Annotated in this window: 103 protein-coding genes and 4 pseudogenes (2 of these 107 running past the window's edge); 42 read left to right on the top strand and 65 right to left on the bottom strand. The window is 72.2% G+C overall.

Annotated elements, in window-relative coordinates:
• Both ACH4TL_RS08420 and ACH4TL_RS08415 read right to left on the bottom strand, forming a co-directional pair.
• Positions 1-1,061, bottom strand: partial view of a methionine ABC transporter ATP-binding protein gene (locus ACH4TL_RS08420; protein WP_398309987.1) — the 5' portion only. 22 nt of this gene lie to the left of the window's left edge; the window shows 1,061 of its 1,083 coding nt (coding positions 1-1,061); it begins with the start codon at positions 1,059-1,061; its stop codon lies off the left edge, out of view.
• 407 nt (positions 1,062-1,468) lie between these two features.
• Positions 1,469-2,113: an HAD-IA family hydrolase gene (locus tag ACH4TL_RS08415; protein WP_398309990.1), complete on the bottom strand. Its 645-nt coding sequence runs from the start codon at positions 2,111-2,113 to the stop codon at positions 1,469-1,471.
• 128 nt (positions 2,114-2,241) lie between these two features.
• Between ACH4TL_RS08415 and ACH4TL_RS08410 the strand changes: the two genes are divergently transcribed.
• Entirely contained in the window at positions 2,242-2,610 is a 369-nt protein-coding gene (locus ACH4TL_RS08410) for a hypothetical protein (protein ID WP_398309993.1), read from the top strand.
• Positions 2,603-3,001 (top strand): hypothetical protein, encoded by a 399-nt coding sequence (locus tag ACH4TL_RS08405; RefSeq protein WP_398309996.1) that lies wholly within the window; start codon positions 2,603-2,605, stop codon positions 2,999-3,001. Before ACH4TL_RS08410 ends, ACH4TL_RS08405 begins: the two co-directional genes overlap by 8 nt.
• Before the next feature lie 305 nt (positions 3,002-3,306).
• On the opposite strand, the gene ACH4TL_RS08400 is transcribed toward ACH4TL_RS08405, so the two are convergent.
• From ACH4TL_RS08400 to ACH4TL_RS08390, 3 genes are all read right to left on the bottom strand, one after another.
• Entirely contained in the window at positions 3,307-3,810 is a 504-nt protein-coding gene (locus tag ACH4TL_RS08400; protein ID WP_398309999.1) for a GNAT family N-acetyltransferase, read from the bottom strand.
• Positions 3,811-3,926: 116 nt separating this feature from the next.
• Positions 3,927-4,448, bottom strand: a complete 522-nt coding sequence (locus ACH4TL_RS08395) for an RNA polymerase sigma factor (RefSeq protein WP_398310002.1) — start codon at positions 4,446-4,448, stop codon at positions 3,927-3,929.
• A 109-nt stretch (positions 4,449-4,557) separates the two neighbouring features.
• The gene (locus ACH4TL_RS08390; protein WP_398310005.1) at positions 4,558-5,715 is read right to left on the bottom strand and encodes a glycerophosphodiester phosphodiesterase; all 1,158 of its coding nucleotides are present in this window, start codon (positions 5,713-5,715) and stop codon (positions 4,558-4,560) included.
• Between the two features lie 324 nt (positions 5,716-6,039).
• On the opposite strand from ACH4TL_RS08390, the gene ACH4TL_RS08385 reads away from it, so the two are divergent.
• Together ACH4TL_RS08385 and ACH4TL_RS08380 are read left to right on the top strand one after the other, a co-directional pair.
• Positions 6,040-6,672, top strand: coding sequence for a lysophospholipid acyltransferase family protein (locus ACH4TL_RS08385; protein ID WP_398311536.1), 633 nt, complete (start codon positions 6,040-6,042; stop codon positions 6,670-6,672).
• Between the two features lie 142 nt (positions 6,673-6,814).
• On the top strand, positions 6,815-7,639 hold the full coding sequence (locus ACH4TL_RS08380) for an alpha/beta fold hydrolase (RefSeq protein WP_398311539.1): 825 nt from the start codon (positions 6,815-6,817) through the stop codon (positions 7,637-7,639).
• 403 nt (positions 7,640-8,042) lie between these two features.
• Here the strand turns inward: ACH4TL_RS08380 and ACH4TL_RS08375 are convergent, their stop codons facing one another.
• The 3 genes from ACH4TL_RS08375 to ACH4TL_RS08365 all read right to left on the bottom strand — a co-directional run bounded on the left by ACH4TL_RS08375 (position 8,043) and on the right by ACH4TL_RS08365 (position 11,767).
• Positions 8,043-9,017, bottom strand: coding sequence for an aldo/keto reductase (locus tag ACH4TL_RS08375; protein ID WP_398311542.1), 975 nt, complete (start codon positions 9,015-9,017; stop codon positions 8,043-8,045).
• A gap of 5 nt (positions 9,018-9,022) precedes the next feature.
• Complete coding sequence (argH, locus tag ACH4TL_RS08370; RefSeq protein WP_398310008.1) at positions 9,023-10,453, bottom strand: argininosuccinate lyase; 1,431 nt, start codon at positions 10,451-10,453, stop codon at positions 9,023-9,025.
• A 117-nt stretch (positions 10,454-10,570) separates the two neighbouring features.
• A complete protein-coding gene (locus tag ACH4TL_RS08365; protein ID WP_398310011.1) occupies positions 10,571-11,767 on the bottom strand; it encodes an argininosuccinate synthase in 1,197 nt (398 codons plus the stop codon).
• Between the two features lie 141 nt (positions 11,768-11,908).
• Here ACH4TL_RS08365 and ACH4TL_RS08360 point away from each other — a divergent pair, with 141 nt between their 5' ends.
• Positions 11,909-12,451, top strand: a complete 543-nt coding sequence (locus ACH4TL_RS08360; protein WP_398310014.1) for a Uma2 family endonuclease — start codon at positions 11,909-11,911, stop codon at positions 12,449-12,451.
• Positions 12,452-12,664: 213 nt separating this feature from the next.
• On the opposite strand, the gene ACH4TL_RS08355 is transcribed toward ACH4TL_RS08360, so the two are convergent.
• Entirely contained in the window at positions 12,665-13,924 is a 1,260-nt protein-coding gene (locus tag ACH4TL_RS08355; protein WP_398425190.1) for a glycoside hydrolase family 30 beta sandwich domain-containing protein, read from the bottom strand.
• A 205-nt stretch (positions 13,925-14,129) separates the two neighbouring features.
• On the opposite strand from ACH4TL_RS08355, the gene ACH4TL_RS08350 reads away from it, so the two are divergent.
• From ACH4TL_RS08350 to ACH4TL_RS08340, 3 genes and pseudogenes are all read left to right on the top strand, one after another.
• Positions 14,130-15,749 carry a glycoside hydrolase 43 family protein gene (locus tag ACH4TL_RS08350; protein ID WP_398310020.1) on the top strand — a complete coding sequence of 540 codons (1,620 nt, stop codon included), beginning with the start codon at positions 14,130-14,132 and terminating at the stop codon, positions 15,747-15,749.
• Positions 15,750-15,825: 76 nt separating this feature from the next.
• Positions 15,826-16,866: pseudogene (locus ACH4TL_RS08345) on the top strand (arabinofuranosidase catalytic domain-containing protein); the annotation flags it as partial.
• A gap of 15 nt (positions 16,867-16,881) precedes the next feature.
• Positions 16,882-17,121, top strand: a complete 240-nt coding sequence (locus tag ACH4TL_RS08340) for a hypothetical protein (protein ID WP_398310023.1) — start codon at positions 16,882-16,884, stop codon at positions 17,119-17,121.
• On the opposite strand, the gene ACH4TL_RS08335 is transcribed toward ACH4TL_RS08340, so the two are convergent.
• Positions 17,099-17,551, bottom strand: a complete 453-nt coding sequence (locus ACH4TL_RS08335) for an ATP-binding protein (protein ID WP_398310026.1) — start codon at positions 17,549-17,551, stop codon at positions 17,099-17,101. The two genes, ACH4TL_RS08340 and ACH4TL_RS08335, sit on opposite strands and share 23 nt — an antisense overlap.
• A 279-nt stretch (positions 17,552-17,830) precedes the next feature.
• Between ACH4TL_RS08335 and ACH4TL_RS08330 the strand changes: the two are divergent.
• The 3 genes and pseudogenes from ACH4TL_RS08330 (at position 17,831) to ACH4TL_RS08320 (ending at position 19,984) form a co-directional block, all read left to right on the top strand.
• A pseudogene (locus ACH4TL_RS08330) lies at positions 17,831-18,579 on the top strand (DUF5753 domain-containing protein).
• A pseudogene (locus ACH4TL_RS08325) lies at positions 18,519-18,698 on the top strand (DUF397 domain-containing protein); the annotation flags it as partial. The pseudogenes ACH4TL_RS08330 and ACH4TL_RS08325, both read left to right, overlap by 61 nt.
• A gap of 122 nt (positions 18,699-18,820) precedes the next feature.
• Complete coding sequence (locus ACH4TL_RS08320) at positions 18,821-19,984, top strand: Cmx/CmrA family chloramphenicol efflux MFS transporter (RefSeq protein WP_398310029.1); 1,164 nt, start codon at positions 18,821-18,823, stop codon at positions 19,982-19,984.
• Here the strand turns inward: ACH4TL_RS08320 and ACH4TL_RS08315 are convergent.
• Entirely contained in the window at positions 19,965-20,516 is a 552-nt protein-coding gene (locus ACH4TL_RS08315; protein ID WP_398310032.1) for a hypothetical protein, read from the bottom strand. The genes ACH4TL_RS08320 and ACH4TL_RS08315 overlap by 20 nt on opposite strands.
• Before the next feature lie 123 nt (positions 20,517-20,639).
• Between ACH4TL_RS08315 and ACH4TL_RS08310 the strand changes: the two genes are divergently transcribed.
• A complete protein-coding gene (locus tag ACH4TL_RS08310; protein WP_398310034.1) occupies positions 20,640-21,683 on the top strand; it encodes a hypothetical protein in 1,044 nt (347 codons plus the stop codon).
• 56 nt (positions 21,684-21,739) lie between these two features.
• Here the strand turns inward: ACH4TL_RS08310 and ACH4TL_RS08305 are convergent, their stop codons facing one another.
• The gene (locus ACH4TL_RS08305; protein ID WP_398310037.1) at positions 21,740-22,111 is read right to left on the bottom strand and encodes a peptidase inhibitor family I36 protein; all 372 of its coding nucleotides are present in this window, start codon (positions 22,109-22,111) and stop codon (positions 21,740-21,742) included.
• 145 nt (positions 22,112-22,256) lie between these two features.
• Here ACH4TL_RS08305 and ACH4TL_RS08300 point away from each other — a divergent pair, with 145 nt between their 5' ends.
• From ACH4TL_RS08300 to ACH4TL_RS08285, 4 genes are all read left to right on the top strand, one after another.
• Complete coding sequence (locus ACH4TL_RS08300) at positions 22,257-23,258, top strand: ArsR/SmtB family transcription factor (RefSeq protein WP_398310040.1); 1,002 nt, start codon at positions 22,257-22,259, stop codon at positions 23,256-23,258.
• A 114-nt stretch (positions 23,259-23,372) separates the two neighbouring features.
• The gene (locus ACH4TL_RS08295) at positions 23,373-24,743 is read left to right on the top strand and encodes a ferric reductase-like transmembrane domain-containing protein (protein WP_398310043.1); all 1,371 of its coding nucleotides are present in this window, start codon (positions 23,373-23,375) and stop codon (positions 24,741-24,743) included.
• 14 nt (positions 24,744-24,757) lie between these two features.
• Positions 24,758-25,210, top strand: a complete 453-nt coding sequence (locus tag ACH4TL_RS08290; RefSeq protein ID WP_398310046.1) for an FMN-binding protein — start codon at positions 24,758-24,760, stop codon at positions 25,208-25,210.
• Positions 25,207-25,995 (top strand): FAD:protein FMN transferase, encoded by a 789-nt coding sequence (locus ACH4TL_RS08285; protein WP_398310049.1) that lies wholly within the window; start codon positions 25,207-25,209, stop codon positions 25,993-25,995. The genes ACH4TL_RS08290 and ACH4TL_RS08285 overlap by 4 nt, the downstream gene beginning before the upstream one ends.
• 15 nt (positions 25,996-26,010) lie before the next feature.
• Here the strand turns inward: ACH4TL_RS08285 and ACH4TL_RS08280 are convergent, their stop codons facing one another.
• Positions 26,011-26,397 (bottom strand): DUF488 domain-containing protein, encoded by a 387-nt coding sequence (locus ACH4TL_RS08280; protein ID WP_398310052.1) that lies wholly within the window; start codon positions 26,395-26,397, stop codon positions 26,011-26,013.
• 51 nt (positions 26,398-26,448) lie between these two features.
• On the opposite strand from ACH4TL_RS08280, the gene ACH4TL_RS08275 reads away from it, so the two are divergent.
• Complete coding sequence (locus ACH4TL_RS08275; protein WP_398310055.1) at positions 26,449-27,039, top strand: pyridoxamine 5'-phosphate oxidase family protein; 591 nt, start codon at positions 26,449-26,451, stop codon at positions 27,037-27,039.
• A gap of 57 nt (positions 27,040-27,096) precedes the next feature.
• On the top strand, positions 27,097-28,086 hold the full coding sequence (locus ACH4TL_RS08270) for a bile acid:sodium symporter family protein (RefSeq protein WP_398310058.1): 990 nt from the start codon (positions 27,097-27,099) through the stop codon (positions 28,084-28,086).
• 308 nt (positions 28,087-28,394) lie between these two features.
• Here ACH4TL_RS08270 and ACH4TL_RS08265 read toward each other — a convergent pair whose 3' ends face one another.
• From ACH4TL_RS08265 to ACH4TL_RS08235, 7 genes and pseudogenes are all read right to left on the bottom strand, one after another.
• The gene (locus ACH4TL_RS08265) at positions 28,395-28,955 is read right to left on the bottom strand and encodes an arginine repressor (RefSeq protein ID WP_398310061.1); all 561 of its coding nucleotides are present in this window, start codon (positions 28,953-28,955) and stop codon (positions 28,395-28,397) included.
• Positions 28,956-28,977: 22 nt separating this feature from the next.
• Positions 28,978-30,165, bottom strand: coding sequence for an acetylornithine transaminase (locus ACH4TL_RS08260; RefSeq protein WP_398310064.1), 1,188 nt, complete (start codon positions 30,163-30,165; stop codon positions 28,978-28,980).
• Positions 30,162-31,112 carry an acetylglutamate kinase gene (argB, locus tag ACH4TL_RS08255; RefSeq protein ID WP_398310067.1) on the bottom strand — a complete coding sequence of 317 codons (951 nt, stop codon included), beginning with the start codon at positions 31,110-31,112 and terminating at the stop codon, positions 30,162-30,164. The genes ACH4TL_RS08260 and argB overlap by 4 nt, the downstream gene beginning before the upstream one ends.
• Positions 31,113-31,274: 162 nt before the next feature.
• The gene (gene argJ, locus ACH4TL_RS08250; RefSeq protein ID WP_398310071.1) at positions 31,275-32,432 is read right to left on the bottom strand and encodes a bifunctional glutamate N-acetyltransferase/amino-acid acetyltransferase ArgJ; all 1,158 of its coding nucleotides are present in this window, start codon (positions 32,430-32,432) and stop codon (positions 31,275-31,277) included.
• The gene (argC, locus tag ACH4TL_RS08245; protein WP_398310074.1) at positions 32,429-33,457 is read right to left on the bottom strand and encodes an N-acetyl-gamma-glutamyl-phosphate reductase; all 1,029 of its coding nucleotides are present in this window, start codon (positions 33,455-33,457) and stop codon (positions 32,429-32,431) included. Before argC ends, argJ begins: the two co-directional genes overlap by 4 nt.
• A 257-nt stretch (positions 33,458-33,714) precedes the next feature.
• The gene (locus tag ACH4TL_RS08240) at positions 33,715-35,622 is read right to left on the bottom strand and encodes a helix-turn-helix domain-containing protein (RefSeq protein ID WP_398310077.1); all 1,908 of its coding nucleotides are present in this window, start codon (positions 35,620-35,622) and stop codon (positions 33,715-33,717) included.
• A gap of 51 nt (positions 35,623-35,673) precedes the next feature.
• Positions 35,674-36,680: pseudogene (locus ACH4TL_RS08235) on the bottom strand (helix-turn-helix transcriptional regulator).
• A gap of 108 nt (positions 36,681-36,788) precedes the next feature.
• Between ACH4TL_RS08235 and ACH4TL_RS08230 the strand changes: the two are divergent.
• The 5 genes from ACH4TL_RS08230 to ACH4TL_RS08210 all read left to right on the top strand — a co-directional run bounded on the left by ACH4TL_RS08230 (position 36,789) and on the right by ACH4TL_RS08210 (position 41,222).
• Positions 36,789-38,336 (top strand): MFS transporter, encoded by a 1,548-nt coding sequence (locus ACH4TL_RS08230; RefSeq protein WP_398310080.1) that lies wholly within the window; start codon positions 36,789-36,791, stop codon positions 38,334-38,336.
• 124 nt (positions 38,337-38,460) lie between these two features.
• Positions 38,461-38,817 carry a YciI family protein gene (locus tag ACH4TL_RS08225; protein WP_398310083.1) on the top strand — a complete coding sequence of 119 codons (357 nt, stop codon included), beginning with the start codon at positions 38,461-38,463 and terminating at the stop codon, positions 38,815-38,817.
• A gap of 77 nt (positions 38,818-38,894) precedes the next feature.
• Positions 38,895-40,130, top strand: a complete 1,236-nt coding sequence (locus ACH4TL_RS08220; protein WP_398310086.1) for an RNA polymerase sigma factor — start codon at positions 38,895-38,897, stop codon at positions 40,128-40,130.
• Between the two features lie 49 nt (positions 40,131-40,179).
• On the top strand, positions 40,180-40,695 hold the full coding sequence (locus ACH4TL_RS08215; RefSeq protein ID WP_398310089.1) for a GNAT family N-acetyltransferase: 516 nt from the start codon (positions 40,180-40,182) through the stop codon (positions 40,693-40,695).
• A gap of 35 nt (positions 40,696-40,730) precedes the next feature.
• Positions 40,731-41,222, top strand: coding sequence for a nucleoside deaminase (locus ACH4TL_RS08210; protein WP_398310092.1), 492 nt, complete (start codon positions 40,731-40,733; stop codon positions 41,220-41,222).
• Here the strand turns inward: ACH4TL_RS08210 and ACH4TL_RS08205 are convergent.
• From ACH4TL_RS08205 to ACH4TL_RS08195, 3 genes are all read right to left on the bottom strand, one after another.
• Positions 41,212-41,733 (bottom strand): hypothetical protein, encoded by a 522-nt coding sequence (locus tag ACH4TL_RS08205; RefSeq protein ID WP_398310095.1) that lies wholly within the window; start codon positions 41,731-41,733, stop codon positions 41,212-41,214. The two genes, ACH4TL_RS08210 and ACH4TL_RS08205, sit on opposite strands and share 11 nt — an antisense overlap.
• Before the next feature lie 100 nt (positions 41,734-41,833).
• Positions 41,834-42,415: a histidine phosphatase family protein gene (locus ACH4TL_RS08200; protein ID WP_398310098.1), complete on the bottom strand. Its 582-nt coding sequence runs from the start codon at positions 42,413-42,415 to the stop codon at positions 41,834-41,836.
• The gene (locus tag ACH4TL_RS08195; RefSeq protein WP_398310101.1) at positions 42,412-43,935 is read right to left on the bottom strand and encodes a PLP-dependent aminotransferase family protein; all 1,524 of its coding nucleotides are present in this window, start codon (positions 43,933-43,935) and stop codon (positions 42,412-42,414) included. The genes ACH4TL_RS08200 and ACH4TL_RS08195 overlap by 4 nt, the downstream gene beginning before the upstream one ends.
• Here ACH4TL_RS08195 and ACH4TL_RS08190 point away from each other — a divergent pair.
• Complete coding sequence (locus ACH4TL_RS08190; protein WP_398310105.1) at positions 43,934-44,896, top strand: DMT family transporter; 963 nt, start codon at positions 43,934-43,936, stop codon at positions 44,894-44,896. The genes ACH4TL_RS08195 and ACH4TL_RS08190 overlap by 2 nt on opposite strands.
• 90 nt (positions 44,897-44,986) lie before the next feature.
• Positions 44,987-45,193, top strand: a complete 207-nt coding sequence (locus tag ACH4TL_RS08185) for a DUF1918 domain-containing protein (RefSeq protein WP_398310108.1) — start codon at positions 44,987-44,989, stop codon at positions 45,191-45,193.
• A gap of 27 nt (positions 45,194-45,220) precedes the next feature.
• On the opposite strand, the gene ACH4TL_RS08180 is transcribed toward ACH4TL_RS08185, so the two are convergent.
• On the bottom strand, positions 45,221-46,465 hold the full coding sequence (locus tag ACH4TL_RS08180) for a glycoside hydrolase family 10 protein (RefSeq protein WP_398310111.1): 1,245 nt from the start codon (positions 46,463-46,465) through the stop codon (positions 45,221-45,223).
• 229 nt (positions 46,466-46,694) lie between these two features.
• Between ACH4TL_RS08180 and ACH4TL_RS08175 the strand changes: the two genes are divergently transcribed.
• The gene (locus tag ACH4TL_RS08175) at positions 46,695-48,971 is read left to right on the top strand and encodes a xyloglucanase (RefSeq protein ID WP_398311545.1); all 2,277 of its coding nucleotides are present in this window, start codon (positions 46,695-46,697) and stop codon (positions 48,969-48,971) included.
• A gap of 158 nt (positions 48,972-49,129) precedes the next feature.
• Entirely contained in the window at positions 49,130-49,987 is an 858-nt protein-coding gene (locus tag ACH4TL_RS08170; RefSeq protein ID WP_398310114.1) for a 3-hydroxybutyryl-CoA dehydrogenase, read from the top strand.
• A 9-nt stretch (positions 49,988-49,996) separates the two neighbouring features.
• Here the strand turns inward: ACH4TL_RS08170 and ACH4TL_RS08165 are convergent, their stop codons facing one another.
• Positions 49,997-50,785 carry an MgtC/SapB family protein gene (locus tag ACH4TL_RS08165; protein ID WP_398310117.1) on the bottom strand — a complete coding sequence of 263 codons (789 nt, stop codon included), beginning with the start codon at positions 50,783-50,785 and terminating at the stop codon, positions 49,997-49,999.
• A gap of 279 nt (positions 50,786-51,064) precedes the next feature.
• Here ACH4TL_RS08165 and ACH4TL_RS08160 point away from each other — a divergent pair, with 279 nt between their 5' ends.
• On the top strand, positions 51,065-51,322 hold the full coding sequence (locus ACH4TL_RS08160) for a hypothetical protein (RefSeq protein ID WP_398310120.1): 258 nt from the start codon (positions 51,065-51,067) through the stop codon (positions 51,320-51,322).
• Positions 51,323-51,371: 49 nt separating this feature from the next.
• On the opposite strand, the gene ACH4TL_RS08155 is transcribed toward ACH4TL_RS08160, so the two are convergent.
• The 10 genes from ACH4TL_RS08155 to infC form a co-directional block, all read right to left on the bottom strand.
• A complete protein-coding gene (locus tag ACH4TL_RS08155; protein ID WP_398310123.1) occupies positions 51,372-51,902 on the bottom strand; it encodes an NUDIX hydrolase in 531 nt (176 codons plus the stop codon).
• A gap of 95 nt (positions 51,903-51,997) precedes the next feature.
• On the bottom strand, positions 51,998-53,335 hold the full coding sequence (locus ACH4TL_RS08150) for a transcriptional regulator (RefSeq protein WP_398310126.1): 1,338 nt from the start codon (positions 53,333-53,335) through the stop codon (positions 51,998-52,000).
• Between the two features lie 28 nt (positions 53,336-53,363).
• Positions 53,364-54,335, bottom strand: coding sequence for a PP2C family protein-serine/threonine phosphatase (locus ACH4TL_RS08145; RefSeq protein WP_398310129.1), 972 nt, complete (start codon positions 54,333-54,335; stop codon positions 53,364-53,366).
• Positions 54,336-54,617: 282 nt separating this feature from the next.
• The gene (gene pheT, locus ACH4TL_RS08140) at positions 54,618-57,128 is read right to left on the bottom strand and encodes a phenylalanine--tRNA ligase subunit beta (protein WP_398310132.1); all 2,511 of its coding nucleotides are present in this window, start codon (positions 57,126-57,128) and stop codon (positions 54,618-54,620) included.
• Positions 57,128-58,249, bottom strand: coding sequence for a phenylalanine--tRNA ligase subunit alpha (pheS, locus tag ACH4TL_RS08135; protein ID WP_398310135.1), 1,122 nt, complete (start codon positions 58,247-58,249; stop codon positions 57,128-57,130). Before pheS ends, pheT begins: the two co-directional genes overlap by 1 nt.
• Positions 58,250-58,407: 158 nt before the next feature.
• On the bottom strand, positions 58,408-59,601 hold the full coding sequence (locus ACH4TL_RS08130; protein ID WP_398310138.1) for a sensor histidine kinase: 1,194 nt from the start codon (positions 59,599-59,601) through the stop codon (positions 58,408-58,410).
• Between the two features lie 41 nt (positions 59,602-59,642).
• Positions 59,643-60,476 carry a TrmH family RNA methyltransferase gene (locus ACH4TL_RS08125; protein WP_398310141.1) on the bottom strand — a complete coding sequence of 278 codons (834 nt, stop codon included), beginning with the start codon at positions 60,474-60,476 and terminating at the stop codon, positions 59,643-59,645.
• A gap of 497 nt (positions 60,477-60,973) precedes the next feature.
• The gene (rplT, locus tag ACH4TL_RS08120) at positions 60,974-61,357 is read right to left on the bottom strand and encodes a 50S ribosomal protein L20 (protein ID WP_009713826.1); all 384 of its coding nucleotides are present in this window, start codon (positions 61,355-61,357) and stop codon (positions 60,974-60,976) included.
• A gap of 105 nt (positions 61,358-61,462) precedes the next feature.
• The gene (gene rpmI / locus ACH4TL_RS08115) at positions 61,463-61,657 is read right to left on the bottom strand and encodes a 50S ribosomal protein L35 (protein WP_385442681.1); all 195 of its coding nucleotides are present in this window, start codon (positions 61,655-61,657) and stop codon (positions 61,463-61,465) included.
• 151 nt (positions 61,658-61,808) lie between these two features.
• Positions 61,809-62,429: a translation initiation factor IF-3 gene (gene infC / locus ACH4TL_RS08110; protein WP_398311548.1), complete on the bottom strand. Its 621-nt coding sequence runs from the start codon at positions 62,427-62,429 to the stop codon at positions 61,809-61,811.
• Between the two features lie 420 nt (positions 62,430-62,849).
• On the opposite strand from infC, the gene ACH4TL_RS08105 reads away from it, so the two are divergent.
• The gene (locus ACH4TL_RS08105; RefSeq protein ID WP_398310145.1) at positions 62,850-63,209 is read left to right on the top strand and encodes a DUF1844 domain-containing protein; all 360 of its coding nucleotides are present in this window, start codon (positions 62,850-62,852) and stop codon (positions 63,207-63,209) included.
• Between the two features lie 30 nt (positions 63,210-63,239).
• Here the strand turns inward: ACH4TL_RS08105 and ACH4TL_RS08100 are convergent, their stop codons facing one another.
• Positions 63,240-64,037 carry an MIP family channel protein gene (locus tag ACH4TL_RS08100; RefSeq protein WP_398310148.1) on the bottom strand — a complete coding sequence of 266 codons (798 nt, stop codon included), beginning with the start codon at positions 64,035-64,037 and terminating at the stop codon, positions 63,240-63,242.
• Positions 64,038-64,158: 121 nt separating this feature from the next.
• Positions 64,159-64,944 (bottom strand): SseB family protein, encoded by a 786-nt coding sequence (locus tag ACH4TL_RS08095; protein WP_398310151.1) that lies wholly within the window; start codon positions 64,942-64,944, stop codon positions 64,159-64,161.
• A 96-nt stretch (positions 64,945-65,040) separates the two neighbouring features.
• Between ACH4TL_RS08095 and ACH4TL_RS08090 the strand changes: the two genes are divergently transcribed.
• Positions 65,041-66,036: a serine hydrolase gene (locus ACH4TL_RS08090; RefSeq protein ID WP_398310154.1), complete on the top strand. Its 996-nt coding sequence runs from the start codon at positions 65,041-65,043 to the stop codon at positions 66,034-66,036.
• Positions 66,037-66,056: 20 nt separating this feature from the next.
• On the opposite strand, the gene mycP is transcribed toward ACH4TL_RS08090, so the two are convergent.
• Together mycP and ACH4TL_RS08080 are read right to left on the bottom strand one after the other, a co-directional pair.
• Positions 66,057-67,274 carry a type VII secretion-associated serine protease mycosin gene (gene mycP, locus ACH4TL_RS08085; RefSeq protein ID WP_398310157.1) on the bottom strand — a complete coding sequence of 406 codons (1,218 nt, stop codon included), beginning with the start codon at positions 67,272-67,274 and terminating at the stop codon, positions 66,057-66,059.
• Positions 67,271-68,353: a hypothetical protein gene (locus ACH4TL_RS08080; protein WP_398310160.1), complete on the bottom strand. Its 1,083-nt coding sequence runs from the start codon at positions 68,351-68,353 to the stop codon at positions 67,271-67,273. Before ACH4TL_RS08080 ends, mycP begins: the two co-directional genes overlap by 4 nt.
• A 270-nt stretch (positions 68,354-68,623) precedes the next feature.
• Here ACH4TL_RS08080 and ACH4TL_RS08075 point away from each other — a divergent pair, with 270 nt between their 5' ends.
• Complete coding sequence (locus tag ACH4TL_RS08075) at positions 68,624-69,820, top strand: amino acid deaminase/aldolase (RefSeq protein ID WP_398310163.1); 1,197 nt, start codon at positions 68,624-68,626, stop codon at positions 69,818-69,820.
• A 38-nt stretch (positions 69,821-69,858) separates the two neighbouring features.
• Here the strand turns inward: ACH4TL_RS08075 and ACH4TL_RS08070 are convergent, their stop codons facing one another.
• The 3 genes from ACH4TL_RS08070 to ACH4TL_RS08060 all read right to left on the bottom strand — a co-directional run bounded on the left by ACH4TL_RS08070 (position 69,859) and on the right by ACH4TL_RS08060 (position 74,428).
• Positions 69,859-70,809, bottom strand: coding sequence for a DUF2510 domain-containing protein (locus ACH4TL_RS08070; RefSeq protein WP_398310166.1), 951 nt, complete (start codon positions 70,807-70,809; stop codon positions 69,859-69,861).
• 68 nt (positions 70,810-70,877) lie between these two features.
• Complete coding sequence (locus ACH4TL_RS08065; RefSeq protein WP_398310169.1) at positions 70,878-73,706, bottom strand: BREX system ATP-binding domain-containing protein; 2,829 nt, start codon at positions 73,704-73,706, stop codon at positions 70,878-70,880.
• Positions 73,707-73,759: 53 nt separating this feature from the next.
• Positions 73,760-74,428, bottom strand: a complete 669-nt coding sequence (locus tag ACH4TL_RS08060) for a TetR/AcrR family transcriptional regulator (RefSeq protein WP_398310172.1) — start codon at positions 74,426-74,428, stop codon at positions 73,760-73,762.
• Positions 74,429-74,496: 68 nt separating this feature from the next.
• Here ACH4TL_RS08060 and ACH4TL_RS08055 point away from each other — a divergent pair, with 68 nt between their 5' ends.
• Together ACH4TL_RS08055 and ACH4TL_RS08050 are read left to right on the top strand one after the other, a co-directional pair.
• On the top strand, positions 74,497-75,972 hold the full coding sequence (locus tag ACH4TL_RS08055) for an MFS transporter (RefSeq protein WP_398310175.1): 1,476 nt from the start codon (positions 74,497-74,499) through the stop codon (positions 75,970-75,972).
• Between the two features lie 68 nt (positions 75,973-76,040).
• On the top strand, positions 76,041-76,643 hold the full coding sequence (locus ACH4TL_RS08050; protein ID WP_398310178.1) for an NAD(P)H-dependent oxidoreductase: 603 nt from the start codon (positions 76,041-76,043) through the stop codon (positions 76,641-76,643).
• Positions 76,644-76,742: 99 nt separating this feature from the next.
• Here ACH4TL_RS08050 and ACH4TL_RS08045 read toward each other — a convergent pair whose 3' ends face one another.
• The 10 genes from ACH4TL_RS08045 to ACH4TL_RS08000 form a co-directional block, all read right to left on the bottom strand.
• Complete coding sequence (locus ACH4TL_RS08045) at positions 76,743-77,480, bottom strand: class I SAM-dependent methyltransferase (RefSeq protein ID WP_398310181.1); 738 nt, start codon at positions 77,478-77,480, stop codon at positions 76,743-76,745.
• Complete coding sequence (locus tag ACH4TL_RS08040; protein WP_398310184.1) at positions 77,461-78,702, bottom strand: flavodoxin family protein; 1,242 nt, start codon at positions 78,700-78,702, stop codon at positions 77,461-77,463. The genes ACH4TL_RS08045 and ACH4TL_RS08040 overlap by 20 nt, the downstream gene beginning before the upstream one ends.
• Complete coding sequence (gene ribD, locus ACH4TL_RS08035; protein WP_398311551.1) at positions 78,699-79,772, bottom strand: bifunctional diaminohydroxyphosphoribosylaminopyrimidine deaminase/5-amino-6-(5-phosphoribosylamino)uracil reductase RibD; 1,074 nt, start codon at positions 79,770-79,772, stop codon at positions 78,699-78,701. The genes ACH4TL_RS08040 and ribD overlap by 4 nt, the downstream gene beginning before the upstream one ends.
• Before the next feature lie 65 nt (positions 79,773-79,837).
• Positions 79,838-80,842, bottom strand: a complete 1,005-nt coding sequence (locus ACH4TL_RS08030) for a formylglycine-generating enzyme family protein (protein ID WP_398310187.1) — start codon at positions 80,840-80,842, stop codon at positions 79,838-79,840.
• A 37-nt stretch (positions 80,843-80,879) separates the two neighbouring features.
• Positions 80,880-81,611, bottom strand: coding sequence for a class I SAM-dependent methyltransferase (locus ACH4TL_RS08025; RefSeq protein WP_398310190.1), 732 nt, complete (start codon positions 81,609-81,611; stop codon positions 80,880-80,882).
• Between the two features lie 125 nt (positions 81,612-81,736).
• Positions 81,737-83,425 (bottom strand): WD40 repeat domain-containing protein, encoded by a 1,689-nt coding sequence (locus ACH4TL_RS08020; RefSeq protein ID WP_398310193.1) that lies wholly within the window; start codon positions 83,423-83,425, stop codon positions 81,737-81,739.
• Complete coding sequence (gene ribA / locus ACH4TL_RS08015; RefSeq protein ID WP_398310196.1) at positions 83,422-84,090, bottom strand: GTP cyclohydrolase II; 669 nt, start codon at positions 84,088-84,090, stop codon at positions 83,422-83,424. The genes ACH4TL_RS08020 and ribA overlap by 4 nt, the downstream gene beginning before the upstream one ends.
• Positions 84,091-84,495: 405 nt before the next feature.
• Entirely contained in the window at positions 84,496-85,284 is a 789-nt protein-coding gene (locus ACH4TL_RS08010) for a 3-oxoacyl-ACP reductase (protein WP_398310199.1), read from the bottom strand.
• A 1-nt stretch (position 85,285) separates the two neighbouring features.
• Positions 85,286-86,668: an aldehyde dehydrogenase family protein gene (locus ACH4TL_RS08005; protein WP_398310201.1), complete on the bottom strand. Its 1,383-nt coding sequence runs from the start codon at positions 86,666-86,668 to the stop codon at positions 85,286-85,288.
• A gap of 11 nt (positions 86,669-86,679) precedes the next feature.
• Positions 86,680-88,047, bottom strand: a complete 1,368-nt coding sequence (locus ACH4TL_RS08000) for a glutamine synthetase family protein (RefSeq protein WP_398310204.1) — start codon at positions 88,045-88,047, stop codon at positions 86,680-86,682.
• A gap of 124 nt (positions 88,048-88,171) precedes the next feature.
• On the opposite strand from ACH4TL_RS08000, the gene ACH4TL_RS07995 reads away from it, so the two are divergent.
• The 3 genes from ACH4TL_RS07995 to ACH4TL_RS07985 all read left to right on the top strand — a co-directional run bounded on the left by ACH4TL_RS07995 (position 88,172) and on the right by ACH4TL_RS07985 (position 91,200).
• The gene (locus tag ACH4TL_RS07995) at positions 88,172-88,906 is read left to right on the top strand and encodes a FadR/GntR family transcriptional regulator (protein ID WP_398310207.1); all 735 of its coding nucleotides are present in this window, start codon (positions 88,172-88,174) and stop codon (positions 88,904-88,906) included.
• Between the two features lie 118 nt (positions 88,907-89,024).
• Positions 89,025-90,488 (top strand): ethanolamine permease, encoded by a 1,464-nt coding sequence (gene eat, locus ACH4TL_RS07990; RefSeq protein WP_398311554.1) that lies wholly within the window; start codon positions 89,025-89,027, stop codon positions 90,486-90,488.
• A gap of 16 nt (positions 90,489-90,504) precedes the next feature.
• On the top strand, positions 90,505-91,200 hold the full coding sequence (locus tag ACH4TL_RS07985) for a gamma-glutamyl-gamma-aminobutyrate hydrolase family protein (RefSeq protein WP_398310210.1): 696 nt from the start codon (positions 90,505-90,507) through the stop codon (positions 91,198-91,200).
• Here the strand turns inward: ACH4TL_RS07985 and ACH4TL_RS07980 are convergent.
• The 8 genes from ACH4TL_RS07980 to ACH4TL_RS07945 all read right to left on the bottom strand — a co-directional run bounded on the left by ACH4TL_RS07980 (position 91,166) and on the right by ACH4TL_RS07945 (position 101,330).
• The gene (locus ACH4TL_RS07980) at positions 91,166-95,203 is read right to left on the bottom strand and encodes a trypsin-like peptidase domain-containing protein (protein ID WP_398310213.1); all 4,038 of its coding nucleotides are present in this window, start codon (positions 95,201-95,203) and stop codon (positions 91,166-91,168) included. The genes ACH4TL_RS07985 and ACH4TL_RS07980 overlap by 35 nt on opposite strands.
• 9 nt (positions 95,204-95,212) lie before the next feature.
• The gene (locus tag ACH4TL_RS07975) at positions 95,213-95,521 is read right to left on the bottom strand and encodes a trypco2 family protein (protein ID WP_398310216.1); all 309 of its coding nucleotides are present in this window, start codon (positions 95,519-95,521) and stop codon (positions 95,213-95,215) included.
• A gap of 59 nt (positions 95,522-95,580) precedes the next feature.
• Positions 95,581-96,426 carry a chitosanase gene (locus ACH4TL_RS07970; RefSeq protein WP_398310219.1) on the bottom strand — a complete coding sequence of 282 codons (846 nt, stop codon included), beginning with the start codon at positions 96,424-96,426 and terminating at the stop codon, positions 95,581-95,583.
• A 99-nt stretch (positions 96,427-96,525) separates the two neighbouring features.
• Positions 96,526-97,746 (bottom strand): MBL fold metallo-hydrolase, encoded by a 1,221-nt coding sequence (locus tag ACH4TL_RS07965; protein ID WP_398310222.1) that lies wholly within the window; start codon positions 97,744-97,746, stop codon positions 96,526-96,528.
• A 116-nt stretch (positions 97,747-97,862) separates the two neighbouring features.
• Positions 97,863-98,741 (bottom strand): GNAT family N-acetyltransferase, encoded by an 879-nt coding sequence (locus tag ACH4TL_RS07960; protein WP_398310225.1) that lies wholly within the window; start codon positions 98,739-98,741, stop codon positions 97,863-97,865.
• A 68-nt stretch (positions 98,742-98,809) separates the two neighbouring features.
• Complete coding sequence (locus ACH4TL_RS07955; protein ID WP_398310228.1) at positions 98,810-99,712, bottom strand: glycoside hydrolase family 19 protein; 903 nt, start codon at positions 99,710-99,712, stop codon at positions 98,810-98,812.
• 100 nt (positions 99,713-99,812) lie between these two features.
• Positions 99,813-100,919, bottom strand: coding sequence for a DUF6745 domain-containing protein (locus ACH4TL_RS07950; protein WP_398310230.1), 1,107 nt, complete (start codon positions 100,917-100,919; stop codon positions 99,813-99,815).
• 84 nt (positions 100,920-101,003) lie between these two features.
• The gene (locus ACH4TL_RS07945; RefSeq protein ID WP_398310232.1) at positions 101,004-101,330 is read right to left on the bottom strand and encodes a hypothetical protein; all 327 of its coding nucleotides are present in this window, start codon (positions 101,328-101,330) and stop codon (positions 101,004-101,006) included.
• Positions 101,331-101,531: 201 nt separating this feature from the next.
• On the opposite strand from ACH4TL_RS07945, the gene ACH4TL_RS07940 reads away from it, so the two are divergent.
• From ACH4TL_RS07940 to ACH4TL_RS07920, 5 genes are read left to right on the top strand one after another with little or no spacing between them, the layout of a single operon-like run.
• On the top strand, positions 101,532-102,485 hold the full coding sequence (locus ACH4TL_RS07940; RefSeq protein WP_398310235.1) for an STM4015 family protein: 954 nt from the start codon (positions 101,532-101,534) through the stop codon (positions 102,483-102,485).
• Between the two features lie 24 nt (positions 102,486-102,509).
• Entirely contained in the window at positions 102,510-103,664 is a 1,155-nt protein-coding gene (locus ACH4TL_RS07935) for an STM4014 family protein (RefSeq protein ID WP_398310238.1), read from the top strand.
• 7 nt (positions 103,665-103,671) lie between these two features.
• Positions 103,672-104,475: an STM4013/SEN3800 family hydrolase gene (locus ACH4TL_RS07930; protein ID WP_398311557.1), complete on the top strand. Its 804-nt coding sequence runs from the start codon at positions 103,672-103,674 to the stop codon at positions 104,473-104,475.
• The gene (locus ACH4TL_RS07925; RefSeq protein ID WP_398310241.1) at positions 104,472-105,824 is read left to right on the top strand and encodes an STM4012 family radical SAM protein; all 1,353 of its coding nucleotides are present in this window, start codon (positions 104,472-104,474) and stop codon (positions 105,822-105,824) included. Before ACH4TL_RS07930 ends, ACH4TL_RS07925 begins: the two co-directional genes overlap by 4 nt.
• Before the next feature lie 14 nt (positions 105,825-105,838).
• Entirely contained in the window at positions 105,839-106,687 is an 849-nt protein-coding gene (locus ACH4TL_RS07920; RefSeq protein WP_398311560.1) for an STM4011 family radical SAM protein, read from the top strand.
• Here the strand turns inward: ACH4TL_RS07920 and ACH4TL_RS07915 are convergent.
• From ACH4TL_RS07915 to ACH4TL_RS07905, 3 genes are all read right to left on the bottom strand, one after another.
• Positions 106,684-107,472, bottom strand: coding sequence for an SAM-dependent methyltransferase (locus tag ACH4TL_RS07915; protein WP_398310244.1), 789 nt, complete (start codon positions 107,470-107,472; stop codon positions 106,684-106,686). The two genes, ACH4TL_RS07920 and ACH4TL_RS07915, sit on opposite strands and share 4 nt — an antisense overlap.
• 124 nt (positions 107,473-107,596) lie before the next feature.
• Positions 107,597-107,848, bottom strand: coding sequence for a DUF397 domain-containing protein (locus ACH4TL_RS07910; protein ID WP_009713861.1), 252 nt, complete (start codon positions 107,846-107,848; stop codon positions 107,597-107,599).
• Positions 107,849-107,851: 3 nt separating this feature from the next.
• Positions 107,852-108,718: a helix-turn-helix domain-containing protein gene (locus ACH4TL_RS07905; RefSeq protein WP_398310248.1), complete on the bottom strand. Its 867-nt coding sequence runs from the start codon at positions 108,716-108,718 to the stop codon at positions 107,852-107,854.
• Positions 108,719-108,855: 137 nt separating this feature from the next.
• Between ACH4TL_RS07905 and ACH4TL_RS07900 the strand changes: the two genes are divergently transcribed.
• Positions 108,856-109,299, top strand: a complete 444-nt coding sequence (locus ACH4TL_RS07900) for an ATP-binding protein (protein ID WP_234364982.1) — start codon at positions 108,856-108,858, stop codon at positions 109,297-109,299.
• A 48-nt stretch (positions 109,300-109,347) separates the two neighbouring features.
• Here ACH4TL_RS07900 and ACH4TL_RS07895 read toward each other — a convergent pair whose 3' ends face one another.
• Together ACH4TL_RS07895 and ACH4TL_RS07890 are read right to left on the bottom strand one after the other, a co-directional pair.
• Complete coding sequence (locus ACH4TL_RS07895) at positions 109,348-110,145, bottom strand: SGNH/GDSL hydrolase family protein (protein WP_398310252.1); 798 nt, start codon at positions 110,143-110,145, stop codon at positions 109,348-109,350.
• Positions 110,146-110,211: 66 nt separating this feature from the next.
• A protein-coding gene (locus ACH4TL_RS07890) for an alpha-galactosidase (RefSeq protein WP_398310255.1) crosses the window boundary here: on the bottom strand, positions 110,212-112,278 show its 3' portion. 45 nt of this gene lie beyond the right edge of the window; only the last 2,067 of its 2,112 coding nucleotides appear in the window; its start codon lies beyond the right edge, outside the window; its stop codon occupies positions 110,212-110,214.

Raw genomic sequence — 112,278 nt, 5'->3', positions numbered from 1 at the left:
ACGGCGGTCTGCTTGGCACCGGCCACACCGGCCACGTCCGCTACGTCGACCTGGAGGCCCTGCTCCCGCAGGAAGCCGATCGGCACGACGTTCTCCTCGAACGGCCCTGGCAGCTCGATGCGCATCCGGCCGACCTGGCCGCCGCCGACGGTGTCCATCGCGGCACCGAGGATCGATATGTCGATGTTGTATGTACGGGACAGCTGCGAGATCACCGGCTTGGCCGCGGCCTCGCCCTGGAACGTCAGGTCCACGACCGTGCGGTCCTCGCCCGAGGGCTCCCCGCCGACCGGGAACAGCTCCTGCGCCAGCTGCGAGCCGGGGGTGGCCAGCAGCTCGGTGACCGTGCCGGACTCCACGATCCGGCCGTCGCTCATCAGCGCGGCCGAGTCGCAGATCGTCTTGACGACGTCCATCTCGTGCGTGATCAGCAGCACGGTCAGGCCCAGCTGCCGGTTGAGGTCGCGCAGCAGCTGGAGGATCGAGCGGGTGGTCTCGGGGTCGAGCGCGGAGGTCGCCTCGTCGGACAGCAGCACCTTCGGGTCGCCCGCGAGCGCGCGGGCGATGCCGACGCGCTGCTTCTGGCCGCCGGAGAGCTGCGCGGGGTACGCCTTGGCCTTGTCGGCGAGGCCGACCAGGTCCAGCAGCTCCAGAGCCTTGCGGGTGCGCTCCTTACCGGAGACGCCGAGGATCTCCAGCGGCAGCTCGACGTTGTCGCGCACGGTGCGCGAGGAGAGCAGGTTGAAGTGCTGGAAGACCATGCCGATGCGGCTGCGCGCCTGGCGCAGTGCGGAACCGGCCCTCCCCCAGCTACCGCTGGGAGGTGCCCCCTGCCCCCGTCCCGCGAGCGCCGTGAGGTCCTGACCGGCGACGGTGACCGTGCCGGAGGTGGGGCGCTCCAGGAGGTTGACGCAGCGGATGAGCGTGGACTTCCCGGCGCCGCTCTGACCGACGACGCCGTACACCTCGCCCTCGCGGACGTGCAGATCGACGCCGTCGAGGGCGGTGACCTCGCGGCCTCGTGAGCGGTAGACCTTCGTCAGGTCCGTAGTCGTGATCACAGGGTTTCCGTCACTGTTGAGTGCAGGGCGGTTGTGCCGCCGGGCACGGTTCATTCCTTGCGGAAGCGGCGTGTGCGGGCCGAGGGCGTGCGCGGTGTGGGCGCGGTGCGGCTCGGTGGTGCGGTGACGCGGGGCAGGCCGATCCCCGCGCACGGGGCGCGGGGACATGGGCGCAGCGGGTCTCGCTTCGGGGCGCGAGGCTCAGGCAGGGGCCCTCAGCGGTCGCACATTCGACACCGACAACGAGCACCGGGCGTCGTCATCGCCTCGGTCGCAGGGGTGCGGCAGCTCGTCGTGGTCATGGCCGCCAGTAAACCAGAGACCCTGACGGGCCCATCAAGCATGTCCGCATTACGGACATCGAAGTCCAGTCCGTGGACAATAGGGGGTGGGTTCCGCGGCTCGGTTCACTCCCCCGCGACGATCTCCACTCCCCCGTCGACGGCGCGTGCCGACACGGCCGACAGGTCCTCCACCACGACGTCCGCCTCCAGCTCGTCGCGGCCGGTCGTTGTGGCCAACGCCACGGTCCGCATCCCGGCGGCCCGGGCCGCGGCCAGCCCGGCCGGGGCGTCCTCGAAGACCACGCAGCGGGCCGGGTCGGCGCCCAGCTTCGCGGCCGCCAGCAGGAACGGCTCGGGGTCCGGCTTGCCGCGGGTGATGTCGTCCGCGGTGATCAGCAGCCCCGGGCGTATCCCGGCCTCGGCGAGGCGCGCCTCGGCCAGCGCGCGGCCCGCGGAGGTCACCACGGCCCAGCGCTCCCGGGGCAGCGCGGCCAGCAGATCGAGGGTGCCGGGCAGCAGCCGCACCCCGCCCGGGACGTCCTCGACCTCCAGCTCGTCGATGCGGCGGCGGGCCTCGGCGACGCGGTCGGCCGGGAGCAGATCGCCGATGATGTCGGCCGCCGGGCGGCCGTGCAGCTCGACCCGCGCGAACGCCTCCGTCACGCCGTACTCCTCGGCCCAGCGGGTCCAGCAGCGGACCACGGACTCCATGGACGAGACGAGGGTTCCGTCGTTGTCGAACAGCAGCGCGTCAGCGGTGATCTTCATGGGGCGCAGCGTACGGGGCGGGTCGGGGCCGATCGCAACGCGGCCATTCGGGCCGATTACAGTCGTCCCATGCTTGTCACCCCCTGTGTGCGGTACCGCACCGCGCGGCTCCGTCGGCGGAGGTTCCGTTGATCGACGCGCTGACCGCCGTGCTCGGCGCGACCGCCCTCGCGCTCGCCGCGTGGTGCGGCTTCGCCGCCTACCGCGACCAGCCCACGAAGGACTGGCACTTCATCGGCATGGCCGTGGTGTCCCTGCTGGCGATCGTCCAGCTGGTCATCGGGATCGTGCGGCTGGCGCAGGGCGAGAAACCCGAACAGGGCGTGGCGATCTTCATCGCCTATCTGGTCGGCTCGGCGCTGGCCGTGCCGATCGCGGCCTTCATGTCGCTGGCGGAGCGGACCCGGTGGGGCTCGGCCACGGTGGCGGCGGCGGCGCTGGTGCTGGCGGTGCTGGAGGTACGGCTGTACGACATCTGGGGAGGCGTGGGTGGCTGAGTCGGCGCGTACGGGGCTTGGGCAGGGGCCGGGGCGGTTGCTGGTCCTGCTGTACGGGGTGTTCACGGTGGCCGCGGCGTCGCGCTCGCTGTATCAGCTGATCGCGCAGTTCGACGAGGCGCCGCTCGCGTATCTGCTCTCGGCGGTGTCCGCCGTGGTGTACGCCTTCATCACGGTCTCGCTGGTGCGGGGTGGGGAGGGGGCGCGGAAGGCGGCGATGGTGTGTTGCGGGGCGGAGCTGGTGGGTGTGCTCACGGTCGGCACGTGGACCCTTGCCGATCCGTCGGCCTTCCCTGACCAGACGGTCTGGTCCGACTACGGGATGGGGTACCTCTTCATCCCGATCTTCCTCCCCGTGACCGGCCTCCTCTGGCTCCGCCGCAGGGATTAGCCCCCCGCCCCTTCCCGAACCCGGGGCTCCGCCCCGGACCCCGGTAGGGGCTCCGCCCCCACACGCCCGCTCCTCAAACTCCCCCAGCTACCGCTGGGAGGTGCCCCCAGGGGGCTGAGTGGTACTGCCCGGAGGGGCTGGATCTGTCACCTGGTTGTGGGCAATCGTTCCGCGGGGCGGAACGGGTGGGCGCAACCCGGCCACCGGCCCGCACCCGGCAACGAAGCCCCGAGGGGCAAGGCACCCCGGCCGCACCCCGGCAACGGCGCCGGACGGGCTGGTTGCCCAGCCCGTCCGGGGAGCGCCTACGCGCTGGCCGCGAAGGCCGAGGCCGTGGCGTCCTTCTCCAGGGTGACCAGGCTCAACCGCCGGTTGACCTCCTCGGTGCCCACCTGGGCGTACCCGTACTTGCGGTACAGGCGCAGGTTGCCGTCGTTCCGATGACCCGTGAGGAGCCGGTAGCGCTTGGCGGCGCGCTCCTCCGTCAGGCGCGCCTCGATCGCCGCGAGCAGGCGCCCGCCCAGCCCGTGCCGCTGCATCCGCGGGTGGACGATGAGCTTGCCGATGGCCGCGGTGCCCTTGTCGTCGACGGCGCCCCGGACCGAGCCGACGACCTCGGCACCGAGCCGGGCCACCAGCACACAGCCCTGGCCCAGTTCGGCGCGCAGGTCGTCCAGCGTCTGCGTCAGCGGCTCGATGGAGTAGTCCCCGTAGAGCTCGGCCTCGCCCTGATAACAGAGGTACTGGAGCTTGAGGATCTGCTCGGCGTCGTCCGCGGTCGCCGCGGAGATGGTCACGCTCATGCCCATGTGCGCATGCCTCCCCATGTGTCGGTCCGCCGGCCGCCTGAGGGTAGGGGCGACCGGGGTTCATTGCCTGGTGAGGAGAGGCCACGGGTGGTGGCCGACTCCTGGGCGCCGATTGTCTAACGCTCCTTTCCCCACGGTTCAGGAGCCGCAACCTCCGCCGTGAGCATTCTGCGCAGGCAACCCAGACATCGGGAACGTACCGGGCCGAGACTGCCCTGTGAGATACCCAACTCACCCGCGATCTCGCGATATGTCAGCTCGGGCCAGGTCAGCATGGTCCCGAGCAGCCTCGGGCAGCGGCCGGGCAGCCGCCGCACCAGGGCGCGCAGCGCCGAGCCGTTCAGGGCGGTGAGCGCGGCGTCCTCGGCGGGGCGGGGGTCGCGGCCGTTCGGCGGGCCGCCGCCGAGCGGGTCGTACGGGACCTCCAGGCGTGCCCGGCGCCGGGCCCCGCGCACCTCGGCGCGGACCGCGCGGCGCAGCCAGCGCGCGGGCTGGGGCGGCGGGCCGCTGTCCCGGGTGCGCTCCAGCAGCCGCAGCCAGACGGCCTGCTCCAGCTCGGCGGGGTCGACCCCCGCGCCGTACGCCTCGGCCGCCGCCTCGGCGGCGAGCAGCGGACGCAGTTGCTCCACAAGGTCCATGCCGGGCGGGACGTGGCCCGCTCGGCGGGCGGTTGCCGGGCGACGGGTGTCTCACCCGACCGGGGTGGGGGTGGGCCGCGCCTTGACGACGGGCGGCCCACCACAACTCCTACTTACGGAAGTCCGCGGCCGCCAGCAGCGCGGTGTCCGGGTTGTCGGAGAAGATCCCGTCGATACCGGTGTCGAAGTACGCCTTGAAGGCGCCGAAGGCGTCCCCGTACGCGTTCGGGTCGCTGCCCTTGCGGAAGTCGGCGGGCAGGAACGTGTTCTCGTTGCGCATGGTGTACGGGTGCAGGACCAGCCCGGCCGCGTGCGCGTCCTTGACCACGCTGGTCGGGGTGCCGAGCTTGCCGTCGGACGTGCGCGGGATGATCACCGACAGGTCGGGGCCGATGCCCTGGGCGTAGCTCGCGATCCACTTCAGGCCCTCGGGCTTGACGAGGTCCGCGACCGTCCGCGGGTCGTTCGCCTCGACGAAGTCCCAGGGGCGGCTGGTCATGGTGGACAGCAGCACGACCGCCGGGGTGTCGACCAGCTTGCGCAGCCGCTGGATGCTGCTCGGCTCGAAGGACTGGAGGAACAGCGCCGCGTCCTTCTTGTGGCGCCCGTACTTGCGGAGCAGCTTCGCGACCCGCTCCTCCAGGCCGAGGCCGAGCTTGCGGAAGTAGGTGGGGTGCTTGGTCTCGACGTACAGCCAGACCTTCCGGCCCCGCTTGCGGCCCTCGCGGTCGGCCCACTGGAGCACCTCTTCGAAGGTGGGCACCTCCCAGCGGCCGTCGTAGAGCGTGTTGCGCTGGCGGTTGCCGGGGATGCGCTCCTTGGCGCGCAGCGTCTTCAGCTCGGCGAGGGTGAAGTCCTCGGTGAACCAGCCGGTCAGCTTGGTGCCGTCGACCGTCTTGGTGGTCTTGCGGTCGGCGAACTCCGGGTGGGCGGAGACGTCGGTGGTGGCCGTGATGTCGTTCTCGTGACGGCACACCAGATGCCCGTCCTTGGTGGGGACGAGATCCTGCTCGACGATGTCCGCGCCCATGTCCAGCGCGAGCTGGTACGAGCCGAGCGTGTGCTCGGGGCGGTAGCCGGAGGCACCGCGGTGGCCGATCACGGTCGGCACCGGCAGCCCGCGCACGGGCCCGGGCTTCCCCGCGACGCCCGGCTCCGCGGCGGTGGCCGTGCCCGCGCCGCCCAGCGCCATCGCTCCCGCACCGAGGGCCGCGGCCCCCAGCAGGGCGCGCCGCCCGGGCTGTTGCTCGCGCTGTTCGCGCTCCATGAGCACTCCTCGCTCTGGTGTCCAGCACCGTCAATTCCTGTCAGAGGACGGGCTGATGGTAGGCGGGTGTGCCTTTCCTATGGGAGACCTGCGACGAAACGCGTGGGAAACGGGTGTCAACACTGCGTATCAGGTGGGTGAACCCGGTGTGCGGCCTGGCCTGACCGGCGAGTATCGTCCTCATCGGCGTTGTTGTGCGGCGACGGGTTGACTCCGGATCGATTCCGGGTCGACCGATCGCATGGCGGACGCACCCGACCTTGACCCCGACCGGAGGGCCCGTTGTCCCGTTTCGTGTTCCTGAAGGCAGTACTCGGTCCGCTGATGCGCCTCATGTTCCGTCCACGGGTCGAGGGCGCGGAGCGCATTCCCGGCTCCGGTCCGGTGATCCTCGCCGGGAACCACCTCACCTTCATCGACTCGGTGATCCTGCCGCTCGTGTGTGACCGTCAGGTCTTCTTCATCGGCAAGGACGAGTACGTGACGGGGAAGGGCCTCAAGGGCCGCCTGATGGCCTGGTTCTTCACCGGCGTCGGCATGATCCCGGTCGACCGGGACGGCGGGCACGGCGGCGTCGCCGCGCTGATGACCGGCCGCCGGATCCTGGAGGAGGGCAAGGTCTTCGGCATCTACCCCGAGGGCACCCGCTCCCCCGACGGCCGCCTCTACCGCGGCCGCACCGGCATCGCCCGGCTCGCCCTGATGACCGGCGCGCAGGTCGTGCCGTTCGCGATGATCGGCACCGACCGGCTCCAGCCGGGCGGCAAGGGCCTGCCGCGCCCCGGGCGGGTGGCGGTGCGGTTCGGTGAGCCGCTGGAGTTCACCCGCTACGAGGGCATGGACCGCGACCGGTACGTGCTGCGGGCGGTGACCGACGAGGTCATGAGCGAGGTCATGCGGCTGTCCGGGCAGGAGTACGTGGACATGTACGCGACCAAGGCGAAGGCGGCGGCCTGAGGCGATCGGAGGCTGATATCAAAGTGTCAGCTTCTGCCCCTCTTCGCTCGGTTCCGGTCATTGTCCTGTCACCGTCGGTAGGGCCCTCCCCTGCACTGGTCTCACGCCCGGGACGGCCACTACCGTGCCGCGGGTGACGACAATGACCGTGCCCTCCCCCGACTTCGTGTCCCTCCGCGGTCGTCGGTTCGCCCTCACCGACTTCGGCGGACCTGGGACCCCGGTCCTCGCCCTCCACGGGCACTTCGGCCGCGGCCGGATGTACGCGCCGCTGGCCGCCGCCCTGGCCCCCGCGTACCGGGTGATAGCGCTCGACCAGCGGGGACACGGGCTGACCGGGGGCGGCGGGCCGTTCACCCTGGACGAGTACGTCGCCGACGCCGCCGCCCTCCTGGACGAGCTGCGGCGGCCAGGACCGGTGCCGGTCGTCGCCCACTCCACGGGCGCGGTCGCCGCGTACGCCCTCGCGGCGCGGCACCCGGAGCTGGTGAGCGCCCTCGTCGTCGAGGACATAGGAGCCGTGACGGACCGTCCGGTGGTCGCCCACCCCGTCCTCGACGTCACCGGATGGCCCACCTGGGCAGCCGACCGCGAGGCCCTGCGCGCCCAGATCGAATCCCGCGGCATCGCGGACGCCTCGTACTTCCTCGACAGCGCGGAGCCGGATCGGGCGACCGGTGGATGGCGACTGCTGTTCGAACCCGCCCACATGATGGCCTCTCAGGAGGCGATGCGGGGCGACTTCTGGTCCGAATGGCTCGGCTCGGTCTGCCCGGCCCTGCTGATGCACGGCGAACACAGCTCCTTGCTGCCGCCCGGTCACGCCCGCGAAATGGCGCGGCGGCGGCCGCGGACGACGCTGCGGGAGTTCGCGGGGTGCGGGCACTGGATCCACGACGACGCGCCGAAGGAGTACGCGTGGGCGGTGGGCCGCTTCCTGAGCTCGCTGTCGGCGGACGAGGCGTAGCCTTTCCCCGCCCCGGCCCCCGCTGGGGCTCCGCCCCAGACCCGGACCGCAGGATGCCCGCCGGGGGGACGAAGCCGGGCCGCCGCCCCCTGAGGTCTCGTCGCCGAGCACAGGCCGGTAACCGGGGCACCGCCCGGCGCGGGCCGGTAGCCGGGGCGCTGCCCCCTGAGGTCTCGCCGCTCAGTGCGGGCCGGTGGCCAGGTCCCGCCCCTACGGGGTCCACCATCCGGCCCCCTGGGGGCACACCTCCCAGCGGTAGCCGGGGGAGTTTGAGGAGCGGGGGTGTGGGGGCGGAGCCCCCACCCGGGAGCCCCGGCCGGGGCGGGGTGGGGGAAAGCCTCCGGCCCGCACCCGGCGACGAAGCAGCACGGGGCAGCGCCCCGGCTCGCGTCCAGCGGCGGGATCAGGTCCAGGGGAGGGACGAGCGCTGCCGCCAGTACGCGTCCGGGCGCTCCGCCAGGTCCTCGAACGGCTCCGGCAGGCGGAGCGACGCCGCGGTCAGGTTGGAGCGGAGTTGGGCCTCCGTCGCCGCGCCGGACAGGGCCACGGTCACCCATGGGTGCCGCAGGACCGCCGCCAGGGCGAGGGCGTCCGGCGTGGTGCCCAGCTCCTCGGCGGTGCGGCGGAGATGCGGCGGGGTCTGGTCGGGCGCGGCCAGGCGGCCGTTCGCCAGGGCCTCCTTGACGATCACCGTCCGCCCCGCCGCATGGGCCTCCTCCAGCGCGGGCCCGGCCGACGGCTCCAGCACGTTGTACGTGCTCTGGACCGTACGGAACAGCGGCAGCCCATCCGCCTCGATCTCCAGCGCGGCGCGAATCGCGTCACCCTGCGCGGGACCGCTGGTCGAAATGCCGACCGTCACACCCTCCGCGGCCAGCCCGGCCAGCCGAGCGTGGAGGGCGGGGTCGGTGAGGGCAGGGCTGTCCGGGGTCACGGAGTGGATCTGGTACAGGTCCAGGTGGTCGCCCAGCAGCGCACGGGTCTCCTCGCGCTGGCGCTCGTACGTCCCCACCGAATGGTCCTTGACCTCATGCGTCTCGGCATCCATCCGCCAGTCGGCCACATACGTGTAACCCCACTTGCTGCCGACCACCACCTCCCCCGCCACATCCGGCCGCGCCCGCAGCCAGTCGGCGAGGAACTCCTCGGCCCGCCCATAGGAGCGGGCCGCGTCCAGGTAGCGGACCCCGGCCGCGTACGCCGCGTCCAGCAGCTCGTGCGAGCGGCGCCGCATCGCCTCGACGGTGCGGTCGGCCGGGAGGTCCCGGTCGCGGCCGAGGTTGATGTAGCCGGGGCGGCCGACCGCGGCCAGGCCGAGCCCGATACGGGACACCGGCGTGGCGGCGGCGGCCTCGGCGAGACCCAGGAAGCCGGACATGGACATCAGCGCTTCGCGTCCGCCCACGCCCGCTGCGCGGCGAGGTCGGCCTTGACCTCGTCGAGCTGCGCGGCCACGGCCGACGGGGCCGTACCCCCGCGCCCGCTGCGCGACGCGAGCGCACCCGGCACGTTCAGCACGCTCCGCACATCGGGCGTCAGATGCGGCGAGATCTTCGCGAACTGCTCATCCGTGAGCTGGTCCAGCTCGATCCCGGTCAGCTCGCACTCCTTGACGCACGCGCCGGCGACCTCGTGCGCCACCCGGAACGGCACGCCCTGCCGGACCAGCCACTCGGCGATGTCGGTCGCCAGCGAGAACCCGGCGGGGGCCAGCTCCTCCATCCGCTCCCGGTGGACGGTGAGCGTCGCCATCATGCCGGTGAAGGCGGGCAGCAGGATCTCCAGCTGGTCGCAGGAGTCGAAGACCGGCTCCTTGTCCTCCTGGAGGTCGCGGTTGTACGCGAGCGGCAGGGCTTTCAGCGTGGCCAGCAGCCCGGTGAGGTTGCCGATCAGGCGGCCCGACTTGCCGCGCGCCAGCTCCGCGATGTCCGGGTTCTTCTTCTGCGGCATGATCGACGAGCCCGTCGAGAAGGCGTCGTGGAGGGTCACGAAGGAGAACTCCTTCGTGTTCCAGATGATGATCTCCTCGGCGATCCGCGACAGGTCGATGCCGATCATCGCGGTGATGAAGCCGAACTCGGCGACGAAGTCGCGGGCGGCCGTGCCGTCGAGCGAGTTGGCGACCGAGCCGCGCTCGAAGCCGAGGTCGGCGGCGACGGCCTGCGGGTCGAGGCCGAGCGAGGACCCGGCCAGCGCGCCGGAGCCGTACGGCGAGACGGCCGTCCGCTCGTCCCACTGCCGCAGCCGCTCCGCGTTCCGCGACATCGCCTGGACGTGGGCGAGGACGTGGTGGGCGAAGAGCACCGGCTGGGCGTGCTGGAGGTGGGTGCGGCCGGGCATCGCGACGTCCGGGTGCGCCTCGGCGAGCCCGACCAGGGCCTCCTGGAGGTCGGCGATCAGACCGCCGATGATCCGGGCGTGGTCGCGCAGATACATCCGGAAGAGGGTGGCGATCTGGTCGTTCCGGGACCGCCCGGCGCGCAGCTTGCCGCCGAGGTCGGGGCCGAGCCGCTCCAGCAGCCCGCGCTCCAGCGCGGTGTGCACGTCCTCGTCGGCGATGGTGCCGGTGAAGTCGCCGGAGGCGACGTCGGCCTCCAGCCGGTCGAGCCCGGCGAGCATGCGCTCCAGCTCGTCGGCGGTCAGCAGGTCGGCCGCGTGGAGCACCCGGGCGTGGGCACGGGAACCGGCGATGTCGTACGGCGCCAGGCGCCAGTCGAAGTGCACCGAGGCGCTGAGCTGCTCCAGTGCCTCGGCGGGCCCGTCGGCGAAGCGGCCGCCCCAGAGCCGGACGTCGCCGCTGTTGCCGTTGCTCACGCTGTTGCTCCTCAAGGCTGTGGTGGTGGGTGCTGTGACACCGTGCTGTGACACCGCCTTCCCGCCACGGAGGCGGGAAGGCGGTGTCGATCCGTCTGGTAGGCAGGCTACTGCGGCCTACTGCTCCAGGTCGCGCTTCGCGGCGATCTTGCTGGACATCCCGAACAGCTCGATGAAGCCCTTGGAGAGCGACTGGTCGAACGTGTCGCCCGTGTCGTACGTCGCCAGGTTGAAGTCGTACAGCGACTGCTCCGACTTCCGGCCGGTGACGACGGCCCGGCCGCCGTGGAGGGTCATCCGGACCTCGCCGGTGACGTGCTGGTTCGCCTCGGTGATGAAGCCGTCCAGGGCCCGCTTGAGCGGCGAGAACCACAGACCGTCGTAGACCAGCTCGCTCCACCGCTGCTCGACCTGCCGCTTGTAGCGGGCCAGCTCGCGCTCGACGGTGACGTTCTCCAGCTCCTGGTGGGCGGTGATCAGCGCGATGGCGCCGGGGGCCTCGTAGATCTCCCGGGACTTGATGCCGACGAGCCGGTCCTCGACCATGTCGATCCGGCCGATGCCCTGCGCCCCGGCCCGCTCGTTGAGCTGCTGGATGGCCTGGAGGACGGTCACGGGCTGGCCGTCGATGGCCACCGGGACGCCGTCCTTGAAGCTGAGGATGACCTCGTCGGCGTCCCGCGGGGTGGCCGGGTTCGAGGTGTACTCGTACACGTCCTCGATCGGCGCGTTCCAGATGTCCTCCAGGAAGCCGGTCTCGACGGCCCGCCCGAAGACGTTCTGGTCGATCGAGTACGGCGACTTCTTGGTGGTCGCGATCGGCAGGCTCTTCGCCTCGCAGAAGGCGATGGCCTTGTCCCGCGTCATGGCGTAGTCCCGGACCGGGGCGATGCACTTCAGGTCGGGCGCGAGGGAGGAGATCCCCGCCTCGAACCGCACCTGGTCGTTGCCCTTGCCGGTGCAGCCGTGGGCCACGGTCGTGGCGCCGTGCTTCCGCGCGGCGGCGACGAGGTGCTTGACGATGGTGGGCCGGGAGAGCGCCGAGACCAGCGGGTAGCGGTCCATGTACAAGGCGTTCGCCTTGATCGCCGGGAGGCAGTACTCGTCGGCGAACTCGTCCTTGGCGTCCGCGACCTCCGCCTCGACCGCGCCACAGGCGAGCGCGCGCTTACGGATGACGTCCAGGTCCTCACCGCCCTGGCCGACGTCCACGGCGACGGCGATGACCTCGGCGTTCGTCTCCTCGGCGATCCAGCCGATGGCGACGGAGGTGTCCAGGCCGCCCGAGTAGGCGAGTACGACGCGCTCGGTCACGGGTTTCTCCTTACGGTCCATGCACTGACTGGCATAAGTATGCACTGGGCCGTATGTTTCGTCAACGCGGCGACCCGGCGGGCTGTCGGCGGGCGGCGCTACGATGCCGCTATCAGGTGCCCGACAGGGGAGGTAGCCAGCATGAGCGTGCAAGACGACATCCTCTGCGAGGCGGCTGAGCGCGTTGCGGCCCAGCTCGAAGGCTTCAAGATCGAGGTCGTGGGGGGCCACATCGTCATGACGCCGCAGAGCGACGTTCAGAGCTGGACGATTCGCCGGGTGCAGAACGCCGCTGAAGCGTCAGGCATCGCCGAGGAACGACTCCTGTCGGACGTGCTGATCCAGTTCCCCGGCGAGCCACCTCGCGTACCCGATGTGACGATCCTCGAAGACGGGGCCAAGGAGCCGTACTCCTACGACGACGTACTGGCCGCAATGGAGATCGTCTCCACCGAGGACGATGACAACGACTACGTGATCAAGCTGAGGCAATACGCCCGGTTCGGGATCCCGACGTACTTGATCATCGATCCGTTCCGGGGCCAGTGCTCCCTGCTGACCCGCCCCAAGGGCGACACGTACGCGTCCCGGGATGACTACGCCTACGGCGAGACCATCACGCTCCACCTGGCAGACGGCAGCGCAGTGGAAATTCCCACCGACGGGTTCAAGCGCAAGAGCTGAGGCCGGACACATGGGCCCCCACACCGCGAAGCGCCACGGCGCTTCGTCCCGGTTGCTGATCTCCAGCGCGCCTGGCGCGGTACCCCCCCCCACCCGGATTGCGCCGCGATGCGCGCCGAAGCCGACGCGTTCTTCGGCGACGAGGACCGGGTAACGGACCCGGACAACCCCTCGGGCTTGAGCTTGCGGAATGAGGGATGACGGTCGCTTCCTTCACCCGGTCACGAAGGTCATCGCGCTTCGGGCGGGAAGCGAGGCCGTGAAGGAGCCGTTCGACAGGGGGATCGCGGCCCCGGGCGCGAGGGTCCGGTTCGCGTCCGTCGACCAGGTCGACACGCTGGACGAGGTGTTTCCCACCAGCGTGAACGGCTGGCTCACCGGCGAGGCCCCCTTGTTGACGGCGACGATGACGACTTTCGCGTTGCCCCCCTTGTACGCCGAGACGTAGAGGTTCGACTGGGGGTTCGGGGTCGCGTCGATCCGTACGTACCCCGGGCGGACGAACTTCGAGAAGTGGGCCATGGCGGCGCCGCGCTTGCTGATGCGTCCGTCTTCCCGCATCGGGCCGTAGCCGCGCCGGATGTACCACCACACGTACGCCTGGAACTCGGCGTCCACCAGGGCGCGGTGGACGTGCTCCCCCACGTCGAGTGCCTGGGGCCAGAGGTCCGCGGAATCGCTGCTGTTGGGGTAATAGACCTCCGTCATCCACAGCTCTTTGCCCCTGCCCCTTTCCTTGAAGAGGGGGTAGGGAAAGTTCTGGAATGACGTGCCGTAGAGGTGGGCCCCGAGAATGTCCAGGTTGGCGAGGGCTGCCGCGTCGTTGAGAATCGGGTCCGAGAAGCTCTTCACGTACTGGAAGGACTCCGGTGCGATGACCCTGGTGCCGATCGAACCGGCATTCTCCCGCAGGAATCTGGCCATCTCGTTCGGGGTCCACCACGTCCAGTCCTGCGCGTAATCGGGCTCGTTCTGCACCGAGATCGCGTACAGGTTCACGCCGTTGTTCTTCATGAAGCGGCAGAAATCGTCCAGGTGCCGCGCGTAGGCGCCGTACATGTCGTACCGGAGCCGTTTCGCGTTGGTCTGACCGCCGTGGACGAAGGTCTCCACCATGGAGGCGGGAGGATTCCACGGCGACGCGATCACGGTCGCCCCCAGCTCGCTCGCGCGCTTCGCCGTCGCCACCTCGCGGCTCCAGTCCGCCTGGTTCTCGTGGACGGGAATCCTCAGCACGGAGAACCCGAGCTGCCCCTCGCCGTTGCCGAACGCCGTGTCTCTCTGGGCAGGCGTCAGGTCGTTGATCCAGAGCGTGTGGTTCATGCCGCCGAAGCCCCGGATGGTCTGCCGCACCGCCGCCGGGTCGACGATCACATTGGCGGCCGCCGCGGATGCCGCCGCGGTCGGCGTCGCGGCCACGAGGGCCGGGAGTGCGCCCATCGTGGCCAGAACGGATCTCCGGCTCGGCACCATTGATTTCCTCCTCCACCTTGGGAGCGCTCCCATGCGCGCCACCGCATGATTGTGGCGACGGAATCCGAACTGTCAATAGTGCAGCAGGTATTGACGTCTCTGGCCGCCTGCCTATCATCCATGCTTGTCCGAGCAGCCGATTAGTGTTCGAGATTCCGAATAACGATAGAGATCGGACGGACAGGCCGCAAAGGAGAGATCCTCCATGTCCTGGCTTCATCATGAGCACAGTCGCCGCACCGCACTGGCAGCGGCCACCGGGCTGGCGGCGGGGGCCGCCCTGCCTCTCTCCGGCGCCCGCGCCGAGGCCGTTCCCACCGCCGCCGCCCAGTTCACGAATCCGGTGATCTGGCAGGACTTCGCGGACATCGACATCATCCGCGTCGGTAACGCCTACTACTACTCGGCCTCCACGATGCACTACTCCCCCGGGGCGCCCATCCTCCGCTCGTACGACCTGGTGAACTGGGAGTTCGCGGGCCACTCGGTGCCGGTTCTGGACTTCGGCTCCGCGTACGACCTCAGCGGCTCCCGCGCCTACGTCAAGGGGATCTGGGCCTCGTCCCTCGCCTACCGGCCGGGCAACCGCACGTTCTACTGGCTCGGTTGCGTCGAGTTCTCCAGGTCGTACGTCTACACCGCCCCGTCCGTCGAAGGGCCCTGGAGCAGGCTCACCACGATCAACAACGCCTACTACGACGCGGGCCTGCTCATCGACAGCGACGACACCATGTACGTGGCGTACGGGAACACCACCATCAGCGTGGCCCAGCTCACCGCCGACGGGCGCGGTCAGGTCCGTGCGCAGCAGGTGTTCACCACCCCGTCCAGCGTGGGGACGCTGGAGGGCTCCCGCTTCTACAAGATCAACGGGAACTACTACATCTTCCTCACCCGCCCGGCCAACGGCCAGTACATCCTGAAGTCGACCAGCGGCCCCTTCGGCCCGTACACGCTGCGGCAGGTCCTGCTCGACCTGCGCGGACCGGTCTCCGGCGGCGGGGTGCCGCATCAGGGCGGGCTCGTACAGACCCAGAACGGCGCCTGGTACTACATGGCCTTCGTGGACGCCTACCCCGGCGGCCGGATTCCCGTGCTGGCCCCGGTCACCTGGACCTCCGACGGCTGGCCCGTCGTACAGCTGGTGAACGGCGCGTGGGGCGCGTCGTATCCGAGCCCGGCCCTCCCCGCGCCGCCGCGCCAGGTCACCCCGCTGACCGGCGTCGACACCTTCGACGGCACGGCCCTGAAGCCGAAGTGGGAGTGGAACCACAACCCTGACAACAGCAAGTGGTCCGTGAACAACAGGCTGACGCTGCGCACCGCGACCGTCACGAACGACCTGTACTCGGCCCGCAACACCCTCACCCACCGCATCCAGGGCCCCACCTCCACCGCCACCGTCCAGCTCGACCACTCCGCGATGCGCGACGGCGACCGGGCCGGACTGGCGCTGCTGCGCGACTCCTCCGCGTGGATCGGGATCAAGCGCGACGGCGGTGCGACCCGGGTGGTGATGGTGAACGGGCTGACGATGGACGGCAGTTGGAACACCACCGGCACCGGTACGGAAGCGGCGAGCGCGACCGTCCCGAGCGGCCGCATATGGCTGCGCGCCACCGCCGACATCCGCCCCGGCGCGGGACGGCCGGGCACCTTCTCGTACAGCACCGACGGCAGCAACTTCATCCGCCTCGGCCCCTCGTTCGCCATGGGCAACGACTGGCGGTTCTTCATGGGCTACCGGTACGCCATCTTCAACTACGCCACCCAAGCGCTCGGCGGCTCGGTCGACGTCACCCGCTTCGAGCTCGCCACGCCCTGACCCCCTCCACTCCGAGCAGAGGAGTTCATCCGTGACCACTCGACCGGCGTTACGCCCCTTACGCCCCTTACGCCCCTTGAAGCGCACCCTCCTGGCTACGGGAGCGGCGGTCGCCCTCGGCGTCGGAGTTCTCACCGGCACGGCCCCGGCCTCCCATGCCGCCGCCGGTTCGCTGCCCTGCGACCTCTACGCCTCCGGCGGCACGCCCTGCGTGGCGGCGCACAGCACGACCCGCGCGCTGTACGGCTCCTACAACGGACCGCTGTACCAGGTGCGCCGCGCCTCCGACAACGCCACGCGGGACATCGGTGTGCTGAGTGCGGGCGGCTACGCCAACGCCGCCGCGCAGGATTCGTTCTGCGCCGGGACGACCTGCCTCATCACCGTCGTCTACGACCAGTCCGGCCGGAACAACCGCCTCACCCAAGCGCCTCCCGGCGGCTTCCCCGGCCCGGCCCCGGGCGGCTACGACAACCTCGCGAACGCGACAGCCGCGCCGACCACGGTCGGCGGCCACAAGGCTTACGGCGTCTTCGTGGCCCCTGGCGTCGGGTACCGCAACAACACCACCAACGGCGTCGCGAAGGGGGACCAGCCGGAGGGGATGTACGCCATCCTCGACGGCAGCCACTACAACGGCGGCTGCTGCTTCGACTACGGCAACGCCGAGACCAACAGCCGTGACAACGGCAACGGCACCATGGAAGCCATCTACTTCGGGAACAGCAAGGTCTGGGGCTACGGCGCGGGCAACGGCCCCTGGATCATGGCCGACCTCGAAAACGGCCTGTTCTCCGGCGTGAACCAGCGCTACAACGCCAACGACCCGAGCATCAGCCACCGGTATCTGACCGCCATCGTCAAGGGCGAGCCGAACCACTGGTCCATCCGTGGCGGCAACGCGCAGTCGGGCAGCCTGTCGACCTTCTACAACGGGCCGCGCCCCAACGTCCCCGGCTACAACCCGATGAAGAAGGAAGGCGCCATCATCCTCGGCATCGGAGGTGACAACAGCAACGGCGCCGCCGGCACCTTCTACGAAGGTGTGATGACATCCGGCTACCCCTCGGACGCCACCGAGAACGCGGTACAGGGCAACATCACCTCGGTCGGTTACGGGAAGCCTTAGAGGGTGGCGGACAAGAAGAACCAGATGATCGTGCTCGGGGTGGTCGTGGTCGGGGTCCTGTGGATCAACGGCCATGGCGACGGCGACGACAAGGGCGACAGCAAGTCGCCCAAGCCGCATCAGACGGGGCGGTACCCCGTCCACTTCCAGAAGGACGACACGAAGGGCACGAAGAAGGGCGACAAGAAGCCCCTGCCGCGCTCGACCGTCTCCTATCCGATCAAGTTCCATCAGGGGAAGTGAGGTCGATCTCGGCCCAGACCACCTTGCCCGGCCCCTTCCGCTCGGCCACGCCCCAGCGCGCGGCGAGCCCCGCGACCATCAGCAGGCCACGGCCGGTCTCGGAGTCGGTCGAGGGCGCGGTGGGCGCGCCCTCGACCGGCGGCCGCCCCTCGGTACGGGTGTCCGCCACCTCGACGCGGAGCGCGGTGGCGGTGCGAGCGAGCCTTACCTCGAAGTCCCGGCCGGGGACGCGGCCGTGGATCACGGCGTTGGCGGCGAGTTCGGCCACGATCGCGGCGATGAGGTCGGACACCTCGCCGCGATAGCGAAACCCCCACTCGTCGAGCTGCTGGAGCACCAGCAGCCGGGCGAGTCGTGCCCCACGGCGGGTGGAGCTGAAGCGATGGGTGAACTGGTCGGAAGTCGTGCGTGGATGAGCTGGGATTGGCATGGCGTCACCGTTGCGGTTCGGCGAATGACCAGACCAGATCGGCTTCTCGTACTCTGCGTCAGTGTACGAGTACAGATGGTGGACTGTACGAATAACGGACCGTGACCATGGCCGAGTTGGGCAGATAGTCAGGTTCAGTACACCAGGCACCATCGGAGGTGGCCGACGATGGCCGACAACTCGTGCGGCAGCAACGAACCGCAGTCCACGGACAGCCTCAAGACGTTCGGGGCGGTCGTCAAGGTCTTCCGAGAACGCGCGGGCTACACGCAGGAGCAACTGGCGCCGCTGCTGCGGTACTCGGTGCAGACCCTGGCCTCGATCGAACAGGGTCGACGCTTCCCGCAACGGGAGTACGTGGAGCGGGCGGAGGAGCTGCTTGACGCGTTCGGGGTTCTGCGGGCGGCGGCGAAGTGTCTCGTGCGGAAGCCGGGCTTGGCGGCGTGGTTCCGGCAGTGGGCCGGTCTGGAGGAGCACGCGATCAGCCTCTGTACGTACGAGTGCCGAGTCGTGCCAGGTCTGTTGCAGACCGAGGCGTACGCGCGGGCGGTCTTTCGCGAGAGGGTGCCTCCATTGGCCGACGAGCAGATCGAGACCCAGCTCGTGGCCCGCCAGGAACGGCAACGCCTGCTCCGCGAGCGGCCGAACACGGCGTACAGCTTCATCGTCGAAGAGGTGCTGTTCCGGCGGTGCACCGGAGGGGTGGAGACGACCCGGGAGCTCATCGAGCACGTGCTGGAATGCGCGAGGCTTCGCAACGTCGAGATCCAGATCATGCCGATCGTCCAGGAGCATCACGCGGGCTGGAGGGGCCCATGCGGCTGGTGGAGACTCCTGACAACGAATGGCTCGGCTACACGGAAGCCCAGCGTGGCGGCCTGTTGATCTCCGAGCGGAAAGACGTCAGCGTGCTCCAGATGCGGTATGCGAAACTGCGCTCACAGGCTCTCACCCCTGGGGACTCCGTGAGCGGGCCCTCTCCTGGCACAAGTCCACTTACAGCGGAGGCGACGGCGACGACTGCGTAGAGGTCGCCACCTGCGCCGACACCGTTCACGTCCGGGACTCCAAGGACACGCAGGGGCCCCAGCTCGCCTTCTCCCCCACCGCATGGGCCGCTTTCGTCACCCACACGGCGAACCGCTAACCTGACCACCATGTCCAGTCCCGAGGCATCCAGGCTCTAGCCACCGGTCGTTCGGTGGCGCCTTCATCGAGCTGTCCGGTCATCGGCCCTCTCTCTTCTTCGAGCCGATGCATGGAGCCTTCATGCCTTATGCCATCTATGTCCTGGGACTGGCGGTCTTCGCCCAAGGGACATCCGAATTCATGCTGTCCGGCCTGGTGCCGGACATCGCAAGCGATCTGAGTGTTTCCATCCCCTCCGCGGGCGCGCTGACGTCGGCGTTCGCGGTGGGGATGATCGTGGGGGCGCCGCTGATGGCGGTCCTCAGCATGCGGTGGCCGCAGCGCCGCGCGCTGCTGGTGTTTCTGACGACCTTCGTGGTCGTCCACATCGTCGGTGCCCTCACCACCAGCTTTGCCGTGTTGCTGGCCACCCGGGTGCTGGGGGCGCTGGCCAACGCCGGGTTCCTGGCCGTGGGGCTCGCGACGGCGACCGCGATGGTGGAGCCCGGTGCCAAGGGGCGGGCCACGTCCTCGCTGCTGGGCGGGGTGACGCTCGCGTGTGTGGCCGGGGTTCCGGCCGGTGCGGTGCTGGGGCAGGTCTGGGGGTGGCGTTCCGCGTTCTGGGCGGTGGCGCTCGTCTCCGTACCGGCGCTCTTCGCGATCGTACGGTCGGTGCCGCACCAGCCCACGGCACCGGCGCAGGAGGCGCCGAGCGCGCGCGGTGAGCTGCGGGCGCTGCGCAGCCCTCGGCTGCTGGTGACGCTCGGGCTGGGGATGTTGGTGAACGCCGCGACGTTCTGCACGTTCACCTATCTGACGCCGCTCGTCACGCACGTGAGCGGCTTCGACGAGTCCTGGGTGCCGGTCGTGCTGGCGCTGTTCGGGCTCGGTTCGTTCGCCGGGGTGACGGTCGCCGGGCGGTGGTCGGACGCCCGGCCGATGCTGGTGCTCGTACCGGGCGGGCTGGCCCTGTTGCTCGGCTGGCTGCTGCTGTCAGTGGGCGCGGACAGGCAGGGGGTGGCGCTGGTGCTGGTCCTCGTACAGGGGACGCTGTCGTTCGGCGTCGGCTCGACGCTGATCACGCGGGCGTTGTACGCGGCGGCCGAAGCGCCCGCGCTGGGTGGGGCGTTCGCGACCGCCGCCCTCAACGTGGGGGCGGCGGTCGGTCCGGCCCTCGGCGGGCTCACCCTGGGCGCGGGTCTTGGCTACCGGTCCCCGGTGTGGGTGAGCGCGCTGCTGGTGGCCCTGGCGTTCGCCGTGGCGGGCCTGGCGCGTCCAGCCTTCGCTAGCCGCCGCGGACGATGAGGAACAGGAACCAGAGGATCGGCAGCAGCGCCACGTACGCCGCGGGGCGCTGAAGCACGGACTTTCCGGGGTCGGGACGCGCGCCGTATATCGCGGGTCCCGGCTCCGGGAGTTTGTTGAGCTTTCCGCGGACCACCAGGTTGTTGATGATCGTGTACGGGTTGAAGATGAGCAGTGAGAACGGGCTCCACCAGCCCTGCCACAGCGTGTTCGTGGTCGCGTCGCGCCGCATCGCCGTACCGCACGTACGGCAGAACGAACCCTGCCACTTCTGGAACTTCATCATCAGCAGCATGCCGACGTGGGCGCGGATGGTGACTTCCGCCGCCGGATACGCCGCGCAGACGCGACAGGTGGGCGGTTGCGGCACCCCGGCCATCGGCTGGCCGTAGGCGTCGTAACCGGGCGCCGGGTGCGGCTGGTTGTAGCCGGAGGCGTACGGGTTCCCCTGGGGCGGCCCGGCGGCGTACGGGTTCCCCTGCGGGGGCGCGGAGGCGTACGGATTCCCCTGCGGCGGGGGCGGCACTGACATGAGCTTCCTAACCAAGAATGACGTGGTCAGCGATCATACGATCCCGTCGCCTGCCGCCTTCTGCTCGGTCACCACCCGCTACGCTGAGCAATTCGCCTCCGCCCACCACGCCGGGAGCGCCGCATGTTCCTGCACCGCAACACCGACCGCGCCACCGTCCGGTGCGACCAGTGCCCTGGCCGCCCCGTCCTCCCCACCTATCTGGAGGACATCGACACCCGCAGGTGCGTGCGTTGTCAGGGCGAGCACCGCTGGCTGCCGCAGCCGCATCCGGAGGACCACCTGTGCCAGGTCTGCCGCCGGGAGTGCCCGGTGTGCCAGGCCGTCACCGACCAGGAGGGCAGGCCCTGCCGGGGCTGCCGGGGCCGCTGCCGTACGTGCTCCGCCCCGCTGCCCGAACGCCCGGCCTCCGCCGGGACCACCACGAGCGTCGCGCCCGACAAGCGCAAGGACAAACACCGCCGCTGGTCCCGCACCTACTACCCCCGCTCCTGGGACCAGTGCGCCGCCTGCCAGAACACGGCGACCGCCACCGACCCCGTGCGCGCCGTACTCTCCGCGCTTCCGGACAAGCTGCTGCGCGCGTGCGGGGGCGGTGTGCCCCCGGCCGTGGTGCAGAGCGTGCGCGACGAACTGCTCCGCCAGCCCGCGGCCCGGCTGATCGCGCGGATCGAGCGCCGCTGGTGGACCACTTGGGCCAACCGGTCCCTCGAACGCGCGGCGGACGCGGGAGAGGACGGGTACCGGCCCGACGATGTCGCGATGTGGCTGCTGGCGGCCACGTCGTGCGCCGGGCGGTGCGAGGACGGCTGGCACCCCGCCCCGGCCGACCGGCCGACCGACGACGACCAGCCGTGCGGCGTATGCCGTGGCGGCTGGCTCCTGCCCGGCCACGGTCCGGACCCCCGCCACCCCGACGATGACGGCCGACCGGACCACGACCGGGCGCCTGCCGCGCCCACGGCCACCAACCGCACCCCGGCGCAGGCGGTCGCGTACCGGCCGCCGCACCGCGAATGCGAAGGCCGGGGCGGCACGTGCGGCCGCCCCGTCACCGACCCGTACACCCAGTGCCCCACCTGCCTGGGCTGGCCCCGCTGCGCCTGCGGCGCCCCGTACGACCCCGCCCACGGGGACGCGTGCCGCGCCTGCCGCACCGGCGCGTAGGAGCGCGGGCAACGCCCCTGGTGGGGCGCCGCCCTCTTGTGCTCAGCGGTCGCTGGTCAGCACCACTTGTTGGACTTGATGTACGCGGACGTGCCGTTACCGGGGTTCTTCTCCCCCTTCGGGATGGTTCCTCCGTACTCGGTGTAGTTCTTCCCCAGATACCATGCGAAACCACAGGAAGCGCCGTGGTTGTAGTACGACTTGAAGTTCTGGAAGACCGAGTACTGGGTCAGGTCCGCGTTGTTCCCCGCGACCTGCTGCCGATGACCAGTGTAGTTCGTCCCGGACCAGACGCAGAAGTAGGTCGACGGGCAGTCCGACGCCGCCGACGGAGTGCTCTCTGACGCACTGGCGGCGCCCGCGCTTCCGGCCAGCAGGCCGCCGGTCAGCACGATGCCGCCGGCGATGGCCGCGACCTTCCTGTTCATGCGCATACTGTTACCCCCTTTGTGATACTTGTGTGTCCGTTATGGACGTGGCCTGACAAGTGCTGAAAGAAGCCTGTCCCCGGGCGGGAAACCCGGGCAACGTCTTCCCAGAGAGGTGGGAAGACAGGGGTGGGAAGGCGCTGCCATGCTTCGGATCCACTTCACCAGCGACGATCTGGCCCGCATCCGGCTGGTTCCGGCGCCCGACCCGCTGTGGGAGGTGCTGCTCAGCTCGTACCGGCTGCGGCATCCGAGCGGGGCGGCGTACTTCGGCGGCTGGCGGCGTACGGTCGCGCCGCGGCTGGCGCCTTCGGCGCATCTGCTGGCCGCTCTGGCGCCCCCGACGGGCTACGCCGTCGACTTCCTGACCCCGCCGGGCGCCGGTCCGTCACCGGCCGCGGGCATGGAGGCCCTGCGGCGGACACCGCGTACGCGATTACGCAACGACCTGGCGGAACTGCACGCCCGCCACCCCGGCCGCCCGCTGCCCGCCTGGACGCGCGGTCTGGCGGAGGGCGATCCGGAGGCGGTGACGGCGGTGGCCGACGCCGTCACCGGGTATTTCGCGGCGGCGCTGGAACCGTTCTGGCCGCAGGTGCGGCGGCAGGTGGAGCGTGACCGGGAGTGGCGCACCCGCGCCCTCGACGCGACCGGATGGGAAGCGGTGCTCGCCACGCTGCATCCGTCCGCGGCCTGGCACTATCCCGTGCTCGAACTCGCCTTTCCCGCCGACCACGACATCCACCTCGACGGCCGGGGCCTGACGCTCCAGCCGTCGTTCTTCTGCTGGGGTGCGCCCACCACGTTTCTGGACACCGGGCTGCCGCCCGTGCTGGTGTATCCGGTCGAGCGCAGCCTCGACTGGTCGGCGCCACCGCACGCGTCACGGCAGGCCGTGGCGGCGCTGCTGGGGAAGACGCGGGCGCGCGTCCTGGAGGTCGTCGCGACGGCGGCGTGCACCACCACGCAGCTCGCCGAACGTGCGCGCGTGCCCATTCAGACGGCCAGCCACCAGGCCACGGTGCTGCGCGAGGCGAATCTGATCCACAGTCGGCGGCACCGCAACACGGTGATCCACACGGTCACGGCTCTGGGTGCGGCGCTGCTCCACGGTGATTACGGCGTGCCGCCCTTCTTCCTCCAGTAGCGCCCGTCCGGCCCCCGGCTCAACGCAAACTTGTGAATCTCGTCGACCTTTGAGTCATCGCCCGCTCCCGGCCGTACCCCTGTGCACCGGAGCCCATAGGAAGGGGAGCGGGCCGTGACGACGCTATTGAACAGCCGGGCCGGTCGACGGCTGGCCCTGCGCCAGATTCGGCCGCGGCGCTCCCCCGCCGTGCCGCTGGTGCTGCTGAGCTGGGCAGGGGCGGCCGCGGTGCTGTCCCTGTGGTGGTTCAACACCCCGAACGTCACCGGCAACGCCGCCTGGCTGAACGGCGCCGGACGGCTCAGCGGGCTGCTCGCCGGGTACGTCCTGGCACTGGTGGTGCTCCAGATGGCGCGGGTTCCCGCGCTGGAGCGGCGGGTGGGGTCGGACCGGGTGGCGCGGTGGCACGCGATGAGCGGGCGGTACGCGCTGTGCCTGATCCTCGCTCATGTGGGCCTGATCATCGCGGGATACGCGACCCAGGGCGGCACCTCGTTCGTCGCGCAGACCGAGACCATGGTGCTCACCTTCCCCGACATGCTCGAAGCGACGATCGGCACGGTGACCCTCGTGGTGATCGGGCTGATCTCGGCCGGGATGGTGCGCCGCAGGATTCCGTACGAGATCTGGTACTACCTGCATCTGCTCACCTACGCGGCCGTCTTCCTGACCTTCTGGCACCAGCTCAGCAACGGCGCCGAGTTCGTGGGCGACATGACGGCCCAGACCGCCTGGTACGTGCTCTACGGCGCGGTCAGCGCGCTGGCGATCTGGTACCGGCTGCTGGTGCCGCTGCGGCTGAACCTGCGGCACCGGATGCGGGTGGAGGCCGTCGTCCAGGAGGCGCCCGGGATCGTCTCGGTGCTGATCAAGGGGCGCAAGCTGCACCGGATCGGCGCGGAGGCGGGTCAGTTCTTCCGGTGGCGGTTCCTCGCCCCGCAGCTGCGGTGGGGCTCCCATCCGTACTCGCTGTCCGCCCCTCCCCGGCCCAATCTGCTGCGGATCACCGTGAAGGCGGTGGGCGGGCACAGCACGCGGCTCGCCGATCTGAGGCCGGGCACCCGGGTATGGGCCGAGGGGCCTTACGGAGCGATGACCGCGTCCCGGCGCAGTCAGGGCAAGGTGCTGATGATCGCCGGTGGGGCGGGCATCACCCCGATCCGGGCCCTGTTCGAGACGCTGCCCGGCAAGGGCGGCGACCTGACCCTGCTCTACCGCGCCCGGACCGTCGAGGACCTGGCGCTGTGGGGCGAGCTGAAGCAGATCGCGACCGAGCGGGATGCCCGGCTGCTGTACGCGGTCAACGGCCCCGACGGGGCCCGGCCGGAGATCAGCGCGGAGCGGCTGCGGGCGCTGCTGCCGGACATCGACGAGCACGACGTCTATCTGTGCGGGCCCCCGGGCCTGACCGAGCACGCGTACGAGGCGCTGCACGACGCGGGGGTCCCGGACCGCCGTATCCATCATGAATCCTTCGAGCTGTGACCTGAGGTGGAGCCATGAAGAGGAAGCATCCGCTGCGCCGTATCCTGCTGGGCACCGCCGCCACCGTCGCGGGTGTCGTCGCGCTGCTCGCGCTGAAGCAGCCCGCCGGTGGCGGAAACCTCGCCGCGCCGCCCGCCGGGCAGGCGCCGCCGCCCGTCGCGGCCACCGCGCCCGAGGGGTCGGGCGGGGCCGGTGGGCAGACCCTCACCGGCGATGTCGTCGACACCCAGTACGGGCCGGTGCAGGTCAGCGTCACCATGAGCGGCGGGAAGATCACCGCCGCGCAAGCCGTGAAGACGCCGGACTCCGGTCCGCGCAGCGACCAGATCGCCAAGGACTCCATCCCGAAGCTCAACCAGCAGGCGGTGGCCGCCGCGAAGGTCGACACCGTGTCCGGTGCGACGTACACCAGCGAGGGCTACTCCAAGTCCTTGCAGAGCGCTCTCGACAAGGCGGGTGCCAAATGACGTACAGCGATGACCAGTCCCTGCGCCATGTCGAACACGTCATGGGCACCGTCTTCTCCTTCGACCTGCGCGAGATCCACGACGCCGACCGGCCCCGGGTGCTGGCCGCGCTGGACGGGGCCGTGGTCGGGCTGCACCGGGTGGACGAGCTGTTCTCCACGTACCGCCGGGACAGCCAGATCAGCCGCCTCGGGCGCGGTGAGCTGACGCTGTCGGGGTGCGAGCCGGAGGTACGGGACGTGCTGGAGCTGTGCGAGGAGGTCTCGTACCGCAGCGACGGCTGGTTCACGACCCGCTACGCCGGGACACGGCCCGATCCGACCGGCCTGGTCAAGGGCTGGGCGGTCGAGCGCGCCGCCCGGATGCTGGCCTCGGCGGGCGCCGGTTCGGTGTGCGTCAACGGCGGCGGCGACGTCCAGCTGCACGGCGGGCCGTGGCGGGTGGGCATCGCCGACCCCATGCGGCGCGGTGAGCTGCTGGCGGTGGTCGAGGCACACGGCGAGCTGGCCGTGGCCACGTCCGGTCCGGCGGAGCGCGGCTGCCACATCCTGGACCCCCACACCGGACGCCCTCCGGCGGACGGCCTCGCCTCCGTGACGGTGGTCGGCACCAGCCTGACGGAGGCCGACGCCTGGGCGACCGCCGCGTGCGCGATGGGCGCGGAGCGCGCCCGCCCGTGGCTCCAGCGGCAGCCGGGCGCGGAGGCGTTCGTGGTGACGGCGGAGGGGACGACGTGGCAGACGAGTGGTTTCGCGCGTTTCTCGGCTGAGCTGTGCGTGTCCTGACCAGACTGTGTGTGGTCAGCGGTGGCCGCGTACGGCGTCGGCCAGCAGGCCCGCGTGGCCGTAGCTCAGGTCCTTCACGGCCGTGAGGAGGGTGAGCGTGCCCTGGTCCGCCAGCTCGCGGAGGTGGTCCACGGCCTCGCTGCGCTCCGGTTCGGCCAGCTCGGCGCGGTACCGGCGGGCGAACTCCGCGTACCGCTCCGGCTCGTGCCCGTACCAGCGGCGCAGCTCGGTCGAGGGCGCGGCGGCCTTGGCCCACTCGTCCAGACGGGCGTCGGCCTTCGCCAGGCCGCGCGGCCACATCCGGTCCACCAGGACGCGGGTGCCGTCGTCCGGCTCCGGGGTGTCGTAGACGCGGCGGACCCGGATTCCGGGGCGGGCCCGGCGAGCGCTTTTGTCTGCCATGTCTCCATCGAACCATCTGTGCGGTGTCCACCTCGGCGGATAATGCGCCACATGGGAAAGATCTACGAACGCATCGACGGCAGGCTTCGCACCTTTATCGAAGAGCAGAAGATCTTCTTCGCCGCCACCGCTCCGCTGGCCGGGGACGGCACCGTGAACCTTTCCCCCAAAGGGGTGGCCGGTTCGTTCGCCGTGCTCGACGAACTGACCGTGGCCTACCTGGACTTCTCCGGCAGCAACGCCGAGACCATCGCCCATCTGCGGGAAAACGGCCGCATCACGCTGATGTGGTGTGCCTTTGACGGGCCGCCGAACATCGTGCGGGTGCATGGGCGGGGTGAGCCGGTGTTCCGTGACGATCCGCGGTTCGGGGAGCTGGTGAAGCACTTTCCGTCTGTCGATGTGCATACGCATGGGCTGCGGGCCGTGATCGTGGTGACCGCTGAGCTGATCCGGGACACGTGTGGGTACGCGGTGCCGTTCATGGACTACCGGGAGGAGCGGTCGCTGCACGCGCAGCGGTTTCGGCGCGAGGATGATGAGGTGAAGCTGACCGCTTACTGTGAGCGGAAGGAGCATGTCGCCAGCAGTCTGGACGGGCTGCCGGGGTTGCCGCTGCCGTTGCCGCCGCTTTCGTTGTAGCGACCAGATATCGAGACGGTCTTGCGTGGTGGGGTCTGCGCAGCGTTCGATCACGCCGTGCGATCCGAACCCAAGAGCCCCGCAACGGACTCCCCGTCGTCCACGTCGTCTGCGCCCGGTTCCGCCGACCGGGCGGCCCGGCGGGCCGTCACCGTCTTCCCTCTGCTCGTCCTCGCCGCCGGAGTGGCGGGGCTGAGTACGCCCGGCACGTTTACCGGGTGGGCGCCGCAGGTGCCGTATCTGCTCGGCGTGATCATGTTCTGCATGGGGCTGACCATGACCCCGGCCGACTTCACCGGTGTGGTGAAACGGCCCTGGGCGGTGGCGCTCGGGCTGGTCGCGCACTACGTGATCATGCCGGGGCTTGGGTGGCTCATCGCTCAGGTACTGGGCTTGTCGCCGCAGCTGGCGGCCGGTGTCATCCTCGTCGGCTGCGCGCCGAGCGGTACGGCCTCGAACGTGGTGACGTATCTGGCGCGCGGCGACGTCGCTCTGTCTGTCTCCGTCGCCACCGTCTCCACGGTGCTCGCGCCGCTGGTGACTCCGCCGCTGACGTTGCTGCTGGCCGGGGAGTTCCTGCCGGTGGATGCGCAGTCGATGGTCACGGACATTTTGAAGACGGTGCTGCTGCCGGTGGTGGGCGGCTTGGTCGTACGGCTGGTGGCGGGGCGTTACATCGGGCGTGTGCTCGGGGTGCTGCCGTGGCTGTCCGCCGTGACGATCGGCGTGATCGTGGCGGTGGTCGTCGCGGGCAGTGCGGAAGCCATTCGGTCGGCGGCGGCGTTGGTGTTGCTGGCGGTCGTCCTGCACAACGGGCTGGGGCTGGCCCTTGGGTACGCGGCGGGGAAGGTCGCCCGCCTGGGCGCGCCCGCGAGCCGGGCGATGGCGTTCGAGGTGGGCATGCAGAACTCTGGGCTTGCGGCCTCTCTTGCTGCGGCCCACTTCAGCCCCCTGGCCGCCCTTCCGGCGGCCGTCTTCTCCGTGTGGCACAACGTGTCGGGGTCGGTGGTGGCGGCGTGGATGTCCCACCGGGCGCGCCGGGGGTGAGGAGCAGTAATCCCCCACCCCGCCCCGCCCCGAAACCGGGGCTCCGCCCCGGCCCCCGGGCGGGGGCTCCGCCCCCTCCTGCACCCCCGCTCCTCAAACGCCGGAGGGGCTGGGTGGTACCGCCCGGAGGGGCTGGATAGGTGACCCGGTCGTGGGCAATCGTTCCGCGGGGCGGGACGGGTGGGCACACCCCGGCCACCGGGCCGCACCCCGCAACGAAACCCCAGGGGGCAGCGCCCCGGCCACCGGCCCGCACCCGGCGACGAAAGCCCCAGGGGCAACGCCCCGGGCCGCCCGCCGCCCAGGCGTCAGCGGGCCTTCTGGGCCAGGCGGAGGAGGTGGTCGGCCAGGGCCTGGCCGCCGACGGGGTCGCGGCTGATGAGGAGCACCGTGTCGTCGCCCGCGATCGAGCCCAGGATCACGTGCAGCTCGGCGGAGTCGATGGCCGAGGCCAGGAACTGGGCCGCGCCCGGTGGGGTGCGGAGGACGACGAGGTTGGCGGACGCCTCCGCCGAGATGAGGAGTTCACCCGCCAGCCGCGCCATCCGCGCCTCGCTCGCCGATTCGCCGAGCGGGGCGCGGGGCGTGCGGTCGCCGCCCTCGCTGGGGACCGCGTAGATCAGCTCGCCACCCGTGTTGCGGATCTTGACCGCGCCCAGTTCGTCCAGGTCGCGGGAGAGCGTCGCCTGGGTGACGGAGAGTCCGTCGTCGGCGAGGAGCTTCGCGAGCTGGCTCTGGGAGCGGACCGGCTGCCGGTTCAGGATGTCCACGATCCGGCGGTGGCGGGCGGTGCGGGTCTGCGGCACGGACTGGCCGTTGTGGTTCGCATCGGCGTCGTTCGCCGCGTCGGTGTGCTGCGCCTCGGTCATCGTCTCGTCAGTCTCCGGATCGTCATTCCCCGCCACCCTCTTGTGCGGCGGTCAGGACGGCGGGCAGCTCCCGGAGCAAGGTGTCCACGGCGTCGTCGCCGACGACGAGCGGCGGCGCGAGCCGGACCACGTCCGGCCCGGTCGCGTTCACCAGGAGTCCCGCGTCCTGAGCCGCCTGCTGCACCCGCGGCGCGAGGGACTCTGTGAGCACGATACCGAGCAGCAGGCCCGCGCCACGGACGTGGCCGATCAGAGCGTGGTCGAGCGATTCGATTCCGTCACGCAGCCGCTCCCCCGCCCGCTTGACGCGGTCGAGGATGCCGTCGGCCTCGATGGTGTCGAGGACGGCGACGGCGGCGGCGCACGAGACGGGGTTCCCGCCGAAGGTGGACCCGTGCTGACCTGCGGTCAGAAGATCGGCGGCGGGGCCGAAGGCGACGGTGGCGCCGATGGGCATGCCGCCGCCGAGGCCCTTGGCGAGGGTGACGACGTCGGGTTCGACGCCCTGTGCCTGGTGTTCGAACCAGTGTCCGGTACGGCCGATTCCGGTCTGTACCTCGTCGACGACGAGGAGCGTGCCGGTGGCACGGGTGATCTCGCGGGCGGCGGCGAGATAGCCCGCCGGGGGGACGATGACGCCGTTCTCGCCCTGGATGGGCTCGACGATGACCAGCGCGGTGTCGGTGGTGACGGCCGCGCGCAGGGCTTCGGCGTCGCCGTACGGCACATGGGTGACGTCGCCCGGCAGCGGAAGGAAAGGTTCCTGCTTGGCGGGCTGGCCGGTCAGGGCCAGGGAGCCCATGGTGCGGCCGTGGAAGCCGCCCTCGGTCGCGACCATGTGCGTACGGCCGGTCCGCCGCCCGATCTTGAAGGCGGCCTCGACCGCCTCCGCGCCGGAGTTGGAGAAGTAGACGCGCCCGCCGCGGCCGAAGAGCTGGAGCAGCCGCTCGGCGAGCGCCACCGGAGGTTCGGCGACGAAGAGGTTGGAGACGTGGCCGAGGGTGGCGACCTGGTCGGATACGGCCCGTACGACGGCGGGGTGGGCGTGGCCGAGGGAGTTGACGGCGATTCCGCTGACGAAGTCGAAGTATTCCCTGCCGTCCGCGTCCCACACGGTGGCGCCCTCGCCGTGGGTGAGCGGGATGCGCGGGGTGCCGTAGTTGTCCATCATCGCGCCTTGCCAGCGCTGCGTCAGCTCCGCGTTGGTCACTGGTCCGCCCCCTCGCTCGTGGTGGTCGCGTCCTGGTCCGGCAGGACCATCGTGCCGATGCCCTCGTCCGTGAAGATCTCCAGCAGGATCGAGTGCTGCACCCGCCCGTCGATGACGCGCGCGGTGTGGACGCCGTTGCGTACGGCGTGCAGACAGCCCTGCATCTTGGGCACCATGCCGCTGGCCAGCTCCGGCAGCAGCTTCTCCAGCTCGCTCGCGCCGAGCTGGCTGATCACCTCGTCGCTGTTGGGCCAGTCCGCGTACAGGCCCTCGACGTCGGTGAGGACCATCAGGGTCTCGGCGCTCAGCGCGGCGGCGAGCGCGGCGGCGGCCGTGTCGGCGTTGACGTTGTAGACGTGGCCGTCGTCGGAGCTGCGCGCGATGGACGAGACGACCGGGATGCGGCCGTCGTCCAGCAGCGCCTGGATGGCGCCGGTGTCGATGTCGGTGATCCGGCCGACCCGGCCGAGGTCGACCTGTTCGCCGTCTATCTCGGCGAAGTGCTTGGTCGCGGACATCAGGTGGGCGTCCTCGCCGGTCATGCCGACGGCGAGCGGGCCGTGCTGGTTGAGCAGCCCGACCAGCTCACGCTGCACCTGACCGGCCAGCACCATCCGTACGACGTCCATCGCGTCGTCGGTGGTGACCCTCAGGCCCGCCTTGAACTCGCTGACCAGGCCGTGCCGGTCGAGCTGCGCGCTGATCTGCGGGCCGCCGCCGTGGACGACGACCGGGCGCAGCCCGGCGTGCCGCAGGAAGACGACGTCCTGGGCGAACGCGGCCTTCAGCTCCTCGTCCACCATCGCGTTGCCGCCGAACTTGATCACGACCGTCTTGCCGTGGTGGCGGGTCAGCCAGGGCAGCGCCTCGATGAGGATGCGGGCCTTGGGCTGGGCGGTGTGCTTGCGGGTGGGACTTTTTCGCTCTTGCGAGTGATTGACCGTCATATCGGACTTCCGGAAGACTTTCGTGTCAGCCGCCGGGCGGGCGGTGCTGGCCTGTGGAGGCGGTGTAAGACCTGTCTCGGATGTGTCCGAGCCGGGCAGTCGCCCGTGAAGCAGGAACCCTCGTCGGTGACGGCGGGGACCCGCGACAACCAAGCGGGCACGTCAAGAGGAGTACGCGCTGTTCTCATGGACGTAGTCGGCCGTCAGGTCGTTGGCCCAGATCACCGCAGACTCACCGCCTGCCGCGAGGTCCGCGGTGATCCGGACCTCGCGGTAGCGCATGTCGACCAGCTCGCGGTCCTCGCCGACCGAGCCGTTCTTGCAGACCCACACGTCGTTGATGGCGACGTTGAGCTGGTCGGGCTCGAAGGCGGCGGAGGTGGTGCCGATCGCGGACAGCACCCGGCCCCAGTTGGGGTCCTCGCCGTGGATGGCGCACTTGAGGAGGTTGTTACGGGCGATGGAGCGGCCCACCTCCACGGCGTCGTCCTCGGTGGCCGCGCCCACGACCTCGATGCGGATGTCCTTGGAGGCGCCCTCGGCGTCCCCGATCAGCTGCCGCGCGAGGTCGGCGCAGACGGCGCGGACCGCCTCGGCGAACTCGTCCGCGGCGGGGGCGACCCCGGAGGCGCCGGAGGCCAGCAGCAGCACGGTGTCGTTGGTCGACATGCAGCCGTCGGAGTCGATCCGGTCGAAGGTGGTGCGGGTGGCGGCGCGCAGCGCGGTGTCCAGCGCGGGGGCTTCCAGGTCGGCGTCGGTGGTGAGGACGACGAGCATGGTGGCCAGGCCAGGGGCCAGCATGCCGGCGCCCTTGGCCATGCCGCCGACGGTCCACGCCCCGTCCGGGCCCTGGGCGACGGCCGACTTGTGCACGGTGTCGGTGGTCTTGATGGCGATGGCGGCCTTCTCGCCGCCGTGCTCGCTGAGCGCGGCGGCCGCCGTCTCGACACCGGACAGCAGCGGCTCCATGGGCAGCCGTAGGCCGATGAGCCCGGTGGAGGCGATGGCGATCTCGCCCGCGCTGTGCCCGAGGACGTCGGCGGCCTTCTCGGCGGTCGCGTGGGTGTCCTGGAAGCCGAGCGGGCCGGTGCAGGCGTTGGCGCCGCCGGAGTTGAGGACGACGGCGGAGACCTGGCCGCCCTTCAGCACCTGCTCGGACCAGAGCACCGGGGCGGCCTTGACGCGGTTGGAGGTGAAGACGCCAGCGGCGGCCAGCCGTGGTCCGTTGTTGACGACGAGAGCGAGATCGGGGTTCCCGTTCTCCTTGATCCCTGCCGCGACGCCGGAGGCGGTGAAACCCTTGGCTGCCGTCACACTCATGGAGCGACTCCGATCGTGGAAAGTCCCAGCTCCTCGGGGAGGCCGAGGGCGATGTTCATGCTCTGGACCGCGCCGCCCGCGGTGCCCTTGGTGAGGTTGTCGATCGCGCTGATCACGATGACCCGCCCGGCCTCCTCGTCGTGGGCGACCTGGAGCAGGGCGGTGTTCGATCCGTACACGGCGGCCGTGGAGGGCCACTGCCCTTCCGGCAGGAGGTGGACGAACGGCTCGCCGCCGAGCGCCTTCTCGTACGCGGCCCGCAGCGTCTCCCCCGTCACGCCGGGCTTCGCCGGGGCGCTGCACGTGGCGAGGATGCCGCGGGACATCGGGGCGAGGGTCGGGGTGAAGGACACCGAGACCCGCTCCCCCGCCGCGGCGGACAGGTTCTGGATCATCTCCGGGGTGTGCCGGTGGCCGCCGCCCACGCCGTACGGACTCATGGAGCCCATGACCTCGCTGCCCAGCAGATGCGGCTTGGGCGACTTGCCGGCGCCCGACGTCCCCGTGGCCGCGACGATCACGGCCTCGGGCTCGATCAGCCCCGCCGCGTACGCCGGGAACAGCGCGAGCGAGACGGCGGTCGGGTAGCAGCCGGGAACCGCGACGCGCTTGGACCCCTCCAGCGCGGCGCGGGCCCCCGGCAGCTCGGGCAGGCCGTACGGCCAGGTGCCCGCGTGCGGCGACCCGTAGAACTTCTCCCAGTCGGCCGCGTCCTCCAGCCGGAAGTCCGCACCGCAGTCGATCACCAGCACCTGATCGCCCAGCTGCTCGGCGACGGCGGCGGACTGCCCGTGCGGCAGCGCGAGGAACACCACGTCGTGCCCGGCCAGCGCCTCGGCCCCGGTCGGCGCGAGCACCCGGTCGGCCAGCGGGAGAAGGTGCGGCTGGAGGGAGCCGAGCGGCTGTCCGGCGTTGGCGTTGCCGGTCAGCGCGCCGATCTCGACCTCGGGGTGCGCGAGCAGCAGCCGCAGCACCTCACCGCCCGCGTATCCGCTCGCTCCCGCCACCGCTGCGCGTATCGCCATTGCCATCCTCCCTCACGGATGGCATGACTATACGTTTGACGGCAGCTTTATGCAAAGAATATTCCGGACGGGCCCCACCCCCGCGCGGGCCCGTCCGGAGTGCGTGGGAACGACCGTCACGCTAGGCAGTTCCTCTGGCCACCGCCATGTCATGCGTGCACAACCCGGCGGGAACGCACCGCATCGGTGCACGGTGCGGGGGCCGGGGGTGGGGGTGGTGCACAACGGGGGGTGTGGGGGCGTCCTCCCGTGCACAGTCAGGGGTGCCGGGCGGTCGGCAGCTCCGGGTGGCCGGTGCTCACATGGAGGGCGAACACCAGCGCGCGCACCCCGCCCGGCAGCTGTTCCTCCTCGGCCCCCAGGTCCCGGTGGAGCAGCGGCGCGGCGGCCCGCAGATGGGCGCGCACGGTGACCGGCGACAGATTCAGCGCGGTGGCCGCGCGTTCCACCTGGGTGTCGTTCTCCAGCCAGGCGCGGAGCGTGCGCGGAAGATCGCGGCGGTCGTCCCTCAGCGGCTTCAGGAAGGACTCCGCCCACACCCGCACCTCGGGGGCGGACACCATGGCCGCGAAGTCGGCCGCGGGTTCGGCCGAGGTCCCGTCGTGCCCGTAGGTGATGACGATCTTCAGCGCCATCGAGACCAGCACCTTGTCCAGCACCCGGTTCCGGTCCAGGCCCAGCAGGTCGAAGCCCTGCCGGATGCGGTGGGCGACGGTGTTGCGGTGGATACCGAGGACGCGTCCGGCCGCCTTGTGCTGCACCTCCAGGCCGAGGTCGAGGGTGCGCAGCAGCCGGTCGCGGCGGCCGGTGGGCAGGGTCAGCAGCGGGTGGAGGACGGTCGCGGCCCAGCGGCGTGCCGTATCCGGGTCCAGCAGCTCGACGAGATCGGCCCGCTCCTCGGACAGCGCGATCCGGTCGGGCAGTTGCCGGGCCGTCACCAGGGCGGTGAGCGCTTCCGCGTAGGCGTCGGCGACATTGCCGAGCTTGTGTACGCGGCTGCCGCCCACCCGGTGGTCCGGCAGCCCGGCGACGACGTGCCGCAGGGCGCTCCGTACGTCGTCCCGCTCGGGGTCGGGGGCGGGGTCGTCGTCGTGCAGGGGGTCCACCACGATCAGGTGGTTGTACGCGGGGCAGCGCACCAGCAGCGTGCGCCCGCCCACGGCCCTCTCCCCGTGCCGGGCGGCGGGCTCACGGTCCGCGGCGCCGCAGTCGACCACGTACACCCGGATGTGCTCGGTCGCCAGCAGGCCCGGTGCGAGCCCGACCAGCACGCGCTGGGCGGCCAGCTCGTCGCCGACCATGAGCAGCTGGAGCGCGCCCAGCCGCACCCCCTGCTCGGCCGAGGCCATCGCCCGGTCCTGCCGACGGGCCTGGTCGACCAGGCTCAGGACGCGGGCCGCGTGGTGCATCAGCTCGGCGGCGATGTCGTCGAACGGCCGGCGCGCGCCCACCGACAGCACGGCGCCCGCGCCGGGGCCGGTGGCGCCGAGCGGCAGGAAGCGGGTGTGCAGCGCGGCGTCGGCCGGTGCCGCGGGCAGCCGCGACCCTGCGGTCCGCCGGGCGAGCAGCGGCGCGAGCGCGCCCGGCGCGGTATCCGGCGACGCGGCCAGGACGCCCCGCTGCTCGTCGCTGACCAGCACCTCGGCGTCCAGCGCCGCGGCCAGCCAGTCGGCGATGCGCTGCGTGGCGTCCGGACCGGCGTCCGCGAGCCGGGCGGGCAGCCGGTTCAGCAGGGCGGTGAGCTGATCGGCGTGCCACTCGGCGTACCTGCGGCGGTGGTCGTGCAGCCGCGGGACCAGCTGGCGCCACGCGTCGAGGGACCGGGTGGTGGTCAGCAGCGGTACGCCCAGCCGGGCGGCCCAGCTGCGAACCGCGACTGGTGTGGCCTGCGGACCGTGCCGGTCGACGGCGAAGGCGAGGCCCGCGGCGCGCTGCCGGGCGAGGACGCGCAGCAGCCGCTCCAGCGGGCCGCCGCTGTGGGCGGCGGAGTGCTCGGGGAGACGTATCACCACCAGGGCGTCGCCGACGTCGCCGAGCGCCTCGTCGCTCCATGTGGTGCCCGGGACGACGCGTACGGAGTCCACCGTCCGTTCGGCGGGGCGGTGCTCACCGGCGAAGCGGAGCGAGAAGTCCGGTTCGTCGCAGATGGTGCCGAGCGTCAGCATGGAGTCCCTTTCCGCGCAGCCCCCGTACAGACCCCCGATCGTAGAGGCGGTTCAGCCCTGGCCCTCGCCGGAGTAGAGGGCCACGGACTCGGCCGCGACGCGGGCCAGTTCCTCGCGCAGCTCACGCGGCGAGACCACCTCGACGTCGGCGCCGAAGGCGAGCAGGGGCCGGGCCGCGGCCATGGGGTGGAAGCGCAGCCGCAGTTCCACGTGCTCCGGGCCGGAGGGGCCGGAGGAGCCGGGGTGCGTGATGGCGTCGGCTTCGGCGGGCGGTGGTGCGGTCAGATCGGCGTGGTAGATGCTCAGGAAGCGGCGCAGCGACGCCCGCCGGACCCGCACCACCACGTCCACCCCGAGGGAACGGTCGTCGACCCGGCGGCGCAAGGTCTCCCACACATCGGCCAGTTCGGCGCCCTGCCGACGCCGTACGGGTTCGTCGGCGACCGACGCCGCCTGGATGCGGTCCACCCGGAACAGCTCGGGCCGGGCGCGGTGGTCGGCCACCAGCTACCAGACGCCCGCCTTGTCGACCAGGCCGTACGGATCGACGGTGTACGACGCCTCGCGGTCGTCGCGGCCGTGCCGGTAGCGCAGCCGCAGCCGCCGGTCGGTGAAGACGGCGTCCTGGAGCACCCCCAGATCGGCCGCCGTCCGGGGTCCGCTGCGCCAGCGGACCGGGTCCACCAGGATGCGGCGGCGGGTCAGCGCGGCGGCGTCGCGGTGCGGTGGCGGCAGGGCGGCCATGACCTTGCGCAGCGCCGAGCCGATGGCCGGCCGAGCCCCAGATCGACGTGGGCCCGGTCGGTGACCAGCACGAACAGCGCCCGCGCCTCATCGGCGGTCAGCCCCGTCACATCAGTGCGGTAGCCGGGCAGCAGGGCGATGCCGCCGTTGCGGCCGCGCTCGGCGTAGACGGGCACCCCGGCCGAGGAGAGCGCGTCGACGTCGCGGAAGATGGTGCGTACGGACACCTCCAGGCGCTCGGCCAGTTCGGTGGCGGGCACCCGTCCGCGGGTCTGCAACAGCAGCAGGATCGACAGCATCCGGTCGGATTTCATGCGTCGAGGATCACGGAAAAACATGACGGCGGATGTCATGTATTGCGGGCAGTCTGAGCGCCGTCGACCGATGCCGGTCGCGATGAGCGCATTTCTTGGAGACTTCTGATGTCCGCTGACACCACCACCCCTGCCGCCGTCCCCCCGCGGCCGAAACCCACCGGGGAACCGGCCGGGGAACCCGTCGGGGAACCGGTCGGGAAGCCTGCCGGGGGCCGCCATCTCGGGCTGGCCCTCTTCGTGATCGCCGCGGCGCAGCTGATGGTGGTCCTCGACGCCACGATCACCAACATCGCCCTGCCCAGCATCCAGACCGATCTGAAGGTGTCCGACGGCGATCTGGCGTGGATCGTCAACGCCTACGCGCTGGCATTCGGCGGGCTGCTGCTGCTCGGCGGCCGGGCCGGGGACCTGTTCGGGCGGCGGCGGATGTTCCGTACCGGGATCGCCGTCTTCACGCTGGCCTCGGTGCTCGGCGGGCTGGCCCCGGGCGAGGGGCTGCTGATCGGCGCCCGGGTGCTCCAGGGCGTGGGCGCCGCGATGGCCGCGCCCAGCGCGCTGGCCCTGATCGCCACGACCTTCCCGGCGGGCAAGCCGCGCAACACGGCGATGGGCGTGTACGCGGCCATGGGCGGCGTCGGCGCCACGGTCGGGCTGCTGCTGGGCGGCACGCTCACCGATGTCCTCGACTGGCGCTGGGTGTTCTTCGTCAACATCCCGATCGGGCTGGCCGTCCTCGCGGGAACCCGCACCCTGGTCGAGGCCGACCGCAATCAGGGGCGGCTGGACATCCCCGGCGCGATCACCGGCACGGGCGGTCTGATCGCCCTGGTGTACGGCATCACCCGCGGCGGCGACCACGGCTGGTCCGATGGCCTCACCCTCGGCTCCTTCGCCGCGGCGGCCGTGCTGCTGAGCGTGTTCCTGCTGGTCCAGGCCCGGGCCGGGCATCCGATGGTGCCGCTGCGGCTGTTCCGGGACCGCAGCCGGTCGGGCAGTTACGCCACCATGCTGTGCATCGGCTCCGGCATGTTCGCCACCTTCTACTTCCTGACGCTCTACATGCAGCTGATCCTGGGCTACAGCCCGGTGCGGACCGGCTTCGCGTATCTGCCGTTCAGCTTCGGCATCGCCCTGGCCGCGGGGCTCAGCTCCAAGCTGGTCGCCCACCTCGCCCCGCGGCTGATCGCCGGGCCCGGTCTGGCGGTCGCGGCGTCGGGCATGCTCTGGTTCTCCACCCTGGAGCCGGACTCCTCGTACACCGGCCATCTGATGCCCGCGATGTTCGTCACCGCGCTCGGCCTGGGCCTGGGCTTCGTCCCGATGACGCTGGGCGCGGTCAGCGGCGTACGGCCCGAGGACGCCGGCATCGCCTCCGCGCTGCTGAACACCGCGCAGCAGGTCGGTGGCGCGCTGGGGCTCGCCGTCATGTCGACCCTGTCCACGTCGGCGGCCGACGACCGGCTGCCCGGCGCGGCCGCCGCCCTCTACCGGGGGCGGGCCACGCATGACGCGGCGCTGGTGGCGAGGGCCGGTGAGGCGCTGACCCACGGCTACACCCGGGCCTTCGCCGCCGCGGCCGTCATGTTCCTGGCCGGGCTGACGGTCACGGCGCTCGCCATCAACGCCCGGAAGCAGCAGCACGACAAGGGCTGACCGCGTCCCCGGAAAAATCTTCGGGGATTTTTCCGGGGAGCTGTCGATCCGGGCGTCTCCCGTTCGACGTGAGGGTGAGAGGCGGGGAACGGCCCCGCCCCGGCGACCGAACCGAGGAGTCACCATGCCGCGCTTTCTGACCCTGATCCGCATCGACGAGAAGAACGCCCCGGCCGAGGGCCCCAGCCCCGAGCTGATGGAGCGCATGGGCGCGCTGCTGGAGGAGATCACCAAGGCGGGCGTCATGCTCGACACGGCCGGGCTCAAGCCCACCTCCGAGGGCACCCGGGTCACCTGGTCCGGCGGCAAGCTCAGCTACACCGACGGGCCGTTCACCGAGAGCAAGGAGGTCATCGGCGGCTACTCGCTGATCCAGGCCAAGGACAAGGCCGAGGCGGTGGAGTGGACGAAGCGGTTCCTGGAGACCCACGAGGACTACTGGACCATCACCGCCGAGGTCCGCCAGCTCGACGAGGGCTGATCCTCGCAGTGATCCGGGTCCCGCACTGATCCGGTTCCGCTTGCCGCACCACCGGTCGGCTGCTCTGATGGGTGGCCGTGACGGCAGCAAACGCGACCGAAACGGTCGAAGCGGTCTTCAGGATCGAATCCGCGCGCATCATCGCCGGTGTCGCCCGCATCGTGCGGGATGTCGGCATCGCCGAGGAACTCGCGCAGGACGCCCTGATCGCCGCGCTGGAGCAGTGGCCGGAGTCGGGCGTCCCGGACAAGCCGGGAGCCTGGCTCATGGCCACCGCCAAGCACCGCGCGATCGACCTCGTACGCCGCAAGGAGACCTACGCGCGCAAGCTGGCCGAGGTCGGGCGCGCCCTGGAGGACGCGACCCCGCCCGGTCCGGAGGACATCGGTGACCCGGACGACATCGACGACGACCTGCTGCGGCTGATCTTCACCGCCTGCCATCCGGTGCTGTCGCCGGAGGCCCGGATCGCCCTGACGCTGCGGCTGCTGGGCGGGCTGACCACGGAGGAGATCGCCCGCGCGTTCCTGGCCTCGGAGGCGGCCGTCGCCCAGCGGATCGTCCGCGCGAAGCGGTCACTGGCCACGGCCCGGGTGCCGTTCGAGGTGCCGTACGGGGAGGACCGGGCCGCCCGGCTCTCCTCCGTCCTCGAGGTCATCTACCTGATCTTCAACGAGGGCTACTCGGCGACGGCCGGGGACGATCTGGTGCGCCCCGCCCTGTGCGAGGACGCGCTGCGCCTGGCCCGGGTGCTGGCGGGGCTGATGCCCAAGGAGCCCGAGGTGCACGGGCTGGCCGCGCTGCTGGAGTTCCAGGCGTCCCGCATCCCGGCGCGCACCGGCCCGGGCGGCGCGCCGGTGCTGCTCGCCGACCAGAACCGGGCCAGGTGGAACCGGTTGCTGATCCGCCGCGGCGTCGAGGCCCTGCACCACGCGGGCCACGGCCCGTACGCCCTCCAGGCGGCGATCGCCGCGTGCCACGCGCGGGCCCTCCGCTACGAGGACACCGACTGGACGACCATCACCGCCCTCTACGACCGGCTGGCCGCGCTCACCCCGTCCCCGGTGGTGGAGCTGAACCGGGCGGTCGCCGTCTCGATGGCCGAGGGCCCGGCGGCCGCGCTGGTGCTGGTCGACGCCCTGGTGGCGGACCCCGCACTGCGCGACTACCACCTGCTGCCGAGCGTCCGCGGCGATCTGCTGGAGCGCCTGGGACGGCGGGAGGAGGCCCGCACCGAGTTCGAGCGCGCCGCCTCCCTCACCCGCAACGCCCCGGAGCGGCGGCTGCTGCGGGAGCGCGCCGAGCGGGTCTGACCGGGCCCCCACTGGTCCTCGCCCCCGCTTCCTGAGATCGTCGGTGTCCATGCGGACGACCCTGCACGGCGCGCGGGTGGTGTTGCGCCCCACCCTCCCCACCGATATCCCCCGGCTCGCCGCCATCCGCGCGCGGCCCGAGGTGTACGCGCGCTGGCAGGGCGGCGAGGACCTGGTGGCGGCGGTGATCGAGGACCTGACCGGGGCGGACACCGAGACGCTGGCCGTCGTGTACGAGGGGGACGTGGTCGGCATGATCCAGTGGTCGGCCGAGACGGAGCCGGACTACCGGCACGCGAGCATCGACATCTATCTGGACCCGGCGGTGCACGGCCAAGGGCTCGGCACCGACGCCGTACGCACCCTGGCCCGGCACCTCGTCACCGCCCACGGCCACCACCGCATCGTGATCGACCCGGCCGCGGACAACACCGCCGCCATCCGCGCCTACCGCAAGGCCGGGTTCCGGCCGGTCGGCGTGATGCGCCGCTACGAGCGCGGCCCCGACGGCACCTGGCACGACGGATTGCTGATGGACCTGCTGGCCGAGGAGCTGACCGACTAGCATGCGGGCTCCGATTCACCACCGGGGGAGGCATCGTGAACGACGACCTGACCGAGGACGACGTGCGGCAGCTGCGCCGCTGCGTGGAGCTGGCGACCGAGGCACTGGAGGCGGGCGACGAGCCCTTCGGCTCGGTGCTCGTCGCCGCGGACGGGACCGTCCTCGCCGAGGACCACAACCGGGTGGCGGGCGGCGATCACACCCGCCACCCGGAGTTCGCCCTGGCGCGCTGGGCGGCGGAGCGGCTGACGCCCGCGGAGCGGGCCGCGGCCACCGTCTACACCTCCGGCGAGCACTGCCCGATGTGCGCGGCCGCGCACGGCTGGGTCGGGCTCGGCCGCATCGTGTACGCCAGCTCCTCGGAGCAGCTGTCGGCCTGGCTCGCCGAACTCGGCGTGCCCGCGCCGCCGGTGCGGCCCCTGCCGATCCGCGAGGTCGTGCCCGGCGCGGAGGTGCGGGGCCCGCATCCGGCGCTCGCCGAGGAGGTTCGTACGCTGCACCGGCGCTTCCACGAGGTCAGAGGATGAGGTGCACCGAGACGGCGGTGTCCGTCGCATTGGTGTTGACGCCGCGGACGAAGCCGTGGGCGGTGCGGTAGCGGCCCGTGCCCCCGGTGATCGCCAGCTCGGCGTCGGCGGGACCGGCGGCGGTGATGGAGATCAGCCCCTGGATGGTGAGGTCCCCGTCGGGCAGCGTGAAGGTGGCCACGCACTGCTGATCGAACGCATCGGGGGTGGGGCCGACCCCGGTGAACGTGCAGACCTCCCCGAAGTGGCCCACCACGGCACTGCCCTGGAGGACGTCCCCTCTGATGACGAACTCGTCCCCCTGGCTGGGCCCGGGCGTGCCCACGTCGACGTAGGAGGTCTGGGTCCGCCGCGCGATGAGGTCGAAGACCTGCTCACGCCCGGTCGGGTGCGTCGGATGGCCGCTGCCCCCGACGGGTACCGGGTTGGCGGCCGAGGCGGGGGCGGCGCACAAGAGGGCAGCGGCCAGGGCGGTGGCGGCGCTCAGGCCGAGGTGCCGGAGAGGGCGCATGATGGCGATTCCTATCGAGTCGTAGGGGCTCCGGCAGCAGCCTTGCGGCAGGCACCGGCCACGGCGACCCGACAAGATCATCCGGGTGACGGCGGACCCGTCAGCCCGGCGTGTCGCCCTCCACCCGCAGCCGCCACTGCCCGGCGCCGCCGGTGAGGGTGACGGTGGACAGCGGGGTCACGTCGACGTTCCAGTAGCAGTGCGGCGGCGCCTTGATGGCGTACATCAGGGCGGCGCGTATCACCCCGGGGTCGGCCACCGCGAGCATCTTGGCGTGCTCCTCGACCGGCCGGGTGTCCAGCCAGCCGCCGACCCGGGTGATGAACGCCAGCAGCGACTCCCCGCCGTGCGGCGCCGAGCGCGGGTCCCCGAGCCAGACGTCGACCTCGCGCGGCTCGCGCGCCATCACATCGGAGAGCGTACGGCCGCCCCAGCGGCCCATGTCCCAGTCGCGCAGGGCGAGTTGGACGAGCGGGGTGAAGCCGAGCGCGAGGCCGGTCTCCCGGCTGCGCGGCGACGGCGAGCAGTACCGCAGCTCGGCCGCGGCCAGCGGCAGCAGTACGGGCGCGGCGCGCTCGGCGGCGCGGCGGCCCGCCGCGTCCAGCGGCCGGTCGTCGCCGAAGCGCTCCCCGAGCCGCGAGGAGGTCGCGGCGGCGGCGACCAGCGTCAGCCGAAACGTCATTCGCGCATCGTATGGTCCGCCGGGGCACCGGGGGCAGGGTTCCGGGGAAAGCCCGGGCGTGAGGTGTGCGGGGCCTGGCCGAGCACCTCGTCGCAGGCGGTGCGCAAGCGGCGGGCGCCTTCGGCGAGTTCGGCGGTGCTCGCGACCGGGGCGAAGCTCAGGCGGACGTGGGGGGCGGGGGGCTCGGCGCTGAAGTACGGGCGGCCGGATGCCACGGCGACCCCGGCGCGCAGGGCGGCGGAGGCGAGGGCGGGCTCGTCGGTGCCGTGCGGGAGGCGCAGCCAGAGGTGGAAGCCGCCGGGTGGGACATGTGGTGGGGCGAGGTCGGGCAGCTCCCGGTGGACGGCCGTGGCCAGGGCCTCGCGGCGGGTGCGCAGCTCGGCGGCGACGGTACGCAGATGGCGCGGCCAGGAGGGGGCGCCGACCAGTTCGAGCGCGGCTTCCTGGAGCGGGCGGGGGACGAAGAAGCTGTCCACGACCTGGATCGCGCGCAGCCGCTCCAGCGCCGGGCCGCGGGCGGCGAGCGCGCCGACGCGGAGGCTGGGCGAGGTGGCCTTGGTGAGGGAGCGGACGTGGACCACCACCCCGTCGGGGTCGTCCGCGGCGAGGGCCGGGGGCAGCGGGGGCGCGTCCTCGTGGACGAGGTAGCGCGCGAAGTCGTCCTCGATCACGAACGCGCCCGCCTCGCGCGCGATCCGGATCACCTCGCGGCGCCGCTCGACGGAGAGCACCGCGCCGGTCGGGTTCTGGAACAGCGGCTGGCAGACGACGACGCGGGCGCCGCCCGCCCGCAGCGCCTCGGCGAGCAGATCGGTGCGGATGCCGTCGGCGTCGGCCGGTACGGGGACCGGGCGCAGCCCGGACGCGCGGGCGGCGGCGAGCATGCCGGGGTAGGTGGGCGACTCGACCAGGACGGGCGCGCCGGGCGGGGCGAGGGCGCGCAGCGCGCAGGTCAGCGCGGACTGGCCGCCCGCGGTGACCAGGACGTCGGCGGCGGTGACGGCACCGCCGCGGCCGCCGATCTGATGGGCGAACCAGGCGCGCAGCTCGGGCAGGCCCTCCATGGGCGGGCGGCCCCAGGCGCCCGGGCGGCGGCCCGCCCGGGCCAGGGCGGCGGCCAGGGCCCGTTCGGGCTGGAGCGAGGGATGCAGATAGCCGCTGTTCAGCTCCAGGATTCCGGGCGGCGGAGCGGCGAGGGTGGCCAGGACGCCCGAGGCGTCGACCGAGCGCGGGACGGATTCGCCGGGCGTCTCGACGCTCAGCGCGACCTCCTGCCAGGAGGTGTCCCCGGCCCGGGGCGCCTCGACCCGCGGCGCGGCCCGGAAGGCACCGGCGCCGGGCCGGGTGACGACCAGCCCCTCGGCGGCGAGCGCGGCCAGGGCGCGGGAGACGGTGACGGGGCTCACCCGGTGGCGTTCGACCAGGGCACGGCTGGAGGGCAACTTCTCACCGGGAGAGTAGCGGTTCAGATCCCGACGGAGCACTTCAGCCAGTTCGGCGACACTGCTACGCTCGTGCATGAGAGTAAACGATAGCGCTACTGCAGATGGCGCGATAGCGGTGAGCGGCACCGCCGCACCGACTACCGCGCCCACTGCATCCACCGCCACCACCGCCGACTCCCACGGCACCGCTCGCAGCGGGACGCTGCTGGCCGCCCTCGGAGTGGTCGCCTTCTCCCTCACCTTCCCCGGCACCGCCTGGGCGCTCGAAGGGCTCGGCCCCTGGTCGGTGACCACCTGCCGGGTGGTGCTCGCCGCGCTCGTGGCCGGGTCCGTGCTGGCCGCGCGGCGGGTGGCGCCGCCGGAGCGGCGCCACTGGCCCGGGCTGCTGGTGGTCGCGGCCGGGGTCGTGGTCGGGTTTCCGCTGCTGACCACGCTCGCGCTCCAGACCTCCACCACCTCCCACGCCGCCGTGGTCGTCGGGCTGCTGCCGCTCACCACGGCCGTCGTCTCCGCGTGGCGCACCGGGGCACGCCCCTCGCGCAGGTTCTGGGCGGCGGCGCTCACCGGGGCCGCGGTGGTGATCGGCTTCGCGGTGCAGCAGAGCGGCGGAACGCCGACCACCGGCGATCTGTATCTGTTCGGCGCGCTGCTGGTGTGCGCCGCGGGCTACGCGGAGGGCGGGCGGCTGGCCCGCTCCATGCCGGGCTGGCAGGTGATCGGCTGGGCGCTGGTGGCCTGCGTCCCGGTGGCCGTCCCCGGCGCGGCGCTCGCGCTGGCCGCCGAGGACGTCCACCTCGGCGGCCACGCCGTGGCCGGGCTGCTGTGGCTGGCGGTGGGCTCGCAGTTCGTGGGCCTGGTGGTCTGGTACCGCGGCATGGCCGCCATCGGCGTGGCCCGGGCCAGCCAGCTCCAGCTGGCCCAGCCGCTGCTGACCCTGGTGTGGTCGGTACTGCTGCTCGGCGAGCACATCGGCCCCGCCGCGCCGATCGCCGCCGTAGCGGTCCTGGTGTGCATCGGGGTGACGCAGCGGGGGTGACCGGCGGGCGCGCTCCGCGTGGAGCGGCCATAGACTGGCCACAGGGATCGCATTGCCCTCCGGGTAGCCGTACTACAGGAGGTCACGCAGATGGAGGCGACCGTAGGCGACAAGCTGCTGGTGCACGGCAGGGTTGTCGGATTGCACGACCGGACCGCAGAGATCATCGAAGTGCTCGGGGACCACGGCGAACCGCCGTACCGCGTCCGTTACGAGGACGACGGTCATGAATGCCTGTTCTCCCCGGGACCCGACTCCGTCGTACGTCACCTGCCCGCCGGACAGCGGCCGCGGTAGCAGCGGACCCGCGGCCGCGGGCCGGGCTCAGCGGGGCGGACGTACCCGGCACGGATAGTGGTCGGCGACCACGCGCGCCATGGCGCCGTTGCGGTCGGCGGCCACTTCCTTCGCCGAGAAGTACACGTTCCCCTTCACCTGCGGATGGTCCGCGCAGAGGGTGAGGTGCCCGGACAGCTCCGCCGGGTCCTGCCAGGGCGCGGGCTGCGCCGGATCGCCCGCCTTGTACAGCGCCTCGCCGATGTAGAGGTGCACGCCGGTGCCCCGCACCGCATCCGCCCACCAGGGCACGAGCTTGGCGTAGTCGGCGGCCGCGAAGCCGATGTTCCAGTAGACCTGCGGGACGACGTACGAGATCCAGCCCTCGCGCACCCAGCGCCGGGTGTCCGCGTACAGATCGTCGTACGTCTGCACCCCGGCGCGGGTGTCGGAGCCGAGCGGGTCGGTGGCGCGGTTGCGCCACACCGCGAAGGGGCTGATGCCGAAGCGCACCTGCGGCTTCAGCCGCTTGATCCGCGCGGCGGTCTCCCGCACCAGCAGGTCGATGTTGTTGCGCCGCCAGGCGGCCCGGTCGGGGAAGCCCGCGCCGTGGCGCGCGTACGCCGCGTCGTCGTCGAAGACCTGGCCCGCCACCGGATAGGGGTAGAAGTAGTCGTCCCAGTGGACGGCGTCGATGTCGTAGCGCGCGACCGCGTGCAGCATCGCGTCCTGGACGAAGCGGCGGACCTCGGGCAGTCCGGGGTTGTAGTACAGCTTGCCGCCATAACGCACGACCCACTCGGGGTGCAGCCGGGCCGGATGGGTGGGGAGCAGCTTCGTGGGGTCGGCGTGGTTGGCGATGCGGTACGGGTTGAACCAGGCGTGCAGCTCCAGACCGCGCCGGTGCGCCTCGCGCACCGCGGTGCCCAGCGGATCCCAGCCCGGGTCCTGGCCCTGTACCCCGGTCAGCCACTCCGACCAGGGCTCGTACGGGGACGGCCACAGCGCGTCGGCGGTGGGCCGGACCTGGAAGACGACCGCGTTGAGACGGCGCTCGACGGCGGTGTCGAGGAAGGCGAGCAGCGAGGCCCGCTGTTCGGCGGCGGGGAGCCCGGGGCGCGCCGGCCAGTCCCGGTTCGCGACCGTGGCCAGCCACATCCCGCGGAACTGTCTGCGGCGCCCCGGCCCGTCCGCCGCCGCCTCGCTCGCCGTGGCGGCCGTGACGGCCGTGGCCAGTGCCCCGGCGGCCGCGGCCGTCAGGCTTCGCCGTGTGATGCCCGTGATCCGACCCATGCTGACTCCTCACTCAGGCGCAACTCCCGCCGATGATGGGCGCCTTGGGAGCGGGCGGCAATGGCTACCTCCGGACTTCACTCTTCTCGCGGGGCCATCCGGCCGTTAGCATCGAAAGCACGCACGCATGGGAGCGCTCCCAACACATCACACCCCCACGCCCGGAGAGGAAGTTCCCGTGCGCAGCAGAGGCAGCAGCAGAGGCAGGAGAACACCGCTCGGCGCGCTCATGGCCGCGCTGGCACTCGTCGGCGGATTACTGACCGCGGCCGCCGCCCCCGCCGCGGCCCGCCCCGACGACTCCCCCACACCACGGCAGGTGGCGGAAAGCTACGGCTGGAAGAACGTCCGCATCGACGGCGGCGGTTTCGTCCCCGGCATCGTCTTCAACCGCAAGGAGAAGAACCTCGCCTACGCCCGCACCGACATCGGCGGCGCGTACCGCTGGGACCAGTCCGGCAAGCGGTGGGTGCCGCTGCTGGACTCGGTGGGCTGGGACCACTGGGGCTGGACCGGGGTGGTCAGCCTGGCCAGCGACCCGGTCGCGCCGGACAAGGTGTACGCGGCGGCCGGTACGTACACCAACAGCTGGGACCCGGGCAACGGCGCGGTCCTGCGCTCCTCCGACCGGGGCGCCACCTGGCAGTCGACGACGCTCCCCTTCAAGCTCGGCGGCAACATGCCGGGCCGCGGCATGGGTGAACGCCTCGCCGTCGACCCGAACCGCAACAGCGTGCTGTACCTCGGCGCGCCCAGCGGCAACGGCCTGTGGCGCTCCACCGACTCCGGGGTCAGCTGGTCGAAGGTGACCTCCTTCCCGAACCCCGGCAACTACGTCCAGGACCCGAGCGACACCAGCGGCTACGCGAGCGACAACCAGGGCGTGGTGTGGGTGACGTTCGACGAGCGCACCGGCTCGTCCGGGAGCGCCACGAAGACCATCTACGTGGGCGTGGCCGACAAGGACAACACGGTCTACCGCTCGACCGACGCGGGCGCCACCTGGTCACGCCTTGCCGGGCAGCCCACCGGCTACCTCTCCCACAAGGGCGTCCTGGACAGCAAAAACGGCTACCTCTACCTCACCACCAGCGACAAGGGCGGCCCGTACGACGGCGGGAAGGGCCAGGTGTGGCGGTACGCCACCGCGACCGGCGAGTGGAAGAACATCAGCCCCATGGCCGACGCCGACACCTACTTCGGCTACAGCGGGCTCACCGTGGACCGCCAGAAGCCCGGCACGCTCATGGTGACCGGCTACAGCTCCTGGTGGCCGGACACCCAGATCTTCCGCTCGACCGACTCCGGCGCCACCTGGACCCGGGCCTGGGACTACACCAGCTACCCGAACCGGTCCTTCCGCTACACCCAGGACATCTCGTCCGTCCCCTGGCTGTCCTTCGGCACCAACCCCAGCCCGCCCGAGGTCACCCCGAAGCTGGGCTGGATGACCGAGGCGCTGGAGATCGACCCGTTCGACTCCAACCGGATGATGTACGGCACCGGCGCGACGGTCTACGGCACCGAGAACCTGACCGCGTGGGACTCCGGCGGCCAGGCGAAGATCACGCCGATGGTGAAGGGCCTGGAGGAGACCGCGGTCAACGACCTGGCCAGCCCGCCGTCCGGCGCCCCGCTGCTGAGCGCGCTCGGCGACATCGGCGGCTTCCGCCACACCGATCTCGACACGGTGCCAGCGAAGATGTACGCCTCGCCGTCGTTCACCACGTCCACCAGTCTGGACTACGCCGAGAGCAGCCCGAACACCGTGGTGCGGGTGGGCAACAACGACACCGCCCCGCGCATCGCCTTCTCCACCGACAACGGCGCCAACTGGTTCCAGGGCACCGAACCGCCCGGTGTCACCGGCGGCGGCACGGTGGCCGCGGCGGCGGACGGCAGCGGCTTCGTCTGGAGCCCGGACGGCGCCTCGTCCGTCTACCGCACCACCGGCTTCGGCAACTCCTGGACGGCGTCGAGCGGCATCCCGGCGGGGGCGGTGGTCGAGTCCGACCGCAAGAACCCCAAGAAGTTCTACGGCTACAAGTCGGGCACCTTCTATGCGAGCACCGACGGCGGCGCGACCTTCACCGCCAAGGCGACCTCCGGGCTGCCCGCCGAGAGCGTGCGCTTCAAGGCGGTACCGGGCGCGGAGGGCGACATCTGGCTCGCGGGCGGCACGGCGAGCGGCGCGTACGGGCTGTGGCACTCCACGGACTCCGGCGCGACCTTCACCAAGGTGCCCGGCGTCGAGCAGGCCGACACCATCGGCTTCGGCAAGGCAGCGCCCGGCGCCTCTTACCAGGCGCTCTACACCAGCGCGAAGATCGGCGGGGTGCGCGGCATCTTCCGCTCCACCGACGCCGGGAAGAGCTGGACCCGGATCAACGACGACGCCCACCAGTGGGGCTGGACCGGCGCCACCATCACCGGCGACCCACGGGTCTACGGCCGGGTCTACGTCGGGACGAACGGCCGCGGAATCCTGCGCGGGGACGTGCCGTAGGAATGTGACGCAGAGACGTGTCGTAACGGCCCGATCAGCACACCGTGAACACGGGCGGGCCGGGGCGGGCCAATGCCGCCCCGGCCCGTCCCCCACGCCTAACCGGAGGGTAACGTCTGCGGCGACAGGGGGATCACGAGCTCAGCGAAAGGCACGATGTGACCGACATCGAACGCGTCGGAGTAGTGGGCTGCGGCCAGATGGGAGCGGGCATCGCGGAGGTGTGTGCGCGATCGGGCCTTGAGGTCAAGGTCGCGGAGACCACCGGCGAGGCCCTGGAGATCGGCCGTACCCGCCTGACCACCTCCCTCGACAAGGCCGCCGCCCGCGGCAAGATCACCGAGGAGGAGCGGGACGCGACGCTGGAGCGGCTGAGCTTCACCACCGACCTCGGGGAGTTCGCCGACCGCGATCTGGTCATCGAGGCCGTCGTCGAGAGCGAGCAGATCAAGACCGAGATCTTCCAGGTGCTGGACCAGGTGGTGACCCGCCCGGACGCGATCCTCGCCTCCAACACCTCGTCCATCCCGCTGGTCAAGCTGGCCGTCGCGACCTCCCGCCCGGACCAGGTCATCGGCATCCACTTCTTCAACCCGGCGCCGGTGCAGTCGCTGGTCGAGCTGATCCCGGCGCTCACCACCGGCGAGGAGACCATCAAGCGGTCCGAGGCGCTGGTCGAGGGCGTGCTCGGCAAGCACGCGATCCACGCGCTGGACCGGGCCGGTTTCGTCGTCAACGCGCTGCTGATCCCGTATCTGCTGTCGGCCATCCGGATGTACGCCTCCGGGGTCGCCACCCGCGAGGACATCGACAACGGCATGGAGATGGGCTGCGCCCATCCGATGGGCCCGCTCAAGCTGTCCGACCTGATCGGCCTGGACACCATCGCGGCCATCGCCGACTCGATGTACTCGGAGTACAAGGAGCCGCTGTACGCCGCTCCCCCGCTGCTGCTGCGCATGGTCGACGCGGGGCGGCTCGGCCGTAAGACGGGCTCGGGCTTCTACGAGTACTGATACGGGCGGTCAGTCGCCCGTGTCCAGGTCCTCCCCCGCGTCCGCGCCGAGGACGCCGTCCAGCTCGGAGATCTCACCGACAAGCCGGAGCACATCGCCGGTGCCCTCCAGGGCGAGCTGCACCTCGGCGACGCCGGTGTCCGCGGGGCGGGCCTCCTCCTCGGCCCGGACCACCCGGGTCGTACGGTCCCGGCCCTTCCAGGGCGCCCGGTCCACCCGCACCCGCTGCACGGTGAATCCGGCGGCGGTGCACAGCTCCAGGACGCGTGGCAGCAGCCCGCTGCCCACCCGGTAGGAGAGCTGGACCTCGACCCGCTCGGCCGACCACACGGGCGACATGCGCCGGGTGAGCAGCGGATAGCCGCGCACCACCAGGAAGTGGACCGCGGTGGCCGCGGTGGCCAGCAGCGCCAGCCCGCCACCGCAGGCCATTCCCACGGCACAGGTCAGCCAGATGGTGGCGGCGGTGGTCAGACCGCGTACCGCGTCCCGCCGCACGAAGATCAGTCCGCCGCCGATGAAGCCGATGCCGGAGACGATCTGCGCCGCCACCCGGGACGGGTCCAGAGTGATGTGCTCCCGCAACAGCACATCGGCGAAGCCGTACTGGGACACCTGCATGAACAGCGCGCTGCCCACGCCCACCAGGGTGTGGGTGCGCAAGCCCGCGCTCTTCTGCTGCACCGCGCGTTCCAGTCCGATGAGGGTGGACAGCACCAGCGCGATGCCGAGTTCGGCGAACTGCCGGACGCCCTGGTCGGCGCCGAATTCCCACATCGGAGCGGCGATCTGTGACACGTCGCACCTCGCTCTCTGGACGGCCTGTGCTCATCGGTACGGACTGTGACGACGCGGCCCGGGGACGATCACATCACCCGTACCCGACATCGGCCCGAAGGCACGGGAAGCGGAACGGTAACCGCACCCGTCGGCCCTGGTACACCCCGGATTCGCACGGGGTGTGCGCCGGTGACTCACACACAATCCCCACACACTCTCCCGCGCCGCCCCGTTACGCGGTTGACTCGGAGCGTGAACAGTGCAGCACGGACGTACATCCGGAAGGGGAGCAAACCCGTGACCACCGAGCCCGAGCAGTCCGCGTCAGCCGTGGAGCTCGCGGAACTCCGCCGGAGCGTCGAAGTGGGCTTCGCCCGCGTCGACGGCCGGCTCATCCTGCACGACCACCGCGGAGAGCAGTCGGAGGAGGAGCTGGACCAGTTGGCCGGGCGCGTCCGCGTCCTGGAGCACGGGCGCTGGCCGTTGCCCTCCATCGCCGCTCTGACGGGGGTATCCGCGCTGGCGCTGGCGGTGTGGCAGGCGGCGGGACACTAGCCGTTCGCGGCCGGTGCCCCGACGCCTGCCGTGGTCCGCGCGGTGGGGTTCAGCCCAGGCGGATGTGGTGGAGCAACAGCAGGGCAGCCGCCATGTTCGCCGCCGGCACCTCACCGCGCGCGACCAGGTCGGGCACCACCTTCAGCGGAACCCATTCGCGGCGGTCCGACTCGAAGTCGTCCTCCGGGGGACCGACGTACTCGGCCTCCTCGGCCCAATAGATGTGGTGCCGGGCGTCGGTGAGCCCGTTGGACGGCTCCACGGAGAGCAGATGCCGCAGCGGTCCCGGGCGCCAGCCGGTCTCCTCCTCCATCTCGCGCGCCGCCGCGATCTCGATGTCCTCACCGTCCTCGACGACACCCGCGGCCAGTTCCCAGCCCCAGTTGTCGGTGATGAAACGGTGCCGCCACAGCAGCAGTACTTCGTTCGCCTCGTTCACGACCGTCGCCACGGCCACCGGCCGCAAGCGGATCAGATAGTGGTCCAGATGACGGCCGTCGGGGAGTCTGACGTCAGCGAGGTTGACCCGGAACCATCGGTTCTCGTACACGGTCTGCTCCGTGAGATTCTTCCATCGCATTGGTCGGCCACCTTCCGTCGGAGAGATGGCAATCCTCGCGGCCAACCGCTGACGAGGGCGCGGCCACGGTGGGGGCCGCGCGGTGGCGGCCGCGGTCAGAGCGGCACGCGCAGGGCTCCGTCGATGAGTTCGGCGGCCTCGTGCGTCGCGGCGCACCCGTGGGCTGCCAGGTGCTCGCGTACCGCGCGGAGCCGGTCGCGTAACCGCTGGGATTCCATGCCGCGGGCCCTTTCGGTCATCTCGACCGCGGTGGCGCCCGCCCGGTCCGCGTCTCCCTGGCGCAGTTCGATGTGGGTGAGCATGGCGAGCCGGTGCACCCGGCCCCGGTCGTGGGCGGGCGTGCCGACCGCGGCGGTGGCGTGCTCCCGGGCGGCGCCGAGGTCGCCGAGGCTGAGCAGCGCCTCCGCGACCTGGATGTTGACCAGGCCCGGCTGCACATAGCCGGTCTCGTCGGGCTCCTGGCCTGGCTTGATGCGCTCGGCGGCGGTCTCGGCGCGCCGGATGCAGGCCAGGGCGCTGTGCCCGTCGCCGAGCCGGGCGTACGACTTGGCCTGCATCGCGTACAGATCGGCGGCGAGCGCCGGGGTGATCTGGGAACCCGCTGCGCGCAGCGCCGATTCGGCGAACGCGACGGCCTGCCGGAACTCCATCATGAACAGCGACTGGGTGACGAGCAGCGCTATCACATACGCGCCCAGCCCCCGGTCGCCGCTGGCCTTGGCGAGCCGCAGGGCCTGGTGGAAGTAGCGCTGGGCCAGGCCGTGGGCGTTGGAGTCGTACGCGCAGATCCCGGCGATGGCGACCAGCCCGCCGGTCGCCCGGTGCAGCTGGCGGCCCATGTCGTCGCCGTACGCGCCGCGCAGCAGGGGCGCGGTCTCGGAGTTGAGGAAGCCCACGACCCGGGCTCTGGTCGCGATGCCGCCCGCCTTGCGGTACATCTGCTCGTAGTGGGCGCGGGCGGCGCGCAGCATCTCCAGGTCGGTCATCGACACGCGGGTGAGGCCGTGGCGGGAGACGTCCGAGTCCTCGGGCGGGTTCTCCCACTCCCACACCGGGATCACGGCGGGCGTGCCGGTGACCGCGGGGGCTCCTATGACGTGCGGGCGCTGCTGTTCGTCCGAGCGCCACAGCGCGGTGGCGCGCTCGACGAAGCCGGACAGCGGGGTGGCGGGGGCGCGCGGGGTGCCGGGGGTGCCGAGGCCGATGTCGTCGAGGGTGAGGGCGCGGTGCAGCCGCTCGCCGAGCACCTCGCAGATGAGGTCCGGCACCTGGCCGCGCGGCCGCTGTCCCTTCAGCCAGCGGGCCACGGCGGTGTGTTCGTACCGCAGTTTCATGCCGCGTGCCCGGCCCGCCTCGTTGATGTGGGCGGCCAGCCCTGCGTGGGAGATCCCGGCCTCGTCGAGTACGGAGTCGAGCAGTGTGTTGGGCTCCATGTCGCCCTCCCGGTGGACTCTGCGCCTCTCAGCGTAGTGAAGTCCGTTTCACACGGGGTGTGAAGCTCGCGGGCAGCGGGCAGCGGTCGTTGCGCAGCGCCACCAGCGCGATGTCGTCGGCGAGCCGTCCGCCGGTGTGCCGCAGCACGGCGGTGCGCAGTGCCCCGACGACCGCGGCGGGAACGATCGGTCCGCTCCCGGCCGCCTCGCCGAGGGCGCGGCGCAGCGGGAAGAACGTGCCGTGCGCGTCCCGCGCGTCCTCTGCGCCGTCGGTGTGCAGCACGAGCGCGTCCCCGGGGCGCAGTGCGGTGCAGCGGGCCAGGGGCAGTTCGGCGGGGAGCGGGAAGAGGCCGAGCGGCGGCAGGACGTCCCCTGGCGTGGTCTGCCGGGCCATCGCCGGGCCGACGGGCTGCTCGTAGAGCCGGTACGGCCACGGGTGACCGCAGTTGAGCGCGGTCACCTCCCCCGCGGGGCCGATCTCCAGCAGCAGGACGGTCACGAACTCCTCGCCGTGATCGTCGCCGAGGTGGCGGCGCAGCGCCCGGTCCAGCCGCCTGAGGACACCGGCGAGTTCGGCCTCCTCGTGCGCCGCCTCGCGGAAGCTGCCGAGCACGGCGGCGACGGTGCCGATGGCGGCCAGGCCGTGGCCGCGTACGTCCCCGATGACGGCCCGCACGCCGTGCGCGGTGGCCAGCACCTCGTACAGATCGCCGCCGAGCGCGGTGCCGCGGCTGGCCGACAGACAGCCGCCCGCCATCTCGATCCCGTCCAGCCGCGACGGCAGCGGCCGCAGCACCACCTCCTGTGCGGCGACGGCCACTTCGCGCGCCCGCTCCAGCTCCCGGACCAGCCGCCGAACCGCGTACGCGAGGGCGGGTACGGCGGCCAGCAGCGCACCGCAGAGCCCGTGCCGCTGCCCCACGACGACGCAGCCGACCGCCCATACCGCCGCCAGCGTCAGCCCGCGCTTCCGCCCGCACACCGCCCTGGTCCCGATCATGCGCAGCCCCCACTCGCAGCCAACCGCGACGATTCTCGCGACAGCCACTGCCAAAAGGACCGGCCCCCTCCGATTCTCACCCGATCGTGTGACGTTGTGGGCAACCGTCCCGCACGGTTGTGGGCAATCGTTCCGCGAGGGGGCACCTCCCAGCGGTAGCTGGGGGAGGGACGGGTGGGCACAACCCACCCACCGGCCCGCACCCGCCCACGAAACCCCAGGTGGCAAAGCGAAGGGGCGCACCCCGGGTACCGGGATGCGCCCCTGGGCGTGGTGCTGAGGTCAGGCCCCGCGCAACGTCGCGCCCGTGCGATCGGCAGCAGCGGCCACCGCAGCGTCGCGGGCGACCGCGACCTCATCCGCAGTCAGGGTGCGATCCGCCGCCCGGAACCGCAGCGCGTACGCCAGCGACTTCTTGCCCTCGCCCAGCTGCTCACCGGTGAAGACATCGAACAGACGCAGGGATTCGAGCAGTTCGCCCGCCCCCTCACGCAGCGCCTTCTCGACATCGGCCGCGGCGGCCGAGTCGTCCACGACGAGGGCGACGTCCTGGGTGGCCACCGGGAAGGTGGACACGCGGGGAGACGTCACCGCGCCGCCACCGGCGCGCTCCAGACGGTCCAGCTCCAGCTCCATCGCGCAGGTGCGCTCCGGAAGGCCGAGCGCCTTGGTGACGCGCGGGTGCAGCTCGCCCGCGTTGCCGACGAGGATCTCCTCGCCGTCGACGACGGCGAGCAGCGCGGCGCAGCGGCCCGGGTGCCACGGGTCCTGCTGGTCCTGGCGGACGATCAGCTCGACGCCCGCCTCACGGGCCACGGTGCGGCCCGCCTCGACGGCGTCGGCCCAGCTGACCGGGGTGCCCTTGCCCCACCAACCGGCCTGCTGCCGCTCGCCCGCGAGGACGGTGGCGACGCGCCGGGGCTGGCTGGGGAGCGCGGCGTCGAGCTGGGCGATCTCCTCGTCCGACGGCCGGTGGTCGACGGGGAGGCGGACGGCCGGGGGCTCGTCGCCGGTGGCACGGAAGACGAGACCGGTCTCGAACAGCGCGAGGTCACTCTCGCCGCGCCCGGCGTTGCGGCGCAGCGCGGCGAGCAGGCCGGGCAGCAGGGTGGTGCGCAGCGCGGGCTCGGCGTCCGAGAGCGGGTTGACCAGGCGGACCAGGTCGCGCCGCGGGTCGTCGGCGGCGAGGCCGAACTGGTTCAGCACCTCCTCGCCGATGAACGGGTAGTTCAGCGCCTCGACGTAACCGGCCCCGGCCAGCGCCCGGCCGACCCGGCGGTGCAGCCGCTGACGCTCGGTCAGCCCGCGGCCGGACGGCGGCTGCGGCAGGGTGGAGGGCAGGTTCTCGTAGCCCTCCAGCCGGATGACCTCCTCGGCGAGGTCGTTGGGGTCGCGCAGGTCGGGCCGCCAGCTGGGCACGGTGACGGTGAGGTCGTCCGTGCCGTAGACGTCGCAGCCGATCTGCTGGAGGCGCCGCACCACGGTCTCCCGGCCGTACGCCACGCCCGCGACCCGGTCCGGGTGGTCGGCGCGCACGGTGATGGTGTGCGGGGCGCTCGGCGAGATGACCTCGGTGACGCCCGCCTCGGCGGAGCCGCCCGCGAGCAGCACCAGCAGGTCGACGGTGCGCTGCGCGGCCGCGGAGGTGGCCTCCGGGTCGCTGCCGCGCTCGAACCGCTTGGACGCCTCGGAGGACAGCTTGTGACGGCGGGCGGTGCGGGCGATCGAGACCTGGGCGAAGTGCGCGGCCTCGATGACGACCTCGGTGGTGCCCGTCGCCTCGGCGGCGTCCGCGATCTCGGTGGTGGCACCGCCCATGACCCCGGCGAGGCCGATCGGCCCGCTGTCGTCGGTGATGACCAGGTCCTCGGCGTCCAGGACGCGCTGGGTGCCGTCGAGGGTGGTGAGCTTCTCGCCCGGCTCGGCGCGGCGCACGCCGATCGCGCCGGTCACCCGGGAGCGGTCGTAGGCGTGCAGCGGCTGGCCGATCTCCAGCATCACGTAGTTGGTGATGTCGACGGTGAGCGAGACGGGGCGCATGCCCGCCTTCTGGAGCCGCCGCTGGAGCCAGATCGGGGAGCGGGCCTCCGGGTCGAGCCCGGTGACCGTACGGGCGGTGAAGCGGTCGCAGCCGACCGGGTCGGCGACCTTGACCGGGTAGCCGTGGCTGTTGGGCGCGGGCACGTCCAGCAGGGCCGGGTCGCGCAGCGGCAGCTCGTAGGCGATGGCGGTCTCGCGGGCGACGCCGCGCATCGACAGGCAGTAGCCCCGGTCGGGGGTGACCGCGATGTCCAGGACCTCGTCGACGAGCTGCAGCAGCTCGATCGCGTCGGTGCCCACCTCGGACTCCGGCGGCAGCACGATGATGCCGCCGCTGCCGTCGTCGCCCATGCCCAGCTCGTCGCCGGAGCAGATCATGCCGTGCGAGGTCTTGCCGTAGGTCTTGCGCGCGGAGATCGCGAAGCCGCCGGGCAGTTCGGCACCGGGCAGCACGACGACGACCTTGTCGCCGACCGCGAAGTTCCGGGCGCCGCAGACGATGTTCTGCTGCTCGCCGGTGCCGTTGGCCTGACCGACGTCCACCTGGCAGTAGCGGATGGGCTTCTTGAACCCCTCCAGCTCCTCGATGGCCAGCACCTGGCCGACCACCAGCGGGCCCTTGAGCCCGGCGCCCAGCTGCTCGACCGTCTCGACCTCAAGGCCGGCGGCGACGAGCTTGGCCTGCACGTCGCGGCCGGTCTCACCGGCCGGCAGGTCGACGTATTCCCGCAGCCACGAAAGCGGGACCCGCATCAGATCTCCATCCCGAACGGCCTGGTGAAGCGCACGTCACCCTCGACCATGTCTCGCATGTCTTCCACGTTGTGCCGGAACATCAGCATCCGCTCGATGCCGAAGCCGAAGGCGAACCCGCTGTACTTCTCCGGGTCGAGGCCGCAGGCGACGAGCACCCGCGGGTTGACCATGCCGCAGCCGCCCAGCTCGATCCAGCCCTCGCTGGAGCAGGTGCGGCACGGGCGGTCCGGGTTGCCGACGGACTCGCCGCGGCACACGTAGCACCGCATGTCCATCTCGGCGGACGGCTCGGTGAACGGGAAGAAGTTCGGCCGCAGCCGGGTGTCCATGCCCTCGCCGAACAGCGCCCGCACCATGTGGTCGAGCGTGCCCTTGAGGTCGGCCATGGTCAGGCCCTCGTCGATGGCCAGCAGCTCGACCTGGCTGAAGACGGGGGTGTGGGTGGCGTCCAGCTCGTCGGTGCGGAAGGTGCGGCCGGGGCAGATCACATAGATCGGCGGCTTCCGGTCGATCATCGACCGGATCTGCACCGGCGAGGTGTGCGTCCGCAGCACCACTCCGGACGGCTCGTTCTTCTCGGCTCCCCGGACGAAGAAGGTGTCCTGCATCTCCCGGGCGGGGTGGTCCGGCGGAAAGTTGAGCGCGTCGAAGTTGAACCACTCGGCCTCGACCTCCGGGCCCTCGGCCACCTCGTAGCCCATGGCCACGAAGACGTCCTCGATGCGCTCGGAGAGCGTGGTGATGGGGTGGCGGGCGCCGGCCGGGGTGCGGTCGTACGGCAGCGTGACGTCCACCGCCTCCTCGACCAGCACCCGGGCGTCGCGCTCCGCCTCCAGCTCCGCCTGCCGGGCCTTCAGGGCCTGGGTGACCTGGCCGCGGGCCTGGCCGACGCGCTTGCCCGCGTCCGCCTTGGCGTGCGGCGGCAGGGCGCCGATCTCGCGGTTGGCGAGGGCGAGCGGCGAGCGGTCGCCGGTGTGGGCGACCTTCACCTCGCGCAGCGCCTCGAGGTCCCCCGCGGCGGCGATGGCGTCCAGCGCCTCGTCCCGCATCCGGGCGATCTCTTCCGGTTTCAGTGCCTCGACCTCGACAGGGTCGTACGACTTATTGGGTGCCGACATCTCTTCCCGTGCTTCCAGTTGGCTGGCTGCGCGACCCCGCTCGAAACGGCTGCGACGCTTGCGACCACAAAGCGACCGCAGGGGACGCCAAAGGTGCCAAAGCCCGAGTCTAAGGGGCGCAGGGGGTCTGCTGTTCCGGGGGAAGCCCGTGGGGACGGTCAGGCCAGATAGGCCGGGGTGCCCACGGGCAACGTAAATCGGAACTCGGCGCCGCCCCCGGCGGCCCGTCCGACGGTGATCGTCCCGCCGTGCGCCTCGACGATGCCCTTGACGATGTAGAGCCCGAGGCCGGTGCCGCCGCGTTTGCTGCCCCGCCAGAAGCGGGTGAAGACGCGGCTCATCGACTCCTCCGGGATACCGGCGCCCTCGTCGCTCACGGTGATGGCGGTCCTTTCGACAACGGGGCCGTCCGCCGCTGGGCGGTGCGGTGCGGGGGCCACCTCGATGGTGACAGTACCCTCGCCGTGCCGCACCGCGTTTTCCAGCAGGTTGCCCAGCACCTGGTCGATCTTGTCCGGATCGGCCCACAGACCGGGCAGCGGGCCCCGCACCTTGATCAGGAACCGTTCGGCGGTCTGCCCCGCCGAGGTGAGCGCCTGCACATGGCGGCGCACGGCGGCCGCGACGTCCACCGGCTGGCGGCGCACCTCAAGACGCCCGGAGTCGATCCGGGAGATGTCCAGCAGCTCGGCGATCAGCCGGGTGACCCGGTTGGCGTCGGAGTCGACCGTCTCCAGCATCAGCCGCTTCTGGTCGTCCGTGAACCGCTCCCACTTCGCCAGCAGGGTGGCCGTGAAACCTTTCACGGACGTCAGCGGGGAGCGCAGCTCGTGCGCCACCGTCGCGATCAGCTCGGCGTGGCTGCGCTCGGTGCGGCGCCGGGCCTCGGTGCCGCGCAGCGAAATGACGAGGCGGCGCACGGGTCCGGTCGGCCGCTCGCGTACGTAACGGGCCGAGACCAGGACCTCGTGGCCGCCGGGCAACAGCAGGTTGCGCTCGGGCTGGCCCACGCGGGTGGCCAGCCCTCCGTACGGATCGGTCAGCGCCCACCAGCGCCGGCCGTCCAGGTCCTCTAACGGAAGCGCGCGCTCCAGCCGCTGGCCGATGGCGTCCGCGGGGCGGATGGCGGTGATGCGGGCCGCCGCCGCGTTGAAGCAGGTGACGTGGCCCGTCTCGTCGGCCACCACCAGGCCGTCGGGCAGATCGTCCGGGTGCAGGCCGAGCGCGGCCAGCGCCTCGTACGGGTCGTGCGGAGCCTGCTCGTCGCGCCCCGCCGTGCCGGGCTCCCGCTTGTGTCCGGGCGCGTGGGCATCGGCCGCGGCCACCCTCGCGCCGGAGGTCCTGACGTCCATCCCCACACCCCCTCCTGGGCCTCGTGTGGGGGCAAACCCTACTAGGTCCCCGTCACGGAACGGCACCCTGTGGGAGCGCGCTGCGCACGAGCGGAGGCGTAGAGGCACACGGCGGCGGCCGTCGCGAGGTTGAGGCTCTCGGCTCTGCCGTGGATCGGAACGCGCACCACCTCGTCCGCGAGTGCGCGGGTAGCCTCCGGCAGGCCCCATGCCTCGTTGCCGAAGATCCACGCGGTGGGCGCGCCGAGCACGCCGTCGTCCAGCTCCTCGTCCAGGTCCCGCTCCCCCGCCCCGTCCGCGGCCAGCACCCGCGCCCCGGCCTCGCGGAGGCCGCCGACGGCCTGCTCGACGGGGACGCCGGTGGCCACCGGGAGGTGGAACAGCGAGCCCACGGAGGCGCGCACCGCCTTCGGGTTGTACGGGTCAACGGACGCGTCCGTGAACACCACCGCGTCCGCCCCGGCGGCGTCCGCGCACCGCAGCACGGTCCCGGCGTTGCCCGGGTCGCGTACGTTCGCCAGCACGGCCACCAGGCGGGGGCGGGCCCGCAGGATCTCCTCGAACGGCGAGTCCAGGAAGCGGCACAGGCCCACGATGCCCTGGGGGGTGACCGTGTCGGACATCTCCGCGATCACGTCGTCGGACGCGGTGAGGACGGGGATGCGGGCCTCTCGGGCGGCCTCGATGATCTCGGTGTGCCGGGCGGCGGCGTCGGGCGTCGCGTACACCTCGATCAGGTGCGCGATCGCCTCGCGGACGGCCTGCGGGCCCTCCACGATGAAGCGGCGCTCCTTGCCGCGGAAGCTGCGCTTGGCGAGCCGTCTGGCCGTGGTGACGCGCGGCGATCGCAGGGACGTCAGCTCGGGGGTCGCCATGTTTGGGTGCGCGCCTTCTCGTTGCGGTGTGGTGGTGGCGGGGGCGGGTTTTCCCCCACCCCGCCCCTTCCCGAAACCGGGGGCAAGCCCCCGGACCGTGGGGGCCTCGTCGCCGAGCGCGGCCCGGTGACCGGTTCGGCGGCCGCCGGTGCCCCTGCGGGTTTCGTCGCCGAGCGCGCCCAGGTGGCCGTGGTTGTGCCCCTGCGGGTCTCGTCGCCACGTGCGGCCCGGTGGCCGGTTGTGCCCACCCGTCCCTCCCCAGCTACCGCCGGGAGGTGCCCCCTCGCGGGACGCCTGCCCACAACCGGGGCAGCGTGACCTGGTTGTGGGCAATCGTTCCGCGGGGCGGAACGGGTGGGCACAACCCGGCCACCGGGCCGCACCCGGCGACGATGCCGCAGGGGGCACCCGCGGACGCCGAAACGGCCACCGGGCCGCAGACGGGAGCGTGGGAGGGCCCGCAGGTGGGTTTACCTGCGGGCCCTGGGTGCCGAGGGTCAGGCCGCCTTGGGGGCGTTGACGTCGCTCGGCAGCGCCTTCTGCGCCGCCTCGACCAGCGCGGCGAACGCGTTGGCGTCGTTGACCGCGAGGTCGGCGAGGATCTTGCGGTCCACCTCGATGTTGGCGGCCTTCAGACCCTGGATGAAGCGGTTGTACGTCATGCCGTTGGCGCGGGCAGCGGCGTTGATGCGCTGGATCCACAGCTGCCGGAAGTCGCCCTTGCGCTTCTTGCGGTCGTTGTAGTTGTAGACCAGGGAGTGGGTGACCTGCTCCTTGGCCTTGCGGTACAGGCGGGAGCGCTGGCCCCGGTAGCCGCTGGCCTGCTCGAGGATCGCCCGGCGCTTCTTGTGGGCGTTGACTGCCCGCTTGACGCGTGCCACTTGTTTAACTCCTTGTACGGGGCCGTGGGTGGACTCACACGGCCCGGAAACGAATAGGTCCCGGTCGGCCTGACGTGCGCCCCGCCGGTTCGGCGGGGCGGGGCGTCACTTGCCGAGAAGCTTCTTGATCTTCTTGGCGTCGGCCGGAGCCATCTCGGTCTTACCGGCCAGGCGGCGCGTCAGCGTGGACGGCTTGTGCTCGAGAAGGTGGCGGCGACCGGCGCGCTGGCGCATGACCTTGCCGGAGCCGGTGACCTTGAAACGCTTGCTGGCACCGCTGTGCGTCTTGTTCTTCGGCATGTCGCCGTTCACTCCTCGTCGGGGGCGCTCTCCGGGCGGCCGGAGGCGCGGGGGGTACCGCGATCCGGCGTACGGAGGCGTCTTGTGGTTCGGTTGATGTCCGGGACCGGGGTCCCGGGCGGGGTGGGCGGTCGAGGCTCGCGCCTCGCGGTCACGCCTCTGCAGGCTCCTCGGCGGGCTCCTCGGCCTCCGCGACACCGCCCTGGCGCTCGGCCTTACGGGCGGCCTGCGCCTCACGGGCTTCGGCCATCGCCTCGGTCTTCTTCTTGTGCGGACCGAGAACCATGATCATGTTTCGGCCGTCCTGCTTGGGGTTGGACTCCACGAAGCCCAGCTCCTGGACGTCCTCAGCGAGCCGCTGCAACAGCCGGTAGCCGAGCTCGGGCCGGGACTGCTCACGGCCACGGAACATGATCGTGATCTTGACCTTGTCGCCCTGCTTGAGGAACCGGACGACGTGACCCTTCTTGGTGTCATAGTCGTGCGGGTCGATCTTCGGCCGGAGCTTCATCTCCTTGATGACCGTGTGCGCCTGGTTCTTGCGCGCCTCACGGGCCTTCATGGCCGACTCGTACTTGAACTTTCCGTAGTCCATGAGCTTGCAGACCGGCGGGCGAGCGTTCGCCGCCACCTCGACGAGGTCGAGGTCGTACTCCTGCGCAAGCTCCAGGGCCTTGGCAAGCGGCACAATGCCGACCTGCTCGCCACTGGGACCGACGAGTCGCACCTCGGGGACGCGAATCCGGTCGTTGATGCGGGGCTCGGCGCTGATGGATCCTCCTCGGTTGCACCACGCGACCGTCTGGCGGACTGCCGCGTTACGTCTGTATAGAGACCACCGAGCCGAGAAACACAAAACGCCCCGGACGGTACACAGGCGGGGCTCCTCACTGACCGGGAGCACCGCCGCGATATCACCGCGGGGCGCAGCCTGACCGATGACCTGCCGACCCGAGGTCGGGAGGTGGGAGTGCGGAGCCTCCACTTGTGGGCCGGACACGCGAGTGACCGGCCGGTCGCTTACCAACGATACCAGCACCCGCGCGGGACGCTCACCGGGCCGGGCAGTATGACGGCGGCGGGGCCCGTCGTCCATGTCACACACCCGGTTGTCCAGACCGGTACGAGCGGCCGCCGGGCGGCGTCCTAGGGTGGAGCCCATCATCCACCAGGAAGCGAGCCTTCGACCACCATGAGCGACGCCAACAGCGGGCAGCCCGCCCCCGACTTCGACCGTATGACCCGGGACATCGCGGACGTGCCCGCGGTCGAGGTGATCACGACGGTCGCGGTGCACCTGATGAGCGCCGCGGCGGTGAACCTGGGGCTGGCCGAGGAGGGCCCGCAGCACAAGGACCTGGACGAGGCGCGCAAGCTGATCCACGCGCTCGCCGGTCTGATCACGGCGAGCGCCACCGAGATCAGCTCCTTCCACGCGGCCCCGCTGCGGGACGGCCTGAAGTCGCTCCAGCTCGCCTTCCGCGAGGCCTCGGCCGTCCCGGACGAGCCGGGTCAGGGGCCCGGTGAGAAGTTCACCGGGCCGGTCTTCTGAGCCTTCTGATCCGGGACGGGCGCCCCCGCCTCACGCCGCCTCCGGGCCCTTCGCCTCGGGGCCGCCCGCCTCGGGCCGGTGCCCGCCGCGCATCCGCCCCCAGGGGCCGGGCCGTGGCTCGGTGACCTGCTCCTCCTCGGCCTGACCCGCCGGGTGGAGATGGGTGAAGCGGTGGACGACGGCCGCGAGCACCCCGCCGACCATGGGCGCGACCAGGAACAGCCACAGCTGGGAGAGCGCCCCGCCGCCCGCGAACAGCGCCGGGCCGAGGCTGCGCGCCGGGTTCACCGAGGTCCAGGTCAGCGGGATGCCGACCAGGTTGACGGCGGCGAGCGCGAGCCCCACCGGCACCGGTTCGTTACCGGTCATCACGATCTTCCGGGTCACCGTGAGGAAGACGAAGACCAGCAGGAACGTGAGCAGCACTTCGGCGAGGAACGCCCCGCCCGCGCCGATGCCCACCGGGGACCGGCCGCCGTAGCCGTTGCTGCCGAACGCGTCGGCCGTGCGCAGCCTCGGCACCTGCTTGGCGAGCAGATAGAGCACGGCCGCGCCGACGATCCCGCCGACCAGCTGCGCGACCCAGTACTCGGCGGCCTTGCGGAGGTTGATCCGCCCGGCCAGCAGCGCCCCCAGGGTGACCGCAGGGTTGATGTGGCAGCCGGAGATGCGGCCGAACGCGTAGGCGAGCGCGATGAGGGTGAAGCCGAAGGCGAGCGAGATGCCGACGGCGTTGATGTAGTCACCCGCCAGGACCAGGGAACCGACGCCGAAGAGGACCAGCAGCGCGGTTCCGGTGAATTCCGATACGACCGTTCTCGTCTCCATGGCGTTCTCCTCGCATCGCTCGGACCGCCAGTTGCCCTATGCATTGTGGGGCGTATCGGGTGATTCTGCCTGCCGGTGACCGTTCCGTCGCAGGTCAGGGGCGGTCCTGAGGGGGCAAGGGTCAGCGGCTGAAGAGGGGCTTCCCGGGCACCGTCGCGTCCGGCGGCAGCAGCGCCAGCGTCAGCCCGCGCACCAGCCTGGCCCGCAGCGTCTCATCGGCCGCCAGCGCGCCCGCCACCCGCTGCGCCGTCTCGCGCGCCGGGGCGTGCGGGGCCAGGGCGAGCGCGAGCATGCCGTCGGCGTCCGCGGCCGGGGCCAGGTGGGCGCGCACCACCTCCGGCTCGGCGGCCAGCACGGTACGCACCGCCTCGGCGACCGCGGGGTCGGCCAGCGGATCGACGCTGGTCCGGCCCTCGGCGAGGGCGAGCAGGGCGGGCCCGGTGAGCTGGTACGGCACCGGCCCCGCGAGGTCCAGCACCACGGTGTCGGCCTTCTCGTGCGCGGCCGCCTCCAGCGCCTGCCGCAGCGGTACGGCGACGGGCCGGGCGTCCGGGCGCCAGCGGGCCAGGGCCTCCAGGGAGGTGAACGCGGGCAGGGCGCGGCGGCCGCCGGGGGCCTCCAAGGTGGGCACGGCCATGTCGCTGGTCTTCTCACGGCGCAAACCGCCCGCCCGTCGCCCACCACCACCCTCAACGGACGCTTCGCGCAGCCCATCGGGCGGGCCTTCCTCGACCTCACCGAGGAGCGCGACCACCGGCACGAGCAGGCGCGCCTCGGTGAGCGCGGCCAGCACCTCGGGTTCGGCGGTGCGGTCGTCGGCCCAGGCGGCGAGCGCCGCGGTCAGGCGGGCGTCGGCGGAGCCGTCGTCGTCGGAGAAGCCGGGGTCGGGAATGTTCTTGAGCGCCACTCCATGAGGGTATCGGGGCCGCCGTGAGGTCTTTCTCATGGGTTGTTCATCACCTTGGCCCCTATTGCGCGGCCGGGCCGTCTAGCCTCGCCCTCCATGAAGACCGACACGTCAGGGGGGATGAACCGGGGCCGCGGCCCCGGCCGAAGACCGCGCCGCCCGACCGTGATCGCGGTCGTGGCGGCGCTCGCGACGACCCTGCTGGGGTGCGGTGCGGCCAGGAGTTCACCGGCGACGACCCCGCTGCGGCCGAGCGCCGGGCCGCGGTGCGCGGCGGGCGACATCCAGGGAGGCGGCGTGGAGCGGGTGACCGGGGTCGGGGCGCCCTCGACCGCATCGGCGGCACCGACGGCCGCATCGGCCCGTACGCTGCGCCGGGCGCTCACCCAGGCGCTGGCGCCGGTGACGCGTGACTGCGACGGGGAGTTCGCGGTGGCGCTGCTGGACACCCGGTCGGGGGCGAGCGCGACGTACGGCAACCGCACGTTCGACACGGCGAGCATCGTCAAGGTCGGCATCCTCGCGTCGCTGCTGCTCACCGCGCAGGACGAGCGGCGCGGGCTGACCGCGAAGGAGCGCGACACCGCCACCGTGATGATCGAGCACAGCGACAACGCCGCGGCGACCTCGCTGTGGAAGGCGATCGGCGGCGCCGATGGGCTCGACGCGGCGCAGCACCGGCTGGGGCTCACCCAGACCCGCGGCGGCCGGGCGGGGCTGTGGGGGCTGACCCGGACCACCGCCGCCGACCAGCTGAAGCTGCTGCGCGCGGTGTTCGGGGACGGTTCGCCGCTGAACGCGGGCTCCCAGGCGTACATACGGACGCTGATGGGGCGGATCACCACCGGCCAGGACTGGGGTGTCTCGGCCGCCGCCGACGCGGGCGCGGGCACGCCGCTGAAGAACGGCTGGCTGCCGCGCAGCACCACCGGGCTGTGGGACGTCAACAGCATCGGGCAGGTCACCGCGCGCGGGCGGACCTATCTGGTGGCGGTGCTCTCCGACGGCAGCAGGAACATGAACACCGGCGTGGCCCTGGTCGAGCAGGCCGCGCGGGCCGCCGTGGGGGCGGCCACCTCGCTGCGCGCGTAGGCGCCGTTAGGCGTGCGCCCTCAGTTCGGAGGGGGCGTACGCGGCGTCATCAGGCGCCGTAGTGCGCGCGGAGCGCGCAGCGGGCCCGCGCCGCGCCACAGGACGATCGCCGCGGCCACCAGGCCCGCCCCGGCGAAGGCGGCGAACAGTGCCGTCTCGTTGACCCCGCCCCCGTCACCCGAGGTACCGGAGTGGCCGGGGCCTGAGCCGAAGAAGCGGCGCGACGCCGCCGCTGCGGGCTGCTGGGGCTCGGGCTTCGTCTTCGCCGCGGCCTTGAGGGCGGCCGCCGCGTCCACCACGCCCGCGCCCAGCTCGTCGCTGTGGCCTCCGGCCGGGCGGCCGCGGGCGGTCTGCTCCAGCAGCTGCCGCACCTGGCGCGGGCTCAGATCGGGGTGGGCGGAGCGGACGAGGGCGGCGGCGCCGGAGACGAAGGCGGAGGCCGCGCTGGTCCCCCAGCCCTCGTAGTAGCGCTTGTCGGGGTCGGCGATGACCACGTCGACGCCGGGCGCGGAGACCGTGGCGTACCAGCGGCGGGTGGAGAACCCGGCGCGGTTGCCGTAGCGGTCGACGGCGGTCACCGCGATCACGCCGGGGTAGGCGGCCGGGTAGGAGACGCGGTCGCCCTTGCCGCCGCCGTTGCCCGCGGAGGCGACGACGACGGCGCCCTTGCGCAGCGCGTACTGCACGGCGGCGTCCTCGGCGGGCTCGGGGTGGGCCGAGGCGCTGTCGTCGCCGAGGGACAGGTTGATCACGTCGGCGCCGTGGTCGGCGGCCCAGCGGATGCCCTTGGCGAGCGCGCCGCCCCGGGAGCTGCGCGCCTTGGCGCGGTCCGGGTCGCCGTCCTCCAGGATCACCCGCACCGGCAGGATCTTGGCCTTGGGCGCGACGCCGAGCACGCCTTCGCTGCCGCCCTCGCCGTGTCCGCTGCCCGCGATGATGCCCGCCATCGCGGTGCCGTGCCGGGCCCAGGGGCGGTCGCCGCGCCCGGCGCCGAAGCCGATGAGGTCCTTGCCGGGCAGCACCTGTCCCTTGAGGTCGGGGTGCCGGTCGTCGACGCCGGTGTCCAAGACGGCGACGGTCGTCCCCGTGCCCTTGGTGGTCTGCCACGCCTGACGGGTGTGGACGGCGTCGAGCGCCCACTCCTGGGCCTGGATGCCGTCGGCCCGCGCGGGGGCGACGGGCACCAGGGCCAGCCCGGCGGCGGCGAGGCTCACGGCGATGCGCCGCGCGGTCTTCATGAGCCGCCTCCCGGCCTGTCCGACGGGTCGGTCGGCGCCTCCGGGGCCTTGGAGAGGGCGTGGCGGAAGGCGTCCTCGGTCGCGTCGGTGATGCCGCGGGCGTCGTTGCCGAGGCCGGACTGGGCGGGGGCGGAGGTGGCGCCGCGCCGGGTGGCCTCGCCCGCCGACTGCGGTTCGGTGACCTTGCGGCCGTCGGCGAAGCCGGAGACTGCGTAGAGGACGGCGGGCGCGCCGGTCAGGATGCGGATGCGCCAGGACGCGCGCTGGTCGTCGCCGAAGCGGGCCGCCGCGGTGCCCTTCCTGGCGTACGGACGGGGCATCAGGTCGGTGCGTTCGTCCAGCTTGTCGTCGGTGAAGCGGTCCCGCAGGGCCTTCATCCCCGCGGGGTCGGCGGAGGTGATCAGCAGGCCGACGGTGGTCACGCTGGTGCTGGTGGCGTCGGTGTAGGTGGCGCGCAGCAGGCGTTGGCAGCCCACCGGGGAGAGCGCCTTGGTGAGCAGCGGATCGAACCCGCCGCCGCAGCTGCTGTCGGGGGCGACCGCGATCCGGGTCCAGAGGCGGTCGGAGCCGCCGGGTCCCTGGCCCTCGCCGCGCAGGGTGCGGGGGAAGAGGTCGTCCACGGGGACGCTGTGCCAGGCGGCGCGCGCCTTGGCGTAGGTGTCGGCGGCCGTGGGCGCCGCGTCGGGGCCGTCGCCCAGCCAGCTGCCCGCCGCCGCGCCGACGAGCAGTCCGAGGCCGAGGACGAGGGAGACGGCGGCGGCCACGGTGCGGCTGGGCGCGCGGTGGTGGCCGCTTCCGGCGCTGGGCGCGGCGGTGGGGCGCGGCGGGGCGGCCGGGCGCGGGGGTATGCGCGGGCGGTCGGAACCGAAGCCGTTCCGGCCGGTGTTCCGTACGCCGCGGGCGGTGCCGCGCGGGAAGGGGACCTTCGCCGGGACGCCGAGCACGGGGGTGTCCGGGTCCGGGGCGGAGCCGGGCGGGCCGAAGAGCGGGGGCCCGAAACCGGGCGGGGCGCTGGGCGGGGTGACGTTGCGCGGTGGGGGCGCGGACCGGGGCGTGGGCGCGGTGCGCGGAGGGTGCACAGGGCGAGGTGGGGGCGTACGACGAGAAGAGTGCGCCTGTTCCGCGTCCGCGCTCACCGGCACCCCCTCGCGCCCATCGAGACCTGGTCCACGTCGCTCCGTCCGCTTCGCCGCGCCGCCCCACCGCCTTTCGGGCAGGCGGGCCCGAATACGGACATCACGCCGCTGACCTGCCGGTCGTGGCGTGCGCGACACTCTACGGGGCCCCGGTCACCTCCGCACCGGTCGCCCTCTACCCAGCGGTAATCGCGGTCTGGCAAGCTTCACGACATGTCCTCTTCCGCCGCTGACCGGGCCCGTTACGACCGGGCCACCGCCCATCTCGAAGCACCCGTGGCGATTGTCGACCTGAGGGCCTTCGACGACAACGCAACGGACCTGGTGCGCCGGGCGGGAGGCAAGCCGATCCGGGTGGCCAGCAAGTCGGTGCGGTGCCGTGCGCTGCTGGAACGGGTCCTGGCCCGGGACGGCTTCGCGGGCATCATGAGCTTCACCCTCTCCGAGTCCCTGTGGCTGGCCCGCGAGGGATTCGACGACGTCCTGCTCGCCTACCCCTCCACCGACCGGGACGGCTACGCCACCCTGACCAGCGACCCCAAGCTCGCCGCCGCCGTGACCGTGATGGTCGACGACATCGGCCAGCTCGACCTGATCGAGAGCGTTCGCGCCGGGACCGAAGAGGTCCGGGTCTGCCTGGAGTTGGACACTTCGCTGCGGATGCTGGGCGGCCGGATCCGCGTCGGCGCCCTGCGCTCCCCGCTGCGCACCCCCGAGCAGCTGGCCACGCTGGCGCGGGCGATCGAGCGCCGCCCCGGCTTCCGGGTGGTCGGGCTGATGGGCTACGAGGGCCATGTGGCGGGGGTCGGCGACGCGGTGACCGGGCGTCCGCTGCGCTCCCGCGCGATCCGGCTGATGCAGAGCACCGCGCGCCGGGAGCTGGCGGTCCGCCGGGCGGCGGCTGTGCGGGCGGTACGGGAGGTGGCGGACCTGGAGTTCGTCAACGGCGGCGGCACGGGCAGCGTGCAGCACACCGCCGCCGAGGACGCGGTGACGGAGATCGCCGCCGGGTCCGGGCTCTACCAGCCGCGGCTGTTCGACAACTACACGTCCTTCCGGGGCCGCCCGGCCGCGCTCTTCGCCCAGCCCGTGGTGCGCCGTCCGGGTGTGGGCGTGGTGACCGTACTGGGCGGCGGCTATCCGGCGTCCGGCGCGGCGGGCCGGGACCGGCTGCCGGTGCCGTATCTGCCGGAGGGGCTGGCCTACGACCCGCAGGAGGGCCCCGGCGAGGTGCAGACCCCGCTGCTGGGCACGGCCGCCGACGATCTGCTGATCGGCGACAAGGTGTGGTTCCGGCACGCCAAGGCCGGTGAGCTGTGCGAGCGTTTCGCGGCGCTGCACCTGGTCGAGGACGACCGGGTGGTGGACTCCGTACCGACGTACCGGGGCGAGGGCCACACCTTCCTGTAGCCGCCCCCGCCCTGTCCGGCCGGTCTGTATGGACCGGCCTATATGGACCGGCCGTCGCCCGCCAGGGCCGCTATGCCGTCCACGATCTTGTCCATGTCGCCGAGCGGCGGCGCCTTGTCGCTCACGTCGAACCCGAAGCGCACCAGGACCATGGTGTCGGGGACGGTGGGCGACGGGAAGGCGAGGGACTGGACGTAACCGTCGTCGCCCTTCTTCGTCATCACCTTCCAGCGCACCAGGAAGCCCTTCTCCCCCGCGACGTCGACCGCCTCCTCCTTGAGCCGCTTGTGCGAGGAGATCCCGCCGTACGCCTTGCGGTCGGTGTCCTCGTCCGTGCCGTAGGACTCCTCGGCGTTCTTGGCTATGTCCTCCTCGGCTATGCCCTTCGCGGTGTCCGCCTTGAAGCCTCGGGCGGTCCCGGAGAAGGCGCCGCCGCGGACGCAGTCGGTGGACGGGTCGCCCGGGCACGGGTAGCGCGAGGTGGTCACGCCCGCGCCGCCGGAGCTGCTGCGGCCCGCCTGCCAGCCCGTCAGCACCGGCAGGCTGATGCCGCTGACGGTGTCCGGCGCGATGCTCGGATCGTCGGTGGGCGGCGCGCTGGGGCCGTCGGTGGGCAGGCCGGACGGGGCGTCCGAGGGGGCGTCGCCGCCGCCCCCGGGCGGGGCGGGGGCGGTCGGCAGCGGGTTCGCCCGGTCGCCCTCGTCGCCGTCCCCGCTGTCGCCCAGCAGCACGATGCCGCCGATGATCGCGGCCACCACGACCCCCACCGACACGGCGAGCACCGCGACCCGGGGGCCGCGGCCGAGCCCCCGGCCGCCGTCCTGTCCTGGCAGATAGCCGGGCGCGGGCGGCGGGCCGAAGGGCGAGTCCGCCGGGGCGGTGGCGTCGCGCGTGTAATCGGTCCAGGTGGAACCGTCCCACCACCGATGGGTGGCGGGGCCGTGACCTGTGTAACCGGGATCGGGATACCAGCCCGGGGGCGTGTTCATGCTCACGCCGTCACCTTATGGCCACGGCTCGGCTCCGTACACCGGATCCCGCCGGACCCGACAGGTCATCACCTCACTCTGGGGATGAGGGGCCGTACGACCGCCGACCGCGCCGGTGCCGAGGCGAGGGCGGGTGGTGCGGAGCTCTCGTCGGAGGTCACCACGGACAGATCGCGCCGGTCCGAGATCGAGAGCTTCCGGTACACCCTGCTCAGGTGCATCTCCACCGTGCGGCGCGTCACGTACAGCCGGTTGGCGATCTCCCTGTTGGTCAGCCCCCGGGCGGCGAGCAGCGCGGTCCGGTGCTCGGCCGGGGTCAGGGACGCCAGCCCGATCTCGGTACCGCGGCGCGGTCTCGCGCCCGCCTCCACCAGGTCCCGGCCCAAGGTGTCCACGAGCCCGTCCGCTCCGCACTTCTGGGCCAGCCCCAGGGCCGTCCGCAGCTCGGCCCGGGCCTGCCGGGCCTTGCCGGTGCGCAGGAATTCGCGCCCGAGGTCCCGCATGGCGCGCGCCTCTTCGAGCGGCGCCCCGGCCTCCCGGAGCACGCCGACCGCCTCTCCCAGGAAGGCGGTCCGCTGGTCGCCGCGGGCCAGCAGACCGAGCGCGCGCAGGGCCACGCCGATGGCCGTCGGCGCCCCCCATTCGCGGGCGAGGTCCAGCTCCTCGCGCGCCAGCCGGTCGGCGGCGGCGGGATCGCCGAGCTGTGCGTGGGCGAGGGCGGCCTCGGACCGCCAGGGGAACACGGCGGGGTTCAGGCAGCCCCGCTGGGACAGCTGCCGCCCGCACTCCTCCAGATCGGCCAGCCCCGCCGCGGTCCACCCGACTTCGATCTGCAGCCTCCCCCGGTGGAACAGCAGCGTGGGCCTCAGCACATCAGGGGTGCTGCCCAGGGCCCCGTCGTCGGCGAGCAGTTCCTGCGCCTGGTCGACCTCACCCGATTCGAGGAGTATGCCTCCCAGCCAGCAGCGGGCCTGCGCGGAACCCAGCCACACCCGGCCACGGCCGTACTCCAGCGCCTCCCGCGCCTCCGCCGCGGCCTCCTTGATGCGGCCCGTCCGGAAGGCGCACTCGGCCAGCACCGACCGGGCCAGCGCCGCCATGGTGCGGGAGCCCGCGGCGGTCGCCTGGGCCACGATCACCTGGCACTTCTCCACCGCCTCCGCCTGTTCACCCGCATAGAAGAGAGCGAGTACGAGCCACAGCCGCGGCAGGACGTGGGCGTGCACCTGGGCGGACGTCTGGTCGAGCCCCAGACGCGCCCAGCGCACGGCCTCGACCCGCCCGCTGCCGCGCCACTGGGCGCTCAGGGCCAGCCAGGCGGCCTCCAGGCGTCTCACCCAGGGGGCGCGGCTGGTATCGGTGCTCACCTCGAGGGCCACCGGCCCCGCTCCCCCTTCCCGCATGAGGGCCAGGACTCCCGCCACGGCGGCGACGGCCCGGCGCGATTCCACGGCGGCGTCATCGTGCTCCAGCTCCGTCAGGGCGGCCTCCGCGACGCGCGACGCCTCGGCCATGTCGCCCGTCAGCACGATGGCCTGGAGGAGATGGAGGAGTACCAGGACCCGTTCCTCGCCCGCCCCGTGAAGGATCCGCAGGCTGCTGCGGAGCGAGGCGATGGCCGCGTCGGGGTCGTCGATGAGGACGACGTGGCCCAGCCGCCTCAGCAGTACGGCCTGCTCCGCTGGACCGCATTCGTCCAGGGCACGCTCCAGGCAGGTCCTGGCCTTCTTGACGTCTCCCTCGGCCAGGGCGGCGTCAGCCGCGCCGACCAGGAGCTGACTGGCCCAGGATTCCCCGATCGGCGCGGCGACGATCAGATGCCCGGTGATGTCGCCGCAGGGTGCGGCCTCCTCGTGCAGCACCCTGGCGGTCTCCGCGTGCAGCCGTGCCCGCTCGCTGGGGGGCATGGCCATCAGGAACGAGGCCCGGACCATGGGCTGGCCGAAGCCGACGCCCGCCGCGGTCTTCACCAGAATCCCGCAGCGGACGAACGTGTACAGCATGTCGGCGGCCTGCTCGGAGGTGACGCCGACGAGCCGGGCCACGACGGCGCAGTGGCTGACCGGGCTCATGACGGCGACGGCCTCCAGGACCCGGCCCGCGCCGGGGAACCACGGCTCGATACGGGAGGCGAGCGTGTCCGCCACCTCCACCGAACCGATGTCGGCGACGCGCTCGGCGGACAGCTCGGCCAGGCAGGTGCCGGCGCGCCGCAGTTCGCGCTGGAGCGACTGGACGAGCAGGGGGTTCCCACCGGTGGCCGCGCGACAGGCCCGGGCGAGGTCCGTGCTCACCGGCTCGCCGAAGTAACGGGCGAGGAGATAGCCGACGCAGTCGTCGTTGAGCCCCTGGAGCAGGAGGCGCTGATGGAAGCCGGGGACGACATCGGTCAGCGTGGCCGTGCCCGGAGTGCGCTGCTCGCCGTCCCTCGGGTGCGCGTAGTCCCGCCCCAGCGTGCACAGCAGCACGATGGGCAGCCCTTCGAGCCGTGCCATGAGGTGGCCGAGCCAGTGGAGCGAGTCGCCGTCGGTCCACTGAAGGTCGTCCACGCACACCAGCAGCGGTGTGGCGTCGGCGAGCGCCGAGACCAGCCGGTGCGTGGTGACGGCTGCCGTCTCGGTGGGACCGGACGGGCCGAAGCCGGGTCCGCCCCGGACCGAGAGCACCTGGTCCCGCACTTGGTGCAGTACGCCCCCCGGCAGGGCCCGTTCGGGCTGCCGGGCGCGGGCGGATATCACCTCGAAGTCCTTGCCGCGCGCGATCCTTAACGCGGTGCGCAGCATATGGGACTTGCCGGTGCCTACGTCTCCTTCCACCAGAAGGCTGACTCCCATCCCGGAAGCCGCCGAAGCCAGTGCCCTCTCAAGGGCTGACACTTCGCATTCTCGGCCCAGCAAAGCAATCCCTCATCCCTCGCAGTCAGGACGCCCGGGCGCGCTCCCGTGCTCGATCATGTACGGAGCCTCCCTCTGTGCCCGTGCCGGATGTGCCACTGATCAGTCGCTACCCCGGCGAGGACCACTTCGACCACGTCTTCGGCAAGCGTTGCCGTGACGGGCAGATGGCCGAAGAGCATCCGGTAATACGTGGTCGACGCAAGCATGTCCAACAGCAAATCGATATCGGCGTCGGCCCGGATGTCGCCCCGCCTGACCCCGCGCCTCAGGGCCTCGGCCGTCGACGCGCGGCGGGGGGAGAAGAACCTCTCCAGGAAGGCCGCCTCCAGCTCCGGGTCCCCGGCGATGTCGGCCACCAGGGCCGGGAGTACGCGCCGCCCCATCGCGGCGGTGGTGGCCGCGTGCCCGAGCGTACTCACCCCGGCGATGAGGTCGCAGTGCGTACAGCCGGTGTCGGGGGTGGGTTCGGTGCCGATGTGCGCGGCGAGCGCGTCCACCACGAGGTGCTGACGGGACCGCCATCGGCGGCGCAGGGCGGGCTTGCTCGTACCGGCACGGGCGGCGACCGCTTCCAGGGTCAGGTTCCCGTAGCCCACCTCGTCCAGGATCTCCATGACCGCGCCGGGCACGGCCGTGTCGATACGGGCGTCGCGCGGCCTGCCGGAACGCTGACTGCTGACCGACTCCTCGGCGGGGGCCGGTGCCTCGGGGGGTTTCGCCATGGCAGCAGTATAGATATGGTTCACTTCCGTTCCGGAACGGAATGTAAATCGCGGCGAGGAGTGAGGACATGGGCCAGCAGGCCGACAAGACGACGGACGCCACCGAAGAGCCCCTCGCGCCACCGGGCACGGCGGAACCCCGGCCCGCGGAGAGCGTCTTCGCGGGTCCGTACCGGGCCCTGACGCTCGGTGTGATCCTCTCGGTCAGCATGGTCGCCTTCGAATCGCTCGGCGTGGCCACGGTGCTGCCGGGCATCGCCCGGAAACTGGACGGCCTCGGGGCCTACGGCTGGGGCCTGTCCGCGCTCATGCTGGCCAACATCATCGGCACCGTCCTGGCGGGCCGCTCCGCCGACCGGCGAGGCCCCTGGCGGCCCGCGGCGAGCGGCATGCTCGTCTTCGCCGTGGGCTGCGCGGTGGCGGGGTCGGCCACCTCCTGGCCGCTGTTCCTGCTCGGCCGGTTCGCCCAGGGGCTCGGTGTCGGCGCCGTCATGGCGATGGCGTACACGGTCATCGGGCTCGCCTATCCCGCGCACCTGCGGGCCCGCATGTTCGCGCTGCTCTCCTCCGCGTGGACCATCCCGTCGCTCATCGGCCCGGTCATCACCGGCACGCTCGCGGACCACACCACTTGGCGCGCGGTGTTCCTGCTCATGCTGCCGATCATCGCCGCCGCCGCGCTGCTGACCCTCCCCGGCCTGCGCCGCCTTAACCGCACCGGGGACGGCGACACGGCCGCGGACACCGCCCCCGCCCTGCCGTGGTGGAAGGGGCCGCTGGCCGGTGCCGTCCTGCTGACCGCGGGCACCGGTCTGCTGCTCCAGGCGCTCCTGCTGGAGAACCTGGCCCTGCTCGTCCCGCTCTCCCTGCTCGGCGTGGCCGTCGCACTGCCCGCGCTGCGCCAGGTGACCCCGGAGGGCACCCTGACCGCACGCGCCGGGCTCGGCGCGGGCACCGTCATCCGCGGCCTGCTGTGCGGCGCGTACTTCGGCAGCGAGGCATTCCTGCCGCTCGGCCTCCAGGATCTGCACGGCATGAGCTCCGCCACGGCGGGCCTGGGGCTGTCCGCGGGCGCGATCACCTGGGTGCTGGGTTCCGCGCTTCAGGCGAAGCGGGACGGCAAGGGGCAGGGCAGCCGCACCGGTGGCGTCGCGCTCGGGTTCGCCGTCCTGCTGGCCGGTGTGGCGGTCATCGCGCTGGTCATCCTCACCGCCTCGATCCCAGGCTGGCTCGCCATCGTGGGATGGGGAATCGGCGGCATCGGCATGGGCATCGCGTTCAACGCCTCCACCACCGAAACCATGGAGCAGGCACCGGCCGAGCGGCAGGGCGAGATCAGTGGCGCGCTACAGCTCGCCCAGACCCTCGCCACCGGTGTGATCGCGGGGCTCGGCGGGGCGGCCATCGCCATCGCGCAGCACTACGACGTCGGCACCCGTGGGGCGCTGTTCGGCCTCTTCGGGCTCACCGCCGCCCTCTCGCTGCTCGGCATGCTCCTGTCCCGACGGCTCCGGGCCGCACCCGCCCCGGCCGGGTCCGCCTGAAGGGCTCCCGGCGCCCTCGTAGGACGGCACAACGGGGAAGACATAACAGGGAAGACCAGGAGGCGACCGTGAACCTCATTCACCTGCTGGGGCTCTGCGCGGGAACGGAGACGGACCCGTTCGGGGAGCCGCTGCTGCGAGCGCTCGCGGGGCCCGACTGCGGCGGCCTGCGATGGGATGTGTGCCCGGTCCGGGACGGGCTGCCGCCGCACGACGACCACCCCAGGGACGCGCTGCCCGCCGAAGTCCGGGCCCTGCGCGCCCGGGCGGCCGCCGCTGACGCGCTGGTGCTCGCCGTACCGGAGGAGTCGGCCATGCCGCCCGGGGCCCTGCTCAACGCCCTGAACTGGCTCGTATGGCCCAGGGCCGGATCCCCGATGGCGGGCAAGCCGGCGGCCGTGCTGACCACGACCGCGGAAGACGCCCCCGATCCGGCCGCGTTCACCGACGTCGAGCAGTTGCTGCTCGGCTCGGCGTGCCGGAGCGTGGGGCCGCGCACCATCGTCCGGCACGCCGGGCTGCTCCTGCGGGAGGAGCCCGGCGGCCGGGTGTTCATCGCCGACCCCACCGTGGCCATGCGGCTGTTACTCCACATCCGGCAGACCGAGACGGCGGCCCGGGCCGCCTCGTCCCCGCGGCGGCCCGGGGAGGACTTCCTGCCCTGGCTGTGACCCGCGGACCCCACGTGCCCGCGCCCCGCCGCTCGCAGCGGCGGGGCGCGGGCGTGTTTCCCAAGGGCCTCCCTGTCAGGCGGGTGGCCCGATGGCCCGTCAGGCGCGGCAGCGCAGCATGGTCAGCGGCGGGTTGGCCAGGAAGTCCGTCCAGAACGCCGTCCCCAGGGCCGCTTCGCCCTCCTCGGGCACCGTCAGCGGCACCCACTCCACCGGGCCGAATCCGGCCGCCCGCAGCGCGCGCTCGTAGACCTCGTGGGGCGGACAGCCCGCGACGAACTCGACCGGCGGGTCGACGAGTGCCGTGATGCGCATGAGGGGCCCGCTCGCGTTCTCTCCCTCCGCCCGGTACCGGAAGCCGTACTTGTCGGTGGGCGGTCCGTCGAAGCGGAAGTCCGGGTCCTGGGTGAGCGCGTAGAAGTGGCCGCCGGGCGCCAGGCTCCGGTGCGCGCCGCGGCACATCCGCTCCATCGCGGCCGCGTCCTGGGCGTAGTTGAGCAGATAGACGGCCGTGACGAGGTCGAAGGGCCGCTCGGGGGGCGGCAGTTCGGTGACGTCGCACACCTCGTAGCGCGCTCCCAGCGGGCCGCGCTCCTCGATGCCGCGGGCGGCGGCCACCATCTCCCCGGAGATGTCGACCCCCAGAGCCTCCGCGGCGCCGAGCCGCTTGAGCTGCCGGGTGTAGAAGCCCGTACCGCAGGCCAGGTCGAGCACGGACCTGCCCCTGATGTCACCGAGCATCCCGAGGAAGCTGGCCCGCTCCGGGTACCGCGCCATCGGCAGCGATTTGACGCCCTCGTACTCCTCACCGATCTCGTCATATTGCAGCGTGGTCATCGCGCAGTCCTCCCGGGTTTCCGGTGTTCTCGTTGCTCCCGGCCCACTGTCCCGGGCCGGGATGAGGGGTCGTGGCCGGGCGGCGCAGCAGGTCGCCCGCCATCGCCGTGCGCCGCCCCTGGTACGCGACGGCCGCCAGGGCCGCGCCGGTCGGTGCCGCGCTCGCGCTCCGCACGTCGCAGGCGCCGTACGGGTTCCCGCCCGCCTCGAAGACGGCCTGGTCGGTGAAGCCCGGCGGGACCGCCACCGCACCGCTGTTCAGCAGCAGGTGGTGGAAGGCGAGCAGGGCAGACTCGCTGCCCGCGTGGGTGAGCGCGGTCGTGACGAACCCGCTCGCGGGCTTGCCCCACAACGGCCCCCGCCCTCCGTCGGACGCCAGCGACTGGACGAAGTCCAGCAGACGCGCGGACATGCAGCCCAGCCGGGCCGGGGCGCCGAAGACCACCGCGTCCGCCCAGGCCACGTCCTCCCGCGTGGCGGTGGCGGCCACGGGTTCCGGGTGGCGGCCCGGGTCCCCGACCCGCCGCAGCCGCACCCGCGCGCCCACGGAGCGGGCACCGGCCGCGCACTGCCGCGCCATCAGCCGCGTGCGGCCGTCGTCCGCGCAGTGCACCACGGTCACCTTCACCGGACCGGGTACGGCTGAGCGGAGCGGGCGTGCGGGGTGCGGGCCCGCCCGGGCAGTGAGGTCGGCCACCCGGCGGCCCAGGTTCCGGGCCGCGTCGCGCACTTCGGCGCCCGCGGCCTCCGGGCGGCTGTCCGCGGACACGCCGTACGGATTCCCGCCCGCGGGCCCGAAGACCGGGTCGGCCGGGTCCGCGCCGAGCACCCAGGAACCCCAGTGAAAGGCGGTCTGGTGGAGTGCCAGCAGCGTCGCCTCACGGCCCGCGTGGGTGCAGGTGGAGGAGGTCATGCCGGTCACGATGCGGTCGGCCAGCAGCCCCTGGCGCCACAGCGGGCTGGTGGTCTCCAGGAACCGTTTGAAGGCGGCCGAGACGTTTCCGAAGTACGTCGGGGTGGCCAGCACCAGGCCGTCCGCCCACAGCACGTCCTCCGGTTCCGCGACGCGCTCCGGCCACGCCGCGGCAGCCGGGTCGTCCTCCGCCACCCGCAGCAGCCGCACCGCCGCGCCCCCGGCCCTGGCCCCCTCGGCGGCCAGGGTGGCGAGGGTGCGCATGGTGCCGCGCCTGCTGTGGTGGATGACCGCGACCCGGGGGCTCATCCCGCCTCCCCGGGCAGCGGTTCGGCCCGCAGCACGAGCCGTACGTCGTCGCCCATGCGGGATACGTCGTCCAGATGCAGCCGCAGGCCCTCGCCCAGCGTCCGCGCCCCGAAGCCGTCGAGCACCGGGCGGCCTCCGGAGCCGAGCAGCACGGGTGCCACGTAGGCGACCACCCGGTCGAGCAGGCCCCGCGCGGCGAAGGCCGCCGCCAGCCCGGCCCCGCCCTCCAGGAGCAGCGAGCGCAGACCGCGCCGGTACAGCTCGCCGGTCAGCGCCGCGATGTCGAGCCCGTCACCGGTGGCGGGCACCTCCAGCACCTCGTGGGGGTCCGGCAGTCGGGGGTGCGGTGTGCCGTGGCCGACGACCACGAGGGTGGGCGCCGCGTCGTCCAGCACGCGCGCGCCGGGCCGGATGGTGCCCGTACGGTCCAGCACCACCCGCAGCGGCGGGTCGCCCCGCACCGCGTGGCGCAGCCCCAGATGGGGATCGTCGGCGCGCAGCGTCCCGGAACCCACCAGAACCGCGTCATGCGCGGCGCGCAGGGCGTGCACGTCCTCCCGCGCGGGCTGCCCGGTGATCCACCGGGACGTTCCGTCCGGCGCCGCCGATCTGCCGTCGAGCGTGCCGCCGAACTTCCAGGTGACACAGGGCCGGTCGCGGCGGACCGCGGTGAGCCACAGCTCGTTGACGCGTTCGGCGTCCGCGCGCAGCACGCCGGGCACGACCTCCACCCCGGCCTCGCGCAGCCGCCGCGCGCCGCCCGCGGCCCCGGGGGTCGGATCGGGCACCGCGTACAGGACCCGGGCGACCCCCGCGGTCAGCAGGGCTTCGGCGCACGGCCCGGTACGTCCCTGGTGCGCACAGGGCTCCAGGGTGACCACGGCGGTGGCGCCCCGCGCCCGCGGGCCCGCGGCGGTGAGCGCCTCGACCTCCGCGTGCGGCTGTCCGGCGCCGCGGTGGAAGCCCTCGCCGACCGGGTGTCCGGCCGGGTCGAGGACGACGCAGCCGACGACGGGGTTGGGGCTGGTGCGGCCCAGGGCGACGGCGGCGAGATCGACGGCCCGGCGCATGGCGGTCTCCTCGGCGGGCGAGACGCGCGCCGTGACGTCCCCGGCCGTCACCGCGTCCCCGGCCGTCACGGCGTCTCCGCGAGCCGGAAGCCCATGGCGTAGATGTCGCGCTCGTACCATCCGTGCCGCCTGCGGCAGCGGGCGAGATCGCCGAAGCGGGTGAAGCTGCCGCCGCGGGCGATGCGGTAGGTGCCGCGGCTGAGCGCCAGGTCGTCGTCGACGGCGGCGCCTCCCGGATACGGGCGGTAGTCGTCGGCGGTGAACTCCTCGACGTTGCCCGCCATGTCGTGCAGGCCGAACGGCGAGCGGCCGGCCGGGTGCACCCCGATGGGGGTGGTGGTCAGCGGGCCGTGCTCGACGGTGTTGGCCCGGTCGGCGGTGAACTCGTCGCCCCACGGGAACTCGTAACCCGCGGGACCGGCGGCCGCGTACTCCCACTCGGCCTCCGTCGGCAGCCGGAACGCCCGGCCCGTGCGGTGCGCGAGCCAGGCCGCGTAGGCGTCGGCGGCCTCGGCGGGCACGGTCCACACCGGGTGGTTGCCGAGCGGTTCCGGGTAGCTGCCGAACCGCCACGACGTGGGCAGCACGGTGCTGCCGGTGTCTTCGAGAAAACGGCGGTACTCATGGTTGGTGACGGGGTGGAGCGCGATGCGGAAGGCCGCCAGGTCCGTCTCGTGGACGGGGCACTCCTTGGCGATCCAGTCCTCCTGCACCCCCGCGTGGCGCCAGCGGCCGGTGACGTCCGCCACCAGCTCCGGTGCCAGCCCGAGCCGGGCGCGGGCCGCCGGGATGTCGGCCATGGGCGGATCGTCGGGGCGGATGCGCGGGTCGCCGATGAGCCCCAGGACGGTCCCGGCGGCGTACCGCCGGAGGAAGGACCGGGACGGGTCCTCCGCGACCGCGACGAGCAGGTCGGCGGGGGCGGCGAGCAGATCGCGGTGGTCGCTCAGCGGCCAGGGGCCGAGGCGGGCCGCGAAGGTGTCGGGCAGGCCCATGGCCGCCCGGTCGGACAGGGTGTTGGGGTTGGCGAGGACCGCGGACGAAGCGGTGGGGGGCGGGCTGGTGGTCACGAGAGCCTCCGGTCCGTGAGCGGGGAAGGGCCTGCGGTCAGCACGGCACCTGGCCGGGGTCCGTGCCGCGGAACGTGCCCACCAGGTAGTTGAGGCCGGGCGTCGTGCGCGGCACCAGGTGCGAGGTGACCGGTGCGAAGCCGTGTGCGGTGACGAGGTCGGTCAGTTCGGCGGTGGTGAACTCCTGGTAGAGGCGGCTGCCCTCGTTGACGAAGAGCCGTCCCCGCTCGCCCGCCGACTGGAACACGGAGACGGTGTACAGCCCGCCCGGCCGCAGCAGGGCGCGGATCCGCCCCAGATAGGCGGGGAGGTCGTCGGGGTGCTGGTGATGCAGGCAGCCGTTGTCCAGGACGGCGTCGTACTCCGCCTCGCCCTCCAGTTCCGTCACCGAGGTGGTGAGGAAGCGTGCCCGGTCGGCCCGGCCCGCGCAGACGGCCGGCCACTCGGGGGAGGTGACGATGTCGATCCCGGTGACCCGGTGCCCGTGGTCGAGCAGGATGGCGGCGTCGCGGCCGTGTCCGGTGCCGATGTCGAGCACATGAAGAACGTCGCGAACCTCGCGGACATCGCCGGACGCGGTCCCGCCGAGCGCGCGCATCAGCAGCAGCGGCGTCTCCCGCATGGCGCGCTCGGTGGTCCACACGTCGCGTCCGTCGGCGTAGTGGTCCTCGAAGTCGGAGTGGAGCACGGCGTGGTAGGCCGACCGGTCGGGCGGCGGCGCCTGTGCGGGGGCGATCGTGTACGCGTCGGCTATCTCGTACCTGTCCATCGTGGTGCCAAGTCCTGTCCTGGAAGAGCCACTGGCTTTGAGGTCCCGCGTGGGGCCGCGGGCATGGGGCCGGGGAAGGCGGGACGGGCCCGCGCTTCCCCGGCACGCCTAGGAACGTCCGCGGTTCAGACGCCGATCGTGTACACCTGGCCGTCGTAGGACGAGGCGACGAACGCCTTGTTCACCGCGTCGTACGCGAGGGAGGAGATCCCGGCCGTGGTGGGCTTGGCCTTCTCCCGCCAGCTGCGGTCCACCCGGTCGTACAGCGCGACCAGACCGTTGTAACTGCCGGTGGCCACCACCCGGCCGTCATCGGAGGCGGCCACGCACTTGATGGAGTGGGTGTGCGGCGTCGGCAGGGTCTCCGCGCGCAGCTCCGGGTCCCAGATGCGCAGCTTCAGGTCGCGGCTGACGCTGGCGAACCACCCGTCGCCCAGCCCCGCACAGCCGTTGGCGATCTTCTCGTGCAGATCGTCGACGGTGGCGGCCCGCTCCAGGGTGGAGATGCGGTACCAGGTGGCGGAGGCATCGGCGGCGACGGAGAAGAGGTAGTCCCCGGACACCGCGATTCCCTTGACAGCGTTGGTGTGTAGTGGCAGGTCCATGACATGTTCGACTCCGCCGTCGCCGTGGAGCTTCAGCAGCAGGCCCTCGCCCGTGTACGACCCCACGACCGCGTACCGCTCGCCCTCGCGCTCGAAGGCGACCCCGCAGTTCAGCGGGGACCGGTGCTGGTACAGCACACGCCCCGTCAAGGCGTCGAACACCTTCCCGAGCTGCCCCCCGGAGAGGACCAGACCGCCCAGCGGGGTGAGGAAGTTGCAGAGGCTGCCCGTCTCGGCCACCAGCTCTCCGTCCTCGCGCACCATCCCCGCGTCGCCGACCGTGAGCGCGGTGCCGTCCGCCGTGGGCAGGACGGCGTTGACGCCGCCGGTGGGCGGGACCACGTCGGTGTCCCAGGCCCGCGCCTCGTAGTCGTACCCGCGGTACCGCGCCCCGAAGGTGGCGAAGACCAGTCGCGAGCCCCCGGCGAACGCGCAGGAGCGCGGCCATACGTCGTCGGGCAGCGCCGTGGTGTCGAGCAGCTCGGGAAGGCCGGAGGAGACGTTCCACAGCAGCATGGTGCGGTCGTAGCTGAGGCTCACCAGCAGGCCGCGGGCGTCGTCCAGCACCAGGCGCTTGATGCCCGCGTCGTGGGCGGGCAGCACGGTCCGCTCCTCCGGTCCCACGACGATGATCTGGCCGTCGTCGTTGCCCGCGAAGATGACCCCGTCGGAGGAGATGGCGATGGTGTCGGTCTCCACCCCGTCCATGTCCAGGTCGGCGGTCATCCCGCCGGTCTCCAGCGACCAGCGCTTGATGGTGCCGTCATCGCTGGATGAGATCAGCTCATCGGCGTCACGCGCCCATTCGACGGAGATGACGTCCGCGGTGTGACCGGTGAAGGTGGCGGCGAGGCGACCGGCGAAGTCGTACACCCGCACCCGGTGATCGCGGGACGCGGTGGCCACCAGTTCCTTGGAGGGGTGGAACACCGACATCTCCACGTCGTCCTCCTGGTCGGAGAAGACGGCCAGCAGGCGCAGGTCCGGCACGGTCCACAGCCGGGCCGTGTAGTCGCTCGACGAGGTGAGCAGATAGCGGCCGTCCGGCGAGAACACGCACTGGTTGGCCAGGTGGTCGTGGAAGGCCCTGGCCAGGGCCCGGCCGGTGCTCTGGTCCCAGCAGATGACCTGGTTGTCGTATCCGGCGGTGGCCACGTACTCGGCCTGCCAGGCGGCGATACCGCTGATCGGACCTCGATGCTGGATCATATGGACTCCCCTACGAGGGCGATGGTGTGCCCGCTGTGTTCGACTTTGGCGCGCAAATATCCGTGATTGCGTTCCGTCTTGAATATCCCGGTCGGGATGACTTCCTCGATGTTGATCCCGTGTGCGGTCAGCTGCCGCGCCTTGTCGGGATTGTTGGTACGCAGCCGGATCCGGGTAGCACCCAGGGTGTGGAGCATTTGTACGGCGGCGCGGTAATCGCGTGCGTCGTCCGAGAAGTTCAGTTCGCGATTGGCCGCGAACGTGTCGAGACCCAGCTCGTCCTGGAGCCGGTAGGCGTCGAGCTTGTTGTAGAGACCGATGCCACGCCCTTCCTGACGGAGGTAGAGCAGGATGCCCCCCGACTCGGCGGCCAGTTGCAGCGACTCGGCGAGCTGGGGCCCGCAGTCACAGCGGCCGGAGCCGAAGACATCACCCGTCAGGCACTCCGAATGGAGCCTCACCAGCGGGACCTCCGCCCTGGGAGCGAAGGACACCGCGATGTGCTCCTGCCCGTCGCCGAGTCCGGAGAATGTGATCGTTTCTGCGGTGTGCCATTCGCCGTTGGCCAAACACACCGGGACCTCGACCCGGGCCCGGATCACCGCCGCTGACACTGATGGATCGAATTTCTCAGGCGAGTTCTCACCGCTTGACGTGATGGACAAGGCTTCGTCCCTCCCGTGGAAACGGCACCACCATGGGTTCAGGCAGCGCCACGCAGTGCTCAGCATGCACAACGGAAACTGCCGCGCACGACACGGGACGCACCGATACGGAGACCGAAACGCTTTGCGCCTGCCACCGAATACCGGCGGCCGAATCCCCCGTGTCAGAAGGCCGTTCGAAGGAGATTTCCCCAGGCCCCGGGCGGCCGGGGGCGCACGGGGCCGACGGCGCCCGAAAGCGCCCGCCTCGTTGCCGTTTTCTTGCCTCGGGCATATTCCGGGCAGAAAAAAGGCAACCGGTCGGCCAGGCTATCTGGCGCGCCGGTTGCCGGGGGATGGCCGGGCGGCGATGACGCGGCCGCCCGGAGACGTGATCAGGGATGTGACGAGAGACGTGACCGGAGATCAGAGGGGCGTGACGTACGCCCCCGCGATGCCGCCGTCCACCAGGAACTCGGCCGCGTTGATGAACGAGGAATCGTCGCTGGCCAGGAAGGCGACCGCGGACGCGATCTCCTCCGGTTCGGCGAACCGCCCCACCGGCACGTGCACCAGCCGCCGCGCCGCCCGCTCCGGGTCCTTGGCGAACAGTTCCTTCAGCAGCGGGGTGTTGACCGGCCCCGGGCACAGCGCGTTGACCCGGATGCCCTCGCGCGCGAACTGCACGCCCAGCTCGCGCGACATCGCCAGCACGCCGCCCTTGGAGGCGGTGTAGCTGATCTGCGAGGTCGCGGCGCCCATGACGGCCACGAACGACGCGGTGTTGATGATGGAGCCCCGGCCCTGCCGCCGCATATAGGGCAGCGCGGCCTTGCAGCACAGATAGACGGAGGTGAGGTTGACCTCCTGGACCCGCTTCCAGGCGTCGAGCCCGGTGGTGAGGATCGAGTCGTCGTCGGGCGGCGAGATGCCCGCGTTGTTGAACGCCACGTCGACCGAGCCGTAGGTGTCGTACGCGGTCTTGAAAAGCGCCTCGACCTGCTCCTGATCGGTGACGTCCACCTGGACGTAGAGTCCGCCGACCTCGTCGGCGGCGGCCTTGCCCGCGGCCGCGTCGATGTCGGCGCACACAACGCGCGCGCCCTCGGAGGCGAAGCGGCGCGCGGTGGCCAGGCCGATGCCGCTGCCCGCTCCGGTGATGACGGCGGTACGGCCCACCAGGCGGCGGCACACGGGGGTTTCGGTCTCGCTCACGTCACTGCTCCTCGGTGCTGATGAACACGTTCTTGGTCTCGGTGAAGGCGGTCAGGGCGTCGGGCCCCAGCTCCCGGCCGAGCCCGGACTGCTTGTAGCCGCCGAACGGGGTCGCGTAGCGCACGCTGCTGTGCGAGTTGACGGACAGGTTCCCGGCGGCGACGGCGCGCGAGACGCGCACCGCGCGGCCCACGTCGCGGGTCCAGATCGAGCCGGAGAGGCCGTACTCGGTGGCGTTGGCCAGCCGTACGGCGTCGGCCTCGTCCTCGAAGGGGAGGACGACGGCGACGGGTCCGAAGATCTCCTCCACGGCGGTGCGGTCACCGGGCGCGCCGCCCTCCAGCACGGTCGCCGGGTACCAGAAGCCCTTGCCGCCGGGGGCCTCGCCGCGGATGGCGGCGGGCGCGTCCTCGGGGACGTAGGACCGTACGCGCTCGCGCTGCGCGGCCGAGATCAGCGGGCCCATGGCGGTGGCGGGGTCGGCCGGGTCGCCGACCACGAAGGACGTCACGGCGGGCTCCAGCAGCTCCATGAACCGGTCGTAGACGCCGCGCTGCACCAGGATCCGGCTGCGGGCGCAGCAGTCCTGGCCGGTGTTGTCGAGGAACGAGCCGGGCGCGGCGCTCGCCGCCGCCTCGATGTCGGCGTCGGCGAAGACGATGTTGGGGCTCTTGCCGCCGAGTTCGAGCGTCACGCGCTTCACGCCCGCCGCGCACTTCGCCATGATCTCCTTGCCGACGGCCGTCGACCCGGTGAAGACGACCTTGGCGATGCCCGGGTGTTCGACCAGCGCGGCCCCGGCCACCGGACCGGCGCCGGGCAGCACCTGGAACAGCCCCTCGGGCAGCCCGGCGGCGAGGGCGAGTTCGGCGAGCCGGAGGGCGGTCAGCGGGGTGGTCTCGGCGGGCTTGAGGAGGACCGCGTTGCCCGCGGCGAGGGCGGGGGCGGTGCCCCAGCCCGCGATGGGCATCGGGAAGTTCCACGGCGCGATGACGGCGACCACGCCGAGCGGTTCGTGGAAGGTGATGTTCAGGCCGCCCGCCACCGGGATCTGGGCGCCGCTCAGCCGCTCCACTCCCCCGGCCGCGTACTCCAGCAGATCGCGGACGTTGCCCGCCTCCCAGCGGGCGTTGCCGATGGGGTGGCCCGCCTCGCGGACCTCCAGCGCGGCAAGTTCCTCGATGTGGTCGTCCACGGTGGCGGCGAAGCGGCGCAGCAGCCGGGCCCGGTCGGCGGGGGCGAGGGCGGCCCAGCCGCGCTGGGCGGTGGCGGCGCGGGCGACCGCGGCGTCCACGTCGCCGGGGGTGGCGGCCGGGACGACTGTGATGACCTCCTCGGTGGCCGGGTTGAGGATGTGGTGCTCGTGGGGGTGTTCGGTGCTCACTCGGGGGTTCCTCACATGCGCTCGAAGGACCGGAAGCGTTCCCAGTCGGTGACGGCGGTGTCGTACGCCTCCTGCTCGACGCGGGCCATGTTGAGGTAGTGCTCGACCACCTCGTCGCCGAAGGCGGCCCGCGCTATGGGGCTGGCCTGCCACCGGTCGGCGGCGTCGCGCAGCGAGGTCGGCACGTGGTCGGCGTCGCCGGTGTAGGCGTTGCCGGTGCAGACCTCGGGCAGCTCCAGCTCCTCCTCGATCCCGTACAGCCCGGCGGCCACCATTCCGGCGACGGCGAGGTACGGGTTGACGTCGCCGCCGGGGAGCCGGTTCTCCAGCCGGTGGGCGTGGCCGTGGCCGATGACGCGCAGCGCGCAGGTGCGGTTGTCCGGGCCCCAGGCGACGGCGGTGGGCGCGAAGGAACCGGGCCGGAAGCGCTTGTAGGAGTTGATGTTGGGCGCGTAGAGCAGGGTGAAGTCGCGCATCGCGGCGATCTGCCCGGCCAGGAAGTGGCGCATGGTCTTCGACATGCCGTACGGGCCGTCGTCGTCGGCGAGCACGGGGTCCCCGGCCTCGTCGCGCAGCGAGAGGTGGATGTGACAGGAGTTGCCCTCGCGCTCGTCGTACTTGGCCATGAAGGTGAGCGCCATGCCCTCCTGGGCGGCGATCTCCTTGGCGCCGGTCTTGTAGATGACGTGCTGGTCGCAGGTGGTCAGCGCGTCGTCGTAGCGGAAGGCGATCTCGTGCTGGCCGAGGTTGCACTCGCCCTTGGCCGACTCCACGGTCATCCCGGCGGCGCCCATCTCGTTGCGGATGCGGCGCAGCAGGGGCTCGACGCGGCCGGTGCCGAGGATGGAGTAGTCGACGTTGTACTGGTTGGCGGGGGTCAGCCCGCGGTAGCCGCCGTTCCACGCCTGTTCGTAGGTGTCCCGGAAGACCATGAACTCCAGCTCGGTCCCGGCGTACGCGGTCCAGCCGCGCTCCGCGAGCCGGTCCAGCTGGCGGCGCAGGATCTGCCGAGGGGAGGCGACCACGGGCGAGCGGTCGTGCCACGAGAGGTCCGCGGTGAGCATCGCGGTGCCGGGGTTCCAGGGGGTGCGGCGCAGGGTGGCGGTGTCGCCGTGGAGGGCGAAGTCGCCGTAGCCGCGCTCCCAGGAGGACATGGCGTAGCCGCCGACGGTGTTCATGTCGGCGTCGACGGCGAGCAGGTAGTTGCAGCCCTCGGTGCCGTGCTCCAGCGCGTCGTCCAGGAAGAAGCGCGCGGCGAACCGCTTGCCCTGGAGTCTGCCCTGCATATCGGTGAAGGCCAGGACGACGGTGTCGATCTCCCCGGCGGCCACGAGCCTGGTCAGCTCGTCGACCGAGAGCGGGGGCGTGCGGTCTGCCACGGTGGTGCCTCCTGGCTTCCGGACTTCCGGACTTTCGGACGGGTTCGGACGGGTGTGAGGGGCGCGGAGTGGCCTTAAGGTAATACCGCAGACCATTGATTGGGAAGGAGGTGCGGACGGTTCGATGAGCGAGACCCATGGCGGCGGGGACCGGCTCGCGCCGGTGCTGCGCCCGGTGCGCGCCGGAAACGGCTTCGAGGAGGCGCTGGAGCAGATACTCCAGGTCGTACGGCTGGGGCTGGTCCCCGACGGCGGCCGCCTCCCGGCCGAGCGCGAGCTGGCGGAGCGGCTGCGGATCAGCCGGGTGACCCTGCGCGAGGTGCTGAAGGTCCTCCAGGACCAGGGCATCGTGGAGAGCCGCCGCGGCCGGTACGGCGGCACCTTCGTACGGACCCGGCCGGAGCCCGCCGCGGGCGGCGAGGACGAGCTGCGGCGGCGGGTCGAGGCGGTGGACGTCGAGGACACGCTGCGCTTCCGGGAGGTCCTGGAGGTCGGCGCCGCCGGGCTGTGCGCCGCGCACGGCCTGACCGACGGGCAGGCCGCGCGCCTGCGCGCCGCCCTCGACGCGACGCGCGACGCCCCGCTGGCCGACTACCGGCGGCTGGACACGATGCTGCATCTGACGCTGGCGGAGCTGGCGGGCTCGCCCTCACTGGCCGCCCAGTACGCGGCCGTCCGCGCCACCGTCAACGACCTGCTGGACTGCATCCCGCTGCTGGTACGGAACCTGGAGCACTCCCAGGCCCAGCACGCGGCGCTGGTCGAGGCGGTGCTCGACGGGGACGCGGACGGGGCGCGCGAGGTGATGCGGGAGCACTGCGAGGGCACGGCGGCGCTGCTGCGCGGGTTCCTGCCGTAACCCCGGTTTTACGCAGAGGTCTTGCGCGGACCCTCCACGTACGGCAAAGGTATGCCCCCACACCAATCCCCTCCCCACCGCCGTCCCCTCGTGCAAGCCAGGAGTGCCCATGGCTGACATGGCCGAAGGAACCGAGACCGCCCGCACCGCCTCCTCCGATCCAGGTGAACCGGGCGCATCCGGCTATCTGGAGCGGCGCACCCTGCGCCGCGGCAGCGCGGGCCCGCTACTGCTGACCGGCCTCGGCGTCGCCTATGTGGTCTCCGGCGACTTCTCCGGCTGGAACTTCGGCCTCGCGGAGGGCGGCTTCGGCGGGCTGGCCATCGCGGCCGTGCTCATGGGCCTGATGTACACCTGCATGGTCTTCGCCCTCGCCGAACTCGCCGCCATCCTCCCCACTGCGGGCGGCGGCTACGGCTTCGCGCGGCGCGCCCTCGGCCCGTGGGGCGGCTTCCTCACCGGCACGGCGATCCTCATCGAATACGTCCTCGCGCCCGCCGCCATCTCCATCTTCATCGGCGACTACGTCGAATCCCTCGGCCTCTTCGGGCTGGAGTCCGGCTGGCCGGTCTATCTCGCCTGCTTCGTCATCTTCATCGGCATCCATCTGTGGGGCGTGGGCGAGGCCCTGCGGTTCAGCCTCGTCGTGACCGCCATCGCCGTCGCCGCGCTGCTGATCTTCGCGGTCGGCGCCTTCACCGACTTCGACGCGGGCTCGCTGACCGACATCCCGGTCGACCACTCGGCGTTCGGCGCCAGCTCCTGGCTGCCGTTCGGCCTGCTCGGCATCTGGTCGGCGTTCCCCTTCGGCATGTGGTTCTTCCTGGGCGTGGAGGGCGTCCCGCTCGCGGCCGAGGAGACCCGCGAGCCCGCGCGCACCCTGCCCAAGGCCATGGCCTGTTCGATGGGCATCCTGCTGCTCCTGGCCCTGCTCACCTTCCTCGCCGCCACCGGCGCCCGCGGCCCGGCCGCCGTGCAGGACGCGGGCAACCCGCTGGTCGAGGCGCTTCAGCCGGACGGCAAGGCCACCACGCTGTCCCGCGTCGTCAACTACGCGGGGCTCGCCGGTCTGGTCGCCTCCTTCTTCTCCCTGATCTTCGCCGGTTCGCGGCAGCTGTTCGCCCTGTCCCGGGCCGGATACCTGCCCCGCTTCCTCTCCCTGACCAGCCGCCGCAAGGCCCCCTACCTGGGCCTGCTCGTCCCCGGCGCCATCGGCTTCGGCCTCGCCGCCTGGTCGGGCGACGGCGCGCGGATGCTGAACGTCGCGGTCTTCGGCGCCACCATCTCGTACGCCCTGATGTCGCTCTCCCACATCGTCCTGCGCCGCCGCGAGCCGGGCCTCGACCGCCCGTACCGCACCCCCGGCGGCATCGTGACCTCGTCCGTCGCCTTCCTCCTGGCCTGCGCGGCGCTCCTGGCCACCTTCCTGGTGGACCAGGACGCCGCCTTCATCGCCCTCGGCGTCTACGCGGTGGCGCTCGCCTACTTCGCCTTCTACAGCCGCCACCGGCTGGTCGCGGCGGCGCCGGAGGAGGAGTTCGCGGCGCTGGCGGAGGCCGAGGCGGAACTGTCCCGCGACTGAGAGATTGGACCCGTACGTGCCCCCTCTGCCTCTGATCGGCATCAGCACCTACCTGGAAGCCTCGGCGCACTGGGGCGTCTGGAACCTCCCCGCCGCGCTCCTCCCCGCGGGGTACCACCAACTCGCCCAGCGCGCCGGGGGTCTGGCCGCGATGCTGCCGCCGGACCCCGCCGTCGGGTCGGCCGCGGCCGTCGTCTCCCGCCTCGACGCCGTCGTGATCTCCGGCGGCCCGGACGTGGAGCCCGTACGGTACGGAGCCGCCGTTGATCCGCGTACGGGCCCGCCCGCGCGGGAGCGGGATACCTGGGAACTCGCCCTGATCGAGGCGGCGCTGTCCTCGGGCGTCCCCCTGCTGGGCATCTGCCGCGGCATGCAGCTCCTGAACGTCGCCCTCGGCGGCACCCTCGTCCAGCACCTGGACGGCCACGCGGGCCCGCCCGGCGTCTTCGACCGGCACGAGGTCAAGCCGGTCCCGGGCACGCTGCTGGGCGGGGTGCTCCCGGAGCCGGTCTCCGTGCCGACCTTCCACCACCAGGCGGTGGACCGCCTGGCCGACGGCCTGGTCCCCTCGGCCTATGCGTCCGACGACGGGACGGTGGAGGCGGTGGAGCTGCCCGGCGCGGAGGGCTTCGTGCTGGGCGTGCAGTGGCATCCGGAGGCGGGGGACGATCTGCGGGTCATGCGGGCGCTGGTTGCGGCGGCTCGGGACTGACCTCCAGCCCGAGCTGAGCGAACACCACGTCCCGGACGCGGCGCACCGCGTCCGGGTCGAGGTGCGCGAGGACGGGGAGGGCATGATGCCACCCGCCGTCACACATCAACGCCCGGCGCAGCTGCTCGCGGGCGCGGGCAATGCGACCGGCGTCCGCCGGGGGCGGCGGCATGAGCAGGTCGATGCACCTCCTGACCAGTCCCAGCCCGCCCGGTACCAGCCACGGCTGCCACAGCAGCCCGAGGATGGCCGCGGCCATTTCGGCGCGCACGGAGGGCTCGTCCCCCTCGTGCCGAAGCCGCCCCACCATCTCCTCGGCCCGCTCGTCGTCGCCGCAGACGGCGTACACCAGGGCGACGAGGCCATGAGCGTCCGGGCCACGGAAACCGTACGTATCGATGTCCAACCGCGTCGCGATGTCCTGCAGGCTCTGCGGCGAGTCCGGATCCAGCCCTCCCAGCAGGAGCTCGCCCGCCACGTATGTCACAGCAGAGAGGTCGCGGAACCAGGGGTTGCTCGTGGCCATCGCGTCCCGCAACGTCACAAGCAGCGACGGCACACGCTCAGGTGCCTCGCGTTCGGCTGTCAGGACGAGTTCGGCACATTCGGCGACCTCGGCATCCGCGTGGTCGAAAATCCACCCCTCGTTCGGAGACACGATCTCCTCTTCGGCACGCTCGCAGCGATCCAGCCGCGAAGGGCGCGGGCCGACTTCAGCCAGCGCATGCCTGACAAGCTGCGCGCTGTAGGAGGGCACGGGAGAATACGGCGCCTCGTCGTCCGAGGACGAACCGTCGGCAACGCTGTCCATCTCCTCGGCTGCTTCCTCGGCCAGCCGCCGGGCACCTGACGGATCAGTCGTATGGATACGCACCGCCATCCTCACCAGCGCTTCGGCGCGTTCCTCAGGACCGTCGAACCACCGGGCCAGTCGCTCGGCATGCGAGAAGTCCTGGCGGGTGGCCAGCGCGTCGACGAGCGACTCCAACTGTTGATCGACTCCTCGGTTCCCGGCGAGGGACCGCGGTGCGGTCTCCAGAGCGGCCGCCAGCAGCCTGGCCGCGCGGGCCGGATCGTGGTGGATGGCATGTCCCGCCACCACTCCCAGCGTTTCCGCCGCCCGCACGGGGACCTCGATCTTCGTGGCAATGAGCTCGGCCTCGTCCAGCGCACCGGCTGTGGCCAGCTCCTCCGCCACAGAGGAAAGGATGTCGTGCGGGACGTTCGAACCGTATGCCGCACACACCGCCTGCCACGCCCGTGCGGCGTTTCCCTCGCGTGCCCACCCCCTGGCGAGGACGTCGGATACCTCAGGCCCGAATCCGGTATGGGCCTCGGCCAGGTCCTGTGCCTCTTGGGCAAGCCCACAGTCGGCCAGGAGCTTCAGGACGTGTACTGCCGTCACCTTGGCGTCCGGGCTCTCGTCCCCCTGAAGAAGAGTGCCGACGCGTTCCTTCGCCATCCTCGCCAGCCGTACGGCTGACTCCGGTCGCGCATGGCGCACGGCGAAGGCCACCGCACACAGCTTCGCAACCTCGTCAGGTGGTGATTGAAGCGCCAGCTTGTCCAGGTCATCGAACAGACCCGCCGAGCGAGCGGGATGCACCCCGGCGCAGGCCGTCGCGGCCGCCGCCACTACGCGCGCCCACCACCACGAGCCGAACCGCGGCGTGGCCGCCGCCAGCACGCGGTCCAGCGTGCGATCGGCCAACGGGGCGTCATGAGGGCGCACGGCCTCGGCGACCTCCACGAAAGCCATGAGTACGCCGGGTGAGTGGTCGGTCCCGTACACAAGGGACCGGGTGTCGTCTCGCTCGGTGATGAGTTCCAGAGCCTCGGTGCCTCGGCCCACCGTGGCCAGCGTGACAGCTGCCGCTCGTGTGATCTGTCGTGCCTCGTCCTCATCCTTCGAGCCGGAGGGGAACGCATCCCGGTTCACGAGTGCCACGGCCTCTCGTGCCAGCTCGGTCGCGCGCGCATCGCCGCTCTCGGCCATCGTCTGCGCGACCCCGACCAGCGCCCGGGCTCGGTCATGCGCGTCGAAGACGCTTCGGGCCAGCCCCTCCGCGCGCCGGGTCGGCCCCAGCCGGGCCATGACGACAGGGAGGTTCCACGGGAGGGAGCTGTTACGACGGGACAGCAGGTCCTCCGCCGTACCCAGGGCTGCCAGTGTGCCAAGGTCGTCGGGGGCCTCGCGGGCGGCCATCGTGCGTACGGCATCGACCTCTGCGAGGGCCGCCGCATCGCTGCCGGTCACCGCGCGCATGCGGTCCTGCCGCCGCGGATCGGTGGTCAGCGCGGTGGCCCGATCGACGTCCCCCAGACCGCTCACCATGCGTCCGTACTGCTGCAACAAGTACGGCGGCGTTTCTTCCGGCCATCCTTGATCGCGGTACCCAGCCGCCCAGGCGTGGATACGGTCCCGATACGGCAGCAGATCCGGGCCCAGCATCTCCGTCGCCGCCACGAACAGCGTCTCGTGGGCGAAGAGGTATCCCCGCTTCTCGTGCGGCCTCGCCGAGCGTCCGCGGCGGCGCAGGATCCGCCCGAACATCCCCTCCACCCGATGCCGCACCGCGTACAGCTGCCGTCCCGTCAGCTCGCGCAGCTCCTCCGACCGCAGGCTGCCCCGCGCAGCGGCCAGCAGGCCGACGATGTCCTTCTCCAGATCGTCCCCGGCCAGCGCCCGGGACAGCTCGAACCACGCGTCGTGCTCCAGATCCGTGGCGAAGTCCGTCGCGCCCAGCTGCCGTACGACATCACCCCGCAGCGGATGGCGCGCCTTGACGTCCAGCGGAAGCGCGGGGTTGGGGCGGCTGGCGACCAGGACGCGGACGCCGGGCGGTGGGCGTTCGGGGAGGAGGGACGCGATGCTGGGGCCGGTGGCGCCGTCGCGCGCGGACTGGTCCTCGTCCAGCCCGTCCACGACGAGCAGCAGCGTGCCGCCGTCCTCGGCCACCCGCTCGGCGGCCTCCGTCAGCAGCGCGCGGCGCTCGGCCTCGCGGACGCCGGGCGAGGCGTGCGGCGACGGCTCGCGGCCGACGAGGGCGGCCAGCTGGTGGACCACCGCCTCGGTGTAGGCCGTGCTGTCCGCCTGGCCCGCCAGCCGGGAGGTGATGAAGAACGACACCGGGACCACCCCGCGCGGCGGGTGCAGCGCGAACGACGACACCAGCGCCGTCTTGCCCGACCAGGGCCGGCCCTGGATCCAGCGATACGTCTCGGGGCCCGCACAGAAGTCGACCAGCTCGCGCAGCTCCTCGGCCCGTCCCATCAGCTCGGGCGGGGCGATGTCCCGCAGCAGGGCCTGGTAGCCCGCCTCGATCTGGCCGAGCCGGGACGGCGGGAGGACGTCCGGGAGGGGGGCGAACGCGGTGCCCAGCTCCCGTTCGAGGGTGGACCGTTCGTCGTCCGGCAGCCGCTCCGCCCAGCGGTCCGCCCGGCTCACCGCCAGCCGTCCCGCGCCATCGGCGTGGTGATGCGCGGCCACCACCCCCACGATCCGGCCGCCGCTGAAGACCGCCGCGCCGGACATGCCGTCCCAGCTGCCGTCCGGCGGGGGCACGCTCAGGTCGAGGGTGCCCTCACGGCGGTTGGAGAGGACCGCGCAGGTGCCGTGCACATGCTCCGCGTCGCGGTACGGCCGCCCGTCGTCACCGCGACGGATCTTGAAGGCCGGGAAGCCCATGGCGCTGCACCGCAGCACCGCGTCCCGCTCGCCGACCCGGCCGAAACGGGCCACCGGGACCTCCTCCGACGAGAAGGGAACGGCCAGGACAGCGACATCCGTGGGCGGGTGCTCGAAGCACACCTCCGCTTCGAGCACCCGCTCCCCCGGCCGGTCCGCCTCGAACCGCACCCGTACGGACACCGCCGACGCCACCACATGGGCCGCCGTCAGCACCCTCCCGGGCGCGACGAGATAGCCCGAGCCGCGACGGCGGTCCCCCGTCGCCGTCTCGACGATGATCTCGGCCACCCGGTGGCCCGTCAGCCCCGCCACCGCTCAGCCTCAGCGCTCCCCGGCCACCTCGGCCCCGGAGATCCTGGCCGTCGTGCGGGTGCCGTCGGGGCCCGGGGTGGTCGGCTGGAGGGTGAGGGTGATGCGCTGGGTCTCGGACGAGGCGTACTTCCCGTCGCCACCGGCCTCGACCACCCAGAAGCGGACCCTGCCGCTGCCGCCCGCCTCCTTGGTGACCGCGACCGTGGCCTCGATCTCGATCGGGCCGACGTCGAACTGAAGGGCCTCCCCCGCGCCCTCGCCCGCCGCGACCGTGAGCTGAGCGCGCAACTCGCGGATCATCTCCGACAGTTCCACCATGCGTCCCCCCTCATTGTCTTTCGGCTTCAGACTGTACAAGGGGGTACTGACAAGGGCGGTCAGCTGTTGATTTCGAAGGACTCTCCGTAGACCTTCCACTTCAGCGGCGGGTTCAGATCGAAGTTCTTCGCGTTGAGGAAGACGCGCTGCGCGGTGTCGACCCGGCTGGTGTCGCTGTGCGCCTCCTCGCTCTGCATGGCCTTCTTGCGGGCGTCGAGGAAGGCGTTGAGGTAGGTGGTCTGGTTGCCGCCCTGCGCCGGGGTCTTGGCCTTGGACATGGCCGTCTTGCGGATGCCGCCGAAGCTGTACTTGCTGTCGCCGGGGCCGTGCATGACGATCGCGTCGTAGTAGATGAACTGGCCGAGCGCGCCGAGGCCGTCGTCCTTGCCCTGCTTGACGGACGGGTTGAAGTAGACGCGGTCGCGCTCGTGCTCCTGGGCGTCCTGGAACGCCTTGTCCGCGGCGGCCTTCTTCCAGTCCTTGGTGAAGTTGGGGTCGAGGCCGCTGTGGGAGTCGCTGCCGTTGACCTTGCGCAGCGCGGGCAGGTACTTGGCGAGGACGTTGTCCGGCTTCTGGTCGGTGTAGTACTCGACGAGGTCCAGCATGTCGCCGGTGCCGGAGCAGAAGCCGATGATCCCGGCGGTGTAGCCGCGGCCGTCGCCGATGTCCTCGATGTACTTGAACTGGCCGCGCCAGTCGAGGGAGGAGTTCTCGGCGCTGGAGACCAGCTTCATGGCGATCTCCTTCTTGGCCGGATCGTCCAGGTTGGCCGCCGCGGTGGCGGCCTGGTGCGCCGAGGACGATATGGGGGTGGCGGCCTGGCCCACGCCGACTCCGACGCCGGTGAACACGAGCGCGGCGGGTAACGCCACGGCCGCCGCCGTGAGGCCGATCCTTCTGGACATGGGGGACTCCGTTCGCTTGAGCCGTCCGTTAGGAAGCTTTCCTAACCATTGAAGCGAGCGCGCCACACCACCCACAAGGCTTTCGACTCAACTCGCGTACTACGGCTGCGGAATGGGCACCGCCGGGTCGGTCCCGTCGGCCGCACCAGCCGTGCCGACCGGGCCCGCCGGCTCGGCGACGGCCTCGACGGCCACCGGCGCGGCGCCCGGCACCGCCACCGCCCGCCACCATGTCTCCAGCGGCAGCCCGCGCCCCGGCTCGAAGGGCTGCCCCGGGCGCGGCACGGCCACGCTCGCGCCCGCCGCGCGGGCCGCGGTGACGGTGCCCTCGGCGGGCTCGTCCCACGGGTGCGGGGCCAGGTTGAAGGTGCCCCAGTGGATCGGCAGCATGATCCCCCGGGCGGGCTCGCCGCCCTGGAGGTCGAGGTGGGCGCGCATGCCCTCCTCGGGCCTCATGTGAATGTCGGGCCAGAACTCGCTGTACGCACCGATCTGGATCATGGTCGCGTCGAACGGCCCGTACGACGCCCCGATCTCCGCGAATCCGGAGAAGTACCCGGTGTCCCCGCTGTGGTAGATCCGGTGCTCGGGCCCGGCCACCACCCAGGAGGCCCACAGGGTGTGCTGGGTGTTGCGCAGCGCGCGGCCGCAGAAGTGGCGGGCGGGGGTGGCGGTGAGCAGCAGCCCGGCCACATCGGTGGACTCGTGCCAGTCCAGCTCCGTCATCTGCCCCACCGGGACGCCCCAGTGCTCCAGATGCGCGCCGACCCCGAGCGGCACGACGAACTGGGTGCCGGTGCGCACGAGCGCGCGGATCGTGGGCATGTCGAGGTGGTCGTAGTGGTCATGCGAGATGACCACCGCGTCCACCGGCCCAAGCTCCCGCAGCGGCACGGGGACGGGGTGCAGCCGCTTGGGCCCGATCGAGGCGAAGGGCGAACAGCGGCTGCCCCACACCGGGTCGAACAGCACTCGCCGCCCATCGATCTCGGCGAGCACGCTGGAGTGGCCCATCCAGGTCAGCCGCAGCCCGGAGGCGGGCGGTGTGGCCAGGTCGGCGAGGGTGGTGGGGTACACCGGTACGGTCCCGGCCGGGGCCCGGCGTATCCGGTTCTCCTTGCGGAAGTACGTGGGCAGGAACTTCAGCATCGAGCCGGACGGCGCGGCGCCGCCGCCGCCGCCAGGGTTGGTGAACACGCCGTTCGCGAAGTTCGGCGAGCGCCGGATGCGCTCCATCCGCTCCCCGGCCGGATCGGCCCCGAAGGCGGCGGGGCGCAGGGCTGTGGTGAGCCGGGCACGCTGGGAGCTGGAACCGGTCACGGCACCTCCTGGGTGAAGGGGATGACGGCGCACCCCATGGCCTGTGCTGTTGTGCTGCTGCACTGTGACAACTGTCCTGACGGTGACCTTGTTCCGGAAGGAGGCTCCGGATCTGTTCAGGGCGCGAACGTCAGCATCAGGTGATCCTCGACCGGGCGGTAGCCGATCCGCTGGTACAGGGCGTTGCTGGTGGGGTTGGCGAGGTCGGTGAAGAGCAGCACCCGCTCGGCCCCCGCGGCGCGCGCCGCCCTGCTGACGGCGGCCGTGACCGCGCCCCCGTAGCCGTGTCCCCGCCACTCGGGCGGCGTGTAGACGAGCGAGACCCGGACGGTGTCCGCGATCGTGCGGCTCACCGCGGCGGTGGCCACCGGCTCGCCGTCCACCTCCCACAGCAGGGCGCCGTGGTGGCTGAGCCGGTCGTCCACCGCGCGTGCGACCTCGCCCTCCGGCAGCGCCCCGGTGTCGCGGCCGAACGCCGCGTACCAGCTCAGCAGCAGGTCGCGGTCGTCGGTGGTGGCCGTCCGGGCCCGCCCCCGTACGGGCCCGGACGGCGTCAGGGTGTCCAGCCGGTACAGCCGCTGGACATGGTCGACCCCGCGCGCCTCCCCGGTGTGCCGCTCCCAGGCGTCCGCGAACGCCTCGGCGACCGGGCGCGCGCCGTTCACCCCGCCGATCCGCGCCCGGTTCGCCCCGTCCGCCCCGTCCGCCCCGTCCGCCCCGGCGAGGGTGCGGGCCAGCGCGTCCGCCGCCTCCGCGGGCATCGCGGAGAGCAGCGGCGGACGGGGCGGGGTGCGCAGGTACGCACCGTCGACCGCGCCCGAGGGCGCCCGCCACCAGCCGAAGACCGGCGGCTGGTCGCCGTAGCGGCCGCTGCCCGCCGCCTCCAGCGAGGAGACGACGGTGAGGAGAAGGGTGTGCTGGACCGGGCGGGCGCGCAGGAACGCGCCCGCCGCGGCCTGGAACGCATCGAGGTCGGATGTCGTCGTCCACGCCATGCGTTCCAGGCTGGCGCGCCCGGCCCGCGCGGCGCATCTCATTTATCCGCGGCGCGTCCCCGATCAGCTCAGCAGCTGAGGTTCGAACCCGGCGAGGTGCCGAGTATCTGGACGAACCTCTGGTACGCGTCGATCCGGCTCTGCACCTGGCCGGGGTTGGCGCCGTTGCACTCCAGACTGCCGTTGATGCTGCGGATGGTCTCGCCGAAGCCGCGCTGGTTGACCATGGCGTTGTGCGGGGTCATGGTGCCCGGGCCGGTCTGGGTGTTCCAGTACCAGAGGGCGGTCTTCCAGGACACCGCGGAGTCGTTCTGCACCAGCCAGGGGTTGTTCAGCAGGTCGATGCCGAGCGCGTCGCCCGCGGCCTTGTAGTTGAAGTTCCAGCTGAGCTGGATCGGTCCGCGGCCGTAGTAGGCGGCCTGGCCCGCGGGGCAGCCGTACGGCTGGTTCCAGTCGCAGTAGTGCGGGTAGTTGGCCTGGTTCTGCTCGACGATGTGGACGAGGCCACCGGTCTCGTGGCTGACGTTGGCGAGGAAGGCGGCGGCCTCCTGCTTCTTCACGGTGTCGCTGCCGGTGTTCGCGAAGCCGGGGTAGGCGCCGAGGGCGGCGGTCAGGCCCTGGTAGCTGTAGAAGCCGTTCCGGTTCGGGAACATCTGGTTGAACTGCGCCTCGCTCACGACGAATCCGGCGTTCCCGCCGCTGCCGCAGTCGTAGGGCTCCCAGTACCAGGTGCTGATCACCGGGTCGTAGCCCGGGTTGTCGTGCTCGGCCCGGTAGTACCTGCCGTCGGTGTACCGGACGATGTCACCGGTCACGTACCACTTGCCCGCGCCCCAGTCCGGATAGCTGCATGCCGCGCGCGAGGCCGTGCCCGCCGAGTCCGCCGACGCGGAGGCCATGGGCATGCCAAACAGTAAGGCGCACGCCGCCGCCAGTGCGGCGAACCATGCCATGGCGCGTCTTCCCCACATGGGACCACCCCATCTCTTGTGTTGTCGGAGGACACTCAATCGGCTTGGTCTATACCAGTCAAGGTCCAGACCAAGCCGATGTGGGGTGAGCGCGTCCGGATCAGGTCTCGCGCTCCGGCACATAGGCCGCGGCGTCCAGGCCGAACGTCCAGGCCACGCCCTCGCGGGCGGTCCGGGTGCGGGGCGGTACGCGCAGCCAGTACGTGCGGTGCGTACCGTCCGGCTCCGGCGTGGAGTTGACCACCTCGACCATCGCCACCGGCTCGTCGTCGACCAGGTCGATGCGCCACAGCACACCCGTCTCGTCCCGGTGCACGGGCTGCGCCCCGGACTCGTCGAGATAGCGGTCGTAGCCGTAGTGCTCCAGCATCACCCGGCGCAGCTCCGCGTTCTCCTCGGCGCGGATCCGGTCCGGGGTCAGCTCGCCCAGCTGGTCGAGGAAGTCAGCGGGCACCGGCATGCCGCGCCAGGCGTACAGCGCGAAGCCGTCGGGGAAGGCGAGCGCGGGGCCGTCGCCGCGGTCGAGGCGGCCCGCCTCGTCGCGGTGCAGCTCCTCCGGGCGCTCCGCGATCACCACGACCCTCTCGTACGGCCACCACCACCCGGCGGCGCGGGCGATCGCGGCCACCCCGGCGAGCCCGTCGTCAGGACCCTCGGTGACGGAGGCCAGCCAGGGCGCGTCGTGCTGCCCCAGCACCGCGTCCAGCAGGGCGAGCCGGACGGCCGTCTCCTGATCCGCCCGCCGCGTGACCGTGCCCGTGCCCTCCGCCAGGGACTCGATGACACCGGTGCGGATGCGCTCGGTCAGCGCCCGGGTGACGTCCCACAGCGGCGCCCCCGTCAGCGCCCAGCGCTCGGCCCACCCGGACGGGCCCAGCGCGGTGTGCGCCCGCTCCCGGGCGCGCGCCCAGGGGCGGGTGCGCACCGCGTCCCGCACCGAGGCGCCCGCGGCGCCCGCCACCGGCTCGACCCCGGCGGCCGCCAGGGTGTCCGCGGCCCGCTCGGCGGCCTCGCCCGGCAGCCCTTCCGCCTGCCCGGTGAGCAGCAGCGCGGCCGCCGTGCCCGCCAGCGGGGAGCCCGTCCACACGATCCGCTCCGGCGGCACCAGTCCGGCGTCCGCGTACGCCCGCCGGATGCCTTCCTCGGCCGTCTCGCGGTCCGCCGGGCCGGTCGCGGCGGCCACCGCGCGCCAGTCCCCCGTGGTCATTACGGTCGTGCTCCTGGCGCTCGTGGTCATGCTCGTCGTCTCCGCTGCCGTCGCCGTCGTCATCCGTCCTCGTCCCCCGTGCTCTCAGTCCGCCACGACGCGCACGGCGCCCGGCACGTACTCCCGCTGGCGCACCACCCGGTACCACCCCTTGGGCAGCGGTATCGCCGCATGCTCCTCGTGCACCACCCGCCCGCCGTCGGGGAGATGGAGATACGAGGCGCCGAACGGCCCCGACTCGCGCACCAGCGTGCCCGGTCCGACCACCGCGTGCGCGTGCCCGGTCACCTCGCCGAGCGCCAGCACCAGCCGCCCCCGCCCGTCCCGTGGCTGCTGCGGCAGCCCCTCGCTGCCCGGCGGCAGCGACTCCGGTGCCACCGGCACGATCAGCACGTCTCCCTGTCGGTACATGCGCTCCCCTTCCCCCGCGGTCCCCACCGCAGCCGTCATCGGTCCACCGGTCGCCGCGCGGCGGCCGGTCGATGGTCCTGACGGTACGCAGGGGGTCCGACAACGGCCGCCGGGGCGGCCGTCGGTGGGGCTTGGTACAACTCTTCGCACGCACTTCGGAACCGGGCACGCCCGCTCGAACCCCCTGGAGAAATCCGCGCCATGACCGACTACCTGACGGAACTGCACCGGCTTCCGGTCTTCGACTTTCCGCTGCCCGACGAGGACCCGCAGCTGCCCGAGCCGGAGGCGGCGGCCTGGCGCATCTCCTACAACCCGTACGCCGAGGAGTCGGACGAGGTCTTCGAGGGCCGCTTCGACCGATTCCTGACCACGGTCGACCCCACCCGGGTGCGGGCGCTGATCATCGGTCAGTGGGGCGAGGCGTACGACAAGGACTCGGCGGTGATCGTCGATCTGCTGGTGGCCGCCAAGGACCGGCTGACCTCCCTCGAAGCGGTCTTCATCGGCGATCTGGAGGCGGGGGACGCCGAGATCTCCTGGATCCAGCAGTCGGACGTGACCCCCGTCCTGGACGCCTACCCGGGGCTGCGGGAGCTGGGCATCCGCGGCGGCAGCGGCCTGCGGTTCCCCGCCACCGGGCACCAGAACCTGCGCAGGCTCCGCTTCGAGACCGGCGGGCTGCCCGGCGAGGTGGTGCGCGGTGTCTCCGGCAGCGAACTGCCCGCCCTCGAACACCTGGAGATGTGGTTCGGCGTCGACGAGTACGGGGGCGATGTCACCGTCGGCGACCTGGCCCCGCTGCTGTCCGGTGGCCGGTTCCCCGCGCTGCGCCACCTGGGCCTGATGAACAGCGAGATCCAGGACGAGATCGCCGCCGCCGTCGCCTCGGCCCCGGTCCTCGCCCAGCTCGACTCCCTCGACCTGTCCATGGGCGTGCTCACCGACGACGGCGCGGCGGCGCTGCTCGACGGCCAGCCGCTGACCCACCTCACACGGCTCGATCTGGACCACAACTACTTCTCGGAGCCGATGGAGCAGCGGCTGCGCGACGCGCTGGAGCCGTCCGGGGTGAAGGTCGCGCTGTCCGAGAAGGGCGACGAGTACGAGTGGGAGGACGGCGAAGTGCAGCGTTACACGGCCGTCGCCGAGTAGACGACCAAGAGAAGGAGTAGCGCTATGTCGCCGTTTCCGAATGAGCCGTGCCGGAACGGCCCGCGGCTCGCGGTCGTCGGCAATCCCGGCCACCGCCGGGTGGAGATGTTCACCGACGCAGCCCTGGCCGCCGGGCTGGCCGTACCCCGGGTGCTGGCCTGGCGCGATGTGCTGTGCGGCAGCGTGGAGTTCGAGCCGGGCGAGCGCGTGCGGATCGAGTCGCCAGGCGAGGACCACGAGGTGGACGAGTTGCTGCGGGGGGCCGGGGACCCGACCCGGGTCGAGGGCACCGGCCGCTGGTACGCGCGGTTCACCGACGCCGTACGGGCCGTCGCGAAGGCCGCGCACGCGGCGGGCGCGACCCTGCTGGACGACCCCGGTGAGCTGGCCATCCTGTTCGACAAGCGGCTGTGCCACGGGGTGCTGGACGCGGCGGAGGTCCCCGTACCGTATTCGCCGACCTCCGGTCCGCAGGCGCCGCCGGTGCGCGGCTGGGACGATGTGCGGGCGGCGCTCGGCGAGGGCGGCATGCACCGTGCGTTCGTCAAGCTCGCGCACGGCTCGTCCGCCTCCGGGGTGCTCGCGGTCGAGTACGCGGGCCCCGGCCGGATCCGCGCCACCACCTCGGTGGAGCGCACGGAGGACGGCTCGCTCTTCAACTCGCTGCGGGTGCGGCGGTACGACACCGAACGGGACGTCGCAGCGATCCTGGACACGCTGGCCCCGGACGGGCTGCACATCGAGCGCTGGCTGCCCAAGGCATCGCAGGCCAAGCGCGCCGCCGATCTGCGGGTGGTGGTGATCGACGGCCGGGCGACCCATGCCGTCGTACGGACCAGCCGCTCCCCCATGACCAATCTCCACCTCGGGGGCGTGCGCGGCGATCTGGCCGCCGCCCGCGCGGCCGCGGAGGCGGCGGGGGTGGCGTGGAGCGCGGTGCTGGGCACGGCGGAGCGGGCGGCGGCCTGCTTCCCTGGCACGCTGTGCGTCGGGGTGGATCTGCTGCCCGGCACCGGGTGGCGGCGGTTCGCGGTCGGTGAGGTCAACGCGTTCGGCGATCTGCTGCCCCGGCTGACCGGGCTGACCGGCAGCGGCGCCGAGGACCAGGACACGTACGCGGCGCAAGTCGCCGCCGTGCTCCGCGCACACCGGGAGGCCCATCACGATGCCGTTGGCTGAGCCGGACATGAACGCGGTCGTGGGCAGCCACGATCTGCTGCTGGTCACCCTCGACACCCTGCGCTACGACGTCGCCGCCGAACTCGCCGCCGCCGGGCGCATCCCGAACCTGACCGCCCGGATGCCCGGCGGGGTCTGGGAGGAGCGGCATGCGCCGGGCAGCTTCACCTACGCCTCCCACCAGGCCATGTTCGCCGGTTTCCTGCCCACCCCGGCCCGGCCGGGCCCGCACCCGCGGCTGTTCGCCGCGCGCTTCGCGGGCAGCGAGACCACAGCCGGGGCGACGTATGTCTACGACACCCCGGACCTGGTGACCGGGCTCGCGGCGGCCGGGTACCGCACGGTGTGCGTCGGCGGCGTCGGGTTCTTCAACAAGCGGGGCCCGCTGGGCTCGGTGCTGCCCGGATACTTCCAGGAGAGCTACTGGGAGCCGGAGTTCGGCGTCCCCTCCCCCACCTCCTTCGAGGCGCAGATCGCGTGCGCCGAGAAGGTCATCGGGGATCTCGCTCCGGACCGGAGGCTGTTCCTCTTCGTCAATGTGTCCGCGCTGCACCAGCCCAACTGGTTCCATCTGCCGGGCGCGACCCGCGACAGCGGTGACTCGCGCGCCTCCCACGCCGCCGCGCTGGAGTACGTCGACCGCCACATCGGCCGTCTCCTCACCGCGATGAGCGGCCGCGGCCCCGGTTTCGCGATCGTCTGCTCCGACCACGGCACGGCGTACGGCGACGACGGCTACACCGGCCACCGGATCGGCCACGAGGCCGTCTGGACCGTGCCGTACACCCACTTCTTCCTTGGGACCCGATGAACATCACCGCCCCCGTCCGCCCGTACCAGTCGTACGTCTACGCCTATCCGCACAAGACCGCGTACCACGCGCTGGCGGACCGGCCCGCGCTGCACGCGCTGTGGGCGGACGAGCCGAAGGACGCGCTGTCGCTGTATCTGCACATCCCGTTCTGCGAGGTGCGCTGCGGCTTCTGCAATCTCTTCACCCGGATCGGCGCCCCGGACGGCCTCACCACGGCCTACCTGGACGCGCTGGAGCGCCAGGCGGACGCGGTGTCCGGGGCGCTCGGCGACGGGGCCCGGTTCGCCGCCGCGGCCTTCGGCGGCGGCACCCCGACGTTCCTGGAGGCGGCCGAGCTGGAGCGGCTGTGCGACATCGCCGAGAAGCGGATGGGCGCGGGCCTGACCGCCGTGCCGCTGTCCGTCGAGGCGTCCCCGGCCACCGCCACCGCCGACCGGCTCGCCGTGCTCGCCGCGCGCGGCACGACGCGGCTGAGCCTCGGCGTGCAGAGCTTCGTGGACGCGGAGGCGCGGTCGGCGGTCCGGCCGCAGCGGCGGGCCGATGTCGAGGCGGCGCTGGGCCGGATCCGCGAGGCGGGCATCCCGGTCCTCAACATCGACCTGATCTACGGCATCGACGGCCAGACCGGGGACAGTTGGCTGCGCTCCCTGGACGCGGCGCTCGCCTGGCACCCCGAGGAGCTGTATCTCTACCCCCTCTACGTCCGCCCGCTGACCGGCCTCGGCGGCCGCAAGGGGGCCCCAGGGAGTGACACGGAGAGCGACGAGGAGTGGGACGCCCGGCGGCTGCGGCTGTACCGGCTGGGCCGGGACCAGCTGCGGGCGCACGGCTATGAGCAGGTCTCGATGCGCATGTTCCGCCGCCCGGACGCGCCCGCGACCGGCGGCGAGGATTACGCCTGCCAGACGGACGGCATGATCGGCCTGGGCTGCGGCGCCCGCTCCTACACCTCCGGGCTGCACTACTCCTTCGACTACGCGGTCGACATGCGGGAGATACGCGGCATCATCGACGACTACGTCTCCCGCCCCGCGCCCGACTTCGCACGCGCCGAGCACGGCCGGGCGATCAGCGGCGACGAGGCCCGCCGCCGCCATCTGCTCCAGTCCGTCCTCCAGGCCGAGGGCCTGGACGTGGCCGGATACCGGAAGCGGTTCGCGGCCGATCCGACCGAGGACTTCCCCGAGGAGCTGGCCCGGTTCGCCGCCCGCGGCTGGCTGGATCCGGCCGCGGAGCCCGGCCGCCTGCGGCTGTCGGCCGAGGGCCTGGCGCATTCCGACGCGCTCGGCCCCGAGCTGTTCTCGCCCGCCGTACGCGCCGCGATGGCCGCGTACGAGGCGAAGTAGGCATGGCGGCCGCCGTGGACCTGACGATCCTGTACCGGGGCCCGCTGGCCTCCTGCGACTACGACTGTCCGTACTGCCCGTTCGCCAAGCGGCGCGACAGCCGGGAGGCGCTGCGCGCCGACCGGGCCGCGCTGGAGCGCTTCACGGCCTGGGCCGGGGAGCAGTCGGGCGACCGGCTGTCGGTGCTGTTCACACCGTGGGGTGAGGGGCTGACGCGCTCCTGGTACCGCCGTGCGCTGACCGGGCTGAGCCGTCTTCCGCACATCGAGCGGGTGGCGATCCAGACCAATCTGAGCTGCCGCACCGACTGGACGGCCGAGGCCGACCGCGACACGCTCGCGCTGTGGTGCACGTACCACCCGGGCCAGACCCCGTACGACCGGTTCCTGACCAAGTGCCGGGAGCTGACCGCGCGCGGGGTGCGGCACAGCGTGGGCATCGTCGGGCTGCCCGGCCATCTCGACCACGCCCGCAGGCTGCGCGCCGAGCTGCCCGAGCAGGTCTATCTGTGGGTGAACGCGGCGGAGGGCCACACCTATACGGATGCCGAGGCCGCCGACTGGACCGCGCTCGATCCGCTCTTCGGCTACAGCCGCCATCCGCACCGGAGCGCCGGTCTGCCGTGCCGGACCGGCGCCTCGGTGATCTCGGTGGACGGTGACGGCACGGTGCGCCGCTGCCACTTCGTCCGCACGGAGCTGGGCAATCTGTACGACGGCTCCTACCGTGCGGCGCTGCGGCCCCGGCCCTGTCCGCTCGCCGTGTGCGACTGCCACATCGGCTACGTCCATCTGGAGTCGCTGCCGCTGTACGACGTGTTCGCGGGCGGGGTCCTGGAGCGGATCCCCGCCGCGCCCACTTAAGTCTTGCGGCCCACGCCTCCGTAGATGCCCACGGGCGCGAGCGCCGCGGCGTCGGGCGGCGGTCCGTCAGGCCGCCACAGCGGCGCCCGCACCAGACCCGGGTCGAGCAGGGTGAACCCGTCGAAGAACGGGACGATCTCGGCGTGGCGGCGCAGGCTCAGCTCGGCGGTGGACTTCCGGTACACCTCGTCGGCCATCTGGTCGGGGCCGTGGAAGTCCGTCGTGCCGTGGCTGATCACCAGATGGCTCCCGGGGACCATCCGCTCGGTCAGGGCGGCGATGGTCCCCGCCGGGTCCTCCGCGTCGGAGACGAAGTGGAGGACCGCGACCAGCAGCAGCGCCACGGGTTCGGTGAAGTCGATGCCGTCGCGCACCGCCGGGTGCGCCAGGATGTCGGCGGGTCTTCGCGCGTCGGCCGCCGCGAAGTGCGTACCGGGGGTGCTGGTCAGCTTGGCGTCCGCGTGCGCGGCGACGATCGGGTCGTTGTCGATGTACACGACCCGGGTGTCCGGGGCGATCTCCCGGGCCACCTCATGGGTGTTGGGCGAGGTCGGTATGCCCGTCCCGAGGTCGATGATCTGCCGTACGCCGCCGGACACCACCGTACGGACGGCGCGCAGCAGGAACGCGCGGTTGGCGCGGGCGCTGGCCAGGATGTCCGGGGACTGCTCGATGAGGCGCTCGGCGGCCTCGCGGTCGATCTCGTAGTTGTCCTTTCCCCCCAGGTAGTAGTCGTACATCCGGGCCGGATGCGGCCTGCTGGTGTCGATGTCCTGGCCGGACACCCGCGTCCCCGGGATGCGGGATGCGGATAATCGCCGGCCGGCTGATGCCTGGTCGGCTGGTCTGTGGTCGGTCACACCATGTCCCCTTGTCAGTGCCCCTCGTTCCCCCTCGGTCGCACGAGCGTCACAGAAGCAGGAAGTCGGCCTCCCCGGCCTTCGCCCCCTGGATGAAGCGCTTCATCTCCAGGTGGGTGTAGATCAGCGCCGGTCCGTCCGGATCGGTCGACTGGCGCAGTGCCACCCGGCCGTCCTTCAGCCTCATCGCCTCGACGCAGCTTCCCCCGTTGCCACCGCTCCACGGTTTGTGCCAGCCCTCGGAACCGAGGTCCCTGGCCGGCATGCCGCTGTAGGCGCGGCTCCCGCATATGCGATCCATCGTTCAGATCTCCTTGCGAATGCCACTCAGAATGGCCTGAGTGGTCTGTGCAGGCGCGGCCTGCGCGCACATCCGGTCCAGGGCCTCCAGGAACGCCGAGACGTCATCGCGCTGGTCGAAGTAGGAGCCGCTCACGAGCGTCTCCGTATACGCGATGTCGGGCAGCTCCGGGATCGGGAACCGGAAGATATGGAAGGGGCCGTACATCGCCGGGTGCGGACCGGCGTCGAACGGCATGACCTGCAGTCTGATCTGGGGTGAGTCGGCGACCTCGATCAGCCGGCCGATCTGCGCCCGCATGGTCTCGGACCCGCCGATGGGACGGCGCAGCACCGTCTCGTCCATCACCACCCACAGCATCGGGGGATCCGGGCGGCGCAGCAGCGCCTGCCGCTCCATCCGCAGCGCGACGTTGCGCTCGATCTCGGACTCGGGGGCGTGCGGCATGCCCGCGCGGAGCACCGCGCGGGAGTAGTCCTCGGTCTGGAGCAGCCCGGGGATGTAGTGGGGTTCGTAGGCGCGGATGAGGTTGGCTTCCACCTCGAGGCTCACGAAGGTGTTGAACCAGTCGGGCAGGACGTCCCGGAACCGGTGCCACCAGCCGTTCTTGTTGGCCTCTTTGGCGAGAGAGAGGAAGGCCTCGACCTCTTCGGGGTCGGTGACGCCGTACGTGCGCAACAGCTTCTCGACGTACGGGAGCTTCAGGCCGACCTCGGCCTTCTCCATGCGCCGGATCGTGGCATGGGTGACGTCGAGGGCCCGCCCCGCCTGTTCGAAGGACAGCCCGGACTTCTCGCGAAGGTCCTGGAGTCGCTTGCCGAGCACGACCCGCAGGACGGTCGGGGCACCACCCGACCGCGCATCCGCCACTATCGTCCCCCTCCACTTACTGTCACAGCACAGCAGTCTGGCACGGGCTCAGCTTTCGGAACAGTCTGTCCTTGCGATTCTGTAATTTACAGACTGAACCTTGTCACAAGCGATCGTGACAGAGCATAGTGTCGGACGTGGCTCCTTCCTACGAGGCTCTCCGGTTAGGGCACAGCGGCTCGACGGTCGCTGCGTGCCTTCAGGACGCGTTTCGTCTCCCGGCGCTGAGCACGTCCGTCGCGGAGGCGAGAAGGCATGTCGTCCTGCGGCTGCGCTCGTGGGGTGTCGACCAGGACACCCGCGACAGCGCCGAATTGGTGGTCTCCGAGCTGTTCACCAACGCGGTCCGCCACACCTCCAGTGACGAGGTGCGCTGCTCCTTGCAGCTCATGGGGACCCGGTTGCGCCTCGAGGTGGCCGACCAGGGCTGCGCGCGCACGGTGCCGCAGGCGCGGTCGTCGGTGAGCGTGGATCAGGAGGGCGGACGCGGGCTCATGCTGGTGGAGGCCCTGTCCCAGGCGTGGGGCGTACGGCCGCACACGGGCGGCGCGGGCCGCGCGGTGTGGGCCTACCTGGCCTGAAGGGTGTGGGCCTACCTGGCCTGAAACCTGAAAGAGCGAAGGACCGGCTCAGCGGTGCAGCGGCAGCAGGTCCGGGCGCTTGGGCTCCACATGGTCCCCCGAGGACACCCCGCGCAGCCGCCGCCCGATCCAGGGCACCAGATACTCGCGCGCCCAGTGGATGTTGTCCCGTCGCACCTCGGCGGGGGTGCGCTGACCGTCGTCCGGCCATGGCTGGTCGGGGTCGGCGGGCACTTCGAGGCCCAGGACCTGACCGGCACGCAGCGCGACCCGGGTGTGTCCGTCCGGTGAGAGGTGGAGCCGGTCGTCGTCCCAGGCCCGCCGGTCCTGCACCGAGCGCAGCGACCACAGGTCGAGCACCGGGCAGTCGTAGCGGTCGGCGATCGCCCGCACATGGGCGGTGTACGTGGCGATCTTGCCGCGCAGATGGCGGAGCACCGGAATCCCCCGGGTGTCGAAGCCGGTGCACAGCAGCACGGCCGGCACCCGGGAGGTGAGGTCGGCGACGGCGGCCTCGTAGCGCCGGGCGACATCGTCGGGGTCGCTGCCGGGCCGCAGGATGTCGTTGCCGCCCGCGCAGAAGGTGACCAGGTCGGGACCGAGGTCGATCGCGCGCGGCACCTGCTCCTCGACGATCTGGTCCAGGAGCCTGCCGCGCACGGCGAGGTTGGCGTAGCGGAAATCGTGTTCCGGCCGCCGATCGGAGAGCAGGACGGCGAGCCGGTCGGCCCATCCGATGTAGACGCCGTCCGGACCGGGATCGCCGACGCCCTCGGTGAAGCTGTCCCCGATGGCTGCGTACGACCCGATCACTGCACGCTTGAGTCTTTGCGAATCGTCTGCCACATCCGGACATCATTCACCCCGACACGTGACCTACGCCACCGTAACCAGCCCTTGACCAGGGGTGAGTTATCCCACCTGTTCAGTTCGGCGTAGGTGGAATACGGCGGCGTCCAGGTCACCGCGCAGCCCGGTGCGCAGCCCGCGGTGGCTGAGGACGGCGCCGCGGTGGACGGTCCCGGTGGCCAGGTCCTCGTACGCCGCGGCCGGGTCCAGGCCGCGCAGCCGCAGCGGGGGCTGGGGTTCGCCGAAGCTCTGCGCGTGCAGCCACGCCAGCACCACGGTCTCCTCGCCGCGCACGTACTGCACGGCGCTGAGCCCGCCGTCGCCCGGCGGCCGCAGCCGGTACTGCGCACCGTGCTGGACGACGGGCCGGATCCGCTTGTAGAGCGCGACCCAGTCGCGGGCCTCGGTCAGTTCGGCCTCGCTCCACTTCGTCAGGTCGCCGCCGACGCCCAGCACCCCGGCCATCGCGCTGACGAAGCGGAAGCCGAGCCCGCTCGTGCGCTGGTTGCCCATGACGTTGGGGCTGTCGGTGACCCAGGCGGCCATCACCCGGGCCGGGTGCAGCTGGCTGAAGCCGTGCTGGATGGCGAGGCGGTCCAGCGGGTCGGTGTTGTCCGAGGTCCACACCTGGTCGGTGAGGCCGAGGACGCCCAGGTCGATGCGGCCGCCGCCGCCCGAGCAGGACTCGAAGGCGACCCCGGGGTGGGCGGCGCGCAGCCGCCCCAGCAGGTCGTACAGGCCGTGGACGTGCTCGATGCCGAGCCGCTGCGGATACGGGTCGCCTGGCCAGCCGGGGTCGGTGAAGGAGCGGTTGAAGTCCCACTTCACATAGTCGATGGGGGCGCTGCTCAGCAGGGTGTCCAGCTTCTCCCACAGATACGCGCGGACATCGGGCCGGGCGAGGTTGAGCACCAGCTGGTTGCGGAACTCGGTGCGGGTGCGTCCCGGGTGGTGCTGCACCCAGTCGGGGTGGGCGCGGTAGAGGTCGCTGTCGGCGTTGGCCATCTCGGGCTCGACCCAGATGCCGAACCGCATGCCCAAGCCGTGCACCTCGTCGGCGAGCGGCTTGAGCCCGTGCGGGAAGCGGTCCGGGTTGGGGGTCCAGTCGCCGAGCCCGGCCCGGTCGCTGGTGCGGGACCCGAACCAGCCGTCGTCCACGACGAACAGCTCGACGCCGAGACCCGCGGCGAGCCGGGCGAGGGAGCGCTGCTGCCCCTCGCTCACCTCGAACTCGGTGGCCTCCCAGGAGTTGTAGAGGACCGGCCGGTCCCCGTCCGCGCCGGGGATGACGTGGGCGAGCTGCCAGGCGTGCCAGCCGCGGCTCGCGGCCCCGAAGCCGCCGTCGGTCCACAGACCGGCGAAGACGGGGGTGGTGAAGGACTCGCCGGGGGCGAGGAGCAGCAGCCCCGACTCGTCGTGGCCGACGCCGCCGACGGTCTGCACGGTGCCGTCGGCCAGCCGCTGGACGGCGATCCGCCAGGAGCCGGACCAGGCGAGGGCGCAGCTGTGCACCTCGCCGCTCTCCTCGGTGGCCGTGCCGTCGTCGAGCGCGATCCACGGCAGATGCTGATGGCTGGTGTGGCCGCGGCGGCTGCCGATGACCTTCTCGCCGGGGGTGAGGTCGGTTCGGGCGAGCCGGCTCTCGGCGGCCCACCGCCCGTACAGATGGCTCAGCCGCCGCCGCTCGCCGACCGGCAGCGACCAGGCGGCGGAGTCCGCGCGCAGCAGCTCCAGCGGGACGTCGTCCGGGGTGCCGGTGTGCGTGAGGGTGGTCCAGCGCTCGATGACATCGCCGTCGTCCCGCATCCGGTAGTGGAGGGTGATGTCGAGGTGGTGGAGCGGGTCGTGGAAGCGCAGCCGCAGCTCGTCGCCGGTGACGGTGCTGTCTTCGAAGCGCCACTCGGTGCCCCGCACGCCGCCCGCGCGGACGGACAGGGCGGGGCGCACGAAGCGCGGGCCGCCCTCCACCGGGTACTCCTCGCGCCCGTCCCATGGTGATTCGAACCCTCGCTCAGCGGGCAGAGGTTCGACGGCGAGGGCTTCGGCGTCCGGGACCGTGAGCCGCGGGCCCCAGTGGAGATGGAGCAGGGTGTCCTCGCCGGTGAGGTGCAGGGCGTAGCTGCTGCGTCG

Source organism: Streptomyces sp. NPDC021115 (genome assembly GCF_044333065.1).
GTDB lineage: Bacteria > Actinomycetota > Actinomycetes > Streptomycetales > Streptomycetaceae > Streptomyces.
The sequence above is the reverse complement of the archived record's forward strand: the minus strand, read 5'-3'. Positions and strand labels throughout refer to the sequence as shown.

Coding starts and splice junctions, on each gene's coding strand:
- ACH4TL_RS08415 (WP_398309990.1), bottom strand. CDS start 2,113: ATGAAGATCACCGCTGACGCGCTGCTGTTCGACAACGACGGAACCCTC.
- ACH4TL_RS08400 (WP_398309999.1), bottom strand. CDS start 3,810: ATGGGCATGAGCGTGACCATCTCCGCGGCGACCGCGGACGACGCCGAG.
- ACH4TL_RS08395 (WP_398310002.1), bottom strand. CDS start 4,448: ATGGACCTTGTGGAGCAACTGCGTCCGCTGCTCGCCGCCGAGGCGGCG.
- ACH4TL_RS08390 (WP_398310005.1), bottom strand. CDS start 5,715: ATGGAGCGCGAACAGCGCGAGCAACAGCCCGGGCGGCGCGCCCTGCTG.
- ACH4TL_RS08385 (WP_398311536.1), top strand. CDS start 6,040: ATGCGCCTCATGTTCCGTCCACGGGTCGAGGGCGCGGAGCGCATTCCC.
- ACH4TL_RS08380 (WP_398311539.1), top strand. CDS start 6,815: ATGACCGTGCCCTCCCCCGACTTCGTGTCCCTCCGCGGTCGTCGGTTC.
- ACH4TL_RS08375 (WP_398311542.1), bottom strand. CDS start 9,017: ATGTCCGGCTTCCTGGGTCTCGCCGAGGCCGCCGCCGCCACGCCGGTG.
- ACH4TL_RS08360 (WP_398310014.1), top strand. CDS start 11,909: ATGAGCGTGCAAGACGACATCCTCTGCGAGGCGGCTGAGCGCGTTGCG.
- ACH4TL_RS08355 (WP_398425190.1), bottom strand. CDS start 13,924: ATGGTGCCGAGCCGGAGATCCGTTCTGGCCACGATGGGCGCACTCCCG.
- ACH4TL_RS08350 (WP_398310020.1), top strand. CDS start 14,130: ATGTCCTGGCTTCATCATGAGCACAGTCGCCGCACCGCACTGGCAGCG.
- ACH4TL_RS08335 (WP_398310026.1), bottom strand. CDS start 17,551: ATGCCAATCCCAGCTCATCCACGCACGACTTCCGACCAGTTCACCCAT.
- ACH4TL_RS08320 (WP_398310029.1), top strand. CDS start 18,821: ATGCCTTATGCCATCTATGTCCTGGGACTGGCGGTCTTCGCCCAAGGG.
- ACH4TL_RS08315 (WP_398310032.1), bottom strand. CDS start 20,516: ATGTCAGTGCCGCCCCCGCCGCAGGGGAATCCGTACGCCTCCGCGCCC.
- ACH4TL_RS08310 (WP_398310034.1), top strand. CDS start 20,640: ATGTTCCTGCACCGCAACACCGACCGCGCCACCGTCCGGTGCGACCAG.
- ACH4TL_RS08305 (WP_398310037.1), bottom strand. CDS start 22,111: ATGAACAGGAAGGTCGCGGCCATCGCCGGCGGCATCGTGCTGACCGGC.
- ACH4TL_RS08300 (WP_398310040.1), top strand. CDS start 22,257: ATGCTTCGGATCCACTTCACCAGCGACGATCTGGCCCGCATCCGGCTG.
- ACH4TL_RS08290 (WP_398310046.1), top strand. CDS start 24,758: ATGAAGAGGAAGCATCCGCTGCGCCGTATCCTGCTGGGCACCGCCGCC.
- ACH4TL_RS08285 (WP_398310049.1), top strand. CDS start 25,207: ATGACGTACAGCGATGACCAGTCCCTGCGCCATGTCGAACACGTCATG.
- ACH4TL_RS08280 (WP_398310052.1), bottom strand. CDS start 26,397: ATGGCAGACAAAAGCGCTCGCCGGGCCCGCCCCGGAATCCGGGTCCGC.
- ACH4TL_RS08275 (WP_398310055.1), top strand. CDS start 26,449: ATGGGAAAGATCTACGAACGCATCGACGGCAGGCTTCGCACCTTTATC.
- ACH4TL_RS08265 (WP_398310061.1), bottom strand. CDS start 28,955: ATGACCGAGGCGCAGCACACCGACGCGGCGAACGACGCCGATGCGAAC.
- argB (WP_398310067.1), bottom strand. CDS start 31,112: ATGACGGTCAATCACTCGCAAGAGCGAAAAAGTCCCACCCGCAAGCAC.
- argJ (WP_398310071.1), bottom strand. CDS start 32,432: ATGAGTGTGACGGCAGCCAAGGGTTTCACCGCCTCCGGCGTCGCGGCA.
- argC (WP_398310074.1), bottom strand. CDS start 33,457: ATGGCGATACGCGCAGCGGTGGCGGGAGCGAGCGGATACGCGGGCGGT.
- ACH4TL_RS08240 (WP_398310077.1), bottom strand. CDS start 35,622: ATGCTGACGCTCGGCACCATCTGCGACGAACCGGACTTCTCGCTCCGC.
- ACH4TL_RS08230 (WP_398310080.1), top strand. CDS start 36,789: ATGTCCGCTGACACCACCACCCCTGCCGCCGTCCCCCCGCGGCCGAAA.
- ACH4TL_RS08225 (WP_398310083.1), top strand. CDS start 38,461: ATGCCGCGCTTTCTGACCCTGATCCGCATCGACGAGAAGAACGCCCCG.
- ACH4TL_RS08215 (WP_398310089.1), top strand. CDS start 40,180: ATGCGGACGACCCTGCACGGCGCGCGGGTGGTGTTGCGCCCCACCCTC.
- ACH4TL_RS08205 (WP_398310095.1), bottom strand. CDS start 41,733: ATGCGCCCTCTCCGGCACCTCGGCCTGAGCGCCGCCACCGCCCTGGCC.
- ACH4TL_RS08200 (WP_398310098.1), bottom strand. CDS start 42,415: ATGACGTTTCGGCTGACGCTGGTCGCCGCCGCCGCGACCTCCTCGCGG.
- ACH4TL_RS08190 (WP_398310105.1), top strand. CDS start 43,934: ATGAGAGTAAACGATAGCGCTACTGCAGATGGCGCGATAGCGGTGAGC.
- ACH4TL_RS08195 (WP_398310101.1), bottom strand. CDS start 43,935: ATGCACGAGCGTAGCAGTGTCGCCGAACTGGCTGAAGTGCTCCGTCGG.
- ACH4TL_RS08185 (WP_398310108.1), top strand. CDS start 44,987: ATGGAGGCGACCGTAGGCGACAAGCTGCTGGTGCACGGCAGGGTTGTC.
- ACH4TL_RS08180 (WP_398310111.1), bottom strand. CDS start 46,465: ATGGGTCGGATCACGGGCATCACACGGCGAAGCCTGACGGCCGCGGCC.
- ACH4TL_RS08175 (WP_398311545.1), top strand. CDS start 46,695: ATGGCCGCGCTGGCACTCGTCGGCGGATTACTGACCGCGGCCGCCGCC.
- ACH4TL_RS08155 (WP_398310123.1), bottom strand. CDS start 51,902: ATGCGATGGAAGAATCTCACGGAGCAGACCGTGTACGAGAACCGATGG.
- ACH4TL_RS08150 (WP_398310126.1), bottom strand. CDS start 53,335: ATGGAGCCCAACACACTGCTCGACTCCGTACTCGACGAGGCCGGGATC.
- ACH4TL_RS08145 (WP_398310129.1), bottom strand. CDS start 54,335: ATGATCGGGACCAGGGCGGTGTGCGGGCGGAAGCGCGGGCTGACGCTG.
- pheT (WP_398310132.1), bottom strand. CDS start 57,128: ATGCGGGTCCCGCTTTCGTGGCTGCGGGAATACGTCGACCTGCCGGCC.
- pheS (WP_398310135.1), bottom strand. CDS start 58,249: ATGTCGGCACCCAATAAGTCGTACGACCCTGTCGAGGTCGAGGCACTG.
- ACH4TL_RS08130 (WP_398310138.1), bottom strand. CDS start 59,601: ATGGACGTCAGGACCTCCGGCGCGAGGGTGGCCGCGGCCGATGCCCAC.
- ACH4TL_RS08125 (WP_398310141.1), bottom strand. CDS start 60,476: ATGGCGACCCCCGAGCTGACGTCCCTGCGATCGCCGCGCGTCACCACG.
- rpmI (WP_385442681.1), bottom strand. CDS start 61,657: ATGCCGAAGAACAAGACGCACAGCGGTGCCAGCAAGCGTTTCAAGGTC.
- ACH4TL_RS08105 (WP_398310145.1), top strand. CDS start 62,850: ATGAGCGACGCCAACAGCGGGCAGCCCGCCCCCGACTTCGACCGTATG.
- ACH4TL_RS08100 (WP_398310148.1), bottom strand. CDS start 64,037: ATGGAGACGAGAACGGTCGTATCGGAATTCACCGGAACCGCGCTGCTG.
- ACH4TL_RS08090 (WP_398310154.1), top strand. CDS start 65,041: ATGAAGACCGACACGTCAGGGGGGATGAACCGGGGCCGCGGCCCCGGC.
- mycP (WP_398310157.1), bottom strand. CDS start 67,274: ATGAAGACCGCGCGGCGCATCGCCGTGAGCCTCGCCGCCGCCGGGCTG.
- ACH4TL_RS08075 (WP_398310163.1), top strand. CDS start 68,624: ATGTCCTCTTCCGCCGCTGACCGGGCCCGTTACGACCGGGCCACCGCC.
- ACH4TL_RS08070 (WP_398310166.1), bottom strand. CDS start 70,809: ATGAACACGCCCCCGGGCTGGTATCCCGATCCCGGTTACACAGGTCAC.
- ACH4TL_RS08060 (WP_398310172.1), bottom strand. CDS start 74,428: ATGGCGAAACCCCCCGAGGCACCGGCCCCCGCCGAGGAGTCGGTCAGC.
- ACH4TL_RS08055 (WP_398310175.1), top strand. CDS start 74,497: ATGGGCCAGCAGGCCGACAAGACGACGGACGCCACCGAAGAGCCCCTC.
- ACH4TL_RS08045 (WP_398310181.1), bottom strand. CDS start 77,480: ATGACCACGCTGCAATATGACGAGATCGGTGAGGAGTACGAGGGCGTC.
- ACH4TL_RS08040 (WP_398310184.1), bottom strand. CDS start 78,702: ATGAGCCCCCGGGTCGCGGTCATCCACCACAGCAGGCGCGGCACCATG.
- ribD (WP_398311551.1), bottom strand. CDS start 79,772: ATGCGCCGGGCCGTCGATCTCGCCGCCGTCGCCCTGGGCCGCACCAGC.
- ACH4TL_RS08025 (WP_398310190.1), bottom strand. CDS start 81,611: ATGGACAGGTACGAGATAGCCGACGCGTACACGATCGCCCCCGCACAG.
- ACH4TL_RS08020 (WP_398310193.1), bottom strand. CDS start 83,425: ATGATCCAGCATCGAGGTCCGATCAGCGGTATCGCCGCCTGGCAGGCC.
- ACH4TL_RS07995 (WP_398310207.1), top strand. CDS start 88,172: ATGAGCGAGACCCATGGCGGCGGGGACCGGCTCGCGCCGGTGCTGCGC.
- eat (WP_398311554.1), top strand. CDS start 89,025: ATGGCCGAAGGAACCGAGACCGCCCGCACCGCCTCCTCCGATCCAGGT.
- ACH4TL_RS07975 (WP_398310216.1), bottom strand. CDS start 95,521: ATGGTGGAACTGTCGGAGATGATCCGCGAGTTGCGCGCTCAGCTCACG.
- ACH4TL_RS07970 (WP_398310219.1), bottom strand. CDS start 96,426: ATGTCCAGAAGGATCGGCCTCACGGCGGCGGCCGTGGCGTTACCCGCC.
- ACH4TL_RS07960 (WP_398310225.1), bottom strand. CDS start 98,741: ATGGCGTGGACGACGACATCCGACCTCGATGCGTTCCAGGCCGCGGCG.
- ACH4TL_RS07955 (WP_398310228.1), bottom strand. CDS start 99,712: ATGTGGGGAAGACGCGCCATGGCATGGTTCGCCGCACTGGCGGCGGCG.
- ACH4TL_RS07950 (WP_398310230.1), bottom strand. CDS start 100,919: ATGACCACGGGGGACTGGCGCGCGGTGGCCGCCGCGACCGGCCCGGCG.
- ACH4TL_RS07945 (WP_398310232.1), bottom strand. CDS start 101,330: ATGTACCGACAGGGAGACGTGCTGATCGTGCCGGTGGCACCGGAGTCG.
- ACH4TL_RS07940 (WP_398310235.1), top strand. CDS start 101,532: ATGACCGACTACCTGACGGAACTGCACCGGCTTCCGGTCTTCGACTTT.
- ACH4TL_RS07935 (WP_398310238.1), top strand. CDS start 102,510: ATGTCGCCGTTTCCGAATGAGCCGTGCCGGAACGGCCCGCGGCTCGCG.
- ACH4TL_RS07930 (WP_398311557.1), top strand. CDS start 103,672: ATGAACGCGGTCGTGGGCAGCCACGATCTGCTGCTGGTCACCCTCGAC.
- ACH4TL_RS07925 (WP_398310241.1), top strand. CDS start 104,472: ATGAACATCACCGCCCCCGTCCGCCCGTACCAGTCGTACGTCTACGCC.
- ACH4TL_RS07910 (WP_009713861.1), bottom strand. CDS start 107,848: ATGGATCGCATATGCGGGAGCCGCGCCTACAGCGGCATGCCGGCCAGG.